The 115,343-nt window shown below is 31.6% G+C and carries 108 protein-coding genes and 2 tRNA genes (1 of these 110 running past the window's edge); 72 read left to right on the top strand and 38 right to left on the bottom strand.

Features of this window, described 5'->3' with window-relative positions; translation table 11 throughout:
* The 6 genes from Q0935_RS05700 to Q0935_RS05675 form a co-directional block, all read left to right on the top strand.
* Nucleotides 1-47, top strand: the final stretch of a protein-coding gene (locus Q0935_RS05700; protein WP_299383213.1) for a hypothetical protein. The gene continues 1,399 nt to the left of window position 1, outside the view; the window shows 47 of its 1,446 coding nt (coding positions 1,400-1,446); its start codon lies beyond the left edge, outside the window; its stop codon occupies nucleotides 45-47.
* A gap of 64 nt (nucleotides 48-111) precedes the next feature.
* Nucleotides 112-1,185, top strand: a complete 1,074-nt coding sequence (locus Q0935_RS05695) for a CNNM domain-containing protein (protein WP_299250365.1) — start codon at nucleotides 112-114, stop codon at nucleotides 1,183-1,185.
* Between the two features lie 2 nt (nucleotides 1,186-1,187).
* A complete protein-coding gene (locus tag Q0935_RS05690) occupies nucleotides 1,188-1,661 on the top strand; it encodes a methylated-DNA--[protein]-cysteine S-methyltransferase (RefSeq protein ID WP_299383211.1) in 474 nt (157 codons plus the stop codon).
* Nucleotides 1,661-2,179, top strand: coding sequence for a DUF4442 domain-containing protein (locus Q0935_RS05685; RefSeq protein WP_299250369.1), 519 nt, complete (start codon nucleotides 1,661-1,663; stop codon nucleotides 2,177-2,179). Before Q0935_RS05690 ends, Q0935_RS05685 begins: the two co-directional genes overlap by 1 nt.
* Before the next feature lie 53 nt (nucleotides 2,180-2,232).
* Nucleotides 2,233-3,387, top strand: coding sequence for a serine hydrolase (locus Q0935_RS05680; RefSeq protein WP_299383208.1), 1,155 nt, complete (start codon nucleotides 2,233-2,235; stop codon nucleotides 3,385-3,387).
* A gap of 36 nt (nucleotides 3,388-3,423) precedes the next feature.
* A complete protein-coding gene (locus Q0935_RS05675; protein WP_299383206.1) occupies nucleotides 3,424-4,137 on the top strand; it encodes a 3'-5' exonuclease in 714 nt (237 codons plus the stop codon).
* A 17-nt stretch (nucleotides 4,138-4,154) separates the two neighbouring features.
* Here Q0935_RS05675 and Q0935_RS05670 read toward each other — a convergent pair whose 3' ends face one another.
* Nucleotides 4,155-5,297 (bottom strand): fibrinogen-like YCDxxxxGGGW domain-containing protein, encoded by a 1,143-nt coding sequence (locus Q0935_RS05670; RefSeq protein ID WP_299383203.1) that lies wholly within the window; start codon nucleotides 5,295-5,297, stop codon nucleotides 4,155-4,157.
* Nucleotides 5,298-5,448: 151 nt separating this feature from the next.
* Between Q0935_RS05670 and Q0935_RS05665 the strand changes: the two genes are divergently transcribed.
* A complete protein-coding gene (locus tag Q0935_RS05665) occupies nucleotides 5,449-6,099 on the top strand; it encodes a hypothetical protein (protein WP_299383201.1) in 651 nt (216 codons plus the stop codon).
* Nucleotides 6,100-6,348: 249 nt separating this feature from the next.
* Here Q0935_RS05665 and Q0935_RS05660 read toward each other — a convergent pair whose 3' ends face one another.
* Entirely contained in the window at nucleotides 6,349-9,012 is a 2,664-nt protein-coding gene (locus Q0935_RS05660; protein ID WP_299383199.1) for a GEVED domain-containing protein, read from the bottom strand.
* Between the two features lie 182 nt (nucleotides 9,013-9,194).
* Here Q0935_RS05660 and Q0935_RS05655 point away from each other — a divergent pair, with 182 nt between their 5' ends.
* Nucleotides 9,195-10,880, top strand: coding sequence for an ABC transporter ATP-binding protein (locus Q0935_RS05655; RefSeq protein WP_299383196.1), 1,686 nt, complete (start codon nucleotides 9,195-9,197; stop codon nucleotides 10,878-10,880).
* Between the two features lie 431 nt (nucleotides 10,881-11,311).
* Here Q0935_RS05655 and Q0935_RS05650 read toward each other — a convergent pair whose 3' ends face one another.
* The 4 genes from Q0935_RS05650 to rsmI all read right to left on the bottom strand — a co-directional run bounded on the left by Q0935_RS05650 (nucleotide 11,312) and on the right by rsmI (nucleotide 14,095).
* The gene (locus tag Q0935_RS05650; RefSeq protein WP_055436440.1) at nucleotides 11,312-11,965 is read right to left on the bottom strand and encodes a CoA transferase subunit B; all 654 of its coding nucleotides are present in this window, start codon (nucleotides 11,963-11,965) and stop codon (nucleotides 11,312-11,314) included.
* An 87-nt stretch (nucleotides 11,966-12,052) separates the two neighbouring features.
* Nucleotides 12,053-12,754: a CoA transferase subunit A gene (locus tag Q0935_RS05645; protein WP_299383193.1), complete on the bottom strand. Its 702-nt coding sequence runs from the start codon at nucleotides 12,752-12,754 to the stop codon at nucleotides 12,053-12,055.
* A 73-nt stretch (nucleotides 12,755-12,827) separates the two neighbouring features.
* A complete protein-coding gene (locus Q0935_RS05640) occupies nucleotides 12,828-13,397 on the bottom strand; it encodes a uracil-DNA glycosylase family protein (RefSeq protein ID WP_299383191.1) in 570 nt (189 codons plus the stop codon).
* Between the two features lie 26 nt (nucleotides 13,398-13,423).
* Nucleotides 13,424-14,095: a 16S rRNA (cytidine(1402)-2'-O)-methyltransferase gene (gene rsmI / locus Q0935_RS05635; RefSeq protein ID WP_299383190.1), complete on the bottom strand. Its 672-nt coding sequence runs from the start codon at nucleotides 14,093-14,095 to the stop codon at nucleotides 13,424-13,426.
* Nucleotides 14,096-14,188: 93 nt separating this feature from the next.
* Between rsmI and Q0935_RS05630 the strand changes: the two genes are divergently transcribed.
* Entirely contained in the window at nucleotides 14,189-17,965 is a 3,777-nt protein-coding gene (locus Q0935_RS05630; protein WP_299383189.1) for a gliding motility-associated C-terminal domain-containing protein, read from the top strand.
* Here the strand turns inward: Q0935_RS05630 and Q0935_RS05625 are convergent.
* On the bottom strand, nucleotides 17,955-18,323 hold the full coding sequence (locus tag Q0935_RS05625) for a DoxX family protein (RefSeq protein ID WP_299383188.1): 369 nt from the start codon (nucleotides 18,321-18,323) through the stop codon (nucleotides 17,955-17,957). The genes Q0935_RS05630 and Q0935_RS05625 overlap by 11 nt on opposite strands.
* A gap of 9 nt (nucleotides 18,324-18,332) precedes the next feature.
* Nucleotides 18,333-19,061, bottom strand: a complete 729-nt coding sequence (locus Q0935_RS05620; RefSeq protein ID WP_299383187.1) for a hypothetical protein — start codon at nucleotides 19,059-19,061, stop codon at nucleotides 18,333-18,335.
* A gap of 118 nt (nucleotides 19,062-19,179) precedes the next feature.
* Here Q0935_RS05620 and Q0935_RS05615 point away from each other — a divergent pair, with 118 nt between their 5' ends.
* The 10 genes from Q0935_RS05615 (at nucleotide 19,180) to Q0935_RS05570 (ending at nucleotide 32,325) form a co-directional block, all read left to right on the top strand.
* A complete protein-coding gene (locus Q0935_RS05615) occupies nucleotides 19,180-19,821 on the top strand; it encodes a thymidine kinase (RefSeq protein ID WP_299250397.1) in 642 nt (213 codons plus the stop codon).
* Nucleotides 19,814-20,920, top strand: a complete 1,107-nt coding sequence (gene alr, locus Q0935_RS05610) for an alanine racemase (RefSeq protein ID WP_299383186.1) — start codon at nucleotides 19,814-19,816, stop codon at nucleotides 20,918-20,920. The genes Q0935_RS05615 and alr overlap by 8 nt, the downstream gene beginning before the upstream one ends.
* Before the next feature lie 95 nt (nucleotides 20,921-21,015).
* The gene (mscL, locus tag Q0935_RS05605; RefSeq protein WP_299250401.1) at nucleotides 21,016-21,420 is read left to right on the top strand and encodes a large conductance mechanosensitive channel protein MscL; all 405 of its coding nucleotides are present in this window, start codon (nucleotides 21,016-21,018) and stop codon (nucleotides 21,418-21,420) included.
* 162 nt (nucleotides 21,421-21,582) lie between these two features.
* The gene (locus Q0935_RS05600) at nucleotides 21,583-22,572 is read left to right on the top strand and encodes an aspartate-semialdehyde dehydrogenase (RefSeq protein ID WP_299383185.1); all 990 of its coding nucleotides are present in this window, start codon (nucleotides 21,583-21,585) and stop codon (nucleotides 22,570-22,572) included.
* Nucleotides 22,573-22,665: 93 nt separating this feature from the next.
* Nucleotides 22,666-24,831: a prolyl oligopeptidase family serine peptidase gene (locus Q0935_RS05595; protein WP_299383184.1), complete on the top strand. Its 2,166-nt coding sequence runs from the start codon at nucleotides 22,666-22,668 to the stop codon at nucleotides 24,829-24,831.
* Between the two features lie 140 nt (nucleotides 24,832-24,971).
* Complete coding sequence (locus Q0935_RS05590) at nucleotides 24,972-25,394, top strand: hypothetical protein (RefSeq protein ID WP_299383183.1); 423 nt, start codon at nucleotides 24,972-24,974, stop codon at nucleotides 25,392-25,394.
* Between the two features lie 150 nt (nucleotides 25,395-25,544).
* Nucleotides 25,545-26,627 carry an efflux RND transporter periplasmic adaptor subunit gene (locus Q0935_RS05585; RefSeq protein WP_299383182.1) on the top strand — a complete coding sequence of 361 codons (1,083 nt, stop codon included), beginning with the start codon at nucleotides 25,545-25,547 and terminating at the stop codon, nucleotides 26,625-26,627.
* A gap of 25 nt (nucleotides 26,628-26,652) precedes the next feature.
* The gene (locus Q0935_RS05580; protein ID WP_299383180.1) at nucleotides 26,653-29,904 is read left to right on the top strand and encodes an efflux RND transporter permease subunit; all 3,252 of its coding nucleotides are present in this window, start codon (nucleotides 26,653-26,655) and stop codon (nucleotides 29,902-29,904) included.
* Entirely contained in the window at nucleotides 29,897-31,345 is a 1,449-nt protein-coding gene (locus tag Q0935_RS05575) for a TolC family protein (protein WP_299383178.1), read from the top strand. Before Q0935_RS05580 ends, Q0935_RS05575 begins: the two co-directional genes overlap by 8 nt.
* Nucleotides 31,346-31,413: 68 nt before the next feature.
* Nucleotides 31,414-32,325 (top strand): ABC transporter ATP-binding protein, encoded by a 912-nt coding sequence (locus tag Q0935_RS05570; RefSeq protein ID WP_299250414.1) that lies wholly within the window; start codon nucleotides 31,414-31,416, stop codon nucleotides 32,323-32,325.
* On the opposite strand, the gene Q0935_RS05565 is transcribed toward Q0935_RS05570, so the two are convergent.
* The 5 genes from Q0935_RS05565 to Q0935_RS05545 all read right to left on the bottom strand — a co-directional run bounded on the left by Q0935_RS05565 (nucleotide 32,326) and on the right by Q0935_RS05545 (nucleotide 40,652).
* Nucleotides 32,326-32,775 (bottom strand): 3-oxoacyl-ACP synthase, encoded by a 450-nt coding sequence (locus Q0935_RS05565; RefSeq protein WP_299383176.1) that lies wholly within the window; start codon nucleotides 32,773-32,775, stop codon nucleotides 32,326-32,328. It abuts the gene before it with no gap.
* Nucleotides 32,772-33,455, bottom strand: a complete 684-nt coding sequence (mtgA, locus tag Q0935_RS05560; RefSeq protein ID WP_299383173.1) for a monofunctional biosynthetic peptidoglycan transglycosylase — start codon at nucleotides 33,453-33,455, stop codon at nucleotides 32,772-32,774. The genes Q0935_RS05565 and mtgA overlap by 4 nt, the downstream gene beginning before the upstream one ends.
* A 4-nt stretch (nucleotides 33,456-33,459) precedes the next feature.
* Complete coding sequence (locus tag Q0935_RS05555) at nucleotides 33,460-34,575, bottom strand: FAD-binding oxidoreductase (RefSeq protein ID WP_299383171.1); 1,116 nt, start codon at nucleotides 34,573-34,575, stop codon at nucleotides 33,460-33,462.
* Between the two features lie 252 nt (nucleotides 34,576-34,827).
* The gene (locus tag Q0935_RS05550) at nucleotides 34,828-37,656 is read right to left on the bottom strand and encodes a T9SS type A sorting domain-containing protein (RefSeq protein ID WP_299383169.1); all 2,829 of its coding nucleotides are present in this window, start codon (nucleotides 37,654-37,656) and stop codon (nucleotides 34,828-34,830) included.
* Nucleotides 37,657-37,886: 230 nt separating this feature from the next.
* A complete protein-coding gene (locus Q0935_RS05545; RefSeq protein ID WP_299383167.1) occupies nucleotides 37,887-40,652 on the bottom strand; it encodes a reprolysin-like metallopeptidase in 2,766 nt (921 codons plus the stop codon).
* Nucleotides 40,653-40,742: 90 nt separating this feature from the next.
* Here Q0935_RS05545 and Q0935_RS05540 point away from each other — a divergent pair, with 90 nt between their 5' ends.
* A complete protein-coding gene (locus tag Q0935_RS05540; protein ID WP_299250426.1) occupies nucleotides 40,743-41,264 on the top strand; it encodes a hypothetical protein in 522 nt (173 codons plus the stop codon).
* A gap of 38 nt (nucleotides 41,265-41,302) precedes the next feature.
* On the opposite strand, the gene accC is transcribed toward Q0935_RS05540, so the two are convergent.
* The 6 genes from accC to pdxA form a co-directional block, all read right to left on the bottom strand.
* Nucleotides 41,303-42,655 carry an acetyl-CoA carboxylase biotin carboxylase subunit gene (gene accC / locus Q0935_RS05535; protein ID WP_299250428.1) on the bottom strand — a complete coding sequence of 451 codons (1,353 nt, stop codon included), beginning with the start codon at nucleotides 42,653-42,655 and terminating at the stop codon, nucleotides 41,303-41,305.
* Nucleotides 42,656-42,734: 79 nt separating this feature from the next.
* Nucleotides 42,735-43,211, bottom strand: a complete 477-nt coding sequence (gene accB / locus Q0935_RS05530; RefSeq protein ID WP_299383164.1) for an acetyl-CoA carboxylase biotin carboxyl carrier protein — start codon at nucleotides 43,209-43,211, stop codon at nucleotides 42,735-42,737.
* A gap of 36 nt (nucleotides 43,212-43,247) precedes the next feature.
* Nucleotides 43,248-44,243, bottom strand: coding sequence for a beta-ketoacyl-ACP synthase III (locus tag Q0935_RS05525; protein WP_299250432.1), 996 nt, complete (start codon nucleotides 44,241-44,243; stop codon nucleotides 43,248-43,250).
* A 177-nt stretch (nucleotides 44,244-44,420) separates the two neighbouring features.
* The gene (rpmF, locus tag Q0935_RS05520) at nucleotides 44,421-44,624 is read right to left on the bottom strand and encodes a 50S ribosomal protein L32 (protein WP_013869593.1); all 204 of its coding nucleotides are present in this window, start codon (nucleotides 44,622-44,624) and stop codon (nucleotides 44,421-44,423) included.
* 9 nt (nucleotides 44,625-44,633) lie between these two features.
* Complete coding sequence (locus Q0935_RS05515; protein WP_299250434.1) at nucleotides 44,634-45,173, bottom strand: DUF177 domain-containing protein; 540 nt, start codon at nucleotides 45,171-45,173, stop codon at nucleotides 44,634-44,636.
* A 72-nt stretch (nucleotides 45,174-45,245) separates the two neighbouring features.
* Complete coding sequence (gene pdxA / locus Q0935_RS05510; protein WP_299250437.1) at nucleotides 45,246-46,325, bottom strand: 4-hydroxythreonine-4-phosphate dehydrogenase PdxA; 1,080 nt, start codon at nucleotides 46,323-46,325, stop codon at nucleotides 45,246-45,248.
* A gap of 66 nt (nucleotides 46,326-46,391) precedes the next feature.
* On the opposite strand from pdxA, the gene Q0935_RS05505 reads away from it, so the two are divergent.
* Nucleotides 46,392-46,982, top strand: coding sequence for a riboflavin synthase (locus tag Q0935_RS05505; protein WP_299250439.1), 591 nt, complete (start codon nucleotides 46,392-46,394; stop codon nucleotides 46,980-46,982).
* On the opposite strand, the gene Q0935_RS05500 is transcribed toward Q0935_RS05505, so the two are convergent.
* From Q0935_RS05500 to mce, 3 genes are all read right to left on the bottom strand, one after another.
* On the bottom strand, nucleotides 46,979-47,191 hold the full coding sequence (locus tag Q0935_RS05500) for a PID-CTERM protein-sorting domain-containing protein (RefSeq protein ID WP_299250441.1): 213 nt from the start codon (nucleotides 47,189-47,191) through the stop codon (nucleotides 46,979-46,981). The genes Q0935_RS05505 and Q0935_RS05500 overlap by 4 nt on opposite strands.
* Before the next feature lie 320 nt (nucleotides 47,192-47,511).
* Nucleotides 47,512-47,585 (bottom strand) — tRNA-Ile (locus tag Q0935_RS05495).
* A gap of 46 nt (nucleotides 47,586-47,631) precedes the next feature.
* Nucleotides 47,632-48,036, bottom strand: coding sequence for a methylmalonyl-CoA epimerase (mce, locus tag Q0935_RS05490; RefSeq protein WP_299383160.1), 405 nt, complete (start codon nucleotides 48,034-48,036; stop codon nucleotides 47,632-47,634).
* A gap of 174 nt (nucleotides 48,037-48,210) precedes the next feature.
* On the opposite strand from mce, the gene rbfA reads away from it, so the two are divergent.
* Nucleotides 48,211-48,612 (top strand): 30S ribosome-binding factor RbfA, encoded by a 402-nt coding sequence (gene rbfA / locus Q0935_RS05485; RefSeq protein ID WP_055436152.1) that lies wholly within the window; start codon nucleotides 48,211-48,213, stop codon nucleotides 48,610-48,612.
* Between the two features lie 5 nt (nucleotides 48,613-48,617).
* The gene (locus tag Q0935_RS05480; protein ID WP_299383158.1) at nucleotides 48,618-49,832 is read left to right on the top strand and encodes an ABC transporter permease; all 1,215 of its coding nucleotides are present in this window, start codon (nucleotides 48,618-48,620) and stop codon (nucleotides 49,830-49,832) included.
* A gap of 108 nt (nucleotides 49,833-49,940) precedes the next feature.
* Here Q0935_RS05480 and dusB read toward each other — a convergent pair whose 3' ends face one another.
* Nucleotides 49,941-50,936: a tRNA dihydrouridine synthase DusB gene (gene dusB, locus Q0935_RS05475; protein WP_299250448.1), complete on the bottom strand. Its 996-nt coding sequence runs from the start codon at nucleotides 50,934-50,936 to the stop codon at nucleotides 49,941-49,943.
* A gap of 121 nt (nucleotides 50,937-51,057) precedes the next feature.
* Between dusB and Q0935_RS05470 the strand changes: the two genes are divergently transcribed.
* The 3 genes from Q0935_RS05470 (at nucleotide 51,058) to Q0935_RS05460 (ending at nucleotide 53,675) form a co-directional block, all read left to right on the top strand.
* Entirely contained in the window at nucleotides 51,058-51,807 is a 750-nt protein-coding gene (locus Q0935_RS05470) for a prolipoprotein diacylglyceryl transferase (RefSeq protein ID WP_299383155.1), read from the top strand.
* A 98-nt stretch (nucleotides 51,808-51,905) separates the two neighbouring features.
* On the top strand, nucleotides 51,906-53,297 hold the full coding sequence (locus Q0935_RS05465; RefSeq protein WP_299383149.1) for a radical SAM protein: 1,392 nt from the start codon (nucleotides 51,906-51,908) through the stop codon (nucleotides 53,295-53,297).
* 174 nt (nucleotides 53,298-53,471) lie between these two features.
* On the top strand, nucleotides 53,472-53,675 hold the full coding sequence (locus Q0935_RS05460; protein ID WP_299383145.1) for a hypothetical protein: 204 nt from the start codon (nucleotides 53,472-53,474) through the stop codon (nucleotides 53,673-53,675).
* Between the two features lie 39 nt (nucleotides 53,676-53,714).
* On the opposite strand, the gene Q0935_RS05455 is transcribed toward Q0935_RS05460, so the two are convergent.
* Nucleotides 53,715-56,108, bottom strand: coding sequence for a TonB-dependent receptor (locus Q0935_RS05455; RefSeq protein ID WP_299383142.1), 2,394 nt, complete (start codon nucleotides 56,106-56,108; stop codon nucleotides 53,715-53,717).
* Nucleotides 56,109-56,268: 160 nt separating this feature from the next.
* Between Q0935_RS05455 and lepA the strand changes: the two genes are divergently transcribed.
* Nucleotides 56,269-58,065, top strand: coding sequence for a translation elongation factor 4 (gene lepA, locus Q0935_RS05450; protein WP_299250461.1), 1,797 nt, complete (start codon nucleotides 56,269-56,271; stop codon nucleotides 58,063-58,065).
* A gap of 123 nt (nucleotides 58,066-58,188) precedes the next feature.
* Here lepA and Q0935_RS05445 read toward each other — a convergent pair whose 3' ends face one another.
* Nucleotides 58,189-59,196, bottom strand: a complete 1,008-nt coding sequence (locus Q0935_RS05445; protein WP_299383139.1) for a glycosyltransferase family 9 protein — start codon at nucleotides 59,194-59,196, stop codon at nucleotides 58,189-58,191.
* A gap of 121 nt (nucleotides 59,197-59,317) precedes the next feature.
* The gene (locus Q0935_RS05440; RefSeq protein WP_299383137.1) at nucleotides 59,318-61,168 is read right to left on the bottom strand and encodes a sodium:proton antiporter; all 1,851 of its coding nucleotides are present in this window, start codon (nucleotides 61,166-61,168) and stop codon (nucleotides 59,318-59,320) included.
* 133 nt (nucleotides 61,169-61,301) lie between these two features.
* Between Q0935_RS05440 and Q0935_RS05435 the strand changes: the two genes are divergently transcribed.
* The 5 genes from Q0935_RS05435 to Q0935_RS05415 all read left to right on the top strand — a co-directional run bounded on the left by Q0935_RS05435 (nucleotide 61,302) and on the right by Q0935_RS05415 (nucleotide 68,809).
* Nucleotides 61,302-62,150, top strand: coding sequence for a universal stress protein (locus tag Q0935_RS05435; protein WP_299250467.1), 849 nt, complete (start codon nucleotides 61,302-61,304; stop codon nucleotides 62,148-62,150).
* Nucleotides 62,147-64,333: a SulP family inorganic anion transporter gene (locus Q0935_RS05430; RefSeq protein ID WP_299383134.1), complete on the top strand. Its 2,187-nt coding sequence runs from the start codon at nucleotides 62,147-62,149 to the stop codon at nucleotides 64,331-64,333. The genes Q0935_RS05435 and Q0935_RS05430 overlap by 4 nt, the downstream gene beginning before the upstream one ends.
* A 51-nt stretch (nucleotides 64,334-64,384) precedes the next feature.
* Nucleotides 64,385-65,257 carry an MBL fold metallo-hydrolase gene (locus Q0935_RS05425; protein ID WP_299383131.1) on the top strand — a complete coding sequence of 291 codons (873 nt, stop codon included), beginning with the start codon at nucleotides 64,385-64,387 and terminating at the stop codon, nucleotides 65,255-65,257.
* Between the two features lie 21 nt (nucleotides 65,258-65,278).
* Nucleotides 65,279-66,892 (top strand): S8 family serine peptidase, encoded by a 1,614-nt coding sequence (locus Q0935_RS05420; RefSeq protein WP_299383129.1) that lies wholly within the window; start codon nucleotides 65,279-65,281, stop codon nucleotides 66,890-66,892.
* Nucleotides 66,893-66,961: 69 nt separating this feature from the next.
* Complete coding sequence (locus tag Q0935_RS05415; protein ID WP_299383126.1) at nucleotides 66,962-68,809, top strand: M1 family metallopeptidase; 1,848 nt, start codon at nucleotides 66,962-66,964, stop codon at nucleotides 68,807-68,809.
* Between the two features lie 71 nt (nucleotides 68,810-68,880).
* Here the strand turns inward: Q0935_RS05415 and Q0935_RS05410 are convergent, their stop codons facing one another.
* A complete protein-coding gene (locus tag Q0935_RS05410; protein WP_299383124.1) occupies nucleotides 68,881-69,516 on the bottom strand; it encodes a peroxiredoxin-like family protein in 636 nt (211 codons plus the stop codon).
* A 124-nt stretch (nucleotides 69,517-69,640) separates the two neighbouring features.
* Between Q0935_RS05410 and rnpA the strand changes: the two genes are divergently transcribed.
* The 4 genes from rnpA to Q0935_RS05390 are packed head-to-tail and all read left to right on the top strand — an operon-like array spanning nucleotide 69,641 to nucleotide 73,405.
* Entirely contained in the window at nucleotides 69,641-69,994 is a 354-nt protein-coding gene (gene rnpA, locus Q0935_RS05405) for a ribonuclease P protein component (RefSeq protein WP_299383122.1), read from the top strand.
* Nucleotides 69,995-70,004: 10 nt separating this feature from the next.
* Complete coding sequence (locus Q0935_RS05400) at nucleotides 70,005-70,838, top strand: DUF4349 domain-containing protein (RefSeq protein ID WP_299383120.1); 834 nt, start codon at nucleotides 70,005-70,007, stop codon at nucleotides 70,836-70,838.
* Nucleotides 70,835-72,481 carry a S41 family peptidase gene (locus Q0935_RS05395; RefSeq protein WP_299383117.1) on the top strand — a complete coding sequence of 549 codons (1,647 nt, stop codon included), beginning with the start codon at nucleotides 70,835-70,837 and terminating at the stop codon, nucleotides 72,479-72,481. The genes Q0935_RS05400 and Q0935_RS05395 overlap by 4 nt, the downstream gene beginning before the upstream one ends.
* 48 nt (nucleotides 72,482-72,529) lie before the next feature.
* Nucleotides 72,530-73,405: an OmpA family protein gene (locus Q0935_RS05390; protein WP_299383115.1), complete on the top strand. Its 876-nt coding sequence runs from the start codon at nucleotides 72,530-72,532 to the stop codon at nucleotides 73,403-73,405.
* Between the two features lie 309 nt (nucleotides 73,406-73,714).
* Here Q0935_RS05390 and Q0935_RS05385 read toward each other — a convergent pair whose 3' ends face one another.
* From Q0935_RS05385 to rpiB, 3 genes are read right to left on the bottom strand one after another with little or no spacing between them, the layout of a single operon-like run.
* Complete coding sequence (locus Q0935_RS05385) at nucleotides 73,715-74,161, bottom strand: GNAT family N-acetyltransferase (RefSeq protein WP_299383113.1); 447 nt, start codon at nucleotides 74,159-74,161, stop codon at nucleotides 73,715-73,717.
* Nucleotides 74,162-74,186: 25 nt separating this feature from the next.
* Complete coding sequence (locus Q0935_RS05380; protein WP_299383111.1) at nucleotides 74,187-75,104, bottom strand: cation diffusion facilitator family transporter; 918 nt, start codon at nucleotides 75,102-75,104, stop codon at nucleotides 74,187-74,189.
* On the bottom strand, nucleotides 75,105-75,533 hold the full coding sequence (gene rpiB, locus Q0935_RS05375; protein WP_299383108.1) for a ribose 5-phosphate isomerase B: 429 nt from the start codon (nucleotides 75,531-75,533) through the stop codon (nucleotides 75,105-75,107).
* 1,034 nt (nucleotides 75,534-76,567) lie between these two features.
* On the opposite strand from rpiB, the gene rnr reads away from it, so the two are divergent.
* The 6 genes from rnr (at nucleotide 76,568) to Q0935_RS05345 (ending at nucleotide 82,527) form a co-directional block, all read left to right on the top strand.
* On the top strand, nucleotides 76,568-78,766 hold the full coding sequence (gene rnr / locus Q0935_RS05370; protein WP_299383105.1) for a ribonuclease R: 2,199 nt from the start codon (nucleotides 76,568-76,570) through the stop codon (nucleotides 78,764-78,766).
* 162 nt (nucleotides 78,767-78,928) lie between these two features.
* Nucleotides 78,929-79,237 (top strand): YbjQ family protein, encoded by a 309-nt coding sequence (locus Q0935_RS05365; RefSeq protein ID WP_055436179.1) that lies wholly within the window; start codon nucleotides 78,929-78,931, stop codon nucleotides 79,235-79,237.
* A gap of 58 nt (nucleotides 79,238-79,295) precedes the next feature.
* Nucleotides 79,296-79,970, top strand: coding sequence for a head GIN domain-containing protein (locus tag Q0935_RS05360; RefSeq protein ID WP_299383103.1), 675 nt, complete (start codon nucleotides 79,296-79,298; stop codon nucleotides 79,968-79,970).
* Nucleotides 79,971-80,121: 151 nt separating this feature from the next.
* A complete protein-coding gene (locus Q0935_RS05355; RefSeq protein ID WP_299250497.1) occupies nucleotides 80,122-80,802 on the top strand; it encodes a LysE family transporter in 681 nt (226 codons plus the stop codon).
* Nucleotides 80,803-80,817: 15 nt separating this feature from the next.
* Complete coding sequence (locus Q0935_RS05350) at nucleotides 80,818-81,711, top strand: hypothetical protein (RefSeq protein ID WP_299383101.1); 894 nt, start codon at nucleotides 80,818-80,820, stop codon at nucleotides 81,709-81,711.
* A gap of 48 nt (nucleotides 81,712-81,759) precedes the next feature.
* On the top strand, nucleotides 81,760-82,527 hold the full coding sequence (locus Q0935_RS05345; protein WP_299383099.1) for a polysaccharide lyase family 7 protein: 768 nt from the start codon (nucleotides 81,760-81,762) through the stop codon (nucleotides 82,525-82,527).
* A gap of 222 nt (nucleotides 82,528-82,749) precedes the next feature.
* Here Q0935_RS05345 and Q0935_RS05340 read toward each other — a convergent pair.
* From Q0935_RS05340 to Q0935_RS05330, 3 genes are all read right to left on the bottom strand, one after another.
* Nucleotides 82,750-82,820 (bottom strand) — tRNA-Cys (locus Q0935_RS05340).
* Nucleotides 82,821-82,870: 50 nt separating this feature from the next.
* Complete coding sequence (gene folB / locus Q0935_RS05335) at nucleotides 82,871-83,233, bottom strand: dihydroneopterin aldolase (protein ID WP_299383097.1); 363 nt, start codon at nucleotides 83,231-83,233, stop codon at nucleotides 82,871-82,873.
* A gap of 9 nt (nucleotides 83,234-83,242) precedes the next feature.
* On the bottom strand, nucleotides 83,243-83,443 hold the full coding sequence (locus Q0935_RS05330) for a zinc ribbon domain-containing protein (RefSeq protein ID WP_299383095.1): 201 nt from the start codon (nucleotides 83,441-83,443) through the stop codon (nucleotides 83,243-83,245).
* Nucleotides 83,444-83,580: 137 nt separating this feature from the next.
* Between Q0935_RS05330 and Q0935_RS05325 the strand changes: the two genes are divergently transcribed.
* The 4 genes from Q0935_RS05325 (at nucleotide 83,581) to Q0935_RS05310 (ending at nucleotide 87,690) form a co-directional block, all read left to right on the top strand.
* Complete coding sequence (locus Q0935_RS05325; RefSeq protein ID WP_299383091.1) at nucleotides 83,581-85,587, top strand: glutamine--tRNA ligase/YqeY domain fusion protein; 2,007 nt, start codon at nucleotides 83,581-83,583, stop codon at nucleotides 85,585-85,587.
* 87 nt (nucleotides 85,588-85,674) lie between these two features.
* Nucleotides 85,675-86,154, top strand: coding sequence for a DUF1761 domain-containing protein (locus Q0935_RS05320; protein WP_299250505.1), 480 nt, complete (start codon nucleotides 85,675-85,677; stop codon nucleotides 86,152-86,154).
* A 58-nt stretch (nucleotides 86,155-86,212) separates the two neighbouring features.
* Nucleotides 86,213-87,373 carry a GNAT family N-acetyltransferase gene (locus tag Q0935_RS05315; RefSeq protein WP_299383088.1) on the top strand — a complete coding sequence of 387 codons (1,161 nt, stop codon included), beginning with the start codon at nucleotides 86,213-86,215 and terminating at the stop codon, nucleotides 87,371-87,373.
* A 113-nt stretch (nucleotides 87,374-87,486) separates the two neighbouring features.
* Nucleotides 87,487-87,690, top strand: a complete 204-nt coding sequence (locus Q0935_RS05310) for a hypothetical protein (RefSeq protein WP_299383086.1) — start codon at nucleotides 87,487-87,489, stop codon at nucleotides 87,688-87,690.
* 35 nt (nucleotides 87,691-87,725) lie between these two features.
* On the opposite strand, the gene Q0935_RS05305 is transcribed toward Q0935_RS05310, so the two are convergent.
* Entirely contained in the window at nucleotides 87,726-88,649 is a 924-nt protein-coding gene (locus Q0935_RS05305; protein ID WP_299250511.1) for an SPFH domain-containing protein, read from the bottom strand.
* Nucleotides 88,650-88,754: 105 nt separating this feature from the next.
* On the opposite strand from Q0935_RS05305, the gene Q0935_RS05300 reads away from it, so the two are divergent.
* The gene (locus Q0935_RS05300) at nucleotides 88,755-89,441 is read left to right on the top strand and encodes a hypothetical protein (protein ID WP_299383084.1); all 687 of its coding nucleotides are present in this window, start codon (nucleotides 88,755-88,757) and stop codon (nucleotides 89,439-89,441) included.
* A gap of 56 nt (nucleotides 89,442-89,497) precedes the next feature.
* On the top strand, nucleotides 89,498-91,336 hold the full coding sequence (locus Q0935_RS05295) for a T9SS type A sorting domain-containing protein (RefSeq protein ID WP_299383082.1): 1,839 nt from the start codon (nucleotides 89,498-89,500) through the stop codon (nucleotides 91,334-91,336).
* Nucleotides 91,337-91,406: 70 nt separating this feature from the next.
* On the opposite strand, the gene gltX is transcribed toward Q0935_RS05295, so the two are convergent.
* Entirely contained in the window at nucleotides 91,407-92,915 is a 1,509-nt protein-coding gene (gltX, locus tag Q0935_RS05290) for a glutamate--tRNA ligase (protein ID WP_299383080.1), read from the bottom strand.
* Nucleotides 92,916-93,113: 198 nt separating this feature from the next.
* Here gltX and Q0935_RS05285 point away from each other — a divergent pair, with 198 nt between their 5' ends.
* The 7 genes from Q0935_RS05285 (at nucleotide 93,114) to Q0935_RS05255 (ending at nucleotide 103,154) form a co-directional block, all read left to right on the top strand.
* Nucleotides 93,114-96,626, top strand: a complete 3,513-nt coding sequence (locus Q0935_RS05285) for a DUF4175 family protein (protein ID WP_299383077.1) — start codon at nucleotides 93,114-93,116, stop codon at nucleotides 96,624-96,626.
* Nucleotides 96,619-97,029, top strand: coding sequence for an rRNA maturation RNase YbeY (gene ybeY / locus Q0935_RS05280; protein WP_299250521.1), 411 nt, complete (start codon nucleotides 96,619-96,621; stop codon nucleotides 97,027-97,029). Before Q0935_RS05285 ends, ybeY begins: the two co-directional genes overlap by 8 nt.
* A 155-nt stretch (nucleotides 97,030-97,184) precedes the next feature.
* The gene (mnmG, locus tag Q0935_RS05275) at nucleotides 97,185-99,056 is read left to right on the top strand and encodes a tRNA uridine-5-carboxymethylaminomethyl(34) synthesis enzyme MnmG (protein WP_299383074.1); all 1,872 of its coding nucleotides are present in this window, start codon (nucleotides 97,185-97,187) and stop codon (nucleotides 99,054-99,056) included.
* A gap of 90 nt (nucleotides 99,057-99,146) precedes the next feature.
* Nucleotides 99,147-99,509 carry a hypothetical protein gene (locus tag Q0935_RS05270; RefSeq protein ID WP_299383072.1) on the top strand — a complete coding sequence of 121 codons (363 nt, stop codon included), beginning with the start codon at nucleotides 99,147-99,149 and terminating at the stop codon, nucleotides 99,507-99,509.
* A gap of 14 nt (nucleotides 99,510-99,523) precedes the next feature.
* The gene (locus Q0935_RS05265; protein ID WP_299383069.1) at nucleotides 99,524-100,384 is read left to right on the top strand and encodes a class I SAM-dependent methyltransferase; all 861 of its coding nucleotides are present in this window, start codon (nucleotides 99,524-99,526) and stop codon (nucleotides 100,382-100,384) included.
* Nucleotides 100,385-100,609: 225 nt separating this feature from the next.
* On the top strand, nucleotides 100,610-101,122 hold the full coding sequence (locus tag Q0935_RS05260) for an OmpH family outer membrane protein (protein ID WP_299250529.1): 513 nt from the start codon (nucleotides 100,610-100,612) through the stop codon (nucleotides 101,120-101,122).
* A 142-nt stretch (nucleotides 101,123-101,264) separates the two neighbouring features.
* A complete protein-coding gene (locus Q0935_RS05255) occupies nucleotides 101,265-103,154 on the top strand; it encodes a hypothetical protein (protein WP_299383066.1) in 1,890 nt (629 codons plus the stop codon).
* Nucleotides 103,155-103,211: 57 nt separating this feature from the next.
* Here the strand turns inward: Q0935_RS05255 and Q0935_RS05250 are convergent, their stop codons facing one another.
* Nucleotides 103,212-104,366 (bottom strand): DNA polymerase III subunit delta', encoded by a 1,155-nt coding sequence (locus tag Q0935_RS05250; RefSeq protein WP_299250533.1) that lies wholly within the window; start codon nucleotides 104,364-104,366, stop codon nucleotides 103,212-103,214.
* Between the two features lie 183 nt (nucleotides 104,367-104,549).
* Between Q0935_RS05250 and Q0935_RS05245 the strand changes: the two genes are divergently transcribed.
* From Q0935_RS05245 to Q0935_RS05230, 4 genes are all read left to right on the top strand, one after another.
* Nucleotides 104,550-106,112, top strand: coding sequence for a hypothetical protein (locus Q0935_RS05245; protein ID WP_299383064.1), 1,563 nt, complete (start codon nucleotides 104,550-104,552; stop codon nucleotides 106,110-106,112).
* An 18-nt stretch (nucleotides 106,113-106,130) separates the two neighbouring features.
* Complete coding sequence (pgk, locus tag Q0935_RS05240; protein ID WP_299383061.1) at nucleotides 106,131-107,318, top strand: phosphoglycerate kinase; 1,188 nt, start codon at nucleotides 106,131-106,133, stop codon at nucleotides 107,316-107,318.
* A gap of 63 nt (nucleotides 107,319-107,381) precedes the next feature.
* A complete protein-coding gene (locus Q0935_RS05235; RefSeq protein WP_299383058.1) occupies nucleotides 107,382-108,965 on the top strand; it encodes a LysM peptidoglycan-binding domain-containing protein in 1,584 nt (527 codons plus the stop codon).
* 20 nt (nucleotides 108,966-108,985) lie between these two features.
* A complete protein-coding gene (locus tag Q0935_RS05230) occupies nucleotides 108,986-109,975 on the top strand; it encodes a DUF4837 family protein (RefSeq protein ID WP_299383056.1) in 990 nt (329 codons plus the stop codon).
* Nucleotides 109,976-110,051: 76 nt separating this feature from the next.
* Here the strand turns inward: Q0935_RS05230 and tatA are convergent, their stop codons facing one another.
* A complete protein-coding gene (tatA, locus tag Q0935_RS05225; protein ID WP_055436204.1) occupies nucleotides 110,052-110,237 on the bottom strand; it encodes a twin-arginine translocase TatA/TatE family subunit in 186 nt (61 codons plus the stop codon).
* Between the two features lie 225 nt (nucleotides 110,238-110,462).
* Nucleotides 110,463-110,624, bottom strand: a complete 162-nt coding sequence (locus Q0935_RS05220) for a hypothetical protein (protein ID WP_299250545.1) — start codon at nucleotides 110,622-110,624, stop codon at nucleotides 110,463-110,465.
* 201 nt (nucleotides 110,625-110,825) lie between these two features.
* On the opposite strand from Q0935_RS05220, the gene Q0935_RS05215 reads away from it, so the two are divergent.
* The 13 genes from Q0935_RS05215 (at nucleotide 110,826) to Q0935_RS05155 (ending at nucleotide 115,286) form a co-directional block, all read left to right on the top strand.
* A complete protein-coding gene (locus tag Q0935_RS05215) occupies nucleotides 110,826-112,646 on the top strand; it encodes an AraC family transcriptional regulator (RefSeq protein WP_299383053.1) in 1,821 nt (606 codons plus the stop codon).
* A gap of 454 nt (nucleotides 112,647-113,100) precedes the next feature.
* A complete protein-coding gene (locus Q0935_RS05210; RefSeq protein ID WP_299250549.1) occupies nucleotides 113,101-113,223 on the top strand; it encodes a hypothetical protein in 123 nt (40 codons plus the stop codon).
* 17 nt (nucleotides 113,224-113,240) lie between these two features.
* Entirely contained in the window at nucleotides 113,241-113,366 is a 126-nt protein-coding gene (locus Q0935_RS05205; RefSeq protein WP_299250551.1) for a hypothetical protein, read from the top strand.
* Between the two features lie 11 nt (nucleotides 113,367-113,377).
* Nucleotides 113,378-113,575 (top strand): class I lanthipeptide, encoded by a 198-nt coding sequence (locus Q0935_RS05200; protein ID WP_299250553.1) that lies wholly within the window; start codon nucleotides 113,378-113,380, stop codon nucleotides 113,573-113,575.
* 11 nt (nucleotides 113,576-113,586) lie between these two features.
* Nucleotides 113,587-113,769: a class I lanthipeptide gene (locus Q0935_RS05195; protein ID WP_299250555.1), complete on the top strand. Its 183-nt coding sequence runs from the start codon at nucleotides 113,587-113,589 to the stop codon at nucleotides 113,767-113,769.
* 39 nt (nucleotides 113,770-113,808) lie between these two features.
* A complete protein-coding gene (locus Q0935_RS05190; RefSeq protein WP_299250557.1) occupies nucleotides 113,809-113,988 on the top strand; it encodes a class I lanthipeptide in 180 nt (59 codons plus the stop codon).
* Between the two features lie 15 nt (nucleotides 113,989-114,003).
* Nucleotides 114,004-114,162 carry a class I lanthipeptide gene (locus Q0935_RS05185; protein WP_299250559.1) on the top strand — a complete coding sequence of 53 codons (159 nt, stop codon included), beginning with the start codon at nucleotides 114,004-114,006 and terminating at the stop codon, nucleotides 114,160-114,162.
* 16 nt (nucleotides 114,163-114,178) lie between these two features.
* A complete protein-coding gene (locus Q0935_RS05180; RefSeq protein WP_299383049.1) occupies nucleotides 114,179-114,328 on the top strand; it encodes a class I lanthipeptide in 150 nt (49 codons plus the stop codon).
* 66 nt (nucleotides 114,329-114,394) lie between these two features.
* Nucleotides 114,395-114,538: a class I lanthipeptide gene (locus Q0935_RS05175; protein WP_299250563.1), complete on the top strand. Its 144-nt coding sequence runs from the start codon at nucleotides 114,395-114,397 to the stop codon at nucleotides 114,536-114,538.
* 66 nt (nucleotides 114,539-114,604) lie between these two features.
* The gene (locus Q0935_RS05170) at nucleotides 114,605-114,748 is read left to right on the top strand and encodes a class I lanthipeptide (protein WP_299250565.1); all 144 of its coding nucleotides are present in this window, start codon (nucleotides 114,605-114,607) and stop codon (nucleotides 114,746-114,748) included.
* 63 nt (nucleotides 114,749-114,811) lie between these two features.
* Nucleotides 114,812-114,967 (top strand): class I lanthipeptide, encoded by a 156-nt coding sequence (locus tag Q0935_RS05165; protein ID WP_170148525.1) that lies wholly within the window; start codon nucleotides 114,812-114,814, stop codon nucleotides 114,965-114,967.
* A 9-nt stretch (nucleotides 114,968-114,976) separates the two neighbouring features.
* Nucleotides 114,977-115,120: a hypothetical protein gene (locus Q0935_RS05160; RefSeq protein WP_299250568.1), complete on the top strand. Its 144-nt coding sequence runs from the start codon at nucleotides 114,977-114,979 to the stop codon at nucleotides 115,118-115,120.
* 25 nt (nucleotides 115,121-115,145) lie between these two features.
* Nucleotides 115,146-115,286 (top strand): class IIb bacteriocin, lactobin A/cerein 7B family, encoded by a 141-nt coding sequence (locus Q0935_RS05155; protein WP_121051791.1) that lies wholly within the window; start codon nucleotides 115,146-115,148, stop codon nucleotides 115,284-115,286.
* The last annotated feature ends 57 nt before the right edge of the window (nucleotides 115,287-115,343 follow it).

Below are 115,343 nucleotides of genomic sequence, written 5' to 3'. Positions count from 1 at the left end.
TCATTTCTTTCTTTATTTTAGGGCTAAGAAAAAGATTCAAACAATAAAAATTCTAAAAATTTATAATAAATTAATATCGTAAATTAGCCACAAACAAACCAAAATCAATTCATGGGATTATTATTATTTTACGGCGTTATTTCTATTTTCTTCTCTTTTTTATGCTCTATTTTAGAAGCAGTACTTTTAAGTGTTACACCAACATTTATTAACTTAAAAAAACAAGAAGGAAAAGCATTTGCCGAAAACCTAGAAGAACTTAAAAAAGACGTAGACAGACCATTAATTGCTATTCTTACTTTAAATACTATTGCCCACACTGTTGGTGCCATTTTAGTTGGTAAAGAAGCAGAAGGTCTTTACGGAAGTGGAGATGGATATGGTGTATTTATTGTTTCGGCAGTAATGACTATTTTAATATTAGTAGCTTCAGAAATTATTCCAAAAACTATTGGTGCAACTTACTGGAAAAGTTTAGCTAATTTTACTACAAAAGCCCTTAACATTCTAATTTTTCCTTTAAAATGGACAGGATTATTATGGTTAATGCAGTTAACTACAAAGCTAATTGGTGGTAAAGGTCATGGTAGCGTATTAAGTAGAGAAGGTTTTCTTGTTATGGCAGATATGGCACACGAAGAAGGTGTTTTTGAAGGTAACGAAAGTAAAATTATTAAAAACCTTTTAACCTTTAAGGAAGTCTTTGCTAAAAATGTAATGACTCCTCGAACGGTTATGAAATCTGAAAATGAAGACACTACCGTAGAAGATTTTTTTAATAGAAATATGAATCTTCGTTTTTCTAGAATACCAGTATATTCTAAAACCGAAGACAACATAAAAGGACTAGTTTTAAAAGACGAAATCTTTAAAGAAATGGCTTTAGGTAATGGTTCTAAAAAGTTAGTAGAACTAAAAAGAGACATTATAATTGTAGACAGAAATTTAGCAATACCAACATTGTTCGAGCAGCTTGTAGAAACTAGAAACCACATGGCTCTAGTAGTAGACGAGTATGGTTCTGTTAGCGGTATTGTAACCATGGAAGATGTTATAGAAACACTTTTAGGTATGGAAATTATGGACGAAAGCGATAACGTAAGCGATCTACAAAGTCTCGCAAGAAAAAGCTGGGAAGCACGTGCTAAAAAACTTGGTATTATAGACGAAAATAATCCTGAGTAACAATGGAAACATGCATTATCAAATCGCCTTTAGGTTTCACCAAGATAACTGGCGATTTAGATGGTATTGCATCGGTAACTGTTTTAAATTCTGAAGAAAAAACAACAGATATTATCCCAGAGGTTCTGGAAGATTGTGTGATTCAGCTTAATGAATATTTCGAAGGATCGCGTGAGCAATTCAGCTTAAAGCTTAATCCTAAAGGTACAGATTTTCAAAACCGTGTTTGGAATGCATTGCAAACTATTCCTCATGGTAAAACCACATCTTACCTTCAGCTTTCAAAACAATTAGGCGACGTAAAAGCAATTAGAGCTGTTGCCAATGCTAATGGCAAAAATCCATTATGGATTGTCATTCCTTGCCACAGAGTTATTGGTAGCGATGGAAGCTTAACCGGTTATGCGGGAGGTTTACACCGAAAAAAATGGCTTATTGAACATGAGAGTCCGTACAAACAACAATCTTTATTTTAATGTATAAAATTGCAACCGATTTTTTAACACGTTTTATAAAACCGTCAACCATTTACAAATATGGTTTTAATTGGTCGCCAATGTACAGGCGTACTACCGCAAAACTTGTTAATGTAAGCGACGATTTACACTACGTAAAAATTAGATTAAAACTAAATTGGAAAAATCGTAATTATGCAGGCTCTATGTTTGGTGGCAGTATGCTAGCAGCTACAGATCCAATTTACATGATACAACTTATTCAAATTCTTGGTAACGATTATGTGGTTTGGGACAAAGCGGTTACAGCAAAATATAAACGCCCAGGAAAAGGCACTATCCACGGTGAGTTTATTTTTTCTGCTGAAGAAATAGATGCACTTAAGCAAAAGCTTAAAACCGAACAAGAAGTTAATCTTGAAAAAACAATGCATTTACTAAATGCAAATGCAGAGGTTGTAGCAGAATTTTCTAAAACACTATATGTGGCAGAAAAAACCTACTACAAGAAAAAGCAAGCACTAAGACACGCAAAATAATTAGCTTTCAGTTATAATTTCATTATATTTAAAATTCTAAACTATTTATATAAATGAAATTTTTAAAAAAGCTTCTAAAAGTAATCGTAGTCCTTTTTGGTTTACTAATTGCAACACTTTACATTACAGATACAGATTACCTTATTAAGGCTGTCCGCACCATCTACATGCGAGGTTATACTACTGCTTTTTTAGACGATTATAAAAAGTTTGACAACCAAGTTATAGAAAATGGAACACCTCAACCTTGGCCAAACCATAAAGACTATAATGCAGCAAAAGAAACTGCAACTTTACAAACAGCAAATAAAGATTGGGGAACAATAGCTTATGTTATTATTAAAAATGACAGCATTTGGTTCGAGAACTATTACGATGGTTACAACGAAAACTCGAAATCCAACTCGTTTTCTATGGCTAAAAGTTATGTCTCTGGATTAATGGGAAAAGCCATTATGGATGGTTATATTAAAAGTTTAGATCAACCAGTTTGCGATTTTCTTCCAGAATTTTGCGAGGGATTAGCTTCTAAAATGACGGTTGGCGATTTATCTTCAATGAGTTCTGGAACCAATTGGGACGAAGCTTACTATTCGCCATTATCTATCACTACACGTGCTTATTTCGATGATGATTTAGCCAAAGTAATGAATGGCTTAAAAGTTGTTGACGAGCCAGGAAAAGCCTTTAAATACGCAAGTGGAGACACGCAAATGCTAGCTATGGTTATTGAAAAAGCTACAGGTAAAAAATTATATACTTATTTTGAAGAAAGCTTTTGGAAACCTTTAGGTAGCGAAAACCAAACGCTTTGGCAAGTAGATAGTGAAGAACACGATCTTGTAAAAGCGTATTGCTGTATAGCAAGTAACGCTAAAGATTTTGCACGTTTTGGAAAACTATATAAAGACAACGGTAAATGGAATGGGAAGCAAATATTAGACTCTGCTTTTGTAGCCAAATCTTTAACTCCAAAATTCGATCCTGTTTACGGTTACGGTTGGTGGCTTAAAAAACACAACGGTAAAGACTTTGCAATGATGCGTGGACATCTTGGTCAATACGTAATTGTACAACCAGAAGACAATGTTATTATTGTGCGCTTGGGTCGCCAGAAATCTCCAGACGCAGGCATTGGTGCTTACACTAGTGATATTTCACTTTATATAGATGAGGCTTATAAAATGTTGGATACTGATAAAAATTAATTTTTAAAAAGACTTTCGCTTTCGCGGAAAACACCCATGATTACAAAACTCAACCTAGAAAACATATTATTTTTAGATATTGAAACTGTTCCAGAAACACACCATTTCTCTGAACTCGATAAAACGAAACAAGAACTTTGGGAAGCAAAATCGCGTTACCAAAGAAAGGAAGAGTTTTCGGCTGAGGAGTTTTACGATCGTGCAGGTATTTGGGCTGAGTTTGGTAAGATTATATGTATATCGGTTGGGTATTTTACTAATCAAGAGGAAACACGCTTGTTTCGCACCACTTCTTTTCATGGAGAAGAACCAGCACTTTTAAGAGCGTTTAAGAACTTGTTAACATCTCATTTTAGCCAAGCTAAACATTTACTTTGTGCTCATAATGGAAAAGAATTCGATTTTCCATATATAGCGCGACGTATGATTATTCACAATATCGAATTGCCTCACAAACTTAATCTCTTTGGTAAAAAACCATGGGAAGTACCTCATCTTGATACTTTAGAATTATGGAAATTTGGTGATTACAAAACGTATACTTCTTTAAAATTAATGACTAACGTTTTAGGTATCCCATCGCCAAAAGACGATATTGATGGTAGCGAAGTTTACAAAACCTATTATGAAGATAACGACATTAATAGAATAGTAGTTTATTGTGAAAAAGACACCATTGCAGTAGCACAAATTTTCTTGAGGCTTCGAGGTGAAAGTATACTTGGGGACGATGAGATTATACATGTGTAAATTATAGCTATATAGTATTACCTAACAAATAACTGTACACTATTAACGCCAGTAGAATTAGAAGGAATACCGCCTCCCCACACATTTACACTACCTATTGAATAAAACCAATTTCCACTATTAACAGTACCATCTAAATAAGTATTACCACCAGATAATTCTAGTCCTCCCCAGCCATTATTAGTCATTTGAATATTTATAGGAATGTAGCCGGCTACAGGATTTATAGTAGAATTTCCACTTCTTGGATCGAAAGTCTGACTCCAATGATTAGTTAAACCCAAAGTAGGGTAATGTAATCTAAACTCGTAAGGCGTTGCACTTTTAATCTCATCCAATTTACTTAAAATAGAATACTTGTTAGCAGTTAGACTAGGCACAGCAACATTAAACTCACTAGCCTGTAAATCATTAGTCCAATAACCTCCGGCAATATCATGTTTGAACACTAGCGTCCAACCACCTCCATCATTTGTCATATCACAATAACAATCGTAAGCAGCATTAGCGCCAGCACCATCAGGATCAATTGTATATACTCCATCTGAAGTAAATCCAGCATTTAAATACGCCAGACAACTAGGCAAGATAGTAACAACGTCTATATCTAAATTACATACATCTCCTCTACCAACAAATGTAATATCAAAAATATCTGTTTGAGTTAAAATAGGATTTCCTGTACCAGATAGTGTAATAGTATTTGAACCTATAGAGTTAAATATACCAGATGCAGAAAAACTATAACCATTTACTGTATTAGTGCTTATGGTATATGATTCTATAACATTAACTATAACATCTATTGTTATTGTATTAGTTCCATTTAACGCACTTCCGGCAACATAGGCTCCATTTGCAGAAGCAGAACTACAATATAGAGAGTTAGAAGGAGCTTCAGCCAAACAACCAGACCACGAAGATCCTTTATAGTATTGAAAACAGCTACTATCTAAATTATAAATAAATAGTCCTTCGGCAGGAGATATAATGTTATCTCTTTCTACAGTGCTCATTCTTGGAAGTAATAATCCTTGATCTATAGATTCAACATGTAAAATAGAAGATGGATCAGGCGATGTAGTACCAATACCAACTTGCGAAAAACCGTAATAATTGCTAATTAATATAAGTAATAATATAAATCTTAATTTGAACACTTTTTTTTTGCTAGTAAAAATACAAACAATGTGTAAGTTAAATTCTACAAAAATTAAAAAACTTAAAATTAAGTGTTCATTTAAACTATCACTTTTATTATTTTCTTTCTTTAACTTCGCTTAAACATCTACACCCCAAATAGTTAAATAAATGAAAGAAGAATACTCAATCTTTAGAAAATTTCCAACTCTTGATCAAGCTATTGAATTGAGAAATTTATTGAAAGAAAACGAAATTAATTCTATACTTGACGATAATGTTCCTCCTGTAGACATTACCTTTTCGGGAAGCACTATAAATAACCAAATTGAGATTAGAATAAAGCAATCTGATTTTAAAAAAGCTGAAAGCATTTTAGAAAAGGATGCTGAAAACTTAATAAACGAAGTTAACAAAGACTATTATTTATTTGAATTTACAAACGAGGAGCTTTATGAAATTCTTCTAAAATCTGACGAGTGGAGTGTTTTCGATTACACTCTTGCTCAAAAAATTCTTACACAAAGAGGAAAACCTATAGATAAAGACTTGCTTAATTCTCTAAAAAACGAACGTTTAAAAGAATTGGAAAAACCTGAAGGCAACCAGAAACCTTGGATTATTGGAGGCTATTTTTTCTCTATTATAGGTGGTTTTCTAGGCTTAATTATAGGCTACTTTCTATGGACTTCTAAAAAAACATTACCTAATGGTAAAAAGGTATTCTCATATTCTAAAAACGATAGGAAACATGGGAAATACATATTCTATATTGGTTTAATAGTTATACCAACACTCTTTTTATTAAACATATTTAAGTAGTTTTAGATTGAGTAGCTAAATTCTACCAACCGCCTTTATATTAAAAACACATACTTTTATTTTAAGTACTAATCTCTCGCGAAAAGGATGGAACGGTTTGTTTGAAATCCTTTTTGGCACAAAAAGATTGAGTAGTGACAGCCTGTTTTTTGCCTTTTTCTGGCAAAATTTGCACTAAAAAATTACGCATAAAAAAAGCCCAAACTTACATCTGGGCTTTTAAAGTTAAATTCTATTTAAGCGCTAAAACTACTGCTTAATAAATTTTCTTGTTTCTAATGTGTTGTTTACATTAAACTGAATCATGTACATTCCAGACTCCAAGTTAGCAACGTTTACACCATGTGTTGCCGTTCCTTTTGCTACTTCTTGCCCTAACATATTTACAACCGTAAATGGCAAGTTTTCTATGTTAGATTTTACGTATAACATATTTCCTTTTACTGGGTTTGGATATACAGAGATTTCTACACCTAAATACTCTACTGTACCTTGGGTTAAAACTCTTGCAGTTCCACATGCTCCTAAGTTAGCCCAACTAGATGCTCCTCTTTCGTATAAAGAACCATTATAAGTTACTCTGTCTCCAACTGAATACGATTGACTACTGTTATATTCTGAAACTCCTGCGCACTTATCTGCAGAGCCATTAGTAAGACTAATAGCATCTACCGCCATATCACCTTGCCATGTTGTACCTGTTGTACCATCGAATCTTAATTGCACATTACTTCCTGCGTAAGACGATAAATCTACACTAGCATCTTGCCAAGAGTTACCTTGGTTTCCAGATCTAGTCCAAACAGTTGACCAAGACGATCCATTATTTGTGCTTACCGCTAAATTTAAGCTACCCATTGCTGTTGCTCCATACATATGATATTTAAAACTAAATGTTGCTTGATTTTGTCCTGTTAAATTAAAACAAGGAGATACTAAGATAGCACGTTTAGTAGAATTGTTTGGTGCAGAAGACTCCATATAAACATATTGTGATCCTGCTGCTGCACTTGACGGTCCTGTGTTGCTTGATGGTGTTGTTCCTGAATTTCTTGTCCAATCAAAATCGTCTCCACTACCTTGAATCCATGCTCCAAAACCAGATTCGAAACCTTCGCTATAAGGAAAAGATGATATTGCTCCAGAACAACCAGATGTGCTTGCAGGACTTACTACAATAGTTCTAGACACTTGGTTTGCAGCATTACCTGCCGCATCACTTACGTTATAGTTTCTTGTATAAGTTCCTGCAGAATTAGTGTTTACAACTCCTGTAATTACAATACTTGCTGTAATATTACCATCTACATTATCTGTAGCAGTTGCCCCTAATTCACTATAAGTATCTCCAACTGTAAGATTAATAGTAGCACTTCCAGTTCTAGTAATAACTGGTTTAACAGTATCTGCTACTCCTGCTACTATATTAACTGTATAATCTTCTACTTCTCCATACTCGAAAGTTTCGCATGCTGTTGGTATACCATTGTATTTCATAGAAACTCTCATTCTAGTTTCTCCAGAAGAAGTTCCTGCTGGTACCGTAAAGTTTCCTGTTGTTGGTGTTGTTTGAGATGCTGCTTTAGAAAATACTTGTTCTCCTGAATCTGTAAAATCTCCATCTTTATTATAATCTATCCAAACTGAGTAACCTTCGGCATATGTAGTACCAGTCCAAGTTGGAGTGATTGTAATTGTACTTGAAGCTCCTTTAGTTAAGTTAGTTGAAACACTTGTAAAATCTGAATATGATTGTGCTCCAGAAGCATTGTCTATACTTCCAATTTGTACTCTAGAAATATACTCATCGTTAACACTATTTCCTTGCGATGCACAATATTGAGGACCTGTAGTACATGGTGTACAAGAACCTCCACAATCTACTCCTGTTTCTGTTCCATTTTGAATACCATCTGTACAAGTTGGTTGTGCGACCGCTCCACACTTATCTGATAATGCTAAAGTACGTCTTGCTCCTCCTGCTTCTAATACTGCACGCATTCTTGTTTTTTGTCCTTGCGTAAATAGGTTCATACACGAATCGTTTGTGTAATCCATATAATTTTGTGGCATATCTGTAGACGAACAAGATGTTTGACCTATAGGACAACCACTATTAGATGTTTGGTGTGTTGGTGTATCACTTACAAAATCGTTTCCACAATTACTATCTCCCCAAATATGACGTAGGTTAAAATAATGTCCAATTTCGTGAGTAGTTGTTCTACCACCATCAAAAGGTGCAGTAACTGCTCCTGTTCTACCAAATGCATTATAAATCATAATTATACCATCTGTAGCAGCTGCTCCTCCAGGAAACTGTGCATAACCCAAAAGGTTAATAGTTTGTCCTTGAGAAACGGTAGTCATTTTTGGTACAACCCACATGTTAAGATACTCGCTAGTATTCCAAGGATCTATTCCTCCAGAAGATGAGCGTTTAGCGTCATCATTTGCATTCCAATCTTGACGCGTTGTTTGCTTTCTAGTAATACCTGTTGTCGCATTTCCATTAGCATCTACAGTAGATAAGCAAAATTCTATTTGAGTATCTGCAGCTTGAGACCAAGAATTGTCTGCATCGGGATTAGTACGTCTAAAATCTTCGTTTAAAACATCTAATTGAGACTGTATTTGTGCTAAACTAATATTCTCAGTCGCATTCCTATATAATACATGAACTACAACCGGAATTGTTATAATACTGCCTACTACTTTATTTTGTGAGTTGCCTTGTGCTAACACTTTCTGTTGCGTAAAAGCTTCTATTTTTGCCATTCTACTTTCTAGGGTTGGATCTAAAGTTTTTCTGTACTCTAGATTTTCCATAGCTGCACATCTTTCGTAATTTTGCGCTTGCATACTAAACGCAAATAGAAAGCATAAAATTGATAATGTAATTGTCTTTTTCATATTAATTATTTAATAAATTAGTTAATATTTTATTATTTCGATAATCAAAGTATTAAAATAAAAAAGAATAAATAATCCCTTTTTTGTTTTTTTCGATTAAAAACTGTTAAAATTTTAACGTTCGGCTTTGGTTACTGTTTTTACCGTAATATATTAGTCTATAATTCCTACATTTACTCCAAATGAGCAATTTACTATCCATAAAGAATTTAGCTATTTCTTTTTTTTCTAACGGAGAAGAAAATGAAATCATACATAATATATCTTATCATTTAAACACAAATGAAATACTTGGTATTGTAGGAGAATCTGGTTCGGGTAAATCGGTTTCATCTTTAGCCATTTTAGGATTGCTACCTAAGAAGATTTCAAAAATAACTTCTGGTAGCATTATTTTTGAAGACAATGATTTAACTCAAATTACACCTAAAGCTTTTCAGAAAATAAGAGGACAAAAAATAGCAATGATTTTTCAAGAACCTATGAGTTCTTTAAATCCTTCTACAACATGCGGCAAACAGGTAGAAGAAATATTGTCTCAACATACTAAATTATCTAAAAAGGAAGTAAAAGCAGAAACGCTCTTGCTTTTTGAAAAGGTAAAGCTACCAGAACCGGAACGCGTGTACGCTTCTTATCCTCATGAAATTTCTGGTGGACAAAAACAACGTGTCATGATTGCAATGGCAATTGCATGCAAACCAAATATTTTAATTGCAGACGAACCAACGACTGCTTTAGATGTTACAGTGCAAAATGATATTGTAGACTTATTAAAGGAATTACAAGCAGAAACGAAAATGAGTATTATTTTTATTACTCATGATTTGTCTTTAATCTCACAAATTGCAAACCGCGTGCTCGTTATGTACAAAGGCAATATTGTAGAGCAAAACACAGTTGAGGCTATTTTTAAAACGCCACAACATAATTATACAAAAGCACTAATAAACGCAAGACCATCGTTAACTAAAAGATTAAAACGATTACCAACTATTAGTGATGTAATGAATGATGCTGTAGATAATTCTGTTATTACATCAGAAATGAGAACAATTCAGCACGAGAAAATATACAACCAAGCACCTTTATTAGAAGTTATTAATCTTGAAAAAGAATACATCTCTAAATCTGGTTTGTTTTCTAAAGCCGAAAACTTTAAAGCTGTAAATAATGTAAGTTTTAAACTTTATGAAGGTGAAACTTTAGGCTTGGTAGGAGAATCTGGTTGTGGGAAATCTACACTTGGTAACGCCATTTTGCTTTTAGATAGACCAACAGCTGGAACTATTTTATTTAAAGGCAACGACATTACAAAATTAAATTCTAATGAAGTAAAAGCACTTAGAAAAAACATTCAGATAATATTTCAAGATCCTTATTCGTCATTAAATCCAAGATTAACTGTTGGACAAGCAATAATGGAACCTATGAAAGTGCATAATCTATTTTCTAATGCAGCAGAAAGACAAGAAAAGGCAATAGAAATTCTAGAACGTGTTGGTTTAGATGCTTTACATTTTAACAGATATCCTCATGAATTTTCTGGAGGACAACGCCAACGCATAGGTATTGCTAGAACTGTTGCTTTACAACCTAAATTAATTGTTTGTGACGAATCTGTTTCCGCACTTGATATCTCTGTACAAGCACAGGTATTAAATTTATTAAATGAATTGAAAGAAAATTTTGGGTTTACTTACATCTTTATTTCACATGATCTTGCAGTAGTAAAATACATGAGTGATCAATTATTGGTTATGAATAAAGGAAAAATAGAAGAATTGGATGATGCTGATGTTATCTACAATACACCTAAAAGAGAGTATACTAAAAAATTAATAGACGCTATACCAAAAGGCTTATAGCATAAAGACCTTTTTTGTTAAATACATCATACTTCTAAGAAATTTAAATGTATTTTTTATTTTTTGGTATTGCTTTAATAAAAATAAATCTGAATTCATAGGTAGGTTGTTTATGATAGATTTGGGTTTATACTATTTCTACTTTGAAATCATCATTTTGACTTTACAATAATTTCAAAGTAAATCTAGTATTACATAACAAAAGCATTTAAGCTAATGGTACATTTGAGGTTATAAAATTTGATAGGTTTGGGACTGCTAATATAAGAGAGATTTTAAGATAATCAGCTAAAAAGCAATAATATTCGACAAAATACACTTAATTTTAACATTTAACGTGTTTTTCTTCCTTTTGATAAGCTTTTATATAAAAAAATAAAACTAACCTACAACTTGCTCTTATAACATAAATCCTTCAAAAAAACCTTTATCTATAAACTCATTTCAGGAATATCTCCCTCTATAATTAAAGTTCCTTCTGTCGCCTTCTTAATTTCTTCAACCGAAACTCCTGGCGCACGTTCTAAAAGCTTAAAACCTTTATCTGTAACCTCTAAAACGGCCAAATTTGTTACTACTTTCTTAACACAACCAACACCTGTTAATGGTAAAGAGCATCTTTTAAGTATTTTAGACTCTCCTCTTTTATTAGTATGCATCATTGCAACAATAATGTTTTCTGCACTTGCAACTAAATCCATAGCACCACCCATTCCTTTCACCATTTTTCCTGGAATTTTCCAGTTGGCTATGTCTCCGTTTTCAGCTACTTCCATAGCTCCTAAAATAGTTAAATCTACGTGTTGTCCACGAATCATTGCAAAACTCATTGCACTATCGAAAAAACTTGCACCCGGAAGTGTTGTAATGGTTTGCTTTCCTGCATTAATTATATCTGCATCTTCTTCACCATCAAAAGGAAACGGACCCATACCAAGAACACCGTTCTCACTTTGAAATTCCACTTCAATATCATCGCGCACATAGTTAGCTACTAATGTTGGTATACCTATTCCTAAGTTTACATAGTAACCATCTTGTACCTCTTTTGCAATGCGTTTTGCTATTCCTGTTTTATCTAACATCTTTTTCGTTTTGTCATTCCTACCAAAGCAGGAATCTATTTAAAATTTTTCTTAATTTGTGGATTCCCGCTTACACAGGAATGACAATTACTCTCTTGTTCTAACAGTTCTCTGCTCGATACGTTTTTCATATTTTTCACCTTGAAAAATACGTTGTACAAAAATACCCGGTATATGAATTTGATTAGGATCTAATTCGCCTACAGGTACTAATTCTTCAACCTCAGCAACAGTAATTTTTGCTGCTCCAGCCATACATGGATTAAAGTTTCTTGCAGTTCCTTTAAACACTAAGTTTCCTGCTGCATCACCTTTCCAAGCTTTTACAAAAGCAAAATCAGCTTTAAAGGCATGCTCTAAAACATACATTTTACCGTCGAACTCTCTTGTTTCTTTACCTTCTGCAACTTCGGTTCCATAGCCTGCTGGCGTAAAAATCGCAGGAAAACCAGCTTGTGCTGCTCTACAACGCTCAGCTAAAGTTCCTTGTGGTATTAATTCTACATCTAGCTCTCCTGAAAGCATTTGTCTCTCGAATTCATCGTTCTCTCCCACGTAAGACGATACCATTTTTTTAATCTGTTTTTGATGCAACAATAAGCCTAAACCAAAATCGTCTACACCTGCATTATTAGAAATACATGTTAATCCTTTTACACCGCTCTTAACTAATGCTGCTATTGCATTTTCAGGGATTCCAGAAAGCCCAAAACCACCTAACATAAACGTCATGTTATCACTTATGCCTTTTGTAGCTTCACTAACCGAGTTCACTTTTTTGTTAATCATTGTTGTCTTTTTTATTGTGGCTTAAATTTATGAAATAAAAAAACCATTCTATAAAGAATGGCTTGTAAATATTTTATAAAATACTTGTAACTACTTTCTGCAACTCCGGCACAATTAACTCCTCAAACCATGGGTTTTTAGCTCTCCAAAATCTGTTTGTTGGCGAAGGATGTGGTATTGGGAAATATTTTGGCAAATACGTTTTATATTCCCCAACGGTTTCGGTAAGATTTTTTTTAAAGAGTTCTTTTAAATAATATTTTTGAGCATAAGCACCTATTAATAATACCAATTCCACTTTAGGCATTTTTTCTATTAAAGTTTCATGCCACTCTGGAGCACACTCTTTTCTTGGCGGTAAATCTCCTGTTTTTCCTTTTCCTGGATAACAAAATCCCATTGGTATTATGGCGAAGTTTTTAGTATTGTAAAAATCCTCATCACTAACATTAAGCCATTGTCTTAGTTTTTTACCACTTTGGTCGTCCCATGGTATTCCAGATTCATGAACCTTAGTTCCTGGAGCTTGGCCAATAATAACAATTTTAGATTCTGGATGTGCAGTAACCACTGGTCTGGGACCAAGAGGTAAATGCTCCTTACAAATGGCGCACTGACTAATACTCTCCAGTAAATTTTGCATTAAGACATATTGTTTGATTTGGTTAATTATTTTTTTCCTCCAACAACAACAACAATCTCTCCTTTTGGTGGTTTATTTGTATAATGCGCTAAAACTTCTTTAGCAGTACCTCTAACGGTTTCTTCAAACATTTTAGTAAGTTCTCTTGAAACTGAAACTTGCCTGTCTTCTCCAAAATATTCGCAGAAATGACCAAGTGTTTTAATAAGTTTATGTGGACTCTCGTAAAAAATGACAGTTCTAGTTTCTTCAGCAAGTAATTTTAATCGTGTTTGCCTTCCTTTTTTAACAGGTAAAAAACCTTCGAATACAAATTTATCGTTTGGCAAACCAGAATTTACTAAGGCAGGAACAAAAGCTGTGGCTCCCGGTAAACAATCTACTTCAATATTATTTTCAACACAAGCGCGTGTAAGTAAAAAACCAGGATCGCTTATTGCTGGAGTTCCTGCATCACTAATAAGCGCAATAGTTTCTCCACTCTTTAAACGCTCTACCAAACGCTCTACCGTTTTATGCTCGTTATGCATGTGGTGGCTTTGCATTGGTGTTTTTATTTCAAAATGCTTTAAAAGTTTCCCAGAAGTTCTGGTGTCTTCGGCTAAAATAGAATCGGCAGACTTTAAAACTGAAACAGCTCTAAAGGTCATATCTTCAAGATTCCCTATTGGTGTTGGCACTATGTATAATTTACCCATTAAGTATTGCTTATATTTTCAAATTTACAATCTTTTTAATAGTTATTAACGCAACCTTTTTATATTTTGGTTATCTACTAATTAAACCAACCAATGCAAAAAATCGCTATTTGCCTATTATTCTTCTGTTTTTCATTTTTAAATGTAAAAGCACAAACAACAGATTTATCAATTGTTGTAGAAGCACAAAATACTTCGGGAGCACCTGTTTCACAAATAAATATTTATCAAGATTTCCAATATTTAATTACCATATTAAACTCTGGAACAGCTGTTAATAACGCTACGTTTTCCCAAACACTAAGTACTGATGTTAGTTATTTTACTGCTATGGGTCAAAACTCAAACGGAGGAGCTAGTGATGTTTCAAATATTACTTTTTCTGGAAATTTACTTACTGGCACCATTGCTAACATGCCTAGTAATTCTAGTGTGGAAGTACTAGTTACCGTTAGAGCTCCCATTAATCCAGGAGGTATAGCAACTAATGTAACTGTTTTCCCTCCTAATGGAACTACAGATAGTAATACTGATAACAATCAATCTATAATTTCTATAGATGTGAACGATTTACCTATAGATTTTTCTGTAGTATATTCTCAAGTTTCACCTGCTCAAGGTACAGGAATAAACAATTGGGACGATACTGTTACTTACCAGTTTACTATTACAAATAATAGCGCTATTGGTTTTCCTTTAAATGGTTTTTCTGGCAGAATGCAAATAGCAAATGCTATTAATTTTGGAGTACCAAATGTACAGTTCGAATCTATTACATGCCTAAACGGAACAAATGGAACACTATGCCCAGATGTTTCTGGAGTACCACAAAATACAACTCCCGTATTAACAGCAAGCCCGCAAAACACACCTCTTTTTAATTTTAATACTCCCATTCAATTTAATGCAAATAGTGCTTTAAGTTTTGAAATTGTATATAAATATTTAGAACCTGGTTGTAGTATTGATATAGCTCCACTAGCTGTGGATAGTTTTATTAAAATTGAAATAGATCACGCTAACGAATCGTCTAACGACTCTAATTTAGTTTTTACACAATTAATAGACGCTCCAGATTGCGCTACAACAGATCTATGCATCGAGACCACACAAATTACTCCTCTACCTACACAAATGGTAAATTGGGATGAAGAAATAACTTTTGAAACCACTGTTTGTAACAATGGGCCTTTAGATGGCTATGGTCGCTTTTTTATTCAAAATCTATCTGTAAATATAGATTGGGATATTGTTTCTATAACATGTGATGCAACTACAGGAAGTATTACTTGTAGTGATTTTACATTAACGGACCAAGGTCTTTTTTGGTCTAGCAACGAATTTACAATTCCTGCAAATGTTACCATAACCATAACTACTATTGTAAAATTTATAGATCCTGATGATTGCTCTACCGGAACACCAATTAATTCGGATGGACATGTACGAAGTGGGATAAACCTTTTAGAAACTGTTATTTTAGAGAGTAACATTTTAAATAATGCTGAAAGTGATTTTGTAATACTACCTCCTTTAGCTATTTGTGATCCTGAAGAAATAGTAGATTTACAGATTACTAAAACACAAATAAGCCCAATTCTACCACTTGGTAGTGATGCAGTAAATACCATTGGTTGGGGAAATGTAACCTACGAAATTACAGTAACAAACCCAAGTGCAACCGTGGATGCCTTAGTGGAAATTGAAGACTACATGCCAAATGGCGCAAACACATTAACAACTGCTTCTTTAGTTTCTGTAAATTGCTCTTCTACAACAGGAACAGCAGTATGTCCAACTATTAATAATGCCAATATTGGAGTCCTTTTAGATGGTGTTCCAAATGCTGGAATGGAAGATGTTTTTTGGAGTATTCTTCCTGAAGACAATTACTCTTTACCAGCACAAAGTTCTGTTACTTTTCAAGTAGTAGTCGATTGGAGTCCAGAATGCTCTAGTTCTGCAATACAAGCAACAAATGGTGTAAGAATAACTAGTGTTGATGATTTAGCAGATAATACACCAGGTAACAACCAAGCAGATGTTGTTACTTATTTTGCACCTTGTGTAGATTTAGTGGTACAAACCTATCCAGAATTCACTCAGGTTGTTGTCAATCAAAACTTTAATTGGATTATCGACATTACCAACAGTAATACAAGTTCTAATGCTATTAATATAGATTTTCAGGATATTATTGGAAATCAATTTACCTTAAACGGCACTCCTACATGTACAGTTACAAATGGAAATGCTAGTTGCACAACTTTTACTACTACAGGTAATACTATAACAGGAGTAATACCAAATATGGATGCGGCTTCAACAATACAAATTACAATTCCTGTTACTGCTCCAAGTTACGGTGGTGCTTTTACAAATAATGCACAAGCTATACCAAACGAAAGTGACAACCAAGAGCTAACTATTGAAACAAATATCTCTATTAGTAACGTTCAAGTAATTGCTCCAACAGTTGTAAAATCGTTTTCTCCCACTCAAATTATTGTTGGACAAGAAAGTACTCTAGAATTTACTGTTACCAATTTAGCAGGAAATCCAGCTCAAAATAATATCGATTTTACCGATAGTCTTCCTAGTGGATTAACAATTTCAGGACCAATAACTTGGACACAAGACAATGGTTGTACTGCAGATTTCATAGGAAACAATGGAGACACAAGTGTAATTGTTAATAATTTAATATTTCCAAATGGTGTTGAAACCTGCTCGTTTTCTGTACCTGTTACTTCTACTATTATTGGCAATTATTTAAATGACCACACTAATTTCTTAGATCAAAACAACATAGATACCTCTCTTGCTAATGCTAGTCTAGAAGTAATAGCCGACAATAGTAATGTAGATATTGAGGTTCTAAAATCTGTATCTCCAACTCAAGCCTTTGTTGGAGAAAATGTTACTTTTTCTATTACAATCTCTAACTTAGGCACAACTCAAGCAACAAATATTTCTATTTTAGAAAACCTACCTACAGGCTATCAGTTTGTATCAGCATCACCTAGTTTAGGTACTTTTAACGACACCTCATCTTTATGGAGTTTAGATAGCATGTCTCCTAACCAAACCGAAACATTAAGTATTATCGCTCAGGTTATCTCACCAAACAACTTAGTAAATACAGCAAGTTTAAATAGTGTTACAGAAACAGATAGAGATTTAACCAATAATGAAGATTCTGCCCAAGTGAGCATTTTAGAGACTAATGTTGATATTGAAGTAATAAAGTCTGTTTCTCCAGCTGAAGTTATAATTGGAGAAACCGTTACGTTTTCTATTACGGCTTCAAATATAGGAACCACAAATGCAACTAATGTTAATATATATGAAAGCCTTCCTAGTGGCTATATTTTCCTTAGTGCTAATACAACCTATGGCGTATATAATGAAAATTCTTTTCTTTGGAACTTACCCAATTTAAGCACCAATCAAACTGAAACATTAAACATTACAGCTCAAGTGATTTCGTCTATAAACTTATTAAATACAGCAAATTTAGAAAGTGTAACCGAAATAGATAGAGATGAAACCAATAATGAAGATACGGCAACAGTTTTTATAAACGATTGCTTAAAAATATCGCAAGGTCTTTCTCCAAATAGCGATGGAGACAACGATACGTTTACAATAAATTGCATTGAAGATTACCCTATTAATAATGTAAAAATATATAATAGGTATGGAACATTAGTTTTCGAGGCTAACAACTATAAAAATAACTGGAACGGTATTCCTAATAAGGGTATTTTAAAATCTAACACCCTTTTACCTGTTGGAACTTACTATTATGTAATAACAATTGAGTCTATAAAGAAACCTTTTATAGGATGGTTATATCTTAATTATTAACCTTTTTAGACCTAGCACTTTTTCCTAAAAAATAAGATATTAATATTAAAGGAATCACAATAAAAGAAAGTCCAATTTCATGGCCTGCATTATAATGTGCTGCACTTGCTAAAACAGCATTAAAAAAGAAACCAGCATAAGCCCATTCTGTAAGCCAACTGCTTTTGCGTAATAAAATCATAATAACTCCAAAAACTTTTAATGTAGCCAAAGGATAAACAATATATGTAGGATGATTAAGTGCTTCAAAAAAGCTTTTTACCATATCATACTTAGTAAAATACATTGCTGCCGAAAACAAAAATATGCCACAAACACCTAAAGTTGCAATCCAATAAATTATTTTTTTTATACTCATTTGTTGTCTTTAATTAAATCTAGATTCAATAATAGCCATAAAACGTTCAACATATTCCTCTTTAGTGTCCCAAGATTTATAATCTGGCTTTACATTGTTTTCTATAAAAGTACTCGCTTCAACAAAGCTAGACATAGTATTTAGTTGCGAAATTACACGATCGTAATCTTCATTTTTACTATCGAATAAGTGTTTTATAAAAGCCAACTTATCGTTTAAACCTATGGTTAATCCGCCAGATTTCAGTTTATCGTTCAACGATTTCTTTTCAGTCGTTTTAATATCACTTACCTTATCAAAAATTGGAATTTCGTTAAAATCAGCAGTAATATCTTCAAAATCATTTTTATGATGTTTAGGCTGTATCGCCTCAAAGACGGCATCAATTTGCTGTGTTTCTTGAGGCATTTGCGCAACCATATCCTTAATTTTTTCCATTACAGGCTCCATTATCTCATCATCATCACGCTCATCTAAATCAATATATGTTTTACTTCCAACCTCAATATTATCACTCACTGTGTTATTAAAAGCTGTATCTAACATTCCAAAAAAAGAAGAATCGTTACCAATGGTAGGTAAAACGTCATCAAAGTTATCTTGTGCAAATTTTAAAACCGTTAGTTTTTCGTACAAAGCAGCAACTTCAGTATGCATTTTATTTACATCTTCTTTCCCTTTTAGTTTAAGAATCTTGTGAGCTATGCTCATCAATTCTGATTCTAACTTCTTCTTCATAGATTAAAATTTTTATAATTATTCAAATTTATACAAATTAGGCTTTTGATTTTTAATAAATTTGAGCCACCTTTATAGCAACGCGAAATTTATCGTGTTGGTGTGTTAAAATTACGAAATGTTTCTTGAAAATACAGTAAATCAAAAAGAACAATTTGGTTGGATTGAAGTTATTTGCGGTTCCATGTTCTCTGGAAAAACCGAAGAGCTCATTCGCAGACTAAAACGAGCGCAATTTGCAAAGCAAAAAGTAGAAATATTTAAGCCTGCAATAGATGTGCGATATGATGATGAAATGGTAGTCTCTCACGATGCCAATGAAATACGTTCTACTCCAGTTCCTGCTGCTGCTAATATTCCCATTTTAGCAGATGGCTGCGATGTGGTTGGTATTGACGAAGCACAGTTTTTCGACGACGAGATTGTACGTGTTTGTAACGACCTAGCCAATAAAGGCATACGTGTTATTGTAGCAGGATTAGATATGGATTTTAAAGGCAATCCTTTTGGTCCAATGCCAAATTTAATGGCAACTGCAGAATATGTTACCAAAGTACATGCTGTATGTACACGCACTGGAAATTTAGCACAATTTAGCTACAGAAAAAACAAAAGTGAAGACCTTGTATTATTAGGCGAAACCGAAGAATACGAACCTTTAAGTCGTGCTGCATACTACAAAGCTATTACGCGTGAAAAACTAAAAACAATGAACGTAAATGGTGCCGAAGAGCTAAAAACTAAAGATAAAGATGTCTAAATCTCAGGAAACCATTCTGGAAATAGACTTAAGCGCTTTAAAACATAATGTTACATTTATAAAATCTAAACTTAAAAGTAACACCAAATTTTTAGCAGTAGTAAAAGCTTATGCCTACGGAAGTGATGCTACAGAAGTAGCAAAACACCTTGAGACTTTAGATGTAGATTATTTTGCCGTTGCTTATACAAGCGAAGGCATTGCGCTTAGAGATGCTGGAATAGAAAAACCTATTTTAGTCTTACATCCTTTGCCTGAGAATTTTAAAGTAATAATAGAACGTTGCCTAGAACCAAGTATTTACTCTCAGCGTGTTTTAAATAAATTTATAGCTGTCGCTGAAAAACAAAAACAAGCAAACTACCCTATTCATATAAAATTTAATACGGGTTTAAATAGATTAGGTTTTACCGAAGCAGAAATAGAAACTGTTTTAAAAACTCTAGAAACTACTAAAGCCATAAAAGTTAAATCGCTTTTTTCTCATTTGGCAGCAAGTGAAGATGAAAATGAAAAAGAGTTTACCCTAAATCAAATAGAAGATTTTAACCGTATTTCGCAAAAAATGATAGATGGTTTAGGTTACCAGCCTATTTTACATCAATGCAATACCTCTGGAATATTAAATTATCCCGAAGCACATTTAGATATGGTAAGATGTGGTATTGGCATGTATGGTTTTGGTAATGATACAGAAATCAATAAAAGTCTTAAACCAATTGCGACATTAAAAACAAGTATCTCTCAAATTCATACTATAAAAAAAGGAGATAGTTTGGGCTACAATCGCGCATTTATAGCTAAAGAAAATACTAAAACAGCAACCTTACCTATTGGCCATGCAGATGGTATTAATAGGCTCTTTGGAAACGGAAAAGGATTTGTTTTTATAAATGGAGAAAAAGCACCTATTGCTGGTAACGTTTGCATGGATATGATTATGGTAGATGTTACAAACATACCTTGCAAAGAAGGAGACGAAGTAATCGTTTTTGGTCCAAAACACTCTGCTGAAGACCTAGCTGCTAGTATAAACTCAATCTCTTACGAGTTACTAACTTCAGTATCTCAGCGAGTAAAACGAGTGTTTCATCGATAACAGTCTTTTTAAAGCTATATTAATTATAGCTTTTTGTTAAAATTTTAACTAAATTTAACAAAAGTTAATATCAACTAATTAAATAAAACAAAATTATGCTTAAAGAATTTAAGGACTTTATTATGACAGGAAACGTGATTGATTTCGCTGTTGCTGTAATTATGGCTGGTGCATTAGGCGCAGTTATTAACGGATTTGTATCTAAAATAGCTATGCCACTTATTGGTTTAGTAACTGGAGGAGCTAGTTTCTCTGATCAATTTTGGACTCCAGGAGACGAAGTATTCGCAACTGTTGCCGCTGCTAAAGAAGCAGGTGTTGCTGCAGTAGAATATGGTGCATGGATTGACACTATCATTAGTTTACTTGTTGTTGGTTTCGTAATGTTCTTAATCGTTAAAGCATACAACAAAACTAAAAAACCTGTTGAAGCAGCTGCTCCATCTGGACCATCTGATAATCAATTATTAATGGAAATTAGAGATGCTTTAAAAAAGTAATCTATACTTTTTATAAATATTATCTGAAAAACCGATTTTGTAATGCAAAATCGGTTTTTTTTATGCCAAATTTTTACGAAAAAATTAATACGCATTTAAACACAAACTATATAAAATACTATAGCTTTGTTAACTATATTTTTTTGAAAAAATTTATTAGTTATGAAATTAGCAGTTATTGGTGTTACAGGTATGGTTGGAGAAGTCATGCGTAAAGTATTAGAAGAACGTAATTTTGAAATCACAGAATTTATTCCTGTTGCTTCAGAACGTTCTGTAGGTAAAAAAATAACCTTTAAAAATGAAGAGTTTACCATTGTAAGTTTAGCAGATGCTGTTACAATGAAACCAGATGTTGCCTTATTTTCAGCAGGAGGAAACACATCTTTAGAATGGGCTCCTAAATTTGCAGAAGTTGGCACTACGGTGATTGATAACTCTTCGGCTTGGAGAATGGACCAATCTAAAAAATTAATTGTTCCAGAAATTAATGCTGGGGAACTTACTAAAGAAGATAAAATTATTGCAAACCCAAACTGTTCTACTATTCAAATGGTGATGGCTTTAGCTCCTCTTCATAAAAAATATAAAATAAAACGTATTGTTGTTTCAACTTACCAATCTATCTCAGGAACTGGAGTAAAAGCGGTACAACAATTAGAAAATGAAATGGCTGGTGTAAAAGGAGAAATGGCTTATAACTATCCTATTCACAAAAATGCTATTCCGCATTGTGATGTTTTTGAGGAAAACGGCTATACCAAAGAAGAAATGAAATTGGTTCGTGAAACTCAAAAAATTCTTAACGATAAAACAATCGCTGTTACTGCAACTGCCGTTAGAATACCTACTGCTGGCGGACATAGTGAAGCTATAAACGTAGAATTTGAAAACGATTTCGACGTTTCTGAAGTAAGACAATTACTTAGTGAAACTGATGGTGTTACGATACAGGATAACTTAGACACAAACACTTATCCAATGCCACTATACGCAAATGGAAAAGACGATGTTTTTGTAGGCCGTATTCGTAGAGATGGCTCTCAGCCTAATACTTTAAACCTTTGGGTTGTAAGTGACAACCTTAGAAAAGGTGCTGCAACAAACACTGTACAAATAGCAGAATACTTAGTAAAAAACAATCTGGTATAGATTATAATAGAATACTTAATTTTCAAAAAAGCGTTTACATAACTATGTAAGCGCTTTTTTGTTTATTTTTATAGTTATATAAAACTACTATCTATGAAAAAATTAGCAATTTGCTTTTTAACACTTTCAATATTTATGTCTTGTAAAGAAGAAAAAAAAGAACGACAAGTAATTACTGTAGACTATCCTTCAACTAATACAGTAGATACAATTAATACTTACTTTGGCACAGAAGTAAAAGACCCTTACAGATGGCTTGAAGACGATAGAAGCGAAGAAACAATGTCTTGGGTTAAAAACCAAAACAAAGCAACTTATGGTTATCTCGATAACATTCCATTTCGCAATGAACTAAAAGAGAGACTAACCAAACTATGGAACTACGAAAAAATCGGATCACCTTTTAAAGAAGGAGACTACACGTACTTTTATAAAAACTCGGGACTTCAAAACCAATATGTAATTTACAGATACAAAACAGGAGAAGATCCAAAAACAGCAACTGTATTTTTAGATCCAAATGGCTTTAGTAGCGATGGTACAACTTCTTTAGGAGGTACAAGTTTTTCTAAAGATGGAAAAAAGTTAGCGTATGCTATTTCTGAAGGTGGAAGTGATTGGAGAAAAATTCTAATCATGGATACCGAAACTAAAGAGATTATTGAAGACACCATTGTAGATGTAAAGTTTAGCGGTATGTCTTGGTATAAAAATGAAGGCTTCTATTATTCTAGTTACGATAAACCAAAAGGAAGCGAATTGTCTGCAAAAACAGATCAACATAAGGTTTATTATCATAAATTAGGGACCCCTCAAAAAGAGGATAAGATTATATACGGTAGCACACCAGAAGAAAAACACAGATATATTTATGGAAGCGTTACAGAAGATGATCGTTACCTTTTAATTTCTCCACGCGTTTCTACTTCTGGAAATAAATTATACATAAAAGACCTAACAATTCCCAATGCACCTTTAGTCGAAATTATTGGTAATACAGATAGTGACACTTACTTATTAGAAAATGTAGATTCTAAGTTGTTTTTAGTAACCAATTTAAATGCACCTAATCAAAAAATTGTTACTGTCGATGCCTCTAATCCTACACCAGAACATTGGATAGATTTTATTCCAGAAACTAAAAATGTATTAAGCCCATCTACAGCCGGCGGTTACTTTTTTACTGAATATATGGTAGATGCCGTTTCTCAAATTTTTCAATACGATTATAACGGAAAATTAGTGCGCGAAGTAAAACTACCAAGTATTGGAAGCGCTGGTGGTTTTGGCGCTAAAAAGGAAGAAAAAGAATTATACTACTCTTTTACAAACTATGTAACTCCTGGAAGTATTTATAAATACGATATTGAAAAGGGAGTTTCAACTTTGTTTAGAAAACCGGATATCGACTTTAATTCGGATAACTACGAAAGTACTCAAGTCTTTTATCCTTCTAAAGATGGTACAAAAATTCCAATGATAATTACACATAAAAAAGGATTAGAACTTAACGGTAAAAATCCAACTATACTTTATGGTTACGGCGGTTTTAATGTAAGTTTAGCGCCTAGTTTTAGTATTACAAATGCCGTTTGGATGGAGCAAGGTGGTATTTATGCCGTCGCTAATTTAAGAGGAGGTGGAGAATACGGAAAAGAATGGCACGATGCAGGAACACAATTAAAAAAACAAAATGTGTTTGACGATTTTATTGCTGCTGCTGAATATCTTATTGGTCAAAAATATACATCATCAGATTACTTAGCAATAAAAGGAGGTTCTAATGGAGGCTTATTAGTTGGTGCAACCATGACGCAACGTCCAGATTTAATGAAGGTAGCTTTACCAGCCGTTGGCGTTTTAGACATGTTACGCTACCACACCTTTACAGCAGGAGCTGGATGGGCTTACGATTACGGAACAGCAGAAGACAATAAAGAAATGTTCGAGTATTTAAAAAACTACTCACCAGTACATAACGTAAAAGAAGGCGTTCAATATCCTGCAACTTTAGTAACCACAGGAGATCATGACGATCGTGTTGTGCCTGCACACAGTTTTAAATTTGCTGCAGAATTACAAGCAAAACAATCTGGAGCAAACCCAACATTAATTAGAATAGAAACAGATGCCGGACATGGTGCAGGAACTCCTGTTAGCAAAACCATAGAACAAGCTGCAGATATTTTTGGATTTACTCTATTTAATATGGGATATGATGTATTGCCTAGTAAAATGAAAGACGAATTTAAAAACTAAAATAACTACACTATATAAAAACCTGCATGCTTTAATAAGTCTGCAGGTTTTTTTATTCCCTTATTTCTTCATAAAAAACACTTAAAAAAACATTTTTTGTTTTGCAGTAATAGTCAATTGGTATAGCTTTGCATTTGGAAATGAAAAAAATTACCACTAAATATTTATCGTTAATAGTACTCTTCTTATTCGTAGGAGCTACCAACGTATTTGCAAATACTAGTGTTGATACTAACAACCCACAAAATAACGGTCTTAAATTTGAAGCTTCAAACCATGCTTCATCTAAAAAATATTTAAGTCACGGTTCTCACATTACAATTGATAATAATGAAGAGATTCAATTAATTTTCGATTTCACTGAAATTGAAGATACCGAAAACGAAGAGTCCGTTTCTAACGCTACTATTATTCCTTTTAGTAGTTATATTTCTACATTTTTTAATGCACAATTATTAAGCGATTTATCGGCTCAGCTTCAAGAAGAAGCGACCCATTACAAACCTCAACTTTGTCAACCTTCGACAAAGCTTCACGTTAGACTATCAGTTTTCATAATCTGATAATACTTTCTTTTCGCAAATCAAATATCTATTGATTTGTTACCACATCACAATAAATTAATATAACACAAACAGCCATACTTATGCTCTATTTGCAAGGTTTGGCTACAATCACATTTTATTTTACCAATTTATTTCAAATTAAAAATTATGAAAAAAATCTTTATTTTCATGGGTTTATTCGCATGTCTATTTCATACAAGTTGCGAAACTAAAAAAGAAGAAAAGAAAGAACACGTTGCTTTTCTTGTTACCAATCCTATTAAAAAGGACACCACTATAACAAAAGATTATGTTAGTCAGATTCATTCTATTAGACACATAGAATTAAGAGCTTTAGAGAGAGGCTATCTAAAAAGCATATCTGTAGACGAAGGACAACATGTTAAAAAGGGACAAGCCATGTTCCAAATCATGCCAAATATTTATCAAGCCGAATTACAAAAGGCTAAAGCCGAAGCTAATGCTGCAGGAATAGAATTAAAAAACACAAAACTCCTAGCGGATGGTAATGTCGTTTCACAAAATGAATTGGCTATGGCAAATGCTAATTTAGACAAAGCTAACGCTGAAGTTTCTTTAGCGCAAACACATTTAGGTTTTACTAGAATTACAGCACCTTTTGATGGTATTATGGACCATCTAGAAGCTAGAGAAGGTAGTCTTTTAGACGAAGGCGAGTTACTTACTACGCTTTCTGACAACAGCAAAATGTGGGTATACTTTAACGTACCAGAAGCAGAATATCTAGATTATATTACCAGCGCAGACAAAGACATTAAAAAAGAAGTTGGCTTACTAATGGCTAACAATAAACAGTTCAACCAAAAAGGAATTGTAGAAACTATTGAAGGAGAATTTAATAGCGAAACAGGAAACATTGCTTTTAGAGCGACGTTTCCTAATCCAGATGGTATTTTAAGACATGGTGAAACAGGTAGTATTTTAATGAGTGCTCCATTTAAAGATGTCATTATAATTCCTCAAAAAGCAACCTTTCAAATCTTAGATAAAACCTATGTTTTTGTTGTAAATAAAGACCACGTTGTTAAGCAAAAAGGAATTACTATTGGTGCAGAATTGCCTCATCTATTTATTGTAAGCGAAGGACTTACCGAAAATGACACCATTTTATTAGAAGGTATTAGAATGGTTAAAAACAATGAAGAAATAGAAACTAAGTTTTTAGAGCCAAACAAAGTAATGTCTGAATTAGACTTATACGCTGAATAATTTTAGAATTTAATCTACAAAAGACATGTTTAAACAATTTATAAAAAGACCCGTTCTGGCTATTGTCATTTCGGTTATCATTCTATTTATAGGTGGACTTGCCATTAAGCAACTCCCTATATCTCAGTTCCCACAAATAGCACCAACTACGGTAAATATTTTTATCGCCTATCCAGGTTCAAGTTCAGAAGTATTAGTAAATTCTACATTAATACCACTTGAAACAGCCATTAATGGCGTGCAAGATATGCGTTACATCGCATCTGATGCGACAAGTGCAGGAGAAGCAACCATTCGTGTTATTTTTGAACCCGGTACAGATCCAAACGAAGCCGTTGTTAGGGTTAAAACACGTGTGGATCAAGTAATGCCATTACTGCCAGAATTAGTACAACGAGAAGGTGTAATTATAACACCTATTCAACCTAGTATGTTAATGTACGTTAACCTTTCTAGTGCAGACAAAAACAATGATGAAAAGTTTCTCTACAACTATGCTTACACTAAGGTTATTCCAGAAATACAACGTATTAAAGGTATTGCAAGTGCTCAAATATTAGGAAGTAGAAAGTATGCTATGCGTGTTTGGTTAAAACCAGACCGAATGAGAGCTTATAATATTTCTGCCGAAGAAGTTTTAGAAGCCATGGAAGAACAAAGTATTCTTGCCAGGCCTGGTCGTTTAGGTCGAAGTTCTGGTATGACCTCGCAGTCCCTAGAATATGTTTTAACTTATGAAAATAGGTATAATGAGCCCGATCAATACAAAGAGATAATTATAAGAGCCAATAAAGAAGGTGAAATTATACAATTAAAAGATATTGCAGATGTTGATTTAGGAAGTGAGTTTTTTGACATCTACTCTAATTTAGATGGCAAACCATCGGCTTCTATAGTACTTAAACAAACCTTTGGAACAAATGGTAGCGATGTTATAAAAGCCGTAAAAGAAAAATTAGCAGAGCTAGAAGTAGACTTACCTCCAGATGTCGATTTTCAAATTAGTTATGATGTTTCTAACTTTTTAGATGCCTCTATAGAACAAGTTTTACACACACTTAGAGATGCCTTTATTCTAGTTGCCATTGTGGTATTCTTATTTTTAGGAGATTGGCGTTCTACATTAATTCCTATTATAGCGGTACCAGTATCTTTAATAGGTTCCTTTTTTGTGATGCAATTATTCGGACTTTCCATAAACCTAATAACACTTTTTGCATTGGTATTAGCCATTGGTATTGTAGTCGATAATGCTATTGTCGTCGTCGAGGCCGTGCATGTTAAAATGGAGGAAGAACACCTCACACCATACAAAGCATCTTATGAAGTTTTAGGTGAAATTGGAGGTGCTATTATAGCTATTACTTTAGTTATGGTTTCGGTATTTATACCTATTTGCTTTATGTCAGGTCCTGTTGGTGTTTTTTATCGTCAATTCTCAATTACTATGGCTGGTTCTATTGTTATTTCAGCTATTGTTGCCTTAACATTAACACCTGTTTTATGTGCGATGTTACTTAAAAATAATCATGGAAAAACTAAAAAATCGCTTGTAGATAAGTTTATTCTTTGGTTTAATAGAGGTTTCGAGAAACTTACAGGAAGGTATGTTGCAATACTTAATAAAATTGTAGCAAGACGTATTGTAACTTTTGGAATATTAGCAGCTTTTTGTGTCGGTATTTTCCTGACTAACAAAGTGCTACCTGCAGGTTTTATTCCTAATGAAGATCAAGGAATGATTTATGCCATTATCCAAACACCACCAGGAGCAACGTTAGAGCGTACTAATGAAGTAGCCAAAAAACTTCAGAAAATATGTGAAAAAACCGAAGGTGTAGAATCTGTATCTTCTCTTGCTGGTTATGAGATTATGACCGAAGGTCGAGGTTCAAATGCCGGTACCTGTTTAATTAACCTAAAACCTTGGTCGGATCGAGAACACTCTGTGCACGAAATCATGGAAGAACTTGAAGAAGAAACCAAAGATTTAGGTGCCGTTATTGAGTATTTTGAACCACCAGCTGTACCTGGATTTGGTTCTTCTGGAGGATTTGCCATGCGTTTATTAGACAAAACAAACTCGACAGATTATCATCATTTTGAAAGCATAAATAATGACTTTATGGATGCTTTATCAAAACGTAAAGAACTTACTGGTTTATTTACATTCTTCTCAGCAAATTATCCGCAATACGAACTAAAAATAAACAATAAAATTGCAATGCAAAAAGGTGTTACCATTAGTAAAGCAATGGAAAACCTAAACATTTTAATTGGTAGCACTTACGAACAAGGATTTATCCGTTTTGGTCGATTTTTTAAGGTTTACACACAAGCAGGACCAGAATACAGACGTTTACCATCGGATCTTGAAAAGCTTTTTGTTAAAAATGAAGAAGGAGAAATGGTACCTTATTCTGCATTTATGACGATTAAAAAGAAGCTTGGACCAAATGAAATTACGAGATACAATCTTTACAATTCTGCTTCCATAAGAGGCCTACCAGCTGCTGGATTTACTAGTGGAGACGCTATAAAAGCAATTAAAGAAGTTGCTGCAGAACAACTACCAAGAGGATATGATATTGCTTGGGAAGGTTTATCATACGATGAAGCAAGTAGAGGAAATGAATCTACATACATTTTTATAATAGTATTAATCTTCGTTTATTTTGTTTTAGCCGCGCAATACGAAAGTTTCTTATTACCATTTGCGGTAATATTATCACTTCCTGTTGGTGTATTTGGGTCTTTCATCCTACTAAAAACTATGGGACTAGCAAACGATGTTTATGCACAAATTGGTGTTATTATGCTCGTTGGTTTGTTAGGTAAAAATGCCGTATTAATCGTAGAGTTTGCTGTGCAGAAACAAAAACAAGGTGCTACAATTTTAGAAGCAGCTATCGAAGGTTCCAAAGCCCGTTTTAGACCTATTTTAATGACCTCTTTTGCTTTTATTGCAGGATTAATTCCGTTAGTTATGGCAACAGGTGCAGGTGCAATTGGCAATAGAACTATTGGAGGCTCCTCTTTAGGAGGTATGCTTATTGGAACGCTTGGAGGCGTACTAATTATCCCTGGTTTATACTACATATTTGCAAAAATGGCAGAAGGAAAAAGTCTTATTAAAGATGAATCTTTTGAACCATTATCTGAAGAATTTATTAGAAATAGTGAATCTGCTGGCTTACAAACAAAAGAGAATACCGAGCAAATAAGTAAACTTAAAAGTCTATTTAAAAAACTAAGTAAAAGAAACAAAGATGAATAATTTTATAAAAAATATAAAAGTTAGAAAACTCTATTTAGTAAGTGTTTTAGCACTAGTATCCTTGTATTCTTGTGTACCGACTAGAACTGTTAGAGAAGAAAACAAAACGGTTCCAGAGTTGTATAACTCTGAAACAGAAGACACCACTAATACAGCAGTTATTAAATGGAAAGAATTCTTTACAGATCCTAATTTAGTAACGTTAATAGATACTGCTTTAGCTAATAATCAAGAGCTAAACATGATGTTACAGCAAGTAGATATGGCTAAAAATGAAATAAAAGCAAAAAAAGGAGAATACTTACCTTTTGTTGGTGTTTATGCTGGTGCTGAGGTAGAAAAAGTTGGAGAATTCACTAGAAATGGTGCTGTAGAAAAACACCTTGACATTCGTGAAGAAGAAGAATTTCCAGAACCATTAACTAATTTTTCAGCAGGACTTTCTGCTTCATGGGAACTAGACATTTGGAAAAAGTTACGCAATGGAAAAAAAGCTGCTGTCCTAGAATATTTAGCTTCTATTGAAGGTAAGAATTTTATGGTAACGCAATTGGTTACAGAAATTGCAAGTTCTTATTACGAACTTATGGCACTGGACAATCAGCTGGAAATTATCGAACAAAATTTAGAGATTCAACAACAAGCTTTAAAAATGGTTAAACTTCAAAAAGAAGCTGCGAGAGCAACCTTGTTGGCTGTTAGACGATTTGAAGCTGAGGTTTACAAAAACCAAAGTAATAAGTTTCAAATTCAGCAAAAAATAGTTGAAACAGAAAATTTAATTAATTTTCTAGTCGGTAGATATCCACAGTCTATAAAGAGAAGTTCTAACGGTTTTATTACCAAAACAGTAGATACAATGTATTCAGGTATTCCTTCTCAATTATTAGCAAATCGACCAGATATTAGAAAAGCAGAATACGAACTATCTGCTTCTAAATTAAACGTAAATATTGCAAAAGCTAACTTTTATCCTTCTATTGGTATTAAAGCAGGTGTAGGTTTTGAAGCTTTTAAACCTAAGTTTTTAACTAACACTCCCGAATCCTTAGCTTATTCTTTAGTTGGTGATATTGTATCTCCTTTAATTAATAGAAATGCGATTAAAGCAGAATATCAAAATGCAAATGATAGACAATTACAAGCTGTTTTTGAATATGAAAAAACGATATTAAATGCGTTTATAGAAGTACAAAATCAATTATCTAATGTCGAAAATCTAAAAAAAAGCTATTCTTTAAAAGAAGATCAAGTACAAGCGCTTACAGAGTCTATAGATTTATCGCTTAAGCTTTTTAGATCTGCAAGAGCAGAATACACAGAAGTGTTACTAACACAACGCGAAGCTTTAGATTCTAAAATAGAAATTATAGAAACTAAAAGAGACCAATTACTAGCTAACGTAAAGTTATACCAAGCTTTAGGTGGCGGTTGGAATTAAAACGCCCTATTATTCAATTTAAAACCGCTCAAATTTTTGAGCGGTTTTTTTTATGTTATTTTTGTACTATGCTTCAAGTAAAAAACCTCAAGTTCTCATATAAAAAAACACCAGTTTTAAAAGACCTTTCTTTTAATGTAAAGCCAGGAGAATACCTTGCTGTAATTGGCGAAAGTGGTTGTGGAAAAAGCACGCTTTTAAAAGTACTTCGTGGAGAATACGACTTAAATAACGGAACTGTTTTCTGGAAAAAAGAACAAATTCTTGGTCCAAAACACAATCTTGTTATTGGTTACGATTTCATGAAATATGTAGCGCAAGAATTTGAGTTAGAACCTTATATATCTGTCGCTGAAAATATTGGACAACACCTGTCTAATTTTTATAAAGAAGAAAAAAAGGAACGTACTGCAGAACTTCTTGAAGTTGTAGAACTTACTGCTTTAGCATCAACTAAAGTAAAATTATTAAGTGGTGGGCAAAAACAGCGTGTTGCCTTAGCTAGAGCTTTAGCAAATGCACCAGAGATTTTGTTATTAGATGAACCTTTTAGCCATATCGATAATTTCAAAAAACAATCGTTACGTCGTAATATTTTCAAATATTTAAAAGATAAGAATATTACATGTATTGTTGCTTCTCACGACAAAGAAGATGTTTTAGGTTTTGCTGACCAAATGATGGTATTAAACGACAATAAAATTGAAGCCTATAATACGCCTGAGCAATTATACAAAAAGCCAGAAACTCCTTTAATCGCTTCCTTTTTTGGTGAGTTTAATATTATAAACGATGTTATTGTGTATGCACATCAATTAAAAGTAGTTGAACAATCTCAATTAAAAGCAACTGTTAAAGATGCTTATTTTAAAGGGAATCATTATTTAATTGAAGCTGATTTAGACGGGAATAGAGTGTTTTTTGAAAGCGAAATAGAGCTTGAAGAAAAGAAAGAAATCTACCTCTCTATATCTTTATAATTATAAAACCTCAGTAATAGTAAATTCATTGGCTCTAAAAGCAATGGTATCTCCAACCGTTTTCGACATCAATAAAAGGCCTATTGGAGTATTAGGAGAAATAGCATAAAACTTAATACTATCCACCTCCAATTCTCCAGCACTAATACTTATAAAATAGTTTGCTTTATTGGTATAAACTACACTACCAAGTATCACTTTTTTAGACTGATTACTCGCATTAATTTTAGATAGGTTCGTCTTTATTTTTAAAATTTCAGCCAATTGGTTTCCTGCTTTTTCTCTTTCTAATTGTAGCATAGCACGACCTGTTTCGTGTTTATCTCCTGCGCTGCTTTTAGTCTCACTAAGTAAAGATTCTTGAATTTCATCCATTGTAGCCTTAACTGTTAACAAACGAGCATCAATAGACTCTAGACATAAATTATATAGCTTTTCTTTTATACTCATTGTTTTTCTTTTAGTTCTAATGTACCATAAAACTGCATTTGATTTACAATCCATTGTTTCCGCTTTTGAATATAAGCAGAAGCAGGATTCGCACGATACTTTCTTGGACTTGGTAATATAGAAGCTATTGCTGCAGCTTCATAAGCTGTTAGCTTAGCTGCTGGTTTATTAAACCAATATTGAGATGCTGCCTCAATGCCATAAATACCATTTCCCATTTCTATACTATTTAAATAGACTTCGAGAATACGCTCTTTACTCCAAATTTTTTCGATTAAAAAAGTAAAATACGTTTCCAATCCTTTACGAAACCAACTGCGTTGTGGCCAAAGAAACACATTTTTTGCTGTTTGCTGGCTTATTGTACTTCCTCCTTTTACGCGTTTGCCTTTTTTGTTATGCTCGTAAGCTTTTTCGATGGCTTCGATATCAAAGCCGTTATGTTTTACAAACTTGTGGTCTTCAGTACAAATAACAGCTAATTGTATGTTTTTAGAAATTTCTTCTATTGGTTTCCAATCGTGTTTCCACATTTTTTTATCTGAAGTATTTTCAAAATAACGAATCACCATTAACGGCGTTACAGGTACTGGAACATACTTAAACACAAGTACTAATCCAACCGAAAACACAACGCCCCAAAAGAAAACTTTAATTAAAAATTCGAAGATTTTTTTCATTTAGTTACAAAGTAATATCTGCTAACTGTTTCCCAATAGTGCTACCAATAGCAACTCCCATTCCTCCTAGTCTTACACCACAAAACACATTATTACTTAATTGTTTTACTATTGGTTTTTTTTGACTTCCAACACCCATGATTCCGCTCCAACGGTGTTCTATTTCAAATGGTGTGTTTGGTAAAATGGTCGTTTTAAGCAGCTCTTCTAACTTGTTTTGAATGAGATCTGTTTGAGACATTTCGGTGGTTTCTTCTGCTTTAAAATCTAAATTTCTTCCACCTCCAAACAAGATTCTATTGTTTATATTTCTAAAATAATAGTAACCTTCATCTAAATGAAACGTGCCTTTTATATGTAAATCTTTAATTGGCTTTGTAATTAATACTTGTGCTCTTGCTGGTTTTACTTTTTCTTTTATTAATTGTGATGCGAAACCATTTGTGGCTATTAATAATTTAGCAGATGTAAACTCAAATTGGTTTGTTTTTATATTTACGGTGTTCTCGTTATCTGAGAATTCTTCGACTAAAATATTGTTTAATATTTTAATGCCTTTTGCTTGTGCTTTTTTAAGCAAAGCTTCCATCATTTTACCTGTATCTATCTGCCCTTCGAGCTGATTAAAAATAGTGTTTTCTTTTATTTTTTTAAACTGAAAACTATTCGGTTTCAAACTAAAAACGTCTGCATTAAATACTGGTTTTAATAAATTATTTATCTCTGTTATTTTAGAAATACAGTTTTGAAATAAATTAGAATTAGTGTCTTGAAACAATTCGTAGCCTCCCAATTGTTGGTAGTCAATAGTCTTGTCTCCTATATTGTCTCTTAAAAGCGCTAAGCCCTCAACTCTCTTTTTAACTAACTCTATTACTTCTTGTTCTGTATGCGTGTTTAAATCGTCTATAATCTCGCTTAAACTGCCAAAACATGCAAATCCTGCATTTTTAGTACTTGCTCCTTGAGGCAACATTCCTTTTTCTAATATAAGAATGTTTGCTTTTGGGTATTGTTCTTTTAATTGTAACGCACAATTTAGGCCTACTATTCCGCTTCCAACAACTGTATAATCTATGTTGGTTAACCATGTTTTTATTTCCCAGTAAGATAAATTCATGATGCTAAGTTATTATTTTATTTTTAAGTGTTGCTCTGTGTTAAGGATAGAAGTGGCATCCTTTTTTTTCTTAAAATTAATACTAGTTTAATTATGTGTCTATTTTCTTGACTATGGATTCCTGCCAACGAAGTAATGACAAAAAAAGATATAACGGATAGCCTGACTTTTGCTTTTTTGTAGCAAAAGTAACACCATAAAAAAACTCCGAAATTGCTTTCGGAGTTTTTAAAAATATTAGTAGTTGTAATCTTACTCTACAATAATCTTTTTAGTAATTGTTCTTCCGTCGTTATTTATGTTTAATAAATACATTCCAGATTGTACGTTTCCTAAATTAATAGTCTCTTTAAATGTTCCTGAGTTAGTATACGATTTTTTGTAAACTGAACGACCTCTAATATCGAATACTGATAACGTTACGTCTTTAGAAACTGAGCTAAATTGTAATGTAAATTCTCCATTATTTGGGTTAGGATACACTGAGAATGTATCTTGTAAATTAAAGTTATCTACAGATAAAAGCGCTGTTAATGTACCAAAGTAATAAGTTCCTGCAACTCCTGTTGTTAAAGATGCTGTTAATTTATGATTTGTTCCAAATGCTGTTATAGTTAACGCAGCAGATTCATCTGTTGTATCATTTTTAACATACAATGCTGATCTATCGTTACCTGTTACCGCTTCCCATCCTGCAAGCTCTGCTTCTGTAAAATAAAAGCTAATTGTTGATGCATCTGTTGCACTTGCATTAACACTTGTTACATCAAATGTTTTCGCTGCAACAAAATTAGATGGATCTGAATCGCTATACTGCACTGCATCTGCTCCTGCTGTTGCAACATCTCTAGAAACTTCTGCAGTAGTACAACCGTAATCGAAACCACCTGTGTTGTCTATATCTAACATAATGTTATTTGAACTAGAATCTATATAAAATGCATTTCCTGATCCATTAAGATTATTGCTATCTAAAGTTGCATTATTTACAATGGTTTGTACTTCTGTTCCAACAACTGAAGTTACTGTAACATCGTCTATAGAAATAAAATCTTGATCTACAGTATCCCAATGTCTAAAAGCAATATAAACTTGTGCCTGTCCTGCCATTGCAGAAAGATCTAAAGTATGCGCTGTTGGTGATCCAGTGTCGCCTGCATCTCCTAAAGTTTCTGTTAATGAAGTTGCAGAGTTGATTAAAACACTTATATCGTTAACTGTACCAACGTGTATACTATATTTTTCTGCATCCCAACTTGCTGCTGCAACTTGTGTTATCCAGTTTAATGTTATTGTACCACTAGCAGATGATAAATCTATTGCTGGTGAAACAGCCCAGTTATCTGGTGTTAATGGATTAGTTTGCCATGATCTTGAAATTAATGATACTGGAGTTACAAAACCGCCTGCACCATCACCAATAGCAAATAAATCTCCCCAGTTGTTAGCATCTCCATCACTATCTGTTAATGTCCAATCTGAAATATCTTCATCATCAAAATTGTCACTAAAATAAGTAACTGTTGCTGTATCTGCTATTACAGAATCATCATTAAGAATAGTAGTAATATAATTATTTGTACTTGCAACAGCATCTCCTGTAGTTGTTACGTTTATTGCTATATTAATAGTTTCGTCTGCCTCAACAAAGCTGTCGTTAAAAACTCTTAAAATAACACTATTACTAGTCGTTGTTGTTCCTGCTGCTATTGTTACAGAGTTATTAATGAATTCGAAATCTTCATTTTCTGTAGCTGTTCCAGAATTTGTTAAGTTAACTGTTGCTGTTGCAGAAGCTGCGGTAGCAATACTTAAATCTATTACAACATCTGTAAAGTCACAATCACTACCTTCATTAATATTTTCTAATAATGTAGAAGATATATATATAGTAGGCTCTACAGTACAAGCAGTAGATGTATTTAGCTCAACTCTTCTAGGAGATGCTCCCATAACAGCTTGAATTCTATCTTTTTGATTTTGAGTAAACGTATCCATACATGCATCATTTGTATAATCCATATAATTTTGTACTTGATCGTTTCCTGCTGATGTTGGACATGAATCTGCTGTTAAATCACAAGTGTAATTTGCATCACCAGCGTTTGGTGTATCTGCACAGAAATCATCTGCAGTACAATCTCCATCTCCCCAAATATGTCTTAAGCCCAGCCAGTGACCAACTTCGTGAGTCATTGTACGTCCTAAGTTATATGTTGGGTTTAAAATAAAAGTACCGTCATTAGCATCGTTAGTTCCCATAGCATCAAAAGACGCTACTACACCATCTGTATTAGCAGATCCTCCAGAAGCATTTAAACCTCCTAATCCAGGTGTATTATCTGGAAATTGTGCATAACCTAAAAGACCTGATAAACCTCCATTTTGCAATGATAATCCTCCTGCTCTTATTGTCCACATATTTAAATACTTAGTAGGATCCCATTGTGTTGCCATTTTCATTGCTTGAACATCTGATCTAATTTCCCAATCTGCTCCACCAGCACCATCTGCAACATCATTACTATAAGGTGCTATATTATGTCTTACAATACCAGATGTAGCTGCTCCATTTTCATCTACCTGTGCAATACAGAAATTTAATTCTACATCAACAGCTAAGTTTGTTGTGTTAGCACCACCTCTTGTTCCTGCTAATCTTCTAAAATCTTCATTCATTACCTGAATTTGAGATAAAGCTTGAGCATCAGTAATATTTTCACCTGTTCCTATAGCATCTCCATTATGAATAATATGAACAACGATTGGAATATTAAAAACAGACATAGAAGACTTCCCTGCTAATCTATCTTCTTTTAATTTAGCTATTTTAGGAGCTAACCACTCTTCAAATTCTTGAGTACTTGAGCGATTAGGAAATTCTTTATTCAAAGCAATTTCGTTCTCATCTGTTAAACAACGAGCATAACCTGTTGTATTGATTGAATTAATAGTTTCTGCTGTTAATTCAAACTCTTGATACGAGTTTTTAGATGTTTTCTGATTACTATTTTTTTGTTGTGCTAAAGCAGCAAGACAATAAAAAAACATTAAACAAAAAGTAAATGTAGTTTTTTTCATGATTGTTTATGATAATATTATTTTAAGCCTTAAAGTTAAAAATAAAACGGAAGGTTTTGTGTTAAAATTCTATTTAATATTTATCTACATACCCTACCAAACCTATAGAGAATTTAATTTTTAAAGGTTTTTTAGAAAAAAAATTACTACTTAATTAACAATACATCTTATATATAAAAAAACTCCGAAATTGCTTTCGGAGTTTTTTTAAAATATTGATAAATGTAATATTACTCTACAATAATCTTTTTAGTTACTGCTTTAGTACCATTATTTACACGAAGTAAATACATTCCAGACTGTACACTTCCTAAGTTAATAGTTTTACTAAAATCACCTGAGTTATTATAGTTGTTTTTAAATATAGAACGACCTCTAATATCTATTACTTCTAAATTTATGTTTCCTGTCGCTTCATTAAACTTAACTGTAAACTCTCCATTATTTGGATTTGGAAATACAGAGAATGAGTTTTCTAAATCAAAATCTTCAACACTTAAAGGTGCAAGTTCTAGTGTGCAAATTTCTAAATCTACAGTATTAAAAACCATGTTACTTGAACCTAAATTTGCAGCCATAAATCTCCAAGTTCCGTTCATTTCTTGACCATCAAAAATACTTAAAGGTATTGCTCCTGTAGTAAGGTTTGCAGTAGTTACTGTTCCTACTAAAGGATTGGTACCACATACTATTGGCCCTGAAGCTTCATCATCGAAAGTTACTTGTATGTTAGCACTACCATCTGTAGCTGTACATGGTCCTGCTGCGTATAGGTAAGATCTATTTAAATCTGTTCCTCCTGGTCCGTTTGGAGCTATAATTGCTAAATGTAATTGTGATAGATTAGATGTCGTTATATCATATTTTACATTAACATCAGATATAATACCAGAATCTGTTACATCTTCATCAAAAAACTCAAATGCAGTTGCATTAGATGCGATGGTTTGATTGATAGCATAAGAATAAGTTGTACAGGATTCTGTAAAACCAAACCCTATAGCAATTCTAGCTGTGTTAATATTAAAAAAGATATTATTACTTCCTTTTACCATTATTCTACAATTCCCTTCTACAATATCAGGAACTGTGATACTATATGTTCCATTATTAGGAACAGCAGTTGCGATAGCAGTGTTATAAGTTAAACCTCCATCAGTAGATAATAAAATATCTACATTAGGTGAGTTTACTGCTCCTGCGTTTGTTCCTGCAACATCCCAAGTAATAATTTCTGTATCTCCTCCTACCCAAGATGTTAATGAACTTTGAGAAGTAACGGCAAAAGGTATTGTATTTGCACTATTAACAGTAACAGCCATTTCATCTACAGCCGTTTGTCCACCAGAAATATCATTATCTCTAACTGTAAGTCTAAAATTTTGTGTTCTTGCAACAGAAGCTAATTTCTCCCAAGTTGTGGAAACACCTCCAGAAATAAGAATATCTTCCATTCTAGGAATAAATCTTGTTTGGCTTGATGTTCCTGTATAAGATCTTACCATTGGTCCAGAAGTATTAGTTTCTAGAGGCAAACCTGCTGCTCCTAAATCGTATTGCTCCCATGTATATGTATGTGTTGCTGTTCCATCAGAATCTGTAGAAGTTCCTGTTAACATATAAGGTGTAGAACTTGGAATAATGTAATCTGCTCCAGCATTAGATGTTGGTGCATTATTACCTGTATTAGTCGTTGAGGCACATTGGCTATTACCAGTTGTAACGTTATCCCAAATCATTTGTAAACTCTTTTGATGAAAATAAGCGTCACTATTATTCTGTACATTTTGTGGTGCACATATTCCAGCATAAGCCATAATAGTTGATCCACTTCCAGGCTCGTATGCATTAGAAGCTGTTCTAGCTCCCGTAGTACAATTTCCTTCCGTACCGTTCCATGTATGGGGAGCACCAAATTGATGTCCTAACTCATGAGCAACAAAATCAATATCGTAAGCATCTCCAACTGGTGCTGGTAAACCTGTAATACCTCTTGCTTTATTTCCTGTACATGGAGAGTTTAATTGTGCTAAACCTCCACCACCTGTACTAAAAGTATGTCCAATATCGTAATTTGCAGAACCTATTGTCGCATTTATAACTGTTTGACTTTCATTAATTAAAGCACTTGCATTATCATTTGAAAAGTTATCAGAATTAACAAAAACGATGCTATCATTGTTTCCAACCAATGTCATCGTGATAGATAAATCTCTTTCATAAATTTGATTGTTTCTGTTTATTGTTACAACAACAGCAGCCATAACAGCTGTTCTTTTAGCTGCTTCACTATCTGCAGCAGTAAGTCCTGCCGCCATCCAATGGAATGATGAATACTCAATAGTAGTAGCAACTGCAATTCTAAAGTTTCTTAATAGACCATCATCAGCATTCCTTTGCATACTGATTTCCAAACCTTTATTTTCTTCAATTGCTTCACCATCAACTACACCACATTCCCAATTTTGATCTAATACTGGTAAATTCTTTTTAGCATAGACTATATATTCATTACCTCCTTTTGTATAAGGATCTATAAATTGAGTCCCATTATTATTCGACATAGACATAGTGTGCAATCCCTGAGATGTTATACTAAAACGAATAACTGTACCTGGTGTATTTACACTTTCTCCTACATATGTACGGATATTTGGATACTTATTCTGAAGCTCTTCTTCCATTATTGGAGCTTCTTTAATTCTATAAGCTTCTAAAGTTCCTTCTGCTGTAGGAAAATCTAAAAGAAGATTTGAAGCCCCAAAATAAGTATTTCTATTTGGTGCATTTTGAAGCTCTGCTTTTAAGGCATTAATATCTAATTGATAATAATCTGCCTTATTTGGTTCGCTTTTTCTAAAAGCGAGCTCCTTTTTTGAAGCAGCATTTTTAGATGTCTTATTCCATAAAGATTTTTTGTTTTGCGATAATGCAGGCAGTGTTATTAACACGCAAAGCATTAAAGTAAACAACCATTTAAAGTACTTTTTTTTCATGTCGTTATTTTTTAATGAAGTATAAATATAAATTGCTAATAGCTCAGTACCAAAAATTTGTAGTTAAATTTAAATTTATTACCTTTAAATATGAAATTATTATACACAACGCTTGTTTGTTTTTTTGCTATTGCTTGCAATACAAGCAAGAATTTAAATACAAAAACGCTTTTCGTTGATGAAACAATTTTATGTCCAGAAGATGGAATCTGTTCCTTTAATATTTTAAAAAATAAAACTTACAATATAAAAATCGACGAATTCGGTAATAGTTATTCTGAGCTTTTAGATGGAGAAAAAACTGTTTTAAAATTTGAATACAAACGAAATGAAATTGAAGGTTTTCAAGATTCTAATTATAGAGAGGTAATTTATATTGAAATTGACTCTAAAGGCTTAGAGTTAAATTTAACAGATGTAGATTTAAAAAAAGCTAATGTTGGCTTTGAAAGGTATTGTTTTTGTCGAGGACAAACAGGAGCTTACGCTATTTCTCAAGGGAATTTACTACTTACTAACATTAAAGAAAATGAATATAGTATAACTCTAAACTTTGCTACAGATAAAGTTCCACATGTTATTAAAATTATTAAAGAAAATTTTACATTATAAAAAAAAGCGACTTGAAATATTCAAGTCGCTTTTTTGTTTTAATCTTCTATTGGTTTTTCCATTACAAAATCTTCCATAAATTTTGTAGTATAGTTACCCGCTAAATAATCTGGGTGATCCATTAATTGTCTATGGAATGGTATTGTTGTTTTGATACCTTCTATTACAAATTCGTCTAAAGCACGTTTCATTTTATTAATTGCTTCTTCTCTTGTTTGCGCAGTTGTAATTAACTTTGCAATCATAGAATCGTAATTAGGCGGTATAGAATATCCTGCATAAACATGAGTATCTAAACGTACTCCATGTCCTCCAGGTGCATGTAATGTTGTGATTTTTCCTGGTGACGGTCTAAAGTCATTGAAAGGATCTTCAGCATTAATTCTACATTCTATAGAGTGTAATTGTGGTAAATAATTTTTACCAGAAATTGGCACACCTGCAGCTACAAGAATTTGCTCACGAATTAAATCGAAATCTATTACTTGTTCTGTAATTGGGTGCTCTACTTGAATACGTGTATTCATCTCCATGAAGTAGAAATTTCTATGCTTATCTACTAAAAACTCAACTGTTCCTGCTCCTTCGTACTTAATATATTCTGCTGCTTTTACTGCGGCATCACCCATTTTTTTACGTAAAGCATTCGTCATGAATGGAGAAGGTACTTCTTCTGTTAATTTTTGGTGACGTCTTTGGATAGAACAATCTCTTTCTGATAAATGACATGCTGTTCCTCTTGAGTCTCCTACAATTTGAATTTCGATGTGTCGAGGCTCTTCAATAAGCTTTTCCATGTACATATCATCGTTTCCAAATGCAGCTTTAGACTCTTGTCTTGCAGATTCCCAAGCTTCTTGTAAATCTTCTGGTTTCCAAACGGCACGCATTCCTTTTCCACCTCCACCAGCTGATGCTTTAAGCATTACTGGATAACCGGTTTCAACTGCTATCTTTTTACAATCTTCAAAAGTTTCTATAATACCTTCACTTCCTGGTACACAAGGTACACCAGCTTCAATCATTGTTGATTTTGCATTGGCCTTATCACCCATACGATCAATCATTTCTGGAGAAGCTCCAATAAATTTGATTTCGTGTTCGGCACAGATTTTAGAAAATTTAGCATTTTCTGATAAAAATCCATAACCCGGATGTATAGCGTCTGCATTTGTAATTTCTGCTGCTGCTATAATGTTAGACATTTTTAAATACGATTCGCTACTTGGCGCTGGACCAATACAAACCGCTTCGTCTGCAAATTTAACGTGAAGACTTTCGGCATCTGCAGTAGAATAAACTGCTACAGTTTTGATGCCCATTTCTTTACAGGTTCTAATAACACGTAGTGCTATTTCTCCTCTATTGGCAACTAATATTTTTTTAAACATAAATGCTAATAATTTTCAATATTCAAAAAACAAATCCCAATTTATATGGGAGTTTGCGAATTGAAAATTGGGATTTATATTAAGATGGATCTACTAAAAATAATGGCTGATCAAACTCTACTGGAGAAGAGTCGTCCACTAAAATTTTAACTACTTTACCTGATACTTCAGATTCGATTTCGTTAAATAATTTCATAGCTTCAATAATACAAAGCACGTCTCCTTCTGCTATAGTTTGTCCTACCTCTACAAATAATGGCTTATCTGGAGATGGTTTTCTATAAAATGTACCAATTATTGGAGATTTTACAGTTATGTATTTAGAGTCTTCGCTTTCTACTGGTGCAACTGGAGTTGCAGCTGCTGCCGGTGCAGGAGCTTGTGCTACTGGCATTTGCATTTGTGGCATCTGACCCATTGGCATCTGCTGCACAATTGTTGTCTCTTCAGATCCTGTTTTTATTGTAATCTTAACGTCTTCTGTTTCTAATTTAACCTCACTTGCACCAGATTTTGCTACAAACTTAATTAAGTTTTGAATGTCCTTTAAATCCATAATATTAGAGTTATTAAGTGTTTTTTGTTAGTTTTATTAAGAGTTGTAAGCCCACTTTAAATATATTGAGCCCCAAGTAAATCCACCGCCAAAGGCAGCAAAGATAATATTATCGCCTTTTTTTAATTGCGATTCGTAATCATTTATTAATAAAGGTAATGTTGCAGAAGTAGTATTTCCATACTTTTCTATATTCATCATTACTTTATCATTGTCTAATTCAATGCGCTTTGCAGTCGCATCTATAATTCTTTTATTGGCTTGATGTGCCGCTAACCATGCCACATCATCATTTGTTAAATTATTCCTTTTAAGAATTTTTTCTGCTACATCTGCCATATTAAAAACGGCATTTTTAAATACTGTTTTTCCATCTTGAAAAACAAAATTCTCTTTTTTAGCTAAAGTTTCTGCTGTAACAGGATATGAAGATCCGCTTGATTTTACTTGTAGAAATTCTCTACCAGATCCATCACTTCTTAAATATTCGTCTTGTAAACCTAAACCTTCTTCATTTGGCTGAAATAACACAGCTCCTGCTCCATCTCCAAAGATGATGCATGTTGCTCTGTCTTCGTAATTAATCATTGAAGAGTTTTTGTCTGCTCCAATAAGTAATACGTTTTTGTAGCGCCCAGACTCAATATATCTAGCAGCTGTTGACATGCCAAAGAGAAAACCAGAGCACGCAGCTTCTAAATCGAAAGAGAATGCATTTACTGCTCCTATTTGCGTAGCTGTATAAGCAGCAGTAGATGCGGCTTGCATATCTGGAGTTGCAGTAGCTACAATTACCAGTTCTATGTCTTCAGGATTTACTTTAGATTTTTGTAGAAGGTCTTGAGCGGCTTTAATAGCCATATAGGAAGTTCCTTTGCCTTCTCCTTTTAATATGCGACGTTCTTTGATACCTGTTCTAGAGGTTATCCATTCGTCGTTTGTATCAACCATAGATTCTAAGATCTTATTGGTTAATCTATACTCTGGCACATATGCGCCTACAGCTGTAATTGCCGCAGAGATTTTACTCATATTTTTAAGTTAATTTGATCGAAAATCGCTAGAAACCATCAAAAGAGGGCCGTATTTTATTAAAAGTAGCAATTTTCAATTAATTACGTGCAAATTAAGTTGTTTTTAACTTAAAGAAAAATATATAACAAAAAAAACGCCCACAAGTGAGCGTTTTCTATATGCATGCATAGTATATTATGCAATATTCTCTTCTGCAACAGCATTGTCAATTAATACTTGACCTCTGTAATATAACTTTCCTTCGAACCAGTGTGCTCTATGGTATAAGTGCGGCTCACCTGTTGTTGGGCAAGTTGCAACCTGTGGCGCAGTTGCTTTGTAATGAGTTCTTCTTTTATCTCTTCTTGTTTTCGAGATTTTTCTTTTAGGATGTGCCATTTTATTATTTTATTTATCCGTTAATAGTTTCTTTAATGTATTCCAACGAGGATCTATTTCCTCTTGGTCTTCTTTTATATCCTTTTCTTTAGGACTTAATTCTTCTAATCTTTCAAGTATATCTGAATCTAACGTACCATCTTCAATCCCAGGATGAATACGTTTTGTTGGCATGGCTAATACGATAAGTTCATATACATATTGTTGTATATTGATCTCGTATTCTCCATGAGAAATAATAAGAATATCTATATTCTCATCATTGTATTCTTCTCCAAACTTAACTACCAAATCGAAAGCATTTTCAATTGATTGGTCGTAAGGTTCATTAGTAACGTCACAATTAACGTTTACTGTTCCTGAAACTTCAAAATGTAGTTCTAAAAGTGTTGATTTTTTTATAAAATCGACATCAACTTTTAAATTACTACTGTTAAAGTCTTCATACCCGAAATATTCAAAGAACTTATTTTCAATATTAAAATCAAATTGATGCTTTCCTTCTTTTAAACCTACAAATGGAATTGTAAACTCTTTCAATGGCTTCATTATCACATCTATTTTGAGCCTGCAAATATACAAATTTTTATTTATCGAGCAGACTTATTAACAATTTTTTGTTTACTTCTTTTTTGATTCGTATTTTCTTTCATCAAAACGCTTCCTTTTGCTTATGGCTAAAGGGTTCTTGTTTAACTCTTCGAATTCGTTTCTGTTTTTAAAAATACTTACTGCTGTAAATAACGCTTCTTTAAAAGAACTAGTATCTGCAACACCTTTTCCTGCGATTTCGTAAGCAGTACCGTGGTCTGGAGAGGTTCTAACTCTGTTTAATCCTGCTGTAAAGTTTACACCTTGTCCAAACGATAATGTTTTAAAAGGTATCAAGCCTTGATCGTGATATGATGCAATAATAGCATCAAAACTTTTATAATTATCACTTCCAAAAAAACTATCTGCTGCATACGGACCAAATACTAATTTACCACTTTCTTTAATTTTTTTAAGTGTTGGTCTCATTACGGTGTCGTCTTCTGTTCCAATAACACCATTATCTCCAGTATGTGGATTAATGCCTAAAACAGCAATTTTAGGTTTACTTATTCTAAAATCGGTTTTTAAAGAGTTATAAACTGTTTCTATTTTTTTTGTAATTAATTCAGGAGAAATATGATTAGACACATCCTTTACTGGAACATGATCTGTTAAAAGTCCAACTCTTAAAGTATCTGTAACCATAAACATTAAACTATCTCCCTCTAGCTCTTGAGCTAGGTAATCTGTATGACCAGGGAATTTAAAAGTGTCTGATTGGATATTGCTCTTATTTATTGGAGCTGTAACTAAAACATCAATCTCCTCTTCTTTTAAAGCTTTTGTTGCAGCCTCTAAAGATTTGATAGCATACTCACCTATTTTAAGATCTTCTTTTCCAAAGTTAATATTTACGTTTTCTTTCCAACAATTAAGCACGTTTACTTTTCCATGAACAATCTCCTTTGTTGTATTAATGCCATTTAAATTAATATTTAATTTAAAATAGTTTTTAACAAAAGTCATTGTTTTTGTAGATGCAAAGATTACTGGAGTATAAAAATCCATCATTCTATTATCTTCAAAAATCTTTAATACAATCTCTGAACCAATACCATTTAAATCTCCAATCGAGATGCCTACAATTATTTTTTCTTCTCTCTTCATTAATAATGCTAACTATTGTTCGTAATTTTATACTCGCAAATTTAACCAAATAATACAGTTAAAAGTATGTTTACAGGAATTATTGAAACCTTAGGGCGTGTTACAAATCTTAAATATGAATTAGAGAACCTACATATTACAGTAGAAAGTTCTTTTACTAACGAGTTAAAAATAGACCAAAGTGTTGCACATAATGGTGTTTGCTTAACAGTTGTAAATATTGATGGTAAGCAATATACAGTAACTGCTATTAAAGAGACATTAGAAAAAACCAATATTGGGAGTTTACAGGTTTCATCTGTTGTGAATTTAGAACGCGCTATGAAACTTGGAGATAGACTTGACGGACATATTGTACAAGGTCATGTTGACCAAACTGCAGAATGTATAAATATTAAAGAAACTCAAGGAAGCTGGTTGTATACATTTAAGTACGACTCGTCTCTTAATAATATTACCATTGAAAAAGGTTCGGTAACAGTAAATGGTGTTAGTTTAACTGTTGTAAACTCTAAACGAGATGAGTTTAGCGTAGCAATAATTCCTTACACACACGAGCATACTAATTTTAAAACCTTTAAAATAGGCTCTGGAGTAAATTTAGAGTTTGACGTGATTGGAAAATACGTTTCTAGATTAAACGCATTAAATAGTTAAACTACTTTTCTTCTATTGGTGTACAGCTTGTAGATACCGTACAAAAAACCTGCAGCAAATAATATAATTAAACCTCCATCTATAGGAAGACCTACAGGCCCTGATGGTCCTGCCGGAGGTGGCGGTGGCGGATTCTGCGTTTGAGCAGAGCATACAAAACTTATTAATACAAATAAGATTGAGGCAAATGGTTTTTTATTTTGTATCATAATTCAGTCAGTAAATGTATAAAAAAAACTGTCGTAATAAAACTTTAAACTATTAATTCGATTAAAAAAATCCATTAAGTGTGGTTTTTTGTCGGTAAAACGTAAAAAACAATCCTAATACATAGGTTTGTGAAATTATAATTCTATTAATTCGTGATCAAAAAAACTCGAAGTTTAGTTTATACATAGCAAATAACAAACATGTTCTAATAGATGCTCCTAAAATACTGAAAGTTGAATAATATTCTTTTAACAATTAACGATAATGTTCTCAAACAAAAAAAGCCTTTCAAATAAATGAAAGGCTTTACAATTTTATGTGGTCCCACTTGGGCTCGAACCAAGGACCACCTGATTATGAGTCAGGTGCTCTAACCAACTGAGCTATGGGACCAAAATCGGTGTGCAAATCTAATATTATTTTTAAAACTCCACAACATTTATTCCTTTATTTCTTGACAAAGTTCAATTAAAACTCCATTTGATGATTTTGGATGTAGAAAAGCAACCAATTTATTATCTGCTCCTTTTTTTGGTGTTTCGTTTAAAACAATAAAACCTTCGGCTTTAAGTCTCTTAATTTCAGATACTATATCATCTACATCAAAAGCTATATGATGTATACCTTCTCCTTTTTTTTCTATAAATTTAGCTATTGGACTATCTTCTTTAGTTGCTTCTAGTAATTCAATTTTATCTTCTCCAACTTGAAAAAACGAAGTATTTACACCTTCGGATTCTACTTCTTCGGTTTTATAATGAGGTTCACCAAATAGTTTAGCGAATAAATCGTTCGAGTTTTTTAAGTTTTTTACGGCGATACCTATATGTTCTATTTTATTCATTTTATACTCTGTTTTATTATTTCCGCGAAAGCGAAAACCTTATTTTTATAACACTTTTATATTTACACCTTAATAATAAGGTATAATTTTTGATTTCAAAAATACTATAATATTTAAAAAGCGTATTTTTGCAGTCCAATCTTTAATACTAAAGCGTTGGGAGTAATACAATAGATGAAAACAGAAGAAAGTCAAAGACAAAAAAAAATAGGGTCGGTTTTACAACGCGATCTAGTAGACATACTACAAACAGCTGCTACTCAGGGCGGTATGCGTGGTGTTATTATTTCGGTATCTAAGGTTAGTGTAACCGTAGATTTATCGGTGGCGAAGGTATATTTAAGCATTTTCCCAAATAATAAAGCGAAAGAATTGGTAGAAGGTATTAAATCTAATCAGCCGTTTATTCGTCATGAATTAGCACAACGCACAAGAAATCAACTACGTAGAATGCCACAACTTTACTTTTTTGTGGACGATTCTTTAGAACATATCGATAAAATCGAACAATCTTTAAAAGGAAAAGACGACCCATTAAAAGATCCAGACCTTTTAGGGAAACGTAAAAAATCGTAAACTCTTTGAGCTTTTCTACTTACATCGCAAAGCGTTATTTACGCTCTAAAAGCTCGAATAATGCGATTAATTTTATAACCTATATTGCCATTGTTGGTATTGTTTTAGGTTCGGCATCTTTATTTGTTGTCTTGTCTGGTTTTGCTGGGCTTCGTGAGTTTACACTACAGTACACAACAATAATAGATCCCGATTTAAAAGCCGAAACCACTTTAGGTAAATCTTTTATTTTAGAACCAAATAGCGAAGCTAAACTAAGGACAATTGCCGGTATTGCAAGTTATTCTAAAATTGTAGAAGAACGTGTTATTGGTTCTTTCGATGGCAAAAAACAACCTTTATTTATTAAAGGTGTAGATTCTAATTATACACGGGTAAATAAAGTAGACTCTATTCTCTGGCAAGGCAGTTGGTTAACAAATAAAACAAGTCAAGTGGTTGTTGGGTACGGTGTATCTAACAGTTTAAACATTGGCTTATTAGATTACGGAAAACGAATTACCCTATTGGTACCAAAGCCAGGAAAAGGACAAATAACATCTCTAGAACAGGCTTTTAATAAAGTAGAAACAGTAAATGTTGGTGTTTTTACTGTGAACGAAAAACTAGACGACAACTATATTTTTTCAGCAATAGAAGTAGCACAAGAATTACTTAGTTTTAAAGACAACCAGATTACAAATATTGAATTTAAACTAAAAGAAGGCGCAAATGAAGATGAAGTAAAAGCTCAAATTCGAGCAGTTTTAGGAGACAATATTACATTAAAAAACACGCAACAATTAAATGATGCGTTAAACAAAATGCTAAATACAGAAAACCTTATGGTTTACCTGTTATTAACGCTTGTCTCTATTATTTTAATCTTTAATGTAATAGGATCTTTAATAATGATGATTTTAGATAAAAAAAGAACCTTAACTACACTATACAGCATTGGCGCAACGTTAAAAGATATAAGGCGCATTTTCTTTATTCAAGGTGCAGCAATGACAATTATAGGCTCTTTACTAGGTTTATTTATTGGCTACCTAATATCGCTAAACCAAATATATGGACCAGAATTTCTAAAAGTTTACATTACTCCCAACTTACCATATCCGCTTGCTATTAAGTTTGAAAACATGCTTCTTGTATTTGTAACCATTACAATTTTAGGTATAATAGCCTCAAAAATTGCTTCTGCTAGAATTACAAAAGATATGGTAAAAACTGGATAAATTATTTTAGACAGGTTGAAGACTTTCTTGTTCTAATCTAAAAATAAAACCTCCATTCTTTAATTAAAGAATGGAGGTTTTAAATATATATAGTATTTTTTTTATGGATTATTCTGTAAACTGAAAATCGCCAAATTTCTCAAGTACCTCATCAAAAGCTGCAAATACATCTACAGATGCATCACTTGTTACCATTTTCATTCTATGTTCCTTAAAATGTGGAATACCTTTAAAATAGTTAGTGTAATGCCTTCTTGTTTCAAAAACACCAAGTATTTCTCCTTTCCAATCTATAGCCATTTGTAAGTGCCTACGCGCAGCTTCTACGCGCTCTTGCATAGTAATTGGCCTGTAATGTTCTCCCGTTTCAAAAAAGTGTTTTACTTGTTTAAAAAACCAAGGATTACCAATTGTTGCACGACCAATCATACAGCCATCTAAACCATATTCATCTCGCATTTTCATAGCGAGTTCTGGTGTTGTTACATCTCCATTTCCAAATACAGGAATATGCATTCGCGGATTGTTTTTAACCTCTGCAATTGGTTTCCAATTTGCACTACCTTTATACATTTGCGCTCTAGTTCTTCCGTGAATTGCAATAGCTTTACAACCTACATCTTGTAGTCTTTCGGCAACCTCAACAATTCTAATAGAATCATCATCCCAACCTAAGCGTGTTTTTACTGTTATTGGAATATTAGTACGTTTTACCATTTCGGCAGTTAGCTGCTCCATTAAACAGATGTCTTTTAAAATACCTGCTCCTGCACCTTTACTTACTACCTTCTTTACTGGACAACCAAAATTAATATCGATAATATCTGGTTTAGAAGCCGTAACAATATCGATGGTTTCCAACATACTCTCCATATTAGCTCCAAAAATTTGAATACCAACAGGTCTTTCTTTTTCGTAAATATCTAATTTCATAACGCTTTTTGCAGCATTACGAATCAAGCCTTCACTACTTACGAACTCGGTATACACAACATCTGCACCTTGTTCTTTACATAAAGCACGAAAAGGTGGATCGCTAACATCTTCCATTGGTGCTAAAAGCAATGGGAAATCCGGAAGTTCTATGTTGTCTATTTTAACCAAAGTATTCTATTTTGTTGCAAAATTACATCTTTTTCTATTAATGTATTGTATAGCTCACTTAGGTTTTAAAAATCTGATAGGTCTAAACTTAAATTCTTTTATATTTATAAAAAATTACGCATTGCAAATCCCATTCGAACCTATAGTACTAGGCTACCACATAAACATTCATCTTGTTTTAGAGTATCTCGCGTTTTTTATTGCCTTTAGATATTATGTTTATTTACGTAAACGCTCTAAAGATGCTATTTCTGGAGGCAATAGATTGTCTATTATTTTAGGCGCAGCTATTGGTGCTTTGGTTGGTTCTCGATTGGTAGGTTTGTTAGAAAATCCGTTTGTAGAATGGACACAAGCAAACCTTATTAATTTATTAAACACTAAAACCATAATGGGTGGATTGTTTGGCGGATTACTAGGTGTAGAATTCGCTAAAAAACGAATTGGAGAAACCAAATCTTCTGGAGATTTATTTGTGTTTCCTATTATTTTAGGCATCTTTATTGGTAGAATTGGTTGCTTTTTGTTAGGTATAAAAGAGTTTACTTATGGAAAAGTAACAGCTTCAATATTTGGTATGGATTTAGGTGATGGCGCTTTAAGGCACCCAACTGCTTTATACGAATTGGTTTTTTTGGTGCTTTTATTTTTCATTTTAAAATACCTTCAAAAAAAAATAACTTTAAAAAATGGCGAACTGTTTATAATTTTTATGCTTAGTTATTTTGCTTTCCGCTTTTGTATTGAGTTTATAAAACCTAATGTGTTTTATGTTTTAGGATTAAGCAGCATTCAAATATTATGTGTAATTTGTTGGTTGTATTACTATAAATTTATCGCTAAACTAATAAATAGCTGGCGAGCGCGTTAAGGATTGAAGCGGCATCCTTTTTTGTTTTTTTCGACAAAAAAGATATAGCGGAAAGCCTGACCTTTAGGTAACGCCCAAAACACTTAAAAAACTAAAAAATGCCAGTAAGAAAATATACCTATTACGATTTTACTTTAAGTTTATGTCCTGAGTGTTTACGACGCGTAGACGCAAAAATAGTTTTCGAAAACGACAATGTTTACATGCTTAAACGCTGTAAAGAACACGGTAATAGTAAGGTGTTAATTGCAGACGATATTGAGTATTATAAAAACATTAGAAACTACAATAAACCAAGCGAAACGCCTTATAAATTTAATACTAAAACCGATTATGGTTGCCCTTACGATTGTGGTTTGTGTCCAGACCACGAGCAACATTCTTGCTTAACAGTTGTCGAGGTTACAGACCGTTGTAATTTAACATGCCCAACATGCTATGCTGGCTCATCACCAACTTATGGTAGGCACAGAACACTAGACGAAATTAAGGCCATGTTAGATACTATTGTGGAGAATGAAAAAGAGCCAGATGTTGTACAAATTTCTGGTGGTGAACCAACAATACATCCGCAATTTTGGGAGATTATGGATTATGCAAAATCGTTACCTATTCGACATTTAATGTTAAATACTAACGGTATTAAAATTGCAAAAGATATTGCTTTCGCAGAAAGACTAAAAACCTACGCTCCAGATTTTGAAGTGTATTTACAATTCGATTCTTTTGAAAACAGTGTGCTCCGTGAACTTCGTGGAGCAGATTTAAACCACATAAGAGAAAAAGCGATTGCTAGCTTAAACGCTGTAAACCTTTCTACAACATTGGTTGTTACGTTACAAAAAGGTTTGAATGATAATGAAATTGGAAAAATTATAGAATATGCTTTAAAGCAAAAATGTTGTCGTGGTGTTACATTACAACCAACACAAATTGCTGGACGATTGGATAATTTTAACCCGGAAACCGATAGAATGACACTTACCGAAGTGCGCAGAAAAATAATGGAGCAGACTACTGTTTTTAATAGTGATGATCTTATTCCTGTGCCTTGTAATCCTGATGCTTTAGTTATGGGCTATGCACTTAAACTAGGCGATGAAACCTTTCCTTTAACACGTTATATTAATCCGGCAGATTTATTAGACAATAGTAAAAACACCATTATTTACGAGCAAGACGAGCAACTTCAAGATAAAATGATTGAGCTGTTTAGTACTGGAAATTCCGTTGAAGTAGCAGAAGAAAATTTAAAATCTATTATGTGTTGTCTACCAAATATTGATGCGCCAAATTTGGGTTACGACAATCTCTTTCGTGTAATTATAATGCAATTTATAGATGCCTATAATTTTGATGTTCGCGCTATAAAAAAATCGTGTGTGCATATTGTAGATAAAGACAATAAAATTATACCTTTTGAAACCATGAATTTATTTTATCGCGACGACAAAAAAGCACGTTTAGAAGAACTTAGAAACGAAATGTAATGCTGTGGATTATTCTTATTCTAGTACTGTTTTTACCTGCAGTAGTATTGCTTTATTATAGTAAAGATGCTATAAAGAATAGTAAAAAACAAAAAGAGTATTATCAATTAGCTATAGTCTGGCTAGTAGTAAGTTTTATTATTTACGGGATAGTAATATTAAATAATTTATAAAATGAATACATTATTAATAGAGGTAGGAAATTTAGATGGTTTAATTCTGTTAATTGCAGTAATTATGTTTGGACCTGCTGTAATACTAGCTATTATTGGCTTCTTATTACTTAAAAGAAATAAAAAAGCTGCAAAAGTATTTTTTATACTTGCTGTAGTTTACGTACTTGTTAGTTTAGGTATTTGTGGTAGTATGATGGCTTAAAAACAAAACGGTTTCACTTAAAAATAGTGTTAGCTTCTATTACTCCATCGTTTTTATTCTATCGCGCTCCTTGTGGTCTATGTACTTCTCGTTAGTTTCAAGTGTACTGTTACCAAACTTATAACTAAATCCTAACTTAATATAGCGCGTATCTACATTTATGAATTTTCTGTTTCGTTGATTTAAATAGTTTGTATTGGTATAAAAATCGGATTTATTAAAAATATCTGCAACATTTAAAAATAATGCTCCTCGTTTATTAAAAACTGTTTTTGATATTGTAAGATCGGAAGCTAATTGTCCTTTAACCGTTTGTAATCCTTCTAAGTTTTTACCGATATAAGTTAAAGATAGATATGTTGATAGACTATTATCTTTCAGAAAATTAACACTTATACCTAAATCTGAATAAACACTCCATTGATCAAGCTCTATGCTTTTATTCTCTATTTCTGTTTTCTCTGTTGTATTATAAACTGCATTAGTAAAATAAATAGAAGCCTTTTTAAATAGAGTAAAATAGGTTTCGTAAGCTAAAACTACTTCTGTTGTTTCTCCAATATTTTTAGGAGTATGAGTAATAGTATTGTTTATGTTGTCTTGAATAGGTAATTCATTAACATTACCATTTGTAGTTTTTAGGGCAAATTCAAAAGTATGTTTATCGTTAAATACAATACCTAAATCCCACCTGTTACTAAAAGACGGTTGTAAATTTGGATTACCAACAACAATTGTATTATCATTTAAAAAAAACTCAAAAGGATTTAAAGATTGGTAGCTTGGTCTTGATATTGTTCTTTTATATTTAGTATATATATTTATAGTTTCAGTTGTTTTATGGTTTAAAACAATGGTAGGAAACCACTCTAAATAATCTTGTTTATTAACATCATTTAAAGATTTTCCTTCTAGGTCTGTTTGCTCTACTCTTAAGCCTGCAGTAAAATTAAAATTACCAAATTTATCTTCGTAACTAGCATAAGCAGCTAATACGTTTTCGTTATAATCAAAAACATTTGAATTATTTAAAACCTGTTGACCATCTATAATATCTGCCTGTGTTAAGTCGTTACTTGTCTCTACTATGGAGCTTTTAAACCCAAGAGATAAAGAAGAATCTTCACTATATGGAATATAATAATCTACTTGAGATGTTAAAATCTCTATATTTTGACCTGAATTTGTTCTAAAAGCAGTATCAAAATCTAAACTATTATCTGCTAATAAATACTGACTATTAACGTCTTGTTCTCTAGAATAATCAAAAGTAGTATAGTGAGTATTTAAAGATAATTTTCCATCGTTTTTAAACTTACTTACATAATCTGCATCAAAACTTAAATTATGTTTATCGTCTCTAGATAATGTATTGGCATTAAAACTTGACAATAAAACTTCATCATCATTAAAAACTGTTGTTTTATTTTTAGTACTATACTTAAAGTATGGTGTTAATAATATGTTTGAAGATAAGGTAAATGTATTGTTATTGTTTATAAAATAATCTAAGCTAATGCTAGTGTTGTGCGTTTCGGACCAAGTGTTTCTATTAATATTAGATGCCCATAATTGGTCTAATGTATTACTATTATCTAAAAAACTAATTTCATCCTCATTATCTCTATTCACTTTATTTTTAGAAAAGCTATAATTAGCCGAAAGACTTATTTTTTTTGTCTTGTAAAAGTTAGAAATTCCAACGTTATAATTTGGAAAAACACCTTGTTTATAATTACTAAAAACTCGCCCTCTGTAACCTGTTATTAAATTTTTACCCATTATAATATTTAAAACAGTACCGCTTGAAGCTTCATATTTTGCACCTGGTGTTGTAATAGCTTCTACAAATTTAATTGAGTTGGCTGGTGTGTTTTCTAAAAGCTGAATAACTTCTGCGCCAGACAAGTTTACTTTTCTACCATTAATATAAACAGTTGGAATATTTCTTTTAATTTTAATAGCTCCTTCTGAAACAAAAACTGTTGGAGTACTTCGTAAAACATCTAAAAGATTTCCTTGGGTTAGTGCAGTATTTTCGACATTAAAAACAAGACGATCTGCTAGTTTTTTAATCGTTGGTTTTTTAGTAATAATAGTTACTCCTTCTAATGTTTCGGTAGACTCTTTTAAAGTTATTTCTCCTAAATTAATATTTTTAGAAAGTGTAATAGTTTTACTGTAAGATGTGTAACCAACAAATGATATGTTTAAAACATATTCACCTGCACTAAGGTTTTCAATTATAAAATTCCCATCTTCATCTGTATTTGAACCATCAATTACTTCAGATTTATCAGAGGAAAAAATTGCGACATTAGCATATGCTATAGGCTTTGTGTCCTCCTCAATAACTGTCGCTGAAATGGTGAATTCCTGTGCAATAACTTCAGTAGAAAAAAGAAAAATTAGTGAGTATAAGTAATATTTCATTTGATATTTTAACGAAAAAGCAAGTTACTAATAGTTTTTTAATTTTTATTACGGTTAAAACCGTAATTTTTTGAAGTCCGTATTCCTAAGAAAAACTGAAAAAATCGCTAATAAATGCCTTATATTTGCAGACTCTTTCTTTAGTAAGAGCCTATAGATTATGAAGCACATTAGAAATTTTTGCATTATTGCACATATTGATCACGGAAAAAGTACACTTGCCGATCGTTTACTCGATGCAACAGGTTCTGTAACTGCTCGTGAACAACAAGCGCAACTTTTAGATAGTATGGATTTGGAACGCGAACGTGGTATTACCATTAAGTCGCACGCTATCCAAATGGAATATACTTACGAAGGACAAGAGTATGTTTTAAACTTAATTGATACTCCTGGTCACGTAGATTTCTCTTACGAGGTATCACGATCTATTGCTGCTTGTGAAGGTGCATTACTAATTGTAGATGCTGCGCAAAGTATACAAGCACAGACTATTTCTAATTTATACTTAGCGCTTGAGAATGATTTAGAAATTATTCCTGTTTTAAATAAAATCGATTTACCAAGTGCAAACCCAGAAGAAGTTACAGACGATATTGTAGATCTTTTAGGTTGTAAACCAGAAGAAGTAATACACGCAAGTGGAAAAACTGGTTTTGGTGTTGAAAACATTTTAAAAGCTATTATTGAACGTATTCCTGCTCCAAAAGGAGATCCAGATGCACCACTTCAAGCTTTAATTTTCGATTCGGTTTACAATACTTTTAGAGGTATTGAAACTTACTTTAGAGTTTTTAACGGAGAAATTAAAAAAGGACAAAAAATTAAATTTGTCGCTACAGACAAAGAATATAACGCAGACGAAGTTGGTACTTTAAAACTAACTCAAGTTGCAAAACAGAGTGTAAAAACTGGTGATGTTGGTTATTTAATTACTGGAATTAAAACGGCTAAAGAAGTAAAAGTAGGAGATACAATTACAGATTTTGCTAACCCGACCACTAACATTGTAGAGGGCTTCGAGGATGTAAAACCAATGGTTTTTGCAGGTATTTATCCTGTAGACACAGAAGATTACGAAGAGCTTAGAAACTCTATGGAAAAGCTTCAATTAAACGATGCCTCTTTAGTGTTTCAACCAGAAAGTTCTGCGGCTTTAGGTTTTGGTTTCCGTTGTGGTTTCTTAGGAATGCTACACATGGAAATTATACAAGAGCGTTTAGAGCGTGAGTTTGACATGACGGTAATTACTACTGTACCAAACGTATCGTACTACGCTTATACTAACAAAAATCCTGACGAGCCATTTATTGTAAATAATCCAAGTGATTTACCAGAACCAACAATGATTAATAGGGTTGAAGAACCTTTTATTAAAGCTACAATAATTACAAAAGCCGATTTTGTTGGTAACGTAATGAGCTTATGTATTGAGAAACGTGGCATGATTACAAATCAAACGTATTTAACACCTGTTCGTGTTGAGCTTACTTTTGAAATGCCTTTAGCAGAAATTGTTTTCGATTTTTACGATAGACTAAAAACGGTTTCTAAAGGTTATGCTTCTTTCGATTACCACCCAATAGGTATGAAAACATCTAAATTAGTACGTTTAGACGTTTTATTAAATGCACAGCCTGTAGATGCACTTTCTGCATTAATTCACGCAGATAACGCACATAATATCGGTAAGAAAATGACAGAAAAGTTGAAGGAGTTAATTCCACGTCAACAATTCGATATTCCAATTCAAGCAGCTATTGGAGCAAAAATTATTGCTAGAGAAACAGTAAAAGCATTACGTAAAGATGTAACTGCAAAATGTTATGGTGGAGATATTTCACGTAAACGTAAGTTACTTGAAAAGCAGAAAAAAGGTAAAAAACGTATGCGCCAAGTAGGTAATGTAGAAATACCTCAACAGGCATTTATGGCTGTTTTAAAGTTGAATGATTAATTCGATTATTAACAACTCGAATTTTAGATATAAAAAAACCTTCAGTTTACGCTGAAGGTTTTTTGTTTTACTGCTATTTTCTTAATTCCAATTGTTTAGAATAAAGCTATATTCATTTTAAATTTATAATTTACTCTCTATTAACGACATATAATCCTCAACAGTTCCAGTTTTTGTATCTATAAAATCGTTTTTATTACCATAAGGTCTGTATTTGTGTGTTGGCGTAACAGAAAACAAACCTACTGTTGTTGCACTTGTTGCAGCTGCTAAATGCATAATACCACCATCTCCTCCAACAAACAGCTCTGCATTTGCAATTACTGCTGCTATTTCTCTTATATCTTTACTATAAAAAGAACCTGCTTTAAAATCTATTTGAGATACGTTTTCTGCTGGTAGCACTTCTAAAATGTTATAAGTATCCCCAAATTTAGTTTTTAAGGCAGTATAAAAAGTACTCCACCACGCTTTAGAATAACATTTATTACCTGTAGCAAAGGTGAAAATTAGTATCGTTTTTTTAGTAGAATCAATAACTGAATTATCTAAAATCGTTTTACCATTTACAAGTTCGCTTTCGGTAAGTTTTAAATCTAATTTAGCAATAGAATTTGTATTAATTCCATATCCTATTTGCTCTAGATAATACCTTAGAAGATACACATTGTTTTTAGCCATGTGATAATAATCCTCTTCAAAGCTATTTGGCGTCTTTTCTAATGTTCCATAAACCTTGTATTTAGCATTAGACAAGTAGGTTAAAATTCTACCTGAAGAAGAGCCTTTATCTCCACATATTACTAAATCGTATTTTTTTACTTTAACCGAAAAGAAAATTCTTAAATATTTAAATAGCTCTTTAAACGGTTTTCTAGGTAATATAATAATGTTGTTTACACTTTCGTATTCTTGAAAAACAGGTCTAGCCACACCTCCTTTAACAATAAGGTCTATTTTACAATCTGGAAAAGTAGCTACCAACTCCTGTATTAAAGGTGTTATTAGTAACATATTTCCCAACCTTTGGTTTGGGCGGCAGATTAAAATTTTACTAATTTTTGTTTTTTTAGTGCCTTTTACTTTATTATTAAAATGAGACTTGCCAATATCTTGCGTAAATTTTGGCATTATCTTTTGTCTAATAGAATCAAATTTTAATAAGGACATTTTTTATAATATATATAGTTATTGTAATAGGTATGATAAGCTAATATCATTTTAAATAATATTTCCTGCTAAAAGCAACTTGTTATGCTTCTTCATTAGCAACTTCTTCAACATCAAATGGTTTACCTAAGTACACGAGGTGAAAATTTTCTCCTATTTCTTCAATATCTTTATTATTAGAAGGGATAATCTGTATTTCAGATTCATCATTTTTAATAAATAAAGGAATAATATCTTTATCATTATTAGACATTTCAATTAAGCTATCGTAATGCGCTTTATCTCTTAATACTATTTCCTGAATACTTGGATATTTTTTAGTGACATTACTAAGTGTATTAAAATCGTCTGTGTGCGAAAACAAGCCTTCTTTTGGGTTGTTATTATCGTCGATCATTTCGTCTACACTAACCAATCTAAAAGAACCATTTTCTCCAAACTGCTTGCTAAACTTATTAATGGCATACTTATTAACATCGTTACTTCCTGTTAGTGCCATTAAATAGCCAACATCGTTTAATTCTATATTATCCATTAAAGTATCGGAATAGATGTTAGTATTTAATGCCTCTAAACCTAATTCTTTTGCTTTTGCAATATTACTTGGATTACTGTCTATTAAAACAACATGTCTTCCGTTAGATTCTAAATAATGCCCGATAAGTCTAGACACTTTACTCGCTCCAACTATTAATATACCATTAGATTTTGGTAAAAAGACACCAATCATTTTTGCAAATAATCGCGCTGTAGTTGCATTTAATAGTACTGTTCCTAAAACAATCATAAAGACCAAAGGTGTTATATATTCTGCTCCCGGAACACCTTCTTTTGCTAATTTTAATCCAAAAAGAGAAGCAATACCTGCTGCTACTATTCCTCGAGGTCCAACCCAACTAATAAAGATTTTTTCATTAAATTTTAATGATGAACCATATGTACTTAAAAACACGCCAATTGGACGAATAATAAAAACAACAGCTGCAAATAATACTGCTGTATTCCAGTTGTAAATTAAATATAAATCTGACATGTTTATATTAGCCGCCAAGAGTATAAATAAGATGGAAATTAATAATATACTTAAAGATTCTTTAAAGTATAATAGCTCTTTTAAATAAGGCGCATTAGAGTTGCCTAAAACCATACCCATAACAACAACAGCTAGTAATCCAGATTCGTGTGCAAAAGTATCGGCTAAAACAAAAACACCTAAAACTGCAGCTAATGCGAATACATTTAATAAATAATGTGGCACTAAATTTTTATTAATAATAAAGTTCATGGCATGAGCAAAAGTGAAACCAAAAGTAGCTCCAAACAATACAATTTTACCAAACTCTATTAAAGCAGTTTTTGTAAACTCTCCTCCTACATCAACAGTAATAAACTCGAAAACCAAAACGGCTACTAACGCTCCAATTGGATCTATTAAAATACCTTCCCACTTTAATACTGTCGACACATCCTTTTTTAATGGAATGTTTCTTAAAATTGGCGTAATTACTGTTGGTCCAGTAACAATTATAAGCCCTGAGAATAAAAATGAAATCTCCCAACTTAAATAAAAAGCAAAATGTGCTGCTACTGCTGCACCAAAAAAGGTAACTATGGATCCTAAAGAAATTAGCTTTGTAATTACTGGTCCTACATTTTTTATTTCACTTATTTTAAGTGTTAATCCACCTTCAAAAAGAATAATACTTATGGCTAAGGACACAAAATAGAATAAGCTTTCACCCGGAAAAAGCCCTTCTTCTCCATTCCATATTGGCTCTATCCACTTAGTGCCATCTTCGCTTAAAAATTCAGCAGCAATTGGGCCTACTAAAAGACCAATTAGAATTAATGGTAAAATAGCAGGAATTTTAAACTTCCATGCCACCCATTGTGCTAATATTCCTAATATTATTATTCCTCCTAATTCTAACATATGCTCTATTAAATTTTAAAATGTTAAAGTTAAAGATAATTAAATCATAATTACATCTTCCGTTTCAAATCTTATATACTTGTTTCATTATAACAAAAAATACTATCTTCACTTTTTAACAAATAATTTCTAATTGATTAAAAAACCATTTAAAACCATAGGTATAGGTGTTGCCTTTTCACCAAATCTTAAAGCTAATCTTTACGAGGCAGCGCGTTTAGCGTTGTTTTTAGACTGTAAATTAGTTTTAATTCATGTTGGAAAAGAATCAGAAGACAAAATAAAAACACTAAAAATTATTTTAAATCCTTTTAAAAAAGACAATTTAAACTACGAAGTCATTTTTAAATCTGGTAATCCGGTAGATGTTATTTTAAATGCTTCGGAAGAAAAAAATATCGATTTACTTATTATTGGTGCCGCAAAACAAGAAAAATTCTTTACTTATTATATAGGTTCTATTGCTCGAAAAATTACACGTCGTGCAAAGTGTTCTTTATTATTACTTATAAATCCTTCTTTAGAGCGTGTACCTTGCCAGCACATTGTTGTTAATGGTTTAATGGACCCAAAAACAGAACAGACAATTGCTACTGCTTTTTACATTGGAGCTAAATTAAAAGCTGAAAAAATAACCATTGTCGAAGAAATAAAGCAAAATGAAATTCATGTAAAAATTGACGATGATAAATCGCTTAGAAAAACACAAATTGTAAAAGAAAGATTAAGTAATAGAGAACGATCAAGAATTAACCATATTATAGAAGATATCCCTGAAGAATATACCAAAGATATTGCTATAAAATCTCAACCTATTTTTGGTACACAAGGTTATAGTATTGGCCATTATGCGCAAATAGCAAGAGCCGATTTGTTAGTAATGAATCCGCCAACGAAAATGACATTTTGGGATCGTGTGTTCCCACATGATATCGAACATATTTTAAACGAGCTACCAACCGATGTTTTAATTATTCAATGAGCCCAAAAAAGAACAACATAAAAGTGTTTTTTAAAACATTACCTAAAAATATTTTTTCTGGTTTTGTAGTTAGCCTTATAGCTTTGCCTTTAGGTTTAGGATTGGCAATGGCCAGTGAGGCACCTCCTATTTCGGGAGTAATTGCCGCTGTAGTTGGTGGTGTTTTAGTTTCAATTTTAGGAGGTAGTAATGTTACTATTTCTGGACCAGGAAACGGACTTGTTGGTGTGCTTTTAGTTGCAATATCAACTTTAGGAATAGAAAGCGCATATGCTGCTATAATTTGCTCTGGTGTTTTACTTTTAATACTAGGTTTTTTACGTTTAGGAAAATTAGCAGATTTCTTTCCGTCTTCTGCAATACAAGGTATGCTAGCTGCTATTGGTCTTATTATTTTAGGTAAACAGTTTCATATTATGTTAGCGCATCGTATTAAGCGAGAAGACACTATAGACTATCTATTAGAAATACCTTTTACTATAAACGATGCTATTCATTATAATAACACAGGACTACTTTATGCAGCAGCAGCCGGAGTAATAAGTTTTATTATTATGGTTTTTTATTCAAAAATTAGAAATAAGTACTTGCAACTTATACCTGCTCCCATGTGGATTGTTATTTTATCAATTGCATTTAGTTATTATTTCGAAATTGTTGCACACGAAAATAATCCTATTGCTCTTGAATATATGATTTCTGGTATTCCAGAATTTTCAGAAATTATTGAGCAACTTCCAACTGTAAACTTTAGTAAAATTGGAACGATTCCTTTTTGGACAAGTGTTTTAGCATTAACATTAATAGCAAGTATAGAGTCTTTATTAAGTATAAAAGCAGTAGATAAATTAGATCCCGAAAAACGCCGTAGTAATGTAAACAGAGACCTAAAAGCTTTAGGTTTAGCAACTGTTGGTAGTGGTTTTCTTGGCGGATTAAATGTGGTAACCGTTATTGCAAGAAGCTCTGTAAATGTTAATAATGGTGGAACTAATCGTTCTTCAAACTTCTTTCATGCTACTTTTTTAGTCATTTTTATAGTACTTTTTAGTTCACAATTACAACGTATTCCTTTACCTGCTTTAATGGCTATTTTGGTTTACACAGGTTATAAATTAGCCTCGCCAGAGAACATTATTAAAATTTTTAAAATTGGTAAAGAGCAGCTTATTATCTTTTTCGTTACTCTTATAGTTACGCTTAAAATTGGACTAATTTCTGGTATTGCTTCTGGTGTTTTGGTTACTTTTATTATTCATCTTTTACTTAATAAAAGTTTTGAACTCTTTGGTAGAAACCTAATGAAACCTAACGTATTAATGTTTCAAGAAGACCGTAATTATTATGTAAGTGTAAAACACTTTTGTAGCTTTCTAAACTTTTATAAACTGAAAGCTAAGCTAGATGCAGTTCCAGAAACCGAAGATGTAATTGTAGATTTTTCTCTTTGCAAATTTGTAGATCACACAGTAATGGAAAATCTTAATAACTATCAAGAATTGTTTACCAAAAGAGGTGGTCATTTTGAAGTGCTTGGGCTAGATTTACACGATACAGATTCTGAACACCCTTTTGCTTTGCGTCGCCTATTACCAGTGCCAAACGTTATTAAAAACAGTTTAACACGTCGCCAAAAAACTATAGAAGAATTGGCTAAAGACTACCACTTAAATTATGTCTCTAAAAAGGAAAGAGAGACTCATTTTTTAGATGGTTTCTTGTTTTTTAGAACTAAAAAAATAAATTACATTTATAATCAATTATCTAACGAAAGTGAAGCAATAAATACTTTTGATATCGAGTTTTCTGAAGGCGAATTTATTGCGAAAGAAGTCATCCGCTCAACCATGCTTCATATAAAATTAGATAAAAACATTCCAGAATTTACTTTAGATCGTGAAGGATTTCTTGAAAAAGTATATGCTTTTGCTGGTTTTAAAGATATTCCTATTGTAAACCATACCGATTTTTCTAAAAGATTTTATTTACTTGGAGAAAACACTGAAGCAATTCAATACTTTTTTACTGATGAAATCACCCATTTCTTCGAGAGTAACCCATACTATCATGTAGAATCTAATGGTCACGATTTACTTATTTTTGGTCGAGAGCGACTAGCAAGTATTAAAGAAATAAAAGCACTTTACGATTTTGGGAAACGTTTACAACAAGTAGTTTCTTAATAAAAACTTAACGTTTACTCTCAATCCCTTTGTTTTTCATAATTTGCAGCTATGAATTTATATCCTATAAATGCCGGAAATTTTAAGCTAGATGGTGGCGCTATGTTTGGCGTAGTACCAAAATCGCTATGGACGCGAACCAATCCTGCGGATAGCAATAATATGATAGATATTGCTGCACGCTGTTTATTAATTGAAGATGGAAATCGTCTTATTTTAATAGATACGGGAATGGGAAACAAGCAAAGCGAGAAATTTTATGGTTATTATCACCTTTGGGGAGACGATACTATAGATAAATCTTTAGCTAAATATGGTTTTCATCGTGATGATATTACAGATGTTTTCATGACGCATTTGCATTTTGACCACTGCGGAGGATCTATACAATATAACAAAGACAGAACACTTTTAGAACCTGCTTTTAAAAATGCTCATTTTTGGAGTAACGAGAAACATTGGCAATGGGCAACACAACCTAACCGTCGTGAGGTTGCTTCATTTTTAAAAGAAAATATTATGCCAATGGAAGATAGTGGCCATTTAAAATTTACTAAACTTCCACTAGGTCATTCTGAAGACATTCTAAAAAATTCTGCTTTAGGATTCGATATCTTTTTTGCGAATGGGCACACCGAAAAACAAATGATTCCAATGATTAATTATAAGGGTAAAACCATCTGTTTTATGGCAGATTTATTACCTACAGTTGGACACTTGCCAATTCCTTTTGTAATGGGCTATGACACAAGGCCTTTACTGACTTTAGACGAGAAAGAAAAATTCTTGAATCTGGCAGCAACTAATAATTATTACCTATTTTTGGAACACGATGCGCACAATGAGTTAATTACTGTACAAAACACAGAAAAAGGAGTCCGTTTAAAAGACACTTATACTTGCAACGAAATTTTTAATTTATAACTACTAATACATATTTTTACAATGAAATTAATTAATAAAACACTTTTGTTTTCTGTATTCTCAGCGACCTTATTATCTAGCTGTGGTGGTGGAGCACCAATTTTAACAACTCCTGTTGAAAACATCGACACTTCACCTCTTAAAGAAGCAGCTCTTACAGATGCTGAAGCTAAAAATTGGGGACATTTAGATCTTGCAAAAGATACTATTCCAGGAATGAGTGTTGATAAAGCATACTCTGAAATTATTAAAGGTAAAAAAGGACAAAAAATTATTGTTGCAGTTATCGATTCTGGAATTGATATTTCTCACGAAGATTTAGATGGTGTTCTTTGGACTAACAAAAAGGAAATCCCTGGTAACGGAATTGACGACGATAAAAATGGTTATATTGATGATATCCATGGTTGGAACTTTCTTGGTGATGGATACGATGAGCAATTAGAATATATTCGTTTAGTAGCTAGTGGAGACACAAGTGCTCCAAGATATGCTGAAGCTAAAGCAAAATACGATACAGATTATAATGCAGCTGTAGCTGGAAAGCAACAATACGAAGGTATTTACAACTCTGTCGAAGGTGCACACAAAGCATTAGCAGCTCATTTTAAAAAAGAAGATTATACATCTAAAGAAGTAGCAGCTATTACAACTGAAGATGCAACATTAAAAGCTGCTGCAGAAACTGCAACAGGTATGTATGCAAGAGGTGCTAAATCTTTACCAGAAGTTTTAGAGCAGGTTAAAGGTGGTGTAGACTATTATGGAGACCAAGTTGCTTTTAACTTAAATAAAGATTTTAAAGGACGTAAAACAGGTGATAATCCAGACGATTGGAATGATAAGCCTGGATATGGTAACGGAAACGTTATGCCAGTTAAAAAAACTGAAAGTCATGGAACTCACGTTGCCGGAATTATTGCTGCAGAACGTAACAATGGTTTAGGAGCAAATGGTGTTGCTAACAATGTTGAAATTATGGCTGTTCGTGCTGTACCAAACGGTGATGAGTATGATAAAGATGTTGCTAAAGCAATTAGATACGCAGTAGATAATGGTGCTAAAGTAATTAATGGAAGTTTTGGTAAAAGCTTTTCTCCTCATGCTGATTGGGTAAGAGATGCTATAAAATACGCTAGTGATAAAGGTGTTGTTTTTGTGCATGCTGCTGGTAACTCTAGCGAAGATGTAGATACAGAACCTAACTTTCCAGACGATAATGTAAATTATGTAGAAATTAGTAATACTTACATTCGTGTTGGTGCATTAGCTCCTAAATACGGTACAAGTATGGTTGCTAATTTTTCTAACTACGGAAAACAAAACGTAGATGTTTTTGCTCCAGGAGGACAAATTTACTCTACATTCCCAGAGAATGAATATAAAGCTATTAGTGGAACATCTATGGCCTCTCCTGCTGTAGCTGGTGTTGCTGCTTTAGTTTGGTCTCAATACCCAAAATTAACTGCTGCACAGGTTAAGCAAGTTATTATGGACTCTGGTTTAGCTATCAATACTAAAGTTGTTGTTGGTGGTAATACAGAAGATGTAAGACCATTTGGTGATTTAACAAAATCTGGAAAAATGGTTAATGTTTATAATGCATTAATTATGGCTTCTCAATTATCTAAATAAAATAATAACACAAAAAAGCCTCAGTAGTCAAAAATTACTGAGGCTTTTTTATTTAAATACCTTTTTAAAATGAAAAAAGTTCTTCTTTTTAGTCTTTCAGCTTCATTGTTTTTAGTGAGTTGTGGCTCATCTAAAAGTGTGTCTACAACTACAAATACTACTCAAAGTAGTGCAACAGCTGTTAGTTCTTCATCTTCAAAATCTACATATTGGCAACAAAGTGTAGACTATAAAATGGAAATTGATATGGATGTTAATAACTACCAATATCAAGGAAAACAGAAATTAGTTTATACAAACAATTCGCCAGACGTTTTAGATAAAGTATTCTATCATTTATATTTTAATGCTTTTCAACCAGGTAGTGACATGGACGCTAGATTACAGTCTATTGTAGATCCAGATGGTAGAATGGTAAACGAAGTAAATGGTGAAAAACAAAGTAGAATAAGTACTTTAAAGCCTAATGAAATAGGTTACATAAATGTAACATCTCTTAAACAAAACGGAAGTACTGTTAAGCACATTACTGCTGGAACTGTTTTAGAAGTGACTTTAAATAAAGCAATACAGCCTGGAGAAAGTGTAACTTTCGATATGGTTTTTGATGCGCAAGTACCTGTTCAAATTAGACGTTCTGGTAGAAACAATGCCGAAGGTGTTGCATTATCAATGACGCAATGGTATCCAAAATTATCTGAATATGATTTTGAAGGATGGCATGCTTACCCATACATAGGAAGAGAATTTCATGGTGTTTGGGGAGATTTTGATTTAAAACTAACTATCGATAAAGATTATGTTGTTGGAGGTACAGGATACTTACAACCAAATCCTGTTGTAAAAGGAGATAAGAAAACGCTTCATTTTAAAGCACCAAATGTTCACGATTTTACTTGGGCTGCAGATCCAAATTATATTCACGATACAATGCAAGTGCCTAACGGGCCAATGTTAAATTTCTTTTACAAAAAAGATTTACCTGCAGAAAACTTAGAAAATTGGAAAAACCTTCAATCTAAAACGGTTGAAATGATGCAGTATTTTAGCGAGCATATTGGTAAGTATCCTTACGATCAATACTCTGTAATTCAAGGTGGAGATGGTGGAATGGAGTATGCAATGTGTACTTTAATTACTGGTAAACGTAAATTTGGTAGCTTAGTAGGTGTTACAGCTCACGAATTAGCACATACTTGGTTTCAGTTTTTATTAGCAACAAACGAAGCTAAGCACGAGTGGATGGACGAAGGTTTTACAAGCTACATTAGCGACCATGCAATGGATTTTATTAATAAAAAGAATGCCGATAATCCTGCTGCAAGTGCATACAGAGGTTATAACTACTTAGCAAAATCTGGAAAAGAAAAACCACAAAGTACACATGCAGACCGTTACGAAACTAATATGGCTTATAGTATAACAGCTTATAACAAAGGTTCAGTTTTCTTAACACAATTAGGTTATGTTATTGGTGAAGACAATTTAAAGAAAACTTTAAAACAATATTTTACAGATTGGTCTTTTAAACACCCAACACCAAACGACTTTATTCGTGTTGCAGAAAAAGTATCTGGTTTAGAATTAGAATGGTATTTAACAGACTGGACTATGACTACAAATACTATAGACTATGGCGTAAAAACTATTGAAGGTAATACTGTAACTTTAGAGCGTATTGGCGAAATGCCAATGCCAATAGATCTTGAAGTAACTTATACAGATGGTACTACAGAAAGTATATACATACCGCTACAAATGATGCGTGGCGAAAAGCCAACTACAGCTACTGTAATGGCAGATTGGTCTTGGGCACACCCAACATACTCTTTTAAAGCTAAAAAGGCTGTTAAGAGCGTAGAAATTGATGCTAAAAATATAATGGCAGATATTAACAGAGAAAATAATACGAAGTAATAACTACTTATATTAGAAACTAAAAAAGCCTCATCTTAAGATGAGGCTTTTTTATATAACCTACTTTCTATTTAAAGTACTTCTAATATTGCTAATGGATCTGCACGAAGCTTATAATCTTCTTTAAGAAAATGATACATAATTTTTCCATTAGTATCTATAACATAAGTTGCTGCTATTGGTAATTCGGAATTTGAATTTCCTTGGCTTTCATCTAAACTAAGCCCAAATTTATTATATAAAGCTATTAAACTATCTGGTAATTTATAAACCAAACTTAAGTCTCTAGCAAAGCTGTTATCTTTATCTGTAAGAACTTCAAAACTTAATTCGTTTTTTTCTTTAGTAGTTAAAGAGTTATCTGGACTTTCTGGACTTATAGCAATAAGTTGCGCTCCTTTTTCTTTTATTTGAGGTAAAGCATTTTGTAATGCCTTTAATTCAATATTACAGTATGGACACCAACCACCACGATAAAAAGCAATAACTAATGGTCCTTTATCTAGTAAACTTAAAGAACTAATAACTTCTCCTTTTGCATTTGGTAAATTAAAACTTGGGAAAATATCTCCTGTTTTTAATGCATTAGTAGTTAAACTAGAAACTTCTAAATCGTCTATAGCATTTTGCATTATAGCTTTAACTTCTTCTGGATATTTTGCTGCAGATTCCTCTGCATGTTCTTTTAATAATTGTGTTAATGACATATTTTTCTTTTTTCTATAAGTCTTAAATAAAAAGAAAACATTACATTTTAAGCACGTTTTAAATAGTATAAAAGGTGTATTATTAGATTTTTTTATTACAATAGCATTACTACCTTTGAAAACTATGAAACTGACGTATAATAAACACGAAAAACTTAAAAGCCAGAAAACCATCGAAAAATTATTTCTCGACGGGCAATCGGTTTCGGCATATCCTTTGCGGTTAGTCTATTTAAAACATGGCGATTCTCGTAAAGTTGGCGTTTCGGTTAGTAAACGAAATTTTAAACGTGCAGTAGATAGAATTCGTATAAAACGCTTACTTCGTGAAGCTTATAGGTTAAATAAACCTGTGTTAATTAATAATGAAGTTAACGATTATACGTTAATGATTTTATATATTAGTAAAGACATGCCAGATTTTGAATTAATAAACACAAAAATGAAGGCACTTTTAACTAAGTTTCTATCTAAATAAAATAATACTCATGCGTGTATATCTATCCATTGTTGTAATTCTAATATTATTTGGTTGTCATCAAGAACCTAGCTATTATAAAAATGATAGTGGAGTATTAGGTCTTGTTAATACTTCTGGTGATTACGAAATAGAAGACACTATTGAAGAAATGGAAGTGACTTACAATATGTCTGTTCCAAAAGAAACATCTCAAAAAATTATAAAAGAATCTTATCTAGAATTCGAAACTAACGATTTAGATAAAACTTTCGATAATATTCAACGTTACGTAAAACAAAATAATGGTGTTATACAAAACGATAATGCTTCTAAAAATTATAACAGAAGCATAAGAACTCTTATTGTTAGAGTACCAACTAATGGTTTTCAAAACACTATAGATTCTATAAGTAAATCTGTAGAATATTTTGATAGTAAAAGCATTTCGTCTAAGGACGTTACTGAAGAATTTATAGACCTTGAAGCAAGGTTAGGAGCCAAAAGGGTACTAGAAACACGTTATTTACAATTACTTTCTAAAGCAAAAAATGTAAAAGAAATGTTAGAAATAGAGAGAGAACTCTCTAGTATTCGTGAAGAAATTGAAGCCAAGCAAGGCCGTTTAAAATACTTAAATAATAAAGTAGCATTAAGTACAATAAACATAACCTTTTATAAAACTACAACAAGTTCTAAAATCACCCAATCTTATGGTTCAAAAATGGGAAAAGCATTAAAATCTGGTTTTAATGGTTTATCTTACTTTTTCCTTGGTGTATTAAATATTTGGCCATTTCTAATTCTACTTAGTATTGGAATATTTTTTATTAGAAAATGGTATAAGAAAAAAATGAAAAAATGAAAAATCTATTAAAACAAAAAGTTCTCATTCCTGTATTAGCGCTTACAATATTAATTACAGGCTCTGCTTTTAAAACCTATAACAACGATTTTTTCGAGATTGCAAAGCAAATTGAAATATTCACCACTCTTTTTAAAGAACTGAATATGAATTATGTAGACGAAACAAATCCTGGTGATTTAATGGATAATGCCATTAAAAACATGTTAAACGAACTCGATCCTTATACTAAGTTTTATAACGAGCAAGATGTAGAAGCAGCACGAATTCAAAGAACTGGAGACTATACTGGTATTGGAGCACAAGTACGTATTTTAAAAGATAAATTATTAATAGTAGAACCTTACAAAGGCTATCCAGCAGATAAAGCAGGATTAAAAGCAGGAGACGAGATTATTAAAATAGATGGACAAACTGTAACAGATTATAAAGAAGATGCAGGAAACCTACTTAAAGGTCCGCCAAATTCATCTGCTGAAATAACCTATTTAAGACAAGGTAAAGAAACAAATACAACGGTAAAACGTAGTGAGATTGAAATTGATGCTGTACCACATTTTTCTATGATTGATGAAACTACAGGTTATATTGTACTTAGTAAATTTAACGCTAAAGCTTCGCAACAAACAGGTTATGCTTTAAAAGATTTAAAAGCACAAGGTGCCAAAAGTATTATATTAGACTTACGCGGAAACCCAGGAGGTTTACTTAACGAAGCTGTAAATATTGTAAACTTATTTGTGCCTAAAGGCCAATTGGTAGTTACAACGAAATCTAAAGTAAAAAAATACAACAGAACGTATTACACAAAAAAAGATCCAATAGATACAGAAATACCATTAGTGGTACTTATTAACGGTAAAAGTGCCTCGGCAAGTGAAATTGTTTCTGGAACAATACAAGATTTAGATAGAGGTGTTGTTGTAGGTGCTAGAAGTTTTGGAAAAGGCCTTGTACAACGTCCTAAAAAATTAACCTATGGTACACAGTTAAAAGTAACTATTTCTCGCTATTACACACCTTCTGGTCGTTGTATTCAAGCTTTAGACTATTGGAATAAAGATGAAAAAGGAAATGCTGTTCGTGTAAAACAACAAGATTACCATGTATTTAAAACTAAAAATGGTAGAAAAGTATTTGACGGTGGCGGTGTTTTACCAGACGAAGTTTTAGATTATTCTAAAAACTCTGCAATTACAAAAGCTATTTTAAGCAATCAAAGTGTTTTCGATTACGCTACTAAATACTATTATAACAATAAAAATATTAGCGATATTAATAACTGGAAATTAACAGATTCAGATTTTAGTGATTTTAAAAACTTCTTAAAAACTTCAGATTTTTCTTTTGAAACAGATACCGAAAAGTCACTTAACAAAGCATTAGAAGTTGCTAAAACAGAGAATTTAGACGATGATATACAACGTGATTACAATACTTTAATTCACAATTTAAATAATTCAAAATTAAAAGCTATCGATGATAACAAATCTCAACTTATTGGCTTATTAAGCGACGAAATAATAAAACGTTACGTTTATAGAGAAGGTTTGTACGAGTATTATAAAATACATAACAAAGAGATTAAAAAAGCTACAGAAATACTAGCAAACACCTCTAAATATCAACGTTACCTAAACTAATAGATAAATTATTGAGAAATCAATATATTTAATATCCTTTTAAAAGAAATGAAATACTTAATACCCATACTTCTATTTATTACTCAGCTTGGGTTTTCTCAAAATGAATTTACTCACGATGTTTATTTTGATACAGATAGGTATGTTGTTCCTTTAACCGAAGAAAATAGACTATTACTCTTTATTTCTCAATTAGATACCATTGCTGTGGAAAAGGTTTCAATCTATGGATTTACAGACGATAGAGGCTCTAACGAATACAACCTCGAATTGTCTCAAAATCGAGCAAATGCTATTAAAGAAATGTTTGCTGGTTATGGAATAGATCCTAATTTAATTACAAATGTTAATGGTAAAGGCGAAATACTTTTAAAGGTTTTAAATGAAAATGAAGTCAGTCAAATTCGTGGGCTTAACCGTAAAGTAGAGATAATAGTAAGCAAAAAACTTCCTATAAAACCTGTTGAAGCCATTGTAGAGAATACAAAAGAAGAAGCTGAAACAGCAGGCGATAACAAAGAAAAAACAACAGACGATATTAAAAAAGGCACCATAAAAAAAGGTGATAAAATACGTTTAGATAAAATTTACTTTAAAACTAACTATAGCTATGTAACGTCAGATTCTAAAAAAACGTTGCTTGAACTTGCAAATATTATGCTTGATAATAAAGGTGTATATTTTACTATTCAAGGTCATGTTTGTTGTACACAAAACAGTAGAGATGCAGTAGATAAAAAAACAGGAAAACGTAATTTATCTTTAGCTAGAGCTAAATATATTTATGATTATCTTGAAAGAAAAGGAGTCGAAAAAAAACGAATGAAATTTGTTGGTATGAGAAGAAAGTTTCCACTTGGTGGCGAGCCTAAGTTCGATAGACGTGTAGAAATTTTAGTTACTTACGTTGGCAAAAATAATTAGTAAAAATTTATAGAAGACATAAAAAAACGATCTTAATTAAGATCGTTTTTTTATACTTTATATTTAAAATATAGCCTTGACTAATCGATAACAACACTACTATTAATCGAATGCTTTTATTTTTTGCCTTAGTTTATGTTTTTAAACAAATAATAATGACGATTGACTAAAATATTTTTTATAACTATTTGGTATGCTTATGTTTGCACTATATTTGAAAGTGTTATACAAGTACCAAATATTTTTAAGTAAATAATTTTTAGTAGAGTTATTACTTTTATAAAGTCAGTGTGTAATGCACTGACTTTTTTATTTTTTATAAAGCATTCCAATATGTGGTATGCCATCTTCTAAATACTCTTCTCCTATTTCAAAGAAATTTAAATTATTATAAAAACGTTTAAGATAACATTGTGCCGAAATTTTTATTTCAGTTGTATTATAGTGCTCTTCTATGGCTTTTATAGACGCTTCCATAATATTATAACCGTATTTATATTGTCTTTCATTTTTATAGACCACTACTCTACCAATGCTAGATAAATTGAAATAATCACCTGGTTTAAATAAGCGCGTATAAGCAACTATTTTATTGTTTTTATAACCAATTACATGTAATGCTTTTTGATCTTTACCATCTATGTCTTGATAGACACAGTCTTGTTCTACAACAAAAACCTCGCTTCTTAATTGAAGTAAGTTATATAATTCTGTAGTTGTTAATTCCTGAAAGGTTTTTACTTTAATTTCTAGCATATTTTGTAGTTATTAACATTAGCTTTTAATCCTGAACTATCACATCCTTAACATCATCCTTTCCAAATTCTGGTTGAATATTAATATGATTGATTTCAAATTTATTAAAAAGGAGTGCTTCAATTTTAGAAAGAATAACATCAAACTCTGTTAACGTTATATTTTTTTCAAAATCTACATGAGCTTCAAAATGTGTTTCATCTTCATTTAATTGCCAAACATGTATGTGGTGTACATTACTTATATCATCTATCGCATTAATTTCCTTAACAATTTCATCAATTGGTATGGAGTCTGGTGTAAACAGCATAAGTACTTTGGTAGATTCTTTTAATAAATCGAATCCCATATATATAAGGTATACAGCAATTATAAAAGTAAGTGCACTATCTACCCAAAATAGTTGATAAAATTTCATTAACAATCCACCAATTAAAACAGCTACACTAGCCATCATATCAGTAAGTAAGTGTAAATATGCACTTCGCATATTCATGTTAGATTTGCTATCTTTTTTTAGTAATAAAACACTAAATCCATTACCTAAAATGGCAATAAAAGAAAGCCAAATTACCAAATCACTTTCTATCTCTTGAGGATTTTGAAAACGTTTAATAGCTTCTATAATTAATAAAATAGCTACAATTATTAATGTAGATGCATTAATAAAAGCAGCTAAAATTTCTGCACGTTTATAACCAAAGGTTTTGTGTAAAGACGCTTTTCTTTTAGATAATTTTTCAGCTACATAGCTTACAATTAAAGAAATAACATCGCTAAAATTATGCAATGCATCACTTAATAAAGCTAAACTACCAGATAATAATCCACCAATTACCTGCGCAATAGTTATTACAATGTTTAAAAGAATAGAAATTAATAAATTTCTACCTTTTAAATCGCTGTGATCTTGCGTGTGGTTATGTGAGTGGTTATCTGTCAATTAACAAGGTATTTTATCTACGCGATTTTGGTGTCTTCCGCCTTCAAATTCTGTTTCTAAAAAAGTATCAACCATAGCAATTGCTTGTTGTACGGCTGTGTAGCGAGCTGGAATACAAATAATGTTAGCATTATTATGTTGTCTTGTTAATGCTGTAATTTCACTAGTCCAGCAAATTCCTGCACGAATACCTTGGTGTTTATTAGCAGTCATGGCTACACCATTTGCACTACCACATATAAGGATACCAAAATCTGCTTTTTTACTTTCTACATCGTTAGCAACAGGATGTACAAAATCTGGATAATCTACACTATCGCTAGCATCTGTTCCATGATTTGTTACTGTAATTCCTTTTCCTTCTAAATGTTTAATAATAGCAAATTTGTAATCTGTTCCGGCGTGATCGTTTCCAATTGAAATTGTCATAGTAGTTTTTTTAAGTTTCTATATTATATAGAAATAGAGTTGTGTGTGTGTTAAAAGTGTAAAGTTAATAATTGCTTGCAACTATTAATAAGTAATATTAATGAACTTATGTAAAAGTTTTATTTTTGAAAAACACAATAAATTTTAAGGCTTAACTTATTATAAATCTAACAATTACTTAATGTTTAAAAGCATTGAAATTATAATTTTTAGTCTCTTTTTTAATGAAATAGAAATCACTGTTAACAACTATACCTTTTAATAATGATTACTTGTTAATATCTTATCATTGTTTTTTAAAACTTTTATTAGGAATATCCAGTTAATTTTCCAAACCAAAACGTAAACTAAACTACCAAAAAAGTTAGCAGTTTTCTTTAGGTTATTTATCATTAAAAAAAATGCACATACAAACACAAAAAAATAAAATACTTATTAAAAATACGATGTGAACATAGGTTATCAACAGTTGTTAATAACCCTATTAACTTATATAAAAATCAAGACATTAAATAGTTAATAAGGTGTTAGTATTAACAGAAAAGTAACCTACACAATGAAAACGCAAAAAAGTTATACCGCTATTCACAAGCTATCATAATCATTATTTTTTTTTTAAATTTTAAAGAAAGAAAAGTAATATATAGTATATATGTGTATAACTCTAAAATTGAGTTTGATTTCAATTCTTATTTAAACTTGAAATAGTAGAGTAACCTAAACTTGTTTAAATAAACTAAAAAGGTATTCTGTTTTATTAAACGAAGAATTATAGAATAAAAATAAATAAGAGTTCTATTGTAAACAGTTAACCTAATATGTTTTTACGTTAACTTAATATTAAAGAAACTTCGATTTAATATAAAAAACGTAAATTTGTATAAGCTTAATTAAAAAAGACACTTTTTATTGAAAATAAAAGAGCTTTATAAATTGTTCTTCTCGAGATATCGAGATAGCATATCTTCTCCAACAATTAAGTTTTCAATAACAGAATCTCATTTAACTCAGAGATTCAATAGATTACAAATTAAATGACAAAAAAGAAACACAGGAAACCTTCACATAACAAGATTTCCAACCTTACAAATACAATTCTTAGTATTTTAAAAAAAGATAGAAATAAATATTTCAACTATAAACAAATTGGTGCTATACTAGACGTTAACGATGCTAGTAGTCGTAACCAAATTATAAAAAAATTAGCGCAACTTAAAGCTAAAGAAGAGATTAAAGAAGTAGATCGTGGTAAATTTCAAATAGCAAATAGTACAGAATATCATATTGGTATTTTTGATGCTGCTCAACGTGGTAACGGTTACGTTATTTGCGATGATTTTGAAGACGATATTTACATAGCATCTAACAATGTTAACAAAGCTTTAAATGGTGACGAAGTAGAACTTTATGTTTACAAACGTAGAAAACAAGGTAAACAAGAGGGCGAAATCATTAAAATTATTAAGCGTGCTAAAACAGAATATGTAGGTATTATTCAAGTACATGCTAAAAAGAATTTTGCTTTTGTAGTAGTTGATGGTAATAAAATGAAAACAGACATTTTTGTACCAATTAATAAAACTATGAATGCTGAAGACGGCGATAAAGTATTGGTTTCTATGGAAGAATGGCCAGAAAAAGCCGATTCTCCCAACGGAAAAGTTCTTAAAGTTTTAGGAAAAGCAGGAGAACATAATACCGAAATTCATGCTATTTTAGCAGACTACGGTTTGCCTTACGAGTTTCCAAAAGAAGTTGAAGACTACGCAAATAATATAGATTTAAACATTAAACCAGAAGAAATAGCGAAGCGTAGAGATATGCGAAAGGATTTAACTTTTACAATAGATCCTAAAGATGCTAAAGATTTTGATGATGCCTTATCGTTTACCGTTTTAGAAAATGGTAATTACGAAATAGGGATTCATATTGCAGATGTTTCGCATTATCTACAAGAAGGAACAGTTTTAGACGATGAAGCTTACGAGCGTGCAACTTCTGTTTATTTAGTAGATAGAGTAGTACCAATGTTACCAGAAATACTTTCTAATGGTGCATGTTCATTACGTCCACACGAAGAAAAATATACTTTTTCTGCTGTTTTTGAATTGAATAATAAAGCCGAAATTAAAAACGAATGGTTTGGTAGAACGGTAACGTATTCTGATGCACGTTTTGCATACGAAGAAGCACAAGCCATTATTGAAAATAAAAATAATACTATTCCTGCCGAAGTTTCTTTAACAGGAAAAGAATACAAAACAGATCAAGCCATTGCAGATGCTGTTTTGAAAATGGACGAACTAGCAAAAATTATGCGTGGTAAACGTATGCGTGATGGTGCTATTTCTTTTGATAAAGTTGAAGTAAAATTTAATTTAGATGAAGAGTCAAATCCAGTAGGCGTATTCTTTAAAACGAGTAAAGATGCTAATAAACTTATTGAAGAGTTTATGTTATTAGCAAACAGAAAGGTTTCAGAATTTGTTGGAAAACAAAAACCAGAGAAAACTTTTGTTTACAGAGTGCATGATGAGCCAAATGAAGAGAAATTAATGGCTTTACAAGGCGTTGTTTCTAAATTTGGGCATAAGCTTAACTTTAATAGTAAAGATGGCATAGCGGCCTCTTTAAATCAGTTATTAAATGATGTTCAAGGTAAAAAAGAACAAAATTTAGTAGATACTTTAGCAATTAGAACCATGTCTAAAGCAGAGTATACTACCAAAAATATTGGTCATTACGGTTTAGCTTTCGATTATTACAGTCACTTTACATCGCCAATTCGTCGTTATCCAGATGTTATGGCACACAGATTATTACAACGTTATTTAGACGGTGAAAAAACTGCTAATGCAGAAATTTATCAGGAGCGTTGTAAACACTCAAGTAACATGGAATATTTGGCAACAAAAGCCGAAAGAGATTCTATTAAGTACATGCAAATTAGATTCATGCAAGATCATCAAGATGAAGAATTTGTAGGTGTAATTTCTGGTGTTACAGATTGGGGAATTTATGTGGAGATTGTATCTAACAAATGCGAAGGAATGGTAAGAACCAGAGATATTAAAGGTGATTATTACGAGTTTGATAAAGAGCAGTTTGCATTAATTGGTAAGAAAACAAAAACCATGTATCAACTTGGAGACGAGGTTATTGTAAAAGTTAAAAATGCAGATTTAGTAAAACGTCACTTAGATTTCGAATTAATAGGTAAGCCAAAAGCTTAATAATTTGTCACTTCGGGTGATTATATAAAAGAGAATTGTATCGAAAAGCTATTTAATAATATATTAGTTTCTCGATACTTTTTTTATTTAAATTCTTCATTAGTAAAAAAATAAATACTGTAACATTTTTATAAAACAGTCAACTAATAAAAAACAAAAATTATGGTTTTAACAACAACAAACTCAATAGAAGGATTTAGAATAATTGAATATAAAGGCATTGTTACAGGTGTAAGTGTAAATGTTAGAAAAGCATCGTTTAGCTTTAAAATGGATAAATATTACGAATCTGTAGAAGTAACAATGAATGAAGCTCAAGAGCAAGCATTTCAAAAATTAAGTGATAATGCAGCAAAATTAAATGCAAATGCTGTTGTGGGTATAACGTTAGATTTAGAAACAAATCCTAATTTAGCAATGACTATGGTATCTGTTACTGGAACTGCTGTACACGTAGTTTCAGAAAAATAATTTTATAAAAGTGTAACACTTTTAATTTTTAATACTCTTTAAAGAAACACTATTTACAATGAAAAAATTTGCATCAGTATTATTTCTTTTTATAACAATTTCTGTCTTTTCTCAAAATCCAAAAGAGATAGGTGTAGGAGATTTTACAACCGTTAAAGTTTACGATTTAATTCATATTAGTTTAGTTAAATCTGAAGAAAACAAAGTTATTGTATCAGGTCAAGATGCAGACGATGTTGAAATAATAAACAAAAATGGTATTTTAAAAGTACGCATGAAATTAGAGCGTACGTTTGATGGTACAAAAACATTTGTTGCTGTACATTACAAAACTATTGAAGTTATAGACGGTAATGAAGGTGCTAAAATTTTTGGAAACGAATTAATAGTGCAAGATAAAATAGAGCTTCGCGCACAAGAAGGTGCTATACTAAGAATGGGATTAGATGTTAAAAAAGTGGAAGTTAGAGCTGTTTCTGGTGGTATTATAGAAACTAAAGGAAAAGCTAAATCTCAAGAGATTACTATTAATACTGGAGGTATTTATCAAGGTAGAGAGTTTGTTACAGAAAACACTAAAATTAAAGTAAGTGCTGGAGGAGAAGCAGATGTAAATGCTAGTGAAAATGTAGACGCTAAAGTAACTGCAGGAGGAGATATTTATATCTTCGGAAATCCTAAAAACGTGAAGAAAAAGAATACGTTTGGAGGAAAAATAAAAATAAAGAATTAGAGTTTAAAACACTTTAAAAAGTATACTAAAGCTTCAGTTTTTCTGAAGCTTTTTTTTGTTTAATAGTACCTCTTAAATACTAAAAACAGTTAATTCTTTACTTTAACCACATAATTTCTTTACTTTGTAATAACAAGATTTAATTTTTTTTATGATAGAAGATATTCAGGCAGCAATACCATTAGGCTTTTTTTTAGCTTTCATGATCGGGCCTGTGTTTTTTGTGCTTTTAGAAACCAGCGTAATAAAAGGTTTTAGAGCAGCATTAGCATTCGATTTGGGTGTTATTGTTGCAGACATATTATTTATTGGTATTGCTTATTTTTCTAGCTTTCAATTATTAGAAAACTTAAGTAACCAACCAGGTCTTTATGTCTTTGGCGGTACTATTTTGGCTATTTATGGTTTTATTATTTACTTTAAAAAACCTAAAAAGGAAGCTATAGAAACTATGAAAATAGTGATTCCTAAAACAAACTATATAAAACTATTTATCAAAGGTTTTTTCTTAAACTTTATTAATGTTGGAGTATTAGTTTTCTGGTTAGGTATTATTATAGTTGTTGGGCCTAGTTTAGAAAATGATACTAATAGATTTGTTGTCTTTTTTGGAGCAATGATTACTGCATATTTTGTTACAGATCTTTTTAAAATTTTGTTAGCAAAGCAGTTAAAAAATAAACTTACACCTACAGCTATTATTAAGGTTAAACGTTTTCTTGGTCTTATTTTAGTAGTTTGTGGAACAGTACTTATTATTAAAGGTTTTCTTCCAAAAGATAAATTAAACCCTCAAGAAATTTTCGAAAAAATCGAAGAACAAACCCATTAAAAAACTCTTAATTTAATGGAATCTCAAGAACAAGTCAGACTTAAATATTGTAATAAATGCATTAATAAAAAAGTAGACGATCGTTTTGGGACACTTTGCGGATTAACAAACCAAAAACCAAATTTTAAATACACTTGTAAAGATTTTATAAAAGGAAAGCCTAAAGCTACTTTTAAAGCCTCTACAGAGCCTAAAAGACAAGAGCAGCCCTACATTAAACAAAGTAGAAAAGAAGTAAAAAGTAAAAGTCCATTCTGGATTGGTGGTTCTATTGTATTAACAGTAGCTATATTTCTTTTTAAAATAGCACGTACTGTTTCTAGTTTAGATAATAGTAATCCAAAGCCTTCTCAATACGAACAAGATTACCTTAAACAGTTAGAAAAAGCACAAGAAAGGAGAAATAAAGTGCCAACCATAAATTACTTAAGTAAAAATAATAGTAAAGCAGAGTTTTCTAGAAAAATGGAAACAGATACTATTATTGTTTTAAATTCTAAAGTAAAATTAAAACTCCCTAAAAGATTTAGGTTAACTATTTACAACGACGATAACGAACTCCCAATAAAAGCTACATCTAGAGGTTATTATTTTATTTGTAATAAATTAAAAATAGATAAAAATTTAGATCAGTTAGAACAATGGAAAGCATTTAGAAATCAATTAATTAATAATTATCCAGGTAGTTCATTAGTTGTAAAAACGCCGTTAACTCTCAATACAGCTACAAACGATTTAGATAGAATAGATTTCGAAATTAAAAATAATTCTAAAACCAATGTTATTGGTACTGCTAGAATTGTAGACTATAATAATGAGCGTTACTTTTTTCAATTAGTATCAGATGCATCAAATGCAGATCATACGATAACTAACAAGTATTTAAGGTATTATGTTAAGGTGAAATAAGTATTTAATTTTTGTAAGGTTAATTTTTTTGATAGTTTAGTAAAAAAAATGAAAATTATAACTTTAACATCGCTTATTGCATTAATTCTTATGTCTGGATGCTCTAAAGATGAAGCAGAAACAACTAGTAATACACAACAAAATACTAATAGTACATCTATTTCAAACACTACAAATGTTAGTAGTTTACCCGGAGATAATTTTAACTTAGAGACTTTACAAATTGAAACAAGTTGGAACACACCAGACAGATCTACAGTTTCAGAAACCGCTTCTACTTTTAATCCTACAGATTTTTTCTATATGGAAGATAATAATATGGTATTTGAAAGTAAAGAAAGTGATGGAAAACGTACAGAACTTAAAGAAAGACCTGGAGAAGAAAAAGATCTTAATGTTTATAAAAAGTTAGAGTATACAGCAAAAGTAGATTTAATACCAGAAAATGGTGTGACTATTGCGCAAGTACATAATAGAGGTAATGGTGTAGAAAGACCATTAGTTCGTGTCTATATAGATAATGATCTTAAAATTAAATTTAAACTATCTAATAATCCAATAGATACTTCTACTTACACTACCATTACTGGACCAGAATATATAGAAGGTTCTATTTTAAATGTCACTGTATTAATAGAAAATGGTGTTACTGAGTTTTCTGTAGTAACTACAAGTGGTACTAAAAACCATACGTTTACACCATCAATTAACTGGAATTCGTATGCAACATCATATTATTTAAAAGCTGGTGTTTATACAGAAGGTAACGATACAAGACCTAAAATTAGTTTTAGTGAGTTTGTATTGACTAAATAATCTTGTCACTTAAAAAAGTAACTCTTTTTAAGTTATCGAGCAGCTTCGAACCTCTTAAACCATTACTATAATTTTCTTAAAATTAAAATATAAAAATACCTCCAGCGTTAACCGATGGCTCTTTTGAGGTTTCTAGCAGCTTCGAACCGCTAAAAACATTACTATAATTTTCTTAAAATTTAAAGCATAAAAAAACCTCCAGTGTTAACTGAAGGTTCTTTGAGGTGTCGAGCGGATTCGAACCGCTGTAGATGGTGTTGCAGACCACTGCCTAGCCACTCGGCCACGACACCCTAATTAGGACAGCAAATATAAAAATATTTACCGTTCTAAACTATATAGATTAACTTTTTCTTTTCTCAGTCAATTCAATAGTTACCATTTCAACATCTCCTCCAATAGGTGGATTAATTTTACTTACGGCAACTGTTGCTATACTAACTTGTTTAGCTTCAGATAATATACGTCTTAAAATACGCTTTGCAACGTGCTCTAAAAGTGCACTTGGAGTAGCCATTTCTTCTGCTACAACTTTATTTAAAAAAACGTAATCTACAGTATCACTTAAGGCATCAGAACTTGCACTTTTTTCTAAATCTGCCTTTATTTTTAAATCTACGCGGTAATCGCAACCTATAGCTGTTTCTTCTTTTAAGCAACCATGATTTGCGTGAACGCGGATATTTTCAACTTTAATTATTCCCATTATAGTATATTAGTTTGTAAAAAAGTCAAAGATATTACTAATTCTACTGGTTTTGGTTTTAAAAAACTCGGTATATGTACATTTTTTACAAGTAACAGATGTAAAACTCTTATTCTGTATATTAAAGAGTTTAGAAAACAGGCCTCCAGTGGCTTGCATTCGGTCTATTTCACAACTAGCATTAAGGCATTTTGGACATTTGTAATTCATAGCGTATAATTTAGTTTTAATAGTATTTAAACTATAAGTATTACAAACTGAATAAATGTTACGTAATTTCATTAATTTTACATCCTATTTTAAGTTGATTTTATAGCAAACAGTCAATAAAATAAAGTATAAAATTTATGTCTACAGAAACAAAATCGCTCAATTTTTTAGAGCACATTATAGAAGAAGATTTAGCAAACGGATTAGCTAAAGATAAATTACGTTTTCGTTTTCCGCCAGAGCCAAACGGTTATTTACATATTGGACACACAAAAGCAATAGGTATTAGTTTTGGTTTAGGTGAAAAATATAATGCACCTGTAAACTTACGTTTCGATGATACAAATCCAGCAAAAGAAGAACAAGAATATGTAGACGCTATTAAGGAAGATGTATCTTGGTTGGGTTACAAATGGGCAGAAGAGCGCTACTCTTCAGACTATTTTCAAGAACTTTACGATTGGGCAATATTACTTATTAAAGATGGTAAAGCGTATATAGATTCTCAATCTAGCCAAGCTATGGCAGAGCAGAAAGGAACACCAACACAACCAGGTGTAGATGGACCTTATAGAAATAGAACTGTTGAAGAAAATTTAGACATTTTTGCTAAAATGAAAGCCGGAGAATGTAACGAAGGCGAGCATATTTTACGTGCAAAAATAGACATGCAACATGTAAATATGTTAATGCGTGATCCTATTATGTATCGTGTTTTAAAGAAAGATCATCACCGTACAGGAAGCGATTGGTGTATATATCCAATGTACGATTGGACGCATGGAGAAAGCGATTATATAGAGCAAGTATCGCATTCATTATGTTCACTAGAATTTAAGCCTCATAGAGAACTTTACGATTGGTTTAAGGAGCAAGTACATGGTTTTGCAAAGGACAAGTACCCAATGCAACCAAAACAGCGAGAGTTCGCACGTTTAAACCTTAGTTATACTATTATGAGCAAACGTAAGTTGCTTAAATTAGTAGAAGAAGGTATCGTTTCTGGATGGAACGATCCAAGAATGCCAACCATTTCTGGTTTACGTCGTCGTGGTTACACACCACAATCTATTAGAAAGTTTGTAGAAACTGTAGGTGTTGCTAAACGCGATAATTTAATAGATGTATCGCTTTTAGAATTCTGTATTCGTGAAGATTTAAACAAAAAAGCAGACAGAGTAATGGCTGTTTTAGATCCTATAAAAGTAGTTATTACTAACTATCCAGAAGATAAAGAAGAATGGCTTGAAGCCGAAAATAATCAAGAAGACGCTAGTGCTGGTTTTAGAAAAGTACCTTTTTCTCGCGAATTATATATCGAGAAAGAAGATTTTAAAGTAGAAGCAAGTAATAAGTTTTTTAGATTAAAACTAGGAGGAGAGGTTAGATTAAAGAACGCTTATATTATTAAAGCCGAAAGTGTTGTAAAAGATACAGAAGGTAATGTAACCGAAATTAATTGTACATATTCTGAAGACACAGAAAAGAAAGTAAAAGGAACATTACATTGGGTATCTATAAAACATGCTATTAAGGCAGAAGTTCGTGAATACGATAGATTATTTACAGACGAAGCACCAGATAGCCATGCAGATAAAGATTTTATGGAGTTTATTAACCCGAAGTCTTTAAAAACAATTGAAGCTTTTGTAGAACCAAGTTTAGCTGATGCTAAAATAGGAGAGCAGTTTCAGTTTCAACGTTTAGGTTATTTTAATTTAGATATCGAGTCAACTGCTAATAAATTAGTATTTAATAAAACAGTTGGTTTAAAAGATTCTTGGGCAAAAGTAAAGCCTAAGACAGCTACAGACAATCAACAAAAACAACCTCAAAACAATAAACGTTCTGCAATAGACCAAATAAAATCTTACGGTAAAAAGTACGATCGTATGCAAGACGATCAACGTGAAAAAGCTAAAGCTGAAATACAAGAACTAGCTAAAAATGTATCATACGAAGATTTAGAATCTCTTTTTGGAACAGCAGTTAAAAAAGCAGGTACACGTATTATTACTATGATAAGTTTAGGTGTTTTAATAGAAAACGGATTAGAAAAAAACGAAGCAATAAACGACTTTATTTCTAAAGCTTTAGACGATAAAAACGATTTGTTAGTAGCAGAAGCTAAAGCATTAGCTTAAATTATAACTTACACACATAAAAGCCTTTAAATAATATTTAGAGGCTTTTTTGTATCTTTAAAACAACTAACTAACACATAAACTTTTATGGAATTTAACTTTTTAGCAATTTTAGTAGCTGCAATTGCACCTATTTTAATAGGTTTTTTATGGTATAACCCTAAAACTTTTGGAAACGTATGGATGAGAGAAGCAGAAATGACGCCAGAAAAAATGAAAGGTGGTAATATGGCTATTATTTTTAGTATCACGTTATTATTATCATTTGTTTTATCTTTCTTTTTACAGCAATTAACAACGCATCAAATGGGAGCTTATAGTTTAGCACAAGGAGAACTAGGAGAAACTGTAAATTATAAAGCTTTTATGGAAGAGTTTAAAAATGAATTTAGAACTTTTAAACATGGCGCTTTACACGGTATTTTAGCCGGTGTTTTCTTATTTTTTCCTGTTATAGCAATTAATGGAATGTTCGAGCGTAAAAGCTGGAAGTATATTTTTATTAATTCTGGATATTGGATTGTTTCTTTGGCAGTAATGGGTGCAATTGTTTGTGGTTGGATTTAAAAATGTAATTTTATAGAATAAATAAATGTAAAGCTGATGGGTTACCATCAGTTTTTTTATGGATAAACTACAAGTAAAAATATATAACAAAGTTAACGAGCTTCCAGACTCTTGGAATGCTTTGCCTAATAATGATGTGTTTTTAAAAACATCGTTTTTAAGCGCTTTAGAGCAATCTTCGCCTAAAAACATTACATCACAGTATGTTGGTATTTTTAAAGCCGAAAAGCTCGTTGCAATAGCTATAATAGAGCGAGTAGAAATGTATCTCGAAGATATTTTTAGAAATAATAACGATAAGTATTTAACTCAAAAAACAAAACAGTTAATATCTAGAATAGTTAGAGGTAATACGTTAGTTATTGGTAATATAATGCATACAGGACAACACGGTTTGTATTTTAATACTGAAGAAATAACTTATAAAGAATACTTAAACCAATTAGCTTTAGTTATAAACAAAATTAAATCTAATTTAAAGCAAGAGTATAATAAAAAAGTAAGGTTAATAGCTTTTAAAGATTATTTTGAAGAGGATGCAATCCATAATAATCAAACGTTTTTTAATACCGAAAAGCTTTATAAAGTGCAAGTACAGCCTAATATGGTTTTTAATATTCCAGAGTCTTGGAACACTTTAGAAGACTATACTTCGGCTTTTACAAAAAAGTATCGCGATCGTTTTAAATCGGCTAGAAAAAAAGGAAAACAAATTGTTAAACGAGAATTAACTATTGAAGATTTATATGCATTAGAATCTAAAATGTTTCAGTTGTATAAAAATGTATCGGATAATGCACGTGTAAACTCTTTCATATTAAACGAAAATCATTTTAAAACTTTAAAAGAAGAACTAAAAGATAACTTTATAGTCTTTGGTTATTTTATTGAGGAAGAACTTGTAGGTTTTTTCACTTTAATTATTAATAAAAATACATTAGAAACTTATTTTTTAGGGTATAACCATAACTATCAACATAAGTACCAAATGTATTTAAATATGCTATTTGATATGGCGCAGTTTGGTATAGAAAATAAGTTTAAGCAAATTGTTTATGCTAGAACAGCAATGGAAATTAAAAGCTCGGTTGGTGCAAAAGCTAAGAATATGCATATATACATGAAGCACACCAATTTTATTGCCAATGCTATGCTAAAATTAATTGTTAAGTACTTAAACCCAGTAACTAAATGGGTAGAGCGCCATCCTTTTAAATAGTATGTTTTGTTGTTTTAATATATTGGGAAACAAATATTTAAGTATTAATTAACATCAAAAAATTCTTATTACGTATTAGTTTTTATAACTTTAATTTAAACACAAAATAGATTATGGAAAATAGAAACCTTCTTACTAAAATAAGTGCATTAACTAGAGAAATTGAAACTAAATATCCGGAAGTTTACGAGCATCTCGGCGAGATTCCACAAACTATTCCAGATGTTGAAAATCCAGAAGTAGAAAAAAAAGAACTTGAAAACTATCTTAATAGTTTAGAAACTATGTTGGAAAAAGCAAAAAAAAACCTGAAGTAAATACTTCAGGTTTTTTTAATGTATTAATTTAAATTTTATTTCTTGTTAAGCTTAGCTTCTTTCATAGCTTCACCAATTTGGTTACTTGCTGCAAAACTAGCTACCATATCATTTAGCATATTACTTCCAGCTTGTGGCGAATTTGGTAATAAAATTAAGTTACTATTTGTTTCGCTACCAATAGCTTGTAAAGTATCGTAATGCTGTGTTACAACTATTAACGCAGAAGCTTCTTGAGAGTTAATACCAACTTTATTTAATACCTCTACACTTTCTTCTAGACCACGTGCAATTTCACGACGTTGGTCTGCAATACCTTGTCCTTGTAAACGCTTACTTTCTGCTTCGGCTTTTGCTTTTTCAACAATTAAAATACGTTGTGCGTCACCTTCGTATTGTGCAGCAGTTTTTTCTCTATCTGCAGCATTAATACGGTTCATTGCTTCTTTTACTTGTGCATCTGGATCGATATCTGTTACTAAGGTTTTAATAATATCAAAACCATAATCTAGCATGGCATCATTTAGTTCAGACTTTACTGCAATGGCAACATCATCTTTACGTAAAAACACATCATCAAGTATCATTTTTGGTACTTCTGCACGTACAACATCAAAAACATAACTTGTAATTTGATCGTGCGGATAATCTAATTTATAAAAAGCATCATACACTTTTTCAGTAATAACACGGTATTGTACAGATACTTTTAGTCTTACAAAAACATCATCTTTAGTTTTAGTTTCAACAATAACATCTAATTGTTGAATTTTTAAGCTTAAACGTCCAGAAACCTTATCTATTAAAGGTATTTTTAAGTGTAAACCAGATTGTCTAATACTATGAAATTTTCCAAAACGTTCTACAATTGCAGCAGTTTGCTGTTTTACCACAAAGAAGGAAGAAATTAGAATAATAAGGGCAAAAAATAAAATTGGAATAAAAATAATTGTTCCCATAACAGTTTTTTTAATGGTTAATAAAGCTAAATAACTAGCTTTTAAGGTTAATAAAAATGAAATACTAATTTAAGTTATATTTGCTCATAAACACCCAAATTAGAGATGAAAAGAATACAACTTTCCTTATTAGTAGCACTTATGCTATGTTTTGTTACAAAAAGTTTTGCTCAACATAAAAATTACGACATAAAAAACGGCTTTGGTTTGTTTGGTGGTGTTACGCAATTCGATATTATAACAGATAATTTTGAAACTACAAAAGGAGATGGTTGGATAGGAGGTATGAGTGCCACTGTAGACCTTCCACATAAATGGTATAACGCTAGTTATGGTATGCAACTTTCAGAAAATACTATTGGTATTTCTGGCCGTACAAGTAATTTAGATTTATCTGCAAAAGAATTAGAATACAAGATTTTTACAGCGCAAATAGCTTTTTTATGGCATGCTAAATTGGCTGGAAGCTATTTAACTTTAGACTTTGGACCAATGCTACAATATAATAGTGATTTAGAGTTAAAAGACGACCAACAAGAGCATTTTTTAATTTCTAATTACGATGCTTTAACCGCTAACGATATTACAGATATTTCTAATTTTAACGTAAATGGAGCAATTGGCTTAACAGCAGGATTTAGTATAATTAAGTTTAAAGCCCAATATATTTATGGCTTTTTAAACACGCTAAATGCACTAAACTCTAATAACGATTTAGATTTAACAGGTAGTAATAAGAAGTTTCAAGGTAACCAGTCTATGTTGGCTTTTTCTGCGATGATTACTTTTTAATTAATTGTAACTATCTTTCAGTTAATTAATTATAATAAATACTTAAATTTAAAATAATGAAACAAAAACTACTTTTTACCTTATTTACACTTTTAAGTTGTACTACAATTTTTGCGCAAAGCGAAAATGAAATCATTGCACGTAGTTGGTTAGAAGACAATAAACACGAATTAAATATTCAAGATAATCACACTTTAGATATGCAATTTAGTAGAGTAGGTTTGTCTGGCGAAACGTTTCGTTTTTATCAAATGATGAATGGTGTACAGGTTTTTGATGCGGAAATAACTGTACATGTATCTAATGGTAAGAATGTTACTTTTCATGCTAGTACTTATGATTCTTCAATAGAAACTATTAGTACAGTGCCAAGTATTTCTGAAGCACAGGCTTTTGAGATTGCAAAAACAAATATTAATGTTCAAGGAGATCTATCTTTTGAGAACAAAGAACTTTTTATCTATAATGTAACAGGAAGCACTTTTTTGGTCTATGTAATAAGATTAGAACCAAAAGAAGCACCTATTGGTAGTTGGGAAATTGTTGTAAACGCTCAAACTGGAGAGGTAGTAAGTGTAATTGATAGAGCTTTTAATCACGAGGATAATAAAACAGAAAAAGATAAGAAAAGGAAAGTTTCGGAAAGTAGCTTTATGATGGCAAACGGAATCGGTTTTGTTTATGAAACTGATCCTTTAACGGCTACCACAAGTGCTTATGGTGGACAATACGTAGATGGAAACGATGCTACAAATGCAACATTAGATGCTGCTAGAACATCTGTAACATTGTTAGATATTACCCAAGCTGGAGGACAGTTTTTTTTAACAGGTCCTTTTGCTGAGGTTGTTGATTTTCAAAGCCCTAGTAAAGGATTGTTTAATCAATCCTCAAGTACTTTTAACTTTAATAGACAACAAGACGGTTTCGAAGCTGTTAATGTGTATTACCATATAGATAAAAGTATGCGCTACATTAATAATACTTTAGGTATTAGTTTAATGCCTTATCATTATAATACAGGTGTTAGAGCCGATCCCTCAGGACAAAATGGAGCTGACAATTCTCAATATTTAGGAGGTAGTGGTGGTTCAGGAAGGTTAACTTTTGGAGAAGGTTGTGTAGATGACGGTGAAGATGCCGATGTAATTTTACACGAATTAGGTCACGGTTTACACGATTGGATTACAAACGGAGGATTATCTCAAGTAAACGGTTTAAGTGAAGGTAGTGGAGATTATTGGGCTAACTCTTATAAAAGAAGTTTAAGCTTATGGTCTGCAAGTGATGCTGCTAGAAATTGGGTTTTTGGTTGGGATGGACATAATGTATGCTGGAACGGAAGAACAACTGTTTATGGCGCTCAATATCCAGGAGGATTAGTAGGACAAATACATACCGATGGACAAATGTGGGCAACTACTTTAATGGAAATTTGGGAAGATATAGGTCGTGAAAAAACAGATAAAGCCTTTTTAGAAGGTTTAGGGATGACAAATAGCGGAACAAACCAACAAAATGCTGCAATTGCTGTAAGACAAGCTGCTATAGATATGGGAGCAGCTCATGGTTACACTTGTGATGACATACAAGCTATAATAGATAGATTTACAGCTCAAGGTTATAGTTTGCCAGCGTACAATTGTAATTTAAGTGTAGATGAATTTGCTGTTAATGCAATTTCAATATTCCCAAATCCAACCAATGGTATTCTTTCTTTTAAAAATATAAAAGAAGAGTATAATGTTGCTGTATTTAATATGTTAGGTCAAAAAGTAAAAGATCAAACAATAAATACATCGGCTAATTTAATGGATGTTTCAAACTTAGCAACAGGAACTTACTTTATTAAATTTAATGGTGTAGACACAGTATTAAAGTTTATTAAAGAGTAATCATTAAATAATACACATAAAAAAAGCGAGCTATTTTAGCTCGCTTTTTTTATTTAATATGTTTCCGTTTTTATAAAACAGTAATCATTTTTTCAATACGTTTTATAGTTTCAGTTTTACCAATCATATACATAATATCAAAAACTTCTGGTCCTTGTAAAGCACCAACTAAAGCTAAACGTAAAGGCATCATTACTTTTCCAAAACCTATTTCGTTTCCAGTAATCCAACCTTTAATTTCTTTTTGAAGCGTTTCTACTTCAAACTCTTCAATATTAGAAATTATAGACACTAATTGCGTCATTAAGTCTTTAGTTTCGTCTTTAAATGCCTTTTTAGAAGCCTTCTCATCGTAGTTTTCTGGAGCAACAAAGAAGAAGCTACTTAAAGCCCAAAAATCGTTTACAAACGTTGCACGTTCTTTAATTAAACCAACAACCATTGCAATATAACTAGGATCTATAGTGGCTAATTCAGAATGATTTTTTTGAAAAGCTTCAGCTAATATATCATCACTTTGCTCTTGCATATAATGGTGGTTAAACCATTTTATTTTGTCTGGATCAAAACGTGCTCCTGCTTTATTAACGCGGTCTAAATTGAAAGCTTCAACTAATTCATCTAAGTTAAAAATCTCTTGTTCTGTTCCAGGATTCCATCCTAAAAAGGCTAAGAAATTAATTACAGCATCTGCAAAATAACCTTCTTCTTTATACCCTTTAGAAATGTCTCCATCTGGAGAAGTATATTCTAATGGAAATACAGGAAAGCCTAATTTATCACCATCACGCTTACTTAATTTCCCTTTTCCTGTTGGTTTTAATATTAATGGTAAATGTGCAAATTCTGGCGCTTCCCAACCAAAAGCAGTATATAATTGCATGTGTAATGCTAAAGAAGGTAACCATTCTTCACCACGAATAACATGAGAGATTTCCATTAAATGATCATCTACAATATTTGCTAAATGGTACGTTGGCATACCATCACTTTTAAACAAAACTTTATCGTCTAAAACGTTAGTATCAATTTTAATGTCTCCACGAATTATATCTTTAAGACGTAATGTTTCATCTTGAGGAGATTTAAAACGAATAACATAATCATCACCATTATCAAGCTTTGTTTTTACTTCTTCAGTTGTAAGCGAAAGAGAGTTAATTAACTCTAAACGGTTATGCCAATTGTATATAAAAGTTTGCTTGTTAGCTTCGTATTCTTTTCTTTTAGCATCTAATGTTTCTGGAGTATCAAAAGCATAATAAGCATTACCAGAAGCAATTAATTGCTCTGCATATTGCTTGTATAAATGCTTACGTTCACTTTGTCTGTAAGGTCCAAATTTTTCGTTTTTATTTGGTCCTTCATCAAAAGGAATATTACACCAATTTAAAGAATCTATAATATACTTTTCGGCACCTTCTACGTAGCGATTTTGGTCTGTATCTTCAATACGTAACACAAAAGTTCCGTTGTATTTTTTTGCAAATAAATAGTTGAAAAGAGCGGTTCTAACTCCTCCAATATGTAAAGGTCCTGTAGGACTTGGTGCGAAACGCACACGAACGTTTTTAGACATCGTTTTGTTGAAAATTAACGCTTAAACATCAAAAATGTTTAAGTTACTTATAAATTGTCATCCTGAACTTGTTTCAGGATCTCGACCGCAAAGATACAATTAACACATAATTATTAGAGATTGAATAATAAAATTGTAGTTTTATAAGTTGTAAACAAGCGGTTTTTGTGCTTGTTTTGTAAATAAGAATGATAATTAATGAGTAATTTCCAAAATATACAATCCAAACTAAACCAGTTTATTAGAAAATATTACACTAATGAGTTAATTAAAGGTGTAATTCTATTTTTTAGTATTGGACTATTATATTTATTAATTACATTATTGGTAGAGCATTTTCTTTGGTTAGGTTCTACAGCTAGAACTGTTTTATTTTGGTTGTTTGTAGCCGTTGAAATTGCATTGTTTATTAAGTTTATTGCCATTCCATTAGCTAAACTATTCAAGCTTAAAAAAGGAATTAATTTTGAAGAAGCGTCACGTTTAATAGGAAATCACTTTCCGGAGGTTAACGATAAGTTACTTAATGTACTTCAATTAAAAAATACAAATTCAGATTCTGAGTTATTATTAGCAAGCATCGATCAAAAAGCTGCCGAGCTAACGCCAGTTCCATTTAAATTGGCTATTAACTTCAAAAAAAATGCTAAATATTTAAAATATGCAGCCATTCCGTTGCTTATTATTTTCGTTATAGCAATTTCAGGAAAATTAAATTGGTTTAGCGACAGTTATGAGCGTGTTGTAAATTATCAAACAGCCTACGAGCCACCAGCACCATTTCAATTTTTTATTTTAAATGAAGATATGCAGGCTGTCGAGAATAAAGAATTCCGATTAATTGTTAAAACCGCAGGAGATGTTGTTCCAGAGAACGCACAAATTACTTTTAATAACGAAACGTATTATCTGCAACAACGTGGAGTAGGTGCTTTCGAATATGTTTTCGAGCAACCTCAAAACGATATCACTTTTAATTTATTTGCAAATAACGTAACCTCGAGACCGTACACGATAGCTGTTGCACCAGTACCAACGTTACTTGGTTTCGATATGGTTTTAAATTATCCAAATTATACTAATAAAAGAGATGAAGTATTAAAAAGTACAGGAAATGCTGTGGTACCAACAGGAACGAGTATTACCTGGAAATTAAGAACTAAAGCAACAGATTATGCAACGCTTTATGCTAAAGATACTACGCTGTTTAAAAGTAATGAAAATGGTCAGTTTTCTGTTGAAAAAAGAGTTTATAGTAATTTAGATTACAGTATTGCAACAAGTAATAAACAATTAAAAGACTACGAAAACTTAGCATTTAATATTCAAGTAGTTAGAGATGAATATCCAGAACTAAAACTACAATCTAAAGTTGATTCTTTAGACAAACAATCTTTATATTTCTACGGAAAAGTTAGTGACGATTACGGTTTAAGCAAATTACAATTAGTGTATTATCCTACCGGAAATGATAAGGATAAAAAGGTAGAACCTATTTCAATATCTAAATCTAATTTTAGTGAGTTTATAAGTGCTTTTCCTAATAATTTGGAAATTACTGAAGGTACAAGCTACGATTTATACTTTGAGGTTTTCGATAACGATGCTGTAAGTAAAAACAAAAGCACAAAAAGTAGTGTGTTTAGTTATAGAAAAAGAACTGCAGACGAAGAGGAGAAGAAACAATTAAAGGAACAAAATGAAACCATTCAGGATTTTAATAAATCTTTAGACAATTTCGAAAAGCAACAAAAAGAATTAGAAGAATTGTCCAAAACACAAAAAGAAAAATCTGAACTTAATTTTAACGATAAAAAGAAGTTTGAGAATTTTATGAAGCGTCAAAAGCAGCAAGATAAAATGATGCAGAAGTTTAATAAAAAGCTTCAAAAGAATTTAGAGGATTTTCAAAAAGAAAATAAAGAAAAAGATCAATTTAAAGAAGATTTAAAAGAACGCTTAAAACAAAACGAAGAGCAACTTAAAGAAGACGAAAAGCTAATAGAAGAATTAGAGAAATTAAAAGATAAAATTAACAAAGAAGAATTTTCAGAAAAATTAGAAAAGCTAGCTAAAAAAGCGAAAAGCCAAAAAAGAAGTCTTGAGCAAATGCTTGAATTAACGAAGCGTTATTACGTTAATAAAAAGATGGAAAAAATTGGTAATGAGTTAGACATGCTTGCTAAGGATCAAAATAAGTTAGCTAACGAAGATCCAAAAGAAAACACTAAAGAAAAACAAGAGGAGCTTAATAAAAAGTTTGAAGACATACAAAAACAACTAGACGAGCTTGAGAAAGATAATAAGGAATTAAAGAAACCTATTAATTTACCGCGAGACGAGAATAAGGAAGAGAATGTAAAAGAAGATCAAGAAGAAGCATCTGATGCATTAGAGAAAAAAGAAGAATCTTCTAGTGAAGAAGAAAAGAAAACCGATAATGCTAAAGCTAATAAAAGCCAAAAAGCTGCAGCTAAAAAAATGAATGAGATGAGCATGAAAATGCAAGCTCAAATGGGACAATCTTCTAAAGAAGCACTAGAAGAGGATATTGAAATGTTACGTCAAATTTTGGATAATTTAGTTTTATTTTCTTTTGATGAAGAAAAACTGATGAAGCAATTTAACAGCATAGAAATAAATCATAATGAATACGCTACATATTTAAAAAAGCAAAAAGATTTAAGAACACATTTTGAACATGTAGACGATAGTTTGTTTGCAATGGCTTTAAGACAGCCAAAAATTTCTGAAGAAGTAAATAAGGAAATTTCCGATGTCTATTTTAATATAGATAAAGCAATGGCAGAATTGGCGGAAAATAATATTTATAAAGGAGTAGCATCGCAACAATATACAGTAACATCTGCAAATAATTTAGCTAATTTTTTAAGTGATGCTCTAGATCAATTACAAAATGCAATGTCAATGCCATCTCCAGGACAAGGTCAAGGAGAAGGCGGAATGCCACTTCCAGATATTATTATGAGCCAAGAAGAGCTTAATAAAAAAATGGAAGAAGGAACAAAAAAGGGAGAAAGCGGCAAACCTAATGAAGGAGAAGGAGATAAGCCAGGAGATAAGTCTGGTGATAAACCTGGAGATAAACCAGGAGACAAACCTGGCAAAGGAAAAAAGCCCGGAGATAAAGGAGAAGGAGGAGTAGATGGTGAAAATGGAAAAGGTGGCAAAGGAAAAAAAGGCAAAAACGGTAAAGGAGAAGGAAACGGTGAAGGTGAAGGTAATGGCGGAAAAGGAAAAGGACAAGACGGGTTTAATGAAGATGTAAATGGTGAATTATATAAAATCTACCAACAGCAACAAATGATTCGTCAAGCACTTGAAGAAAAGTTAGCTTTAGACGAAAAATTAGGAAAAGGAACACCTGCCGATGCTAAGCAATTAATTAAGCAGATGGAGGACGTTGAAGAAGATCTTATTAATAATGGATTTACAAACGAAACACTTTCTAAGATGATGAATTTACAACATCAGCTTTTAAAATTAGAAAAAGCAACTTTAGAACAAGGTCAAGAAAGTAAGCGTAAATCTGAAACTAATAAAAAGGATTTTTCAAATAATACTAATAATCAAATTCCTAATGCTAAAGAATATTTTAACACTACAGAAATATTGAATAAGCAAGCATTACCTTTGCAGCAAATTTACAAACAGAAAGTACAAGAATATTTTAAACAAAAGAATGATTAGTTTTAACTACGAAAACGATTTTAAGCTACCTAACGAGACTCAAATCTCTAAATGGATATCATCTGTCATTGTAACAGAAAACTGTAAAGAGGAAGAGATTAACTATGTTTTTTGTGACGATGATTATCTTCATAAACTTAACGTAGACTTCTTAGACCACGACACTTTAACCGATGTTATTAGTTTTGATTACTCCGTAGGAAAAACATTACATGGTGATATTTTTATTTCAACAGAAAGAGTAGAGGATAATGCAAAAGATTTTGAGAATACTTTTGAAGAAGAATTACATCGCGTTTTAGTTCATGGTGTTTTACATTACTGCGGCTACAAAGATAAAACAGACGAGGAAGCAAAGTTAATGAGAGAGAAAGAAAACTTCTATCTTAATACACTAAAATAGAATTCAGTAATTCTCAGTATATTTGGAAACTTTTTAAATTGAGAGAATAATGTTTCACGTGGAACATTGTGTTTAGATTTAAATTATTTAGTATTAAATCCATTTTGAAATCATTTGATATTTTCGAATGTTTCACGTGGAACAATTAAAAAATTATGTTTAACGAAATTTACGACGTTATTGTTGTTGGAGGTGGTCACGCAGGAAGTGAGGCTGCAGCATCGGCAGCAAACATGGGAAGCAAAACCTTGCTTATTACCATGAACCTACAAAATATTGCTCAAATGTCTTGTAATCCTGCTATGGGAGGAATTGCAAAAGGACAAATTGTTAGAGAGATTGATGCGCTTGGAGGATACAGTGGAATTGTGAGTGATACTTCTGCTATCCAATTTAAGATGCTTAACAAATCTAAAGGACCTGCAATGTGGAGTCCAAGAGTCCAAAGTGACCGTATGCGTTTTGCAGAAGATTGGAGATTGCTTTTAGAGAAGACAAAGAATCTAGATTTTTATCAAGAAATGGTTTCTGGTCTAATTGTAGAAAACGGAAAAATTGCAGGTGTAAAAACATCTTTAGGAATAGAGGTGAGAGCAAAATCTGTAGTACTTACTAATGGTACTTTTTTAAATGGGTTAATTCATATTGGAGATAAAAATTTTGGAGGAGGTAGAGCAGGTGAAAGAGCCGCAACTGGAATTACAGAACAGCTAGTTAATTTAGGTTTCGAATCTGGCAGAATGAAAACAGGAACACCTCCAAGAGTAGATGGTAGGTCTTTAGATTTTTCTAAAATGGCAGAGCAACCTGGCGATGCAGTTCCAGAAAAATTTTCTTATTTAGATATTACAAAACCACTAGAGCATCAACGTTCTTGTTATATGGCTCACACAAGTGAGTTGGTTCACGATTTGCTTCGTGAAGGTTTCGATCGTTCTCCAATGTTTAATGGTAGAATTAAAAGTCTTGGCCCAAGATATTGTCCAAGTATAGAAGATAAAATAAATAGATTCTCAGATAAGAATAGTCATCAATTATTTGTTGAACCAGAAGGATGGAATACGGTTGAAATGTATGTTAATGGTTTCTCAACATCGTTACCAGAGGATGTTCAATTTAAAGCCATGCGTTCTATAGTTGGTTTCGAAAACGTAAAGTTTTTTAGACCGGGTTATGCTATTGAATACGATTATTTTCCACCAACACAATTAAAGCACACGCTAGAAACTAAGTTAGTTGAAGGTTTGTATTTTGCTGGTCAAATTAATGGAACTACAGGTTACGAAGAAGCAGCTTCTCAAGGTTTAATGGCTGGTATAAATGCAACGCTTAAAGTGCAAGAAAAAGATCCATTTATACTAAAACGTAACGAAGCTTATATTGGCGTTTTAGTAGATGATTTAATTACTAAAGGTACAGAAGAGCCTTATAGAATGTTTACCTCTCGTGCGGAATATAGAACGCTATTACGACAAGATAATGCAGATTTTAGATTAACACCAAGAGGTTACGATTTAGGTTTAGCTAGCGAAAAAAGATTGAGACGTATGGAAGAGAAGCTTGATGCTTCAGAGAAATTTGTTCAGTTTTTTAAAGATACTAGTGTAACAAAAGAAGAAGCTAATCCTGTGCTAGAAGCTAAAGAATCTGCTGCTGTAAAACAGCAAGGGAAGATGCATAAAATATTTGCTAGACCTAATATTACTATAGAGGATATGCGTAAAATTGAGTCTGTAGACAACTATATTAAAGAACATAATCTAGACAGAGAGATTATAGAACAGACCGAGATTCAGGTTAAATATGCTGGCTATATAGATAAAGAAAAGAATAATGCTGATAAGCTTTCTCGTCTAGAGAGTATAAAGATTCCTGCTAATTTTGATTACTCAAAGTTGCAATCTATGAGCTTAGAAGCTAGAGAAAAATTAAACAAAATTCAACCCGTTACAATCTCTCAAGCTTCAAGAGTTAGTGGAGTATCTCCTGCAGATATTTCTGTGTTGTTAGTTTATATGGGTAGATAATTATCTGACGATTTTCTATAATGTTTCACGTGGAACATTGAAATTAAATAGTTTTATTTTGAAGGAAGCGTGTTTTGTTTTTTTTTTATTTTGTTCTTTGCTTTTTTAGGTAATAGTCAAGCTCAAATTGTTTACGGTAATTATGTAAATGAAGAAAAATTTAAAGATGGAATACATGTTAAATATGAATTAATTATAGCTAGAGATTTTACCTTTAAATTTTATTTTTACCAAGACCAATTGTGTTATGTAGATAATGAAATAGTGAATGGTAATTGTGTTATTAATGGTGAAGAAATTACGCTTATTCCGAAAGAAAAAAGCAATACTAAAAACAATAATCTTTTAAATTTAAAAGACACTAAATTAAAAATTGTAAATAATAATAGCCTTCAAATTTATTATTCTAAAACAGTTTGGTTAAAAGATCTTGTGTTAAATAAAGTAGATTAATAATTAAGTTATCTGTGAAAAGCAATCATCAAAAATATTTATCGGTTAAAGATTATTCAGTTTCTGGAGAAGAATTTCAGTTAATTCCAAATGCTAAATATGGTTATTTGGAGACAGCGCCGCAACCATCTTTAGATAATCTTGCTGGATATTATGAAAGCGAAGATTACATTTCGCATACAGATAGTAAGCGTAATTTGTTTGAAAAAGCATACCATACTATTCGTAATATTTCTTTAAAAAGGAAGTTGAAGCTTATTAATTCGTTCAATTCTGAAGAGAAAAAACTATTAGATATAGGTTGTGGTACAGGAGCGTTTTTAAAAACAGCAAAAGATAATGCTTGGGAAGTTTACGGAATAGAACCAAATGAAAAGGCTAGGAGCATAGCTAATACAAGTTGTAATGATTCTGTTTTTAATACAGAAAAGTTAGAATCTTTAAAAAATGAAAGCTTCGATGTTATTACACTTTGGCATGTTTTAGAACATTTACCAGATTTAGAATCACAAATTTCAACTTTTAAAAGACTATTAAAACCAAATGGGACATTAGTTATTGCTGTTCCAAACTTTAAAAGTTACGACGCATTATATTATAAAAACTTTTGGGCTGCTTTCGATGTCCCTAGACATTTGTGGCATTTCTCTAAAGAATCTATTTCAAATTTGTTTAACGAAGAAAATATGAAAGTTGAAAAAACACTTCCTATGGCTTTTGATGCTTTCTATGTTAGTTTACTTTCAGAAAAATACAAAAGAAAAGCAATGAGTCCTGTGCGAGCTTTTTTTGTTGGTTTACGCTCAAACTTAAAAGCAAAACGCTCAGGAGAGTATTCTTCGCTTATTTATGTCATTAAAAACAGTAAAAATTAAATATTAGACACCTTGTTGCTTTTGTTTTGGTTTGTTTCGTGAGATAAGGTTAAGATTTTCTAAAAACGTCTTAAAACGCTTTATTTGAACCCGTTTTCGATAAGAAAAAACTATTATAAATAAATTTCACCATAGCAAACTCTTATATTAAGCTTTTAGTGAGATTTTTTACAATTAAATTAGTTCTCTTTTCTATTTTTGCTCAAAACATAAAATTATTATAAAATGAAAAAAATATTATTAGCCGTTATCGTTTTAGTAACATTCGCATCTTGTCAAGAACAAAAAATTGGTTTTATTGATAATGCTAAAGTGATTAACGATATCCAAGAGAAAAAAGATGTAGAATCTAAATATGACGTTTTAAACGAATCGTTTAAAAAGCGTGCAGATAGTCTTGGAAAAAGCTACCAGTCTGAATATTTAGCATTACAGTCTAAAATGGCTAGAATGTCTCAAAGTAAGCAGCAAGAAGCTGGTCAAGCTTTTCAAGCAAAAGCGCAACAGTTTCAGCAAATGATGCAAGCAGAGCAGCAACAATTACAAACCGCTTATCAAGCAGATATTGATTCTGTTATATCTAAAATGAAAGTAACAGTGAAAGATTTCGGTAAAACTAACGGATATAAATTTATTATTGGTGCTAACGAGTCTACGGCTAATATCTTATATGGTGATGAAACTTTAGATCTTTCAGATGTAATTATCAAAGAAATTGATGCTAAGTATAAAAAATAATTAGAGTTTAATCCTCTATTCTTAAAGCGCTAAACTACCATTTAGCGCTTTTTTTATGTATTAAACTCTTAGATTTCAATGCTTTTAAATAATTAACTATATTTAGCCTAATAATTTAACGCTATTAATTATTCTATTTAAGATGATGAAAAACTGCTTACCAATCAGTTTCATTGTCTTTACTTTTTGTGGCCTTTTGTATAGTCAAGAAGCAGTTCCTTTTAAAGTTCAAAATGAATTTTATATCTATGGAGATGCTGCTGTTATAGGAAATAATATATTAAGTAAAGACGTAAAAGAACCATTTAATGATACATCACTAACCAATGATGATATTGATATGGTTTTTGTTGATATTGATAATGATCCTTCTACTTTTAGCTCCAGTTCCGCGAGTTTAAAGTTACCCGAAAACCACAAGAAAATTGTCTATGCAGCTTTGTATTGGACGGCTACCTATAGTTACGAACAAGGCTATAGGCAAGAATCTAATGGGCAATTTTTGTTTCAAGGAAAACGAGTAACAAAAAGAGACGAGATAGATAATATAAAGCTAAAATTACCCGGAGGCGAGTATAAAAAAATTAAAGGAACTATAATTTTCGACGGAGACCAAGACACAGATTTTGCATTAAACTCTCCTTATGTTTGTGTTGCAGATGTAACAAAATTGCTTAAAAATACAAGTGCTGTAAATGGAGATTATACTGTTGCAAATGTTAATGCTACAAAAGGCTTTGTTGCAGGAGGAAGTGCCGCAGGTTGGTTGTTGTATGTTGTGTATGAAACAGCTACAATAAAGCCAAAATATATTACTACTTTTAATGGTTTTGCACATGTAAGTAATGCGCCATTAAAACTTAAATTCAATAATTTTAAAGCTTTTGATAAAGGAGATATAAATACTTCATTAGTTTTTGCTGCTTTAGAAGGAGACTCTGCACTTACAGAAGATAATTGTTTTTTGGTAAATCCAATAGCCGAAAAAGTCACTCTTTTAAGTACAGAATCTAGGCCAAGTAATAACTTTTTTAATAGTAAAATAACATATAGTGATAAGGTTTTTAATTATAGATATCCTAAAAGTGAAAACACTTTAGGTTTCGATATTGTATCCATGGATGTGCCAAATGGAGCGGATGCTATTATAGATAATACTACTACAGAAATTGAAATGGCTTTTAATACAGAATCCGATAGATTTTATATGTTTTTTACTGCCTTCCAAACAGAAATAAGTAAGACCTTTTACGAAGAAAAAAACAGTGTTATAGTGTCAAAAATTATTGAAGAAAAGATTGCTAAAAACACTGTTAAAGAGACTGAAAAAACTAAAAAAGAGAAGAAGAAACCTAAGAAGTTAGTGCAGAATAACAAAGCAAAGAAAGAAAAATTAATACCAGTAAAAAAAGCTAAAATAGTAGTCGTTAAAGAGAGTAAAAGTATAGGTAAACCAGCAGGTATTGAACAAGATATTTATACACCAAAACAAGAACTTTCTAAAGTAGAAAATTATGTTCCTATTCTTGAAAAAAAGGAAAAACCATTACCAATTTGGTTACAAAAAAACAAGACGGAGGAGATTGTAACTATAGAAAACACTAATATTTATCAACCAGAAGTTTCTTTAAAAGAACCAGTATTCTCAATTTATTCTCTTGTAATGAATAGGGAAAATTACGAAAAATTACTAACCAAAGAAGATTACGTTTACGAAACGCAAAAGTTTAAGCGTATTCTTAATCAAGAACCAACATTAATAGATGGAGTTGAGAAAGGATATTATATAATTGCAGGTTTGTTATACGATTTAGATTATGCAATAGCTTACCAAAAAGAGCTACAAGATCAAGGCGTTAATTCTAAATTATTTAAAGATGTTTCTCAAGGCAAGTACTACGTTTATTTATATAATTCTATAAATTTTTACGACGTATTTATGCTTAGAAAAGCATTTATTAAAAGTGAATTTTTAGAACAAGTATGGATATTAAATATTAATATAGAAAAAAAAGTTATAAAAAAAATATAACTTTTTTTTTGAACTATTAAAGTGTAAATAATTCTAAATCAAATATTTATAGTTTTTTTATTCAGATTTTTTATGAAGTAATCTGGTCAGTTTTATAGATAAATCGGTAAGAATTATTTTAGAATTTCCATTACGTTCAATATGGTAAATAGCATCTTGTAGTTCGTTAGAAATATCAAGAATGTTATTATTATGTACAAATGGAGCAAAGTTTTCAAGTTTAAACTTTTCATTCTTAATTTCCATATAAACTAATGCCTCTGCATTGTAGTTTAATAGTAATGCTTGACGGAAAAAGTCTAAACAAAAATTAAGAAAATGCTTTTGTGTTTCACGACCAGTTTTAGCAATGTCTTCACTCCATTTTATTAAATCGTGAATTGCAGCTTTATTTCCTTTTGCTTTAAAGGCAGCACGAATCCAGAAAATAAACCAATCTTCAAACTGGGTATCTTCGCTATCGTTATATACTAAATCGCAGGCTTTGTTATAATTTCCATTGGCTTGATGTGCTAGTTTTGTAGCTACAGCTTCATTTAAATCATAATTTTTAATAAGTGCATTTTTTATATCAACTTCGGCTAAAGGAGGAAAATGTAACAGTTGACATCGAGACCTAATAGTATTAATTATTTGTTCTTCTTCTTCAGCAATTAAAATAAAAACAGTCTTATTTGGTGGCTCTTCAATAAGCTTTAAAAGTTTATTTGCGGCAGCAGTATTCATTTTATCTGCCATCCAAATTAACATCACTTTATATCCGCCTTCATAAGATTTTAACGCAAGAGATTTAATAATATCTTGTGCCTCATCTACACCTATTTGACCTTGTTTATTATCGACTCCCAATTGTTTGTACCAATCAAACAAATTTCCATACGGCTGCTTAGTTAATAGATCTCGCCATTCGCTTAAAAAATGACTAGAAACTGGGTGCCTTTTTATTTTATCGTTTGTTGTAACAGGAAAAGCGAAATGTAAATCTGGATGCGAAAAATTATTAAATTTTAAATTGCAGGCAGCATTACCATTATTGTTTTCTCCATCGGTATTAGAGCATAAAATGTATTGCGCATAAGCAATAGCCATTGGTAAAGTTCCAGATCCTTCTGGACCAATAAAGAGTTGAGCGTGAGGTACACGACCATTATCCACACTTGTTGTAAGGTGTTTTTTAATATGTGTCTGACCAATAATTTTATTAAAAAGCATAGAGCAAATATAGTTTATACCAATTATAGTTTAAATTTAACCTAAAGGAAATTATTTATTTTTGTTAAGTATTGGGTTAAACGTCACTTTTATACGCTTTATCCCAAAAAGGTGTCGTTGTATTTATATATATTTACAGATTAAAAGTGTTATCGCTATTTTTTAAAAATTAAACCAATATTAATGAGATTTTTATTACTATTATGTATTTCCTGTATAGGATTTAATAATGTCTATTCGCAAGATAAACAGGCAATTAAAGAACATTTGGATTACGATGGTGTAGACTTTAAATCGGTAAACGAGTTTTATATTTATGGAGACTCTAAAGCTATTGGAAACAGTATTTTAGGAGAACATAAAACTAACGATTTCGATGATTTGAATGTTAGTAATGATGATGTAAAAATGAAATACATTGACATTGATAATGATAAATCTACCTTTAGTTCAAGTGCTGCCAAATTAAAACTTCCAGATAATTTAAAAAAAGTTACTTATGCTGCTTTATACTGGACAGCAACTTACAGTTTAGAAGAAGGTAAAAGAAGAAAATCTAAAGACAGCTACGAGTATAGAGGAGATTTTAGACAAAATAGAGCTATAGATACTATCAAATTTAAAACACCAAATGGTGAATACCAAACTATTGGTGGAAAAGTGCTTTATGATGGATCTAAAAACCCAACACATGCAATAAATTCACCTTACGTTTGTTTCGCAGACGTAACAGAAATATTAAGAAATGCTGAAGAACAAAACGGAGACTATACTGTTGCCAATGTAAAAGCATCTCAAGGTTATATATCTGGAGGTAGTGCAGCAGGATGGATGTTATATGTTGTTTATCAATCTCCAACGGATAACCCAAAATATATTGCGTCTTACAATGGTTTTGCTCTTGTAAATAATTTACCTGTAGATATTACTTTTAAAAATTTTAAGTCAATAGATCAAGGTGATGTAAAAACGTCTTTAGTTGTTTCTGCTCTAGAAGGAGATATAACTTTATCGCAAGATGAATGTGCAATTATTAAAAAAGATGGTTCTTATCAATCGCTTAGTAATGGTGTTAGAAATCAACAAAACTTCTTTAACAGTAGTATTACAAATAACAGCTTGTTAAATACAGACCGTATGCCTAGCAGTAGAAACACATTAGGTTTCGATATCGCAGAGTTAGAAATACCTAATTATAACAACTCGATTATAGATAATAATATGAGTTCTACAACACTACGATTAAAGACACGTTCAGATCGTTTTTACATGTATTTTGCAGCATTTCAAACCGAAATTAGTCAAGACTTCTTTGAAGATGTAATTGAAGAAAAAGAACCAGTAAGTAAAGTATCTACAATAGAGCCAGAAGTTATTAGAACAACACAAGCCGAAGCAAAGAAAAGCAAAAGAAAATACGTGTGGAAACCACCAGGGAAGTTAGGTTTTAATTCTAAAGCTTTTAAAACCTTGGTAGCAAAACGATCGAAACAACTTAGTGATGTTAGTAATGGATATTATGTTGTTACAAATGTATTTTCAGAAGGTACTCGAGCTAGAAAATGGGAAGGTTATCTTATTAAAAAAGGTTACACACCAATTACAATTACTAATCCTAAAAACAATTGGCAATATGTTGCTGTAATGCAAACAGAAAGTGCCAAAGAAGCCTTTACAAAACAACAAGAATTAATTCAAGAATATCGTTTTAGAGATACTTGGATATTAAAAATAAACTTAGATTAAAAGCACAAAAACTAAAGTATGAAGACCTTAAACGATTTCAATTTTAAAAACAAAAAAGCATTAATTAGAGTAGATTTTAATGTACCATTAGATGCTACTTTTAAAGTAACAGATGCTACAAGAATTTCTTCGGCTAAACCTACAATTATTAAAATTTTAGAAGATGGCGGAAGTTGTATTTTAATGTCTCATCTAGGTCGTCCAAAAGGAGCTCAAGACGAGTTTTCTTTAAAGCATATTGCAAGTAAAGTGGAAGATATAATTGGTGTAGAGACTAAATTTGTATCAAATTGTGTTGGAGCTGAAGCGGAAGAAGCAGCTGCTAATTTAAAGCCAGGAGAGATATTAATATTAGAAAACCTACGCTTTCACGAAGAAGAAACAAAAGGAGATAAAGACTTTGCCAAAAAACTTTCTAAGCTTGGAGATATTTATGTAAATGATGCTTTTGGTACTGCTCACAGAGCGCACGCTTCTACAACGGTTATAGCACAGTTTTTTCCTGAAAACAAATGCTTTGGTCTTTTATTAGAGCAAGAAATAAAAAGTATTGACAAGGTTTTAAAATCGGACGACAGACCAGTTTTAGCTATTTTAGGAGGAGCAAAAGTATCTTCTAAAATAACAGTTATAGAAAATATTTTAGATAAGGTAGACGATGTTATTATTGGAGGAGGAATGGCATTTACATTTGTAAAAGCTTTAGGTGGAACTATTGGCGATTCGCTAGTAGAAGACGATAAATTAGAAATGGCTTTAGATATTTTAAAGCAAGCAAAAGCTAAAAATGTTAACATACATCTTCCTGTAGATTCTATAATTGCAGATGCTTTTAGTAACGATGCAAACACTCAAGTTTGCGACATAAAAGCAATTCCAGACGGTTGGATGGGATTAGATGCTGGACCAGAATCTAGGAAGCAATTTCACGAGGTTGTAATGCAGAGTAAAACAATACTTTGGAACGGGCCTTTAGGTGTTTTTGAAATGGAAAACTTCGCTAATGGAACAATAGCATTAGGAAATTCTATTGCCGAAGCAACCAAAAAAGGAGCTTTTTCTTTAGTTGGTGGTGGAGATTCTGTAGCAGCAGTTAAGCAATTTGGTTTCGAGAAGAAAGTAAGTTACGTAAGTACAGGCGGCGGAGCAATGTTAGAAAGTTTAGAAGGTAAAACACTTCCGGGAATCGCAGCTATTTTAGAGTAAAATAGCATTGTACCATTTCTGTTATTATTGCGTTATATCAATTTAAACACAATCCTTTTTTAAATGACATTAGTTTCAAAACATATAGTCGTATTATTTTTTGTTGTCTTCGGATTGCAATTGCATGCACAAGATTCTTTAGAAGTAAAAACAACAAAACTGTCAGAATCCGAATTGGTTGCAGGCGAAAATTATGTAATAGATACAATAGTAGACGGAAAAGCCTTCTATAAAAAATCTATTGAACCATTAAAGCAAATAGACCTAACCAAAGAGTTAGAAGATCATAAATTAGCATCTGAAATAGATAAAAAATGGATGGAAGAGCTGTATAGCACTTCGCTTTTCGATACTATCTATCGAGACGTAACAGATTTAAAATACGAAGCGGTTTACTATCCAGAATTAACTACAGATACTTTAAAAGCAAGATTAGAACGCTTAAATGCGAGAACTCCATTTAATGTAGAATACAATCCGCAATTAGAGAATTTAATTAAACGTTGGTTAAAAACCAGACACCAATCTATGGAGCGTTTAATGGGATTAAGTAAGTATTATTTCCCAATGTTTGAGCGTGAACTAGATAATTACGATATTCCTCTAGAGATGAAATACCTCTCGATTGTAGAATCTGCTTTAAAACCAAGAGCAAAATCACGAGTAGGAGCAACAGGTTTATGGCAATTTATGTTCGCCACAGGAAAACAATATGGGCTAGATGTAAGTAGTTATGTAGACGAGCGTAGTGACCCTATAAAATCTACAAAATCGGCAGCAATATATTTAGCCAGATTATATCAAATTTTTGGAGATTGGGATTTGGCTTTAGCGGCTTATAACTCTGGACCTGGTAATGTAAGTAAAGCTATAAGACGTTCTGGTGGATATACAAATTACTGGAATATTAGACCAAATCTTCCACGTGAAACAGCTGGTTATGTTCCTGCTTTTTTAGCAACAATGTATATTTTCGAATATGCAAACGAGCATGGTTTTGTACAGCATAAACCACAGTTTAATTATGTTGAAACGGATACTATTCATGTAAAACAGATGATTACTTTAGATCAAGTTTCAGAGTTTACAGGTGTAAAAATGGAAACACTTCAATTTTTAAACCCATCGTATAAATTAGATGTTATTCCATATATAAAAGGAAAAAACTATACTTTAAGATTGCCTAGAGACGTGGTCGGTAAATTTGTTAATAACGAAAAGGAAATGTATGCTTTCGCTAAAGCGGAATTCGATAAACGAGAAAAACCATTACCACAGCTTCAAAATGCAGATACTAGAACAAGATATAAAGTACGACAAGGTGATTATTTAGGTAAAATTGCGAGAAAATTTGGTGTACGGGTGAGTCAACTAAAACAATGGAATGGCCTACGAAGTAATAATTTAAAAATAGGCCAAAACTTAACGGTATATCCACGTAATACTTCAGCTGTAACTAAAGCCGCTAGTAAGCCTAAAAGTACTGTAAACTTTAAGGGAACGACGTATAAAGTTAAAAGTGGAGATTCATTATGGAGTATTTCTCAAAAATTTTCTGGTGTTTCTGTTCAAGATATTAAAGATTGGAACGATATTAGTGGTACTAAGTTAAAACCAGGCATGACTTTAAGAATGTCTAAAAGCTAGTAAAACTAAAAAAACAAATTATGCGTAAACTTATTCTATTAGTAGTAATTGTAGCCACTACATTTTCTTGCGGTAACGACGGTAGTTCTGCGGGTATAAAAATACTACCAGACTCTGCAGGGCCAGTAAATAAAATAGCAATTGTTGTAGACAATGAGCTATGGAAAAACACAGTAGGAGAAACCATAAGAAACGTTATGGCACAGTCTATAGATGGATTGCCACAACCAGAGCCAATATTTTCTTTAAACCAGATTCCTACTCAAGTTTTTACAGGTTTTGCTAAACAAAGCAGAAGTATTTTAAAAGTAGAACAAGGAGAAGCTAGTTTTAAAATAGAAAGAGATGTGCATGCGAGACCTCAAAAAATAGTAACAGTTTCTGGAAAAGATATAGCCGAAATTAAAGCGCAAATAACTAATAATGCAGATAATATTGTTGAAGCTTTAAAAGCTGAAGAAATAAGATATAAGCAAATGCAGATGTCTAAATCTTTATCTGGTACTAAAGATATTCAAGAGTCTTTAGGCTTAAAAGTTAAATTTCCATCTTACTATAGAGTAACTAATACTGTAGCAAAGCCGGAAGATAAGTTTCATTGGATTAAGCGCGATATCCAAACAGGTTATACAAATGTCTTGTTTTATGAGTTGCCTTTAAATGCAATTAAAAAGGATGATAGTTTAGTAAGTCAAATTATAAAAATTAGAGATTCTATAGGTAAAAAGTATATCTCAGGACCAGTTGATGGTAGTTATATGGCAACAGAGATGGCATATGCTCCACATGTTTACGAGACAATAATAGATAACAAACCAACTATAGAAGTTAAAGGGCTTTGGGATGTTAAAAATCAATTTATGTCAGGACCTTTTATTATGTATTTAATTGAAGATAAAGTTAATAATAGATATGTAGTTGCCGAAGGTTTTGCATACGCGCCATCTGTGTCTAAACGCAATTATGTTTTTGAACTAGAGTCTATTATAAAATCTATTAGAATAAACTAAGCTTTTTTTGAAAGTATAAAACATAAAAAAACCATCGTAATACGATGGTTTTTTTTATATAATTTAATTTGTGAATTTACTTTTTTTCTTCAGCTTTTCCCTCTTCTTCTTTACTAGCGTCTTTAAACTCTTTAATACCACTTCCAAGACCTCTCATCATTTCAGGTATTTTTTTACCTCCAAATAATAATAAGATTAAAACGACTACTAAACCAATTTGCCAAGGGCCAATTGCTCCTAAAAATATGCTTAATGATATCATAATATATATATATTTAAAGTACAAAGTTAGTAATTTAAGTTTTTATAATGCGTTAAAATGCATAACAATTAAGTAATGTCTTTGTTATATAGCCTCTTTTAAATTGATTTGTGATAATAAAGATAAGCTCATTTAACTTAGTTCGGGTTAAAGAGTATAAAAACTACATTATAAAAAAAGCGTGTAATTTTAAAATTACACGCTTTTTTAAAAAATCTTAATTTTTTAACCAATTTTATCACACAAATGACTTGTGTATCTAGAAACTGTTGTAATTTCTCCTGCAGCTTCAACATTGCTACCTCCATTAATTGTCATTAGCATATTACTGTTTAATTCTGTAATGTTACTTTTTTTAAAGTTTAGTTTTTTTGCTTGAGTTTTCATAAAAAAGATTTTAAGAGGGTTATTAGTTACTTCAAATATCTAGTATTAAAAGCTATAATAAAAAATATAACTCCCTAAATTTATAAAAAAACAGTATAAATAAAAGCGTCAAAACACCTATAAATATTATGTTTTATAGAATGCTTTAGGTTGCTTTTATTTTTTTTAGTAGCTTGGCTTAAATTTGACTAATTCCTTAAAATGCGAGCATTAAAATTACTTATAATACTATTTATTGTATCTCTATTTTCAATTCAATCATTCTCACAACAGGATAAAAAAATATTAGAAGATTCAATTAGAAATAATATTTATAGTAATCCAGACAAGGCTTTAAACTATCTTCATAAATACCTTAATATTTTAGAATCTGAAAACAATATAGAAAATATTATAATTACTAATGCGTCCATAGCTGCTGCTCATGAAATAATGAACCAAACGGATAGTACGCTTTTTTATCACTATAAAAATTTAAGTATAGCAGAGAAACCTAAAGATATTATTCAAACAAAGCATAGTATAGCTAGGATTTTAGAGAATAAAGAACGTTTTAGAGAGAGTTTGAGATTATATCAACAAACTTTAGACTTAGCAGAAAAAAATAAAGACTCTAAGTCTATAGAAACTGTTGAAGCATATATAAGATCATTAAAATTAAAAATAAGTAAATCTAATAACGCTTTAGAAGAGCTTAAAACAGATTATAACAATAAAATTTTACTTGGCGATTTTAATTTAAGGTTTATTCGAAAAACATTAATTGAGGCTTATATAAAGGCAGAAAAATTAACGGAAGCAGAGCAGTTAATAATAGATGGTTTAGCTGAAGCAAAAGCTAAAAATGATTGTGAGTTTATTTATCACATGAATTTTTTAAAATCTAAAATAGATGTGTTTAACAACAAGCTCAATTCTGCAAAAAAAGCAAGCGCAGAAGCTCTAACTTGTGCAATAAAACTAAAAAATCAGGAATTTATTAATGAAATTAAATATAGAAATGCAGAAATTAATTTTTTGAGCTCTAATTTTACTGCTGCTATAACAGATTTAAATATAATAATAGAAAGTACGATAGATAAAACACCATTACAAAAAATAAAATACTACAAACTGATTTCAGACACCTATAAGGCTCTTAAGGATAGTAAGATGGCAGAGGTGTTTTATTATAAATACTTAGAGGAAAAACAAAAAGTTTCAGAGAACAAACTATCTACTTTAGAGACTTTATATAATTTTAATTTAAATAAAAAAGTAGCTTCATTACAAAGTGATTTTGAATTAGAGTTAGATCAAGAGATTTTAGAAAAAGAAAAATATAAAAAAAATAATTGGGTGTGGACATTTATTAGTATTTCACTAATAGTTTTAATAGTTGCTTTGTTTTTCTTTTTCAAAATAAAAGCTTTTCAAAATCAGAAACGTTTTAACGAACTTATGATTAAAATTAAAGCTTATGAAGATAAAAAGAAAACCACTGCTTTAGATCCTATTGCTATTGAAAAACAAGAAACAGTTAATGAGCTTAAAGGAACACAGGATATTGTAGGTGAAAAGGATTTAGAAAAAGAGCTTTCCAAAACAAAAAAAACTAACACTACTACAGAAGAAGAAGAAGAAGAAGAAGAAGAAACAGATTCTGGTTATGTTATAGATGATAAAAAAGTAGAAGAAATATTAATAAAAATTCAAAAATTAGAGGATAAGCAATATTATTTACGCCAAGACTGTACTATGCATAATATGGCTAAAAAACTTAAAACAAACACCTCATACCTCTCTAAAATAGTAAATACTCATTTAGAAAAATCTTTTAGTACCTACATTAATGAGCTTAGAATCAATCATGCTATATTAGAACTAAAAAATAACAAGCGTTTGCGCTCTTATTCTGTAAAAGGAATTGCAGAAGAAATGGGCTATAAAAATGCAGATGCTTTTTCACGTTATTTTAAAGTTGCTACAGGTATTTCTCCTACTGTTTATATAAAAAAGATTGAAGAAATTAAAAACAGTTAACATTAGTGTAACTAATTGATTTTAAGGGTTTTGATTTTGAAAAAAGCATGGTATTTTTTATAAATATACGGTAGCTTAGTTTGGAAGTGACTTTTATTTAAACTTACTTTGAACCATCGAAAGATATGTTCTATTAATTATAACTCAAATAAAACATTTATTATTAGAACAAAAAAAACAGAGCTCTGTAAAGCCCTGTTAATTTTGAAAACACAAATTTTCAAGTATTCCGTGTCCGTCAACATTGAATACTCTACAAATATATATATATTTTGTATCACTACAAAGTAGAATATATTATAAAAGAGTCTTCACTTATTTTTTTCGGAATACATAATTAAATATTGCTTAGGCACGATAGCGCTTGAGATGAAAAGTTGATGAACACACTATGGTTTGTTAGTAGTCAACTTTTCATAAAAGAATTAATTGTAAATCTAAAAAATTCGAAAAAATGAAAACATCACCACATTACCAAAATCAGGAAAATGAAGCCTTAGGCTTTATCTCTAACGAGCTTCAAGAAGAGTTTACAACCGTTTGTCTTTCATTAGGCGATGCCATAATTTTAGATTAAAAGTACAATTTAAATTTATGGAAGAGATTAAAAACTCTTTTAAAGAGCATTTAAAAAAGAGAACAATAGTAGAAATCCAAGAAGAGAAATCTTTATGGAAAAAACTATTAATAAAGTTAAAAATTTTTATAAAAAAAATTTAAAACAAAACATTATGAAAACACAAAAAGCAAAATTAAAATTCAGCAAAAGTTCTATAACAGAATTAAACCAGAGCCAGTTAAATCAAATTAAAGGCGGTACAGGAACCACAATTATTAATCAAACTGGAGGCTCTTTAAGTTGCTCATTATGTATAAATAGTAGTAATGGAGCAGGAGGAGATATAATAGCACAAATGAGAAAACAATAAATATTAAAATTATGAAAACACAAAACTCAAAATTAGTTTTTAAGAAAAGTTCAATAAGCGAATTAAATACTGACCAATTAAGCCAAATTAATGGAGGAACAATCTCTTCTATTTCACCAATGCTTCCTACATCTATAATTACAGTCTCTATAATTGCAAATGGTAGTCAAGGAGAAGATATACAGTCTAGATAAAATAAATTGAAAGTATAATTAAAATAATATTTACAAATTATGAAAACGCAAAGTACAAAATTACAGTTCGATAAAAATTCAATTACAGAGTTAAATAGTTCTGAATCTATAGCTGTAAAGGGAGGATGCCAATGGAGCCATTCATCAGGACCAACATTAACTATAAAAATATCTATAGTTGCAGATAATCCATCTCAAAACGATAATGTTTCATTTTAGAAAAATATAGAAATTATGAAAACAGAAAAGAAAAAACTCAACTTTAAAAAGGATGTAATTGTCGAGCTTAACGACAAACAAATTGAAAATATTAATGGTGGATCATGGACTGTAGTAGAAAGTATAATAAGGGCAACAACCTATGGAACTTGGATAGATAATGGACCACTTTAAAAACCAAATTAAAATTATGAAAACCCAGAACAACAAATTAAAATTAGATTTTAGAAAAAAATCAATAATAGAATTAACAGATCAAGAAACATACGCTGTAAAAGGAGGAACAAGTTTTTTATGCTCTAATTGTATGACAGTAACAATACCAATCACTATTAAATAAATTTAAATATTATTAATAGAAATCGATAAAATATCCATTAACAACAATAAAAACCAAATTAAAATTATGAAAACTCAAAACACAAAATTAGTATTTAAAAAGAATGTAATAACAGAATTAACAGATCTAGAAATATACGCTGTAAACGGAGGAACAAGTTTTTTATGCTCTAATTGTATGACGGTAACAGTACCAATTACTATTAAATAAATTTAAATTTTATTAATTTCTATTAATAAAATATTCGTCAACAACAATAAAAACTAAATTAAAATTATGAAAACTCAAAACACAAAACTAGTATTTAAAAAGAACGTAATAACAGAATTAACAGATCAAGAAACATACGCTGTAAACGGAGGAACAGGTTTTGTATGCTCTAATTGTATGACGATAACAATACCAATTACTATTAAATAAAATGCATTTTTTATAGAAATCGATATAATATCCGTTAACAACAATAAAAATCAAATTAATATTATGAAAACACAAAACACAAAATTAGTATTTAAAAAGAACGCGATAACAGAATTAACAGATGCAGAAATTCACTCTGTAAACGGAGGAACAGGAATAGTTTGTTCAAACTGTATGACAATTTCAGAAAAATCAATAACTGTAACAGTTATAAATTAATAAACAATTATGAAAACACAAGATAACAAGCTTAAGCTTAATAAGAATTCTTTAATAGAATTAAATATGGATTCTATGGCGACTGTTAATGGTGGAAGCTGGACAGTAATAATAGACCCTATAAAAGAAAAAATTAAAACAATTACTCAATAAATAATAACCACTAAAAACACAAATTATGAAAACACAAAACACAAACTTAGCCTTCAACAAGAGTTCAGTAACAGAGTTAAATGATAACCAATTACAAGATGTGAACGGAGGAACTTCTCCAGTATGTACAGGGATTATTATTAGCCTATTAATTACAAGAAAATAAAATTTAATAACCACTAAAAACACAAATTATGAAAACACAAAACACAAACTTAGCCTT

It is taken from the genome of uncultured Lacinutrix sp. (assembly GCF_947500605.1).
GTDB lineage: Bacteria > Bacteroidota > Bacteroidia > Flavobacteriales > Flavobacteriaceae > Lacinutrix.
This window is presented reverse-complemented; position numbering and strand designations above follow the sequence as displayed.

Excerpts from the sequence above, each read along its gene's own strand:
- Q0935_RS05230 (WP_299383056.1), top strand. The coding sequence starts at position 108,986 with ATGCGTAAACTTATTCTATTAGTAGTAATTGTAGCCACTACATTTTCT.
- rpmF (WP_013869593.1), bottom strand. The coding sequence starts at position 44,624 with ATGGCACATCCTAAAAGAAAAATCTCGAAAACAAGAAGAGATAAAAGA.
- Q0935_RS05500 (WP_299250441.1), bottom strand. The coding sequence starts at position 47,191 with ATGATACAAAATAAAAAACCATTTGCCTCAATCTTATTTGTATTAATA.
- Q0935_RS05655 (WP_299383196.1), top strand. The coding sequence starts at position 9,195 with ATGAGCAATTTACTATCCATAAAGAATTTAGCTATTTCTTTTTTTTCT.
- Q0935_RS05215 (WP_299383053.1), top strand. The coding sequence starts at position 110,826 with ATGCGAGCATTAAAATTACTTATAATACTATTTATTGTATCTCTATTT.
- Q0935_RS05630 (WP_299383189.1), top strand. The coding sequence starts at position 14,189 with ATGCAAAAAATCGCTATTTGCCTATTATTCTTCTGTTTTTCATTTTTA.
- Q0935_RS05650 (WP_055436440.1), bottom strand. The coding sequence starts at position 11,965 with ATGTTAGATAAAACAGGAATAGCAAAACGCATTGCAAAAGAGGTACAA.
- Q0935_RS05235 (WP_299383058.1), top strand. The coding sequence starts at position 107,382 with ATGACATTAGTTTCAAAACATATAGTCGTATTATTTTTTGTTGTCTTC.
- Q0935_RS05565 (WP_299383176.1), bottom strand. The coding sequence starts at position 32,775 with ATGAGTATAAAAGAAAAGCTATATAATTTATGTCTAGAGTCTATTGAT.
- Q0935_RS05685 (WP_299250369.1), top strand. The coding sequence starts at position 1,661 with ATGTATAAAATTGCAACCGATTTTTTAACACGTTTTATAAAACCGTCA.
- Q0935_RS05515 (WP_299250434.1), bottom strand. The coding sequence starts at position 45,173 with ATGAAGCCATTGAAAGAGTTTACAATTCCATTTGTAGGTTTAAAAGAA.
- Q0935_RS05430 (WP_299383134.1), top strand. The coding sequence starts at position 62,147 with ATGAGCCCAAAAAAGAACAACATAAAAGTGTTTTTTAAAACATTACCT.
- Q0935_RS05415 (WP_299383126.1), top strand. The coding sequence starts at position 66,962 with ATGAAAAAAGTTCTTCTTTTTAGTCTTTCAGCTTCATTGTTTTTAGTG.
- Q0935_RS05190 (WP_299250557.1), top strand. The coding sequence starts at position 113,809 with ATGAAAACGCAAAGTACAAAATTACAGTTCGATAAAAATTCAATTACA.
- Q0935_RS05620 (WP_299383187.1), bottom strand. The coding sequence starts at position 19,061 with ATGAAGAAGAAGTTAGAATCAGAATTGATGAGCATAGCTCACAAGATT.
- Q0935_RS05285 (WP_299383077.1), top strand. The coding sequence starts at position 93,114 with ATGAGTAATTTCCAAAATATACAATCCAAACTAAACCAGTTTATTAGA.
- Q0935_RS05325 (WP_299383091.1), top strand. The coding sequence starts at position 83,581 with ATGTCTACAGAAACAAAATCGCTCAATTTTTTAGAGCACATTATAGAA.
- Q0935_RS05525 (WP_299250432.1), bottom strand. The coding sequence starts at position 44,243 with ATGAGTAAAATCTCTGCGGCAATTACAGCTGTAGGCGCATATGTGCCA.
- Q0935_RS05440 (WP_299383137.1), bottom strand. The coding sequence starts at position 61,168 with ATGTTAGAATTAGGAGGAATAATAATATTAGGAATATTAGCACAATGG.
- Q0935_RS05385 (WP_299383113.1), bottom strand. The coding sequence starts at position 74,161 with ATGCTAGAAATTAAAGTAAAAACCTTTCAGGAATTAACAACTACAGAA.
- Q0935_RS05320 (WP_299250505.1), top strand. The coding sequence starts at position 85,675 with ATGGAATTTAACTTTTTAGCAATTTTAGTAGCTGCAATTGCACCTATT.
- Q0935_RS05250 (WP_299250533.1), bottom strand. The coding sequence starts at position 104,366 with ATGCTTTTTAATAAAATTATTGGTCAGACACATATTAAAAAACACCTT.
- mnmG (WP_299383074.1), top strand. The coding sequence starts at position 97,185 with ATGTTTAACGAAATTTACGACGTTATTGTTGTTGGAGGTGGTCACGCA.
- Q0935_RS05185 (WP_299250559.1), top strand. The coding sequence starts at position 114,004 with ATGAAAACAGAAAAGAAAAAACTCAACTTTAAAAAGGATGTAATTGTC.
- accB (WP_299383164.1), bottom strand. The coding sequence starts at position 43,211 with ATGGATTTAAAGGACATTCAAAACTTAATTAAGTTTGTAGCAAAATCT.
- Q0935_RS05260 (WP_299250529.1), top strand. The coding sequence starts at position 100,610 with ATGAAAAAAATATTATTAGCCGTTATCGTTTTAGTAACATTCGCATCT.
- Q0935_RS05615 (WP_299250397.1), top strand. The coding sequence starts at position 19,180 with ATGTTTCTTGAAAATACAGTAAATCAAAAAGAACAATTTGGTTGGATT.
- Q0935_RS05570 (WP_299250414.1), top strand. The coding sequence starts at position 31,414 with ATGCTTCAAGTAAAAAACCTCAAGTTCTCATATAAAAAAACACCAGTT.
- Q0935_RS05355 (WP_299250497.1), top strand. The coding sequence starts at position 80,122 with ATGATAGAAGATATTCAGGCAGCAATACCATTAGGCTTTTTTTTAGCT.
- tatA (WP_055436204.1), bottom strand. The coding sequence starts at position 110,237 with ATGATATCATTAAGCATATTTTTAGGAGCAATTGGCCCTTGGCAAATT.
- rpiB (WP_299383108.1), bottom strand. The coding sequence starts at position 75,533 with ATGACAATTTCAATTGGAAACGATCACGCCGGAACAGATTACAAATTT.
- Q0935_RS05665 (WP_299383201.1), top strand. The coding sequence starts at position 5,449 with ATGAAAGAAGAATACTCAATCTTTAGAAAATTTCCAACTCTTGATCAA.
- Q0935_RS05245 (WP_299383064.1), top strand. The coding sequence starts at position 104,550 with ATGAGATTTTTATTACTATTATGTATTTCCTGTATAGGATTTAATAAT.
- mtgA (WP_299383173.1), bottom strand. The coding sequence starts at position 33,455 with ATGAAAAAAATCTTCGAATTTTTAATTAAAGTTTTCTTTTGGGGCGTT.
- Q0935_RS05305 (WP_299250511.1), bottom strand. The coding sequence starts at position 88,649 with ATGGGAACAATTATTTTTATTCCAATTTTATTTTTTGCCCTTATTATT.
- Q0935_RS05360 (WP_299383103.1), top strand. The coding sequence starts at position 79,296 with ATGAAAAAATTTGCATCAGTATTATTTCTTTTTATAACAATTTCTGTC.
- Q0935_RS05695 (WP_299250365.1), top strand. The coding sequence starts at position 112 with ATGGGATTATTATTATTTTACGGCGTTATTTCTATTTTCTTCTCTTTT.
- Q0935_RS05160 (WP_299250568.1), top strand. The coding sequence starts at position 114,977 with ATGAAAACACAAGATAACAAGCTTAAGCTTAATAAGAATTCTTTAATA.
- Q0935_RS05170 (WP_299250565.1), top strand. The coding sequence starts at position 114,605 with ATGAAAACTCAAAACACAAAACTAGTATTTAAAAAGAACGTAATAACA.
- Q0935_RS05455 (WP_299383142.1), bottom strand. The coding sequence starts at position 56,108 with ATGAAATATTACTTATACTCACTAATTTTTCTTTTTTCTACTGAAGTT.
- Q0935_RS05625 (WP_299383188.1), bottom strand. The coding sequence starts at position 18,323 with ATGAGTATAAAAAAAATAATTTATTGGATTGCAACTTTAGGTGTTTGT.
- Q0935_RS05345 (WP_299383099.1), top strand. The coding sequence starts at position 81,760 with ATGAAAATTATAACTTTAACATCGCTTATTGCATTAATTCTTATGTCT.
- Q0935_RS05595 (WP_299383184.1), top strand. The coding sequence starts at position 22,666 with ATGAAAAAATTAGCAATTTGCTTTTTAACACTTTCAATATTTATGTCT.
- Q0935_RS05675 (WP_299383206.1), top strand. The coding sequence starts at position 3,424 with ATGATTACAAAACTCAACCTAGAAAACATATTATTTTTAGATATTGAA.
- alr (WP_299383186.1), top strand. The coding sequence starts at position 19,814 with ATGTCTAAATCTCAGGAAACCATTCTGGAAATAGACTTAAGCGCTTTA.
- Q0935_RS05330 (WP_299383095.1), bottom strand. The coding sequence starts at position 83,443 with ATGAATTACAAATGTCCAAAATGCCTTAATGCTAGTTGTGAAATAGAC.
- Q0935_RS05590 (WP_299383183.1), top strand. The coding sequence starts at position 24,972 with ATGAAAAAAATTACCACTAAATATTTATCGTTAATAGTACTCTTCTTA.
- Q0935_RS05295 (WP_299383082.1), top strand. The coding sequence starts at position 89,498 with ATGAAACAAAAACTACTTTTTACCTTATTTACACTTTTAAGTTGTACT.
- Q0935_RS05350 (WP_299383101.1), top strand. The coding sequence starts at position 80,818 with ATGGAATCTCAAGAACAAGTCAGACTTAAATATTGTAATAAATGCATT.
- Q0935_RS05180 (WP_299383049.1), top strand. The coding sequence starts at position 114,179 with ATGAAAACCCAGAACAACAAATTAAAATTAGATTTTAGAAAAAAATCA.
- Q0935_RS05540 (WP_299250426.1), top strand. The coding sequence starts at position 40,743 with ATGAAATTATTATACACAACGCTTGTTTGTTTTTTTGCTATTGCTTGC.
- Q0935_RS05640 (WP_299383191.1), bottom strand. The coding sequence starts at position 13,397 with ATGCAAAATTTACTGGAGAGTATTAGTCAGTGCGCCATTTGTAAGGAG.
- lepA (WP_299250461.1), top strand. The coding sequence starts at position 56,269 with ATGAAGCACATTAGAAATTTTTGCATTATTGCACATATTGATCACGGA.
- Q0935_RS05420 (WP_299383129.1), top strand. The coding sequence starts at position 65,279 with ATGAAATTAATTAATAAAACACTTTTGTTTTCTGTATTCTCAGCGACC.
- Q0935_RS05680 (WP_299383208.1), top strand. The coding sequence starts at position 2,233 with ATGAAATTTTTAAAAAAGCTTCTAAAAGTAATCGTAGTCCTTTTTGGT.
- gltX (WP_299383080.1), bottom strand. The coding sequence starts at position 92,915 with ATGTCTAAAAACGTTCGTGTGCGTTTCGCACCAAGTCCTACAGGACCT.
- mscL (WP_299250401.1), top strand. The coding sequence starts at position 21,016 with ATGCTTAAAGAATTTAAGGACTTTATTATGACAGGAAACGTGATTGAT.
- rbfA (WP_055436152.1), top strand. The coding sequence starts at position 48,211 with ATGAAAACAGAAGAAAGTCAAAGACAAAAAAAAATAGGGTCGGTTTTA.
- folB (WP_299383097.1), bottom strand. The coding sequence starts at position 83,233 with ATGGGAATAATTAAAGTTGAAAATATCCGCGTTCACGCAAATCATGGT.
- accC (WP_299250428.1), bottom strand. The coding sequence starts at position 42,655 with ATGTTTAAAAAAATATTAGTTGCCAATAGAGGAGAAATAGCACTACGT.
- Q0935_RS05585 (WP_299383182.1), top strand. The coding sequence starts at position 25,545 with ATGAAAAAAATCTTTATTTTCATGGGTTTATTCGCATGTCTATTTCAT.
- Q0935_RS05390 (WP_299383115.1), top strand. The coding sequence starts at position 72,530 with ATGAAATACTTAATACCCATACTTCTATTTATTACTCAGCTTGGGTTT.
- Q0935_RS05465 (WP_299383149.1), top strand. The coding sequence starts at position 51,906 with ATGCCAGTAAGAAAATATACCTATTACGATTTTACTTTAAGTTTATGT.
- pdxA (WP_299250437.1), bottom strand. The coding sequence starts at position 46,325 with ATGAAGAGAGAAGAAAAAATAATTGTAGGCATCTCGATTGGAGATTTA.
- Q0935_RS05175 (WP_299250563.1), top strand. The coding sequence starts at position 114,395 with ATGAAAACTCAAAACACAAAATTAGTATTTAAAAAGAATGTAATAACA.
- mce (WP_299383160.1), bottom strand. The coding sequence starts at position 48,036 with ATGAATAAAATAGAACATATAGGTATCGCCGTAAAAAACTTAAAAAAC.
- rnr (WP_299383105.1), top strand. The coding sequence starts at position 76,568 with ATGACAAAAAAGAAACACAGGAAACCTTCACATAACAAGATTTCCAAC.
- Q0935_RS05310 (WP_299383086.1), top strand. The coding sequence starts at position 87,487 with ATGGAAAATAGAAACCTTCTTACTAAAATAAGTGCATTAACTAGAGAA.
- rsmI (WP_299383190.1), bottom strand. The coding sequence starts at position 14,095 with ATGGGTAAATTATACATAGTGCCAACACCAATAGGGAATCTTGAAGAT.
- Q0935_RS05580 (WP_299383180.1), top strand. The coding sequence starts at position 26,653 with ATGTTTAAACAATTTATAAAAAGACCCGTTCTGGCTATTGTCATTTCG.
- Q0935_RS05445 (WP_299383139.1), bottom strand. The coding sequence starts at position 59,196 with ATGCCAAAATTTACGCAAGATATTGGCAAGTCTCATTTTAATAATAAA.
- Q0935_RS05425 (WP_299383131.1), top strand. The coding sequence starts at position 64,385 with ATGAATTTATATCCTATAAATGCCGGAAATTTTAAGCTAGATGGTGGC.
- Q0935_RS05165 (WP_170148525.1), top strand. The coding sequence starts at position 114,812 with ATGAAAACACAAAACACAAAATTAGTATTTAAAAAGAACGCGATAACA.
- Q0935_RS05600 (WP_299383185.1), top strand. The coding sequence starts at position 21,583 with ATGAAATTAGCAGTTATTGGTGTTACAGGTATGGTTGGAGAAGTCATG.
- Q0935_RS05195 (WP_299250555.1), top strand. The coding sequence starts at position 113,587 with ATGAAAACACAAAACTCAAAATTAGTTTTTAAGAAAAGTTCAATAAGC.
- Q0935_RS05365 (WP_055436179.1), top strand. The coding sequence starts at position 78,929 with ATGGTTTTAACAACAACAAACTCAATAGAAGGATTTAGAATAATTGAA.
- rnpA (WP_299383122.1), top strand. The coding sequence starts at position 69,641 with ATGAAACTGACGTATAATAAACACGAAAAACTTAAAAGCCAGAAAACC.
- Q0935_RS05205 (WP_299250551.1), top strand. The coding sequence starts at position 113,241 with ATGGAAGAGATTAAAAACTCTTTTAAAGAGCATTTAAAAAAGAGAACA.
- Q0935_RS05575 (WP_299383178.1), top strand. The coding sequence starts at position 29,897 with ATGAATAATTTTATAAAAAATATAAAAGTTAGAAAACTCTATTTAGTA.
- Q0935_RS05155 (WP_121051791.1), top strand. The coding sequence starts at position 115,146 with ATGAAAACACAAAACACAAACTTAGCCTTCAACAAGAGTTCAGTAACA.
- Q0935_RS05460 (WP_299383145.1), top strand. The coding sequence starts at position 53,472 with ATGAATACATTATTAATAGAGGTAGGAAATTTAGATGGTTTAATTCTG.
- Q0935_RS05555 (WP_299383171.1), bottom strand. The coding sequence starts at position 34,575 with ATGAATTTATCTTACTGGGAAATAAAAACATGGTTAACCAACATAGAT.
- Q0935_RS05300 (WP_299383084.1), top strand. The coding sequence starts at position 88,755 with ATGAAAAGAATACAACTTTCCTTATTAGTAGCACTTATGCTATGTTTT.
- Q0935_RS05545 (WP_299383167.1), bottom strand. The coding sequence starts at position 40,652 with ATGAAAAAAAAGTACTTTAAATGGTTGTTTACTTTAATGCTTTGCGTG.
- Q0935_RS05210 (WP_299250549.1), top strand. The coding sequence starts at position 113,101 with ATGAAAACATCACCACATTACCAAAATCAGGAAAATGAAGCCTTAGGC.
- Q0935_RS05690 (WP_299383211.1), top strand. The coding sequence starts at position 1,188 with ATGGAAACATGCATTATCAAATCGCCTTTAGGTTTCACCAAGATAACT.
- Q0935_RS05255 (WP_299383066.1), top strand. The coding sequence starts at position 101,265 with ATGATGAAAAACTGCTTACCAATCAGTTTCATTGTCTTTACTTTTTGT.
- pgk (WP_299383061.1), top strand. The coding sequence starts at position 106,131 with ATGAAGACCTTAAACGATTTCAATTTTAAAAACAAAAAAGCATTAATT.
- Q0935_RS05200 (WP_299250553.1), top strand. The coding sequence starts at position 113,378 with ATGAAAACACAAAAAGCAAAATTAAAATTCAGCAAAAGTTCTATAACA.
- Q0935_RS05645 (WP_299383193.1), bottom strand. The coding sequence starts at position 12,754 with ATGATTAACAAAAAAGTGAACTCGGTTAGTGAAGCTACAAAAGGCATA.
- Q0935_RS05220 (WP_299250545.1), bottom strand. The coding sequence starts at position 110,624 with ATGAAAACTCAAGCAAAAAAACTAAACTTTAAAAAAAGTAACATTACA.
- Q0935_RS05315 (WP_299383088.1), top strand. The coding sequence starts at position 86,213 with ATGGATAAACTACAAGTAAAAATATATAACAAAGTTAACGAGCTTCCA.
- Q0935_RS05395 (WP_299383117.1), top strand. The coding sequence starts at position 70,835 with ATGAAAAATCTATTAAAACAAAAAGTTCTCATTCCTGTATTAGCGCTT.
- Q0935_RS05400 (WP_299383120.1), top strand. The coding sequence starts at position 70,005 with ATGCGTGTATATCTATCCATTGTTGTAATTCTAATATTATTTGGTTGT.
- ybeY (WP_299250521.1), top strand. The coding sequence starts at position 96,619 with ATGATTAGTTTTAACTACGAAAACGATTTTAAGCTACCTAACGAGACT.
- Q0935_RS05410 (WP_299383124.1), bottom strand. The coding sequence starts at position 69,516 with ATGTCATTAACACAATTATTAAAAGAACATGCAGAGGAATCTGCAGCA.
- Q0935_RS05660 (WP_299383199.1), bottom strand. The coding sequence starts at position 9,012 with ATGAAAAAGACAATTACATTATCAATTTTATGCTTTCTATTTGCGTTT.
- Q0935_RS05550 (WP_299383169.1), bottom strand. The coding sequence starts at position 37,656 with ATGAAAAAAACTACATTTACTTTTTGTTTAATGTTTTTTTATTGTCTT.
- Q0935_RS05505 (WP_299250439.1), top strand. The coding sequence starts at position 46,392 with ATGTTTACAGGAATTATTGAAACCTTAGGGCGTGTTACAAATCTTAAA.